We start from the raw sequence: 115,343 nt of genomic DNA, 5'->3' as shown, positions 1-115,343 counted from the left end.
TAAGGCCATTGAAATTGCTAAGGCCAATAATGATCAAGCACCGATTTTTTATGTTTTAGCCTGCCGAATTGGACCTTTTATCTCAGGTATCAAGAAGAAAATCAAAGCCATTGGTGGTACTCTTATGGTGAACCCAGATGGTCATGAATGGCTTCGTGCTAAATGGAGTCTTCCTGTCCGTAAATACTGGAAAATATCAGAACAACTTATGGTTAAGCATGCAGACCTTCTGATTTGTGATAGTAAAAACATTGAGTCTTATATTCAAAAAGACTATGACAAGTATAGTCCCAAAACAACTTATATTGCTTACGGAACTGATACAACCAAATCTAAATTGACTAATGTTGATGAGAAGGTACGTTCATGGTACTCTGAAAAAGGTGTCAATGAAAATAACTACTACCTTGTTGTTGGGCGTTTTGTACCTGAAAATAACTATGAGGCCATGATTCGTGGTTTTATGGCTTCTAACTCTGACAAGGACTTTGTTCTCATTACAAATGTTGAAGAAAATAAATTCTACGACAAGTTGCGACAGGAAACAGGTTTTGACAAGGACCCTCGTGTTAAATTTGTCGGGACTGTCTATGATCAAGAATTGCTCAAATACATTCGCGAGAATGCCTTTGCTTATTTCCATGGTCATGAGGTAGGTGGAACCAATCCATCACTTCTTGAAGCACTTGAGTCAACTAAGCTCAATCTCTTGTTGGATGTTGGCTTTAACCGTGAAGTCGGTGAAGATGGTGCTCTCTATTGGAAAAAAGACCAATTGGCAAGTGTCATTAATCAAGCTGAACAATTGGATGAACAAGCTATCGCAGACCTCAATCAAAAATCAAGTAAACGTATCGAAGAAGCCTTTACTTGGGAAAAAATTGTTACAGACTACGAGAAAGTATTTAAAGGATAGAAATGCAGAAAATTTTATATCTTCACGCTGGTGCCGAAATGTATGGTGCTGATAAGGTTTTGTTGGAGCTTATTAAAGGATTGGATAAAGAAAGCTTTGAGGCTCATGTCATCTTGCCTAACGCTGGCGTCTTAGTGGGGGCATTGGAAAAGGTTGGTGCTAAGGTAAAAGTTATCGATTATCCAATCTTGCGCCGGAAGTATTTTAATCCTAAGGGAATTCTTGAGTATTTTGGCTCATATAATCGTTATTCAAAGCAAATCGCTGAATATGCTAAGGAAAACGGAATTACTCTCATTCACAACAATACTACTGCAGTACTTGAGGGGATTTATCTCAAACGTAAATTGAAACTTCCTTTGATTTGGCATGTGCATGAAATTATTGTGAAACCAAAAGCCATCTCAGATTTCATCAACTTTTTGATGGGACGTTATGCTGATACGATTGTGACGGTTTCAAATGCTGTAGCCAACCACGTCAAGCTGTCTCGCTTTGTGAAAAATGACCAAGTTCAAGTCATCTATAATGGTGTTGATAATGCCGTCTATCATGAAATGGATGCCAAGGCCGTCCGTGATCACTTTGGGATCGCACAAGATGCGCTTGTCATCGGTATGATTGGTCGAGTGAATGCCTGGAAAGGTCAAGGTGACTTTTTAGAAGCTGTGACTCCAATCTTGAAGGCTAATCCAAAAGCAGTTGCCTTCTTGGCAGGTAGTGCATTTGAGGGGGAAGAGTGGCGCGTGGATGAGCTGGAAAAAGCAATCTCAGACTCACCAGTAGCTGGTCAAATCAAGCGTATCGACTATTATAGCAAGACGACAGAACTCTATAATATGTTTGATATCTTTGTTTTGCCAAGCACCAATCCAGATCCATTACCGACAGTCGTCCTAGAAGCCATGGCTTGTGGCAAACCTGTAGTGGGTTATCGTCATGGTGGTGTCTGTGAAATGGTTAAGGAGGGTGAAAACGGTCTCCTAGCCACTCCAAATCAGCCTGCAGAATTGTCGAAGGCTATTCAAAAATTAGCTGAAAACACTGAGAAGAGAGAGCAATTTGGCAAGGCATCGGTCAAACGTCAAAAAGAACTCTTCTCATTACAAAGTTATATTCGGAATTTCTCAGAGCTATATAAGAAGTACTAATATGAACAGTGAAACACTAAAGAATAAATTAAAACCAATCATTTATCCAATTATTAATTTTATTCCTAGACGAAGACTTAAGAATAAAAATTTCACTATCATTTGTGATAATTGTTGGGCTGGAAAAGTTTATCAAGAATTGGGCTTGCCTTACCAAACACCATTTGTAGGGATGTTTGTCTTTTCTCCTGATTACATCAAGATGCTCAAGAATTTAAAACACTATTTGAGTGGAAATATCCCCTTGAAATTTGTTAAGGAATCAAAATATATCAAAGACTTTGATAATGCCTATCCTCTGGCTCTTTTAGATGATATCGAATTGCATTTCTTACATTATGCAGATGAAGAAGAGGCAACTCAAAAATGGAACCGTCGTTTAGAAAGAATTCATTGGGATAATCTGTATTTCAAGTTTAATGATAATGATGCTTGTACTTATGAGCTGATGAAAGAGTTTGAAGAACTTCCATATAAGAGTAAGGTCATCTTCTCTTCGAAAAATTATAATGATCTACCTTCCTTAGTTCATTTCAAATCAGCAGAGAAGCAAGGACATGTTGGGATTGATTTGAAAACTTACCACCGCTATTTTAATGCTGTTACCTGGTTGAATAAGGGTGGGGAGGATTTAACTAAATGAAAAAAATAAGACTTATTATTCCTTATTTTGGGAAATTACCAAAGTTCTTTCCTTATTTTTTGTTAACTGCCAAACGTAATCAAAAGATTGATTTCTTAATTTATACGGATCAAAATGTTGACCAATTTGAAGTTTTGAACGCTAATAATATTGCATTTAAGACTCTTTCGTTTGATGATTTAAGAAAAAAAGTCCAGTCTAAGTTTGATTTTAAAATTTCTCTCAAAACACCTTATAAATTATGTGACTATAAAGTAGCTTATGGATTTATCTTTGAAGAGGAGTTGAAGGGATATGACTACTGGGGATTTTGTGATACAGATGTCTTACTTGGTGATATTTATCAATTTCTGGAAGAACATAGCTTTTTTGAGAATGACTATGCTCGATATGGTCTTTTAGGTCATCTCCAAATATTTAAAAATTCACAAGAAGTTAATCATTTATTTATGTCTGGTCAAGGGTTAAACTATCGATTAGATTATCATAATGTCTTCACTAATGAGCAAAATTTTATTTTCGATGAAGCAGACGGTATTCAAGTTTTGTTTAAAAAATCAGGTTTTGACCAATTGCAAGATAAATTCTTTGATGATATTGATATTAGTCATTTTTCATTCAGAGAATATGGTGAAGATGAGCCCAAACGTTATTATTTTTGGTCAGAAAAGAATGGCCTTGAAAGAATTGAAATTAAAGGCAAAAAGCTAGTCGTCGAACATCCATTATATGCACATTTTCAAAAAAGGACGATTGAATGTCCAGAGTTTAAGATTGTAGATTCATTTTATGTCATACCTAATCAACTAGTTGTTGGAGATAAAATTTCTATACAAGAAATTGAAGAACTAACAAATAATAAATTCTATTGGGAATATGTTAGGTCAACATTTTTAAAGAAATTTAAGAGAGAAAAATGGACATTAGATTTTATTCGTCATAAGTTAAGGATGAAGAGTTAATGAAAAATATAGATTTGAGCATTATTGTTCCAGTATATAATGTTGAAGGTTATTTAAAAAGAGCGCTAGATTCCATACTTATGCAATCGTCACCTATTAAGTATGAGATTCTATTAATTGATGATGATTCAACCGATCGGAGTGGTGCGATTTGTGATGAGTATCAAGATAATTACTCAAACATTTTTGTTAGACATATTGAGAATAACGGGGTTTCTGAAGCTAGAAATTTAGGGATTTCTCTCTCGAGGGGGGAATATTTGTACTTTATGGACTCAGATGATTTCTTATCAGATGATTTCTTTGAACAAATATGCCCTAATCTTAATGGTAAATGGGATGTTCTTTGTTTTGGTTACAATGAAATTAAAGAAAACAATAACACTATTTTGTCTTGCCGTTCTCATTCTTATCAGCAATTGGGACTTCTTAAAAAGGAAGAGTTTAGAAAAGACTTTATAGAGCTTTTTAAAACTGATATGATGTATAATGTTTGGTCGAGAATTTATAACAAAGAATTCATTCTAAAAAATAATATTAAGTTTCCTAGTAAACCAATAGGGGAAGATACTTTATTTAATTTCCAAGTTTATCGACAATTAGATAATATTCTTTTTATTGATTCGACTCTTTATAATTATATTGCAGGCAGAAGTGGTTCTGCACTAACGAGTTTTCATCCTAGAAGAATTGAAATTCAATTAGATGAACTTCAAGAATTACATAAATTGCTTGAACAGTTCCAATTAGAAGATGCTACATTAATGCAGGATATTAAGACCAAAATTATCATAAGTTCGGTTTTCCAAATTTCTAATTTAAAGTTGAAAAGACAAGAAAAAATAGAATTACTACAGTCCATTATTTCAAATAAAGCTTTTGACAATATTTTTTCAGGGAGTGGAGAGCAAATCATTGGTCCTTATATTATGTTATTGAGACAGCGAAATATTTCTTCTTTTCTTAGAAGATTGAGTATTGATCTTCTCGCCAAAAAAAAATTTCGGACAGTCATCTTTATTGAAAAAATGAAAATGAATCCAATTTTACGTAAAATTGCTTTTAAATAAATTAGCTATTATTATAAACAGTAAAAAGGTATTATGTTAAAAATTAAGTTTGAGAACCTTTTGGTTATTTTGGTCTTATCGGTAATTGTAGGGTACGATGTTATTATGACTTCGGTTCTTAATAAAACTCTCCCTCAATTACCAACTATTCTCTTGATTGGTGTTGCATTGGTGTTGGCACTAAGATTTTTATTTATTAAAAATTTTAGTATATCATTCATTGTTTCAGGAATTCTTTTAATCGTAACAAGTTTATGTGTCTTTTTACAAACTGGTGCTACCAATTTTCTCCTTTACTCATTATTGATTTTACTACTTTATGATGTTGATGTAGATGTTATTTTAAAAACTTATGTGTTTATTGCTGGTTCAATTGTCATAGGTATATTCTTACTCTCAATAATTGGTTTTCTACCAAATTTACAATTTGCGCAAGTTAGATCTTCTGGATTAGTTATAAGAAATTCATTTGGCTTTATCTATCCTACAGATTTTGCCTCACACTGTTTTTATTTGTTTATTGCTTGGGGATATTTACTTAGAGAAAAGTATATTTGGCTTAGGGTGGCAGTTGGAGTAGCTTTATCGGCTTTTATTATCAAATTTTGTGATGCTAGATTGAATTCTATGTCTGTTTTGATAGCTGTAATTATTTTTTTAGTAATGTATTATACTAAAGAAAAGAAATTTAAAGTTTATTACATACTACCCTATTCTGCGGCAATTTTTTCATCATTGATGTTTTATTTGTCTTCCCATTTTTCTTTTTCTTCTCCATTTTTTGTTAAGTTGAACGATTTCTTCAGTATGAGACTTTTTTTGGGTAAAAATGCCCTTGATACATACAAGTTACACCTTTTTGGAACTAATAATGTAAAATTTATTGGTTATGGTGGTACTACAGAGTCAGTACTCAGTTATAATTATGTTGATTCCTCTTATATTCAAATGTTATTCTACTATGGAATTGTTCCTGTAGTCTTACTTGTATTAGTTTATGTTTTATCATCCAGGAGATTTTATAAAGAAGGTAAAATGTTATTTCTAGCATTACTTTCTCTAATAACTATTAATTGTATGATAGAAGCATTTTGGATTAGACCAGGGTACAACATCTTCATGTTTACATTATTCGCAAGTTTAATTTCGATAAAAGAAATAAATGACGAGGAAAATAAAATGAAGGTACTATAAATGAGAGTTTTAAAAAATTACGCCTACAATCTTTCCTACCAGTTGCTGGTCATTGTTTTACCAATCATTACGACACCTTATGTTACTAGGATTTTCAGTTCAAAGGATTTAGGTACTTATGGTTACTTTAATTCGATTGTGACCTACTTTATTCTCTTGGCGACTTTAGGGGTTGCCAATTATGGGACCAAGGAGATTTCAGGTCATCGTAAGGATATTCGTAAAAATTTCTGGGGGATTTATACCCTTCAGTTGATGGCGACTATTCTGTCCCTTACCTTGTACACGCTTTTGTGTTTATTCTTTCCTGGCATGCAAAATATGGTGGCTTATATCTTAGGACTAAGCTTGATATCAAAAGGAATGGATATTTCTTGGTTATTCCAAGGATTGGAAGATTTTCGTCGTATTACCGCTAGGAATACAACGGTAAAGCTTTTAGGAGTTGTTTCTATTTTCCTATTTGTGAAAACACCTGATGATTTGTATCTCTATGTTTTCCTTTTGACCTTCTTTGAATTGCTTGGACAGTTGAGTCTGTGGTTACCAGCAAGATCTTATATTGGTGAACCTCAATTTGATTTATCTTTTGCTAGGACACATCTCAAGCCTGTTATCTTGCTATTTCTTCCGCAGGTTGCCATTTCATTATACGTGACTTTGGATCGTACGATGTTGGGTGCCTTGTCATCTACCAATGATGTCGGTATTTATGATCAGGCATTGAAGATTATCAATATCCTTTTAACTCTTGTGACCTCTTTAGGGAGTGTTATGCTTCCTAGGGTATCTGGTCTCTTGTCTAACGGTGATTATAAGGCTGTTAACAAGATGCATGAATTTTCTTTCTTGATTTATAATCTGGTAATTTTCCCGATTATAGCAGGGCTCTTAATCGTCAATAAGGACTTTGTGAGTTTCTTCCTAGGCAAAGATTTCCAAGAGGCTTATCTGGCTATTGCCATCATGGTCTTTAGGATGTTCTTTATTGGTTGGACAAATATTATGGGAATTCAGATTTTGATTCCACACAATAAACATCGTGAGTTTATGCTCTCTACGACTATTCCGGCTGTTATCAGTGTGGGACTTAATCTCTTGTTAATTCCTCCATTTGGCTTTGTCGGGGCCTCTATTGTATCTGTTTTAACAGAGGCTTTGGTATGGGTTATCCAACTGAATTTTTCAAGGAGATTCATCAAAGATGTGTCTATCCTTCCAGCCATGTCTAAAATCATTCTAGCATCAGTTATCATGTATCTTGCACTCCTTGTCTTTAAGACATTTGTTCAATTTAAACCTATGGTAAATGTAGCAGTAGATGGCCTTGTAGGAGCTATTATTTATGTCATTTTAATTTTTGTCTTGCGTGTCGTTGATATGAAAGACTTGAAGCAACAGTTAATGAAAAACTAAGGAGAGAAATATGTACGATTATCTTATCGTTGGTGCTGGTTTGTCTGGAGCAATCTTCGCACACGAAGCTACAAAACGTGGCAAAAAAGTAAAAGTGATTGACAAGCGTGATCACATTGGCGGAAATATTTACTGTGAAAATGTTGAAGGAATCAATGTTCACAAGTACGGAGCCCACATCTTCCATACCTCAAACAAAAAGGTTTGGGATTATGTCAACCAATTTGCTGAATTTAACAACTATATCAATTCCCCTATTGCTAACTATAAGGGCAGTCTTTACAATCTTCCATTTAACATGAATACCTTCTATGCTATGTGGGGTACTAAGACTCCGCAAGAAGTTAAGGACAAGATTGCTGAGCAAACGGCTGATATGAAAGATGTTGAGCCTAAAAACTTGGAAGAACAAGCCATCAAGTTGATTGGTCCAGATATCTACGAAAAGTTGATTAAAGGATACACGGAAAAACAATGGGGACGTTCTGCAACAGACCTTCCACCATTTATCATCAAACGTCTTCCCGTTCGCTTAACCTTCGATAATAACTACTTTAATGATCGTTACCAAGGGATTCCAATTGGTGGCTACAATGTCATCATTGAAAATATGCTGGGCGATGTGGAAGTAGAGCTTGGGGTTGATTTCTTTGCCAATCGTGAAGAGCTGGAAGCATCTGCGGGGAAAGTGGTCTTTACAGGAATGATTGACCAGTACTTTGACTACAAGCACGGAGAGTTGGAATACCGCAGCCTTCGGTTCGAGCACGAGATCCTGGATGAGGAAAATTATCAAGGTAATGCTGTAGTCAACTACACAGAGCGTGAGATTCCTTATACTCGTATTATTGAGCATAAGCACTTCGAGTATGGAACCCAACCAAAGACGGTCATCACGCGTGAATACCCAGCTGATTGGAAACGTGGAGATGAGCCATACTACCCAATCAATGATGACAAAAACAATGCTATGTTTGCCAAGTACCAAGAAGAAGCTGAGAAAAATGACAGGGTCATCTTCTGTGGACGTCTAGCAGACTATAAATACTATGATATGCACGTGGTCATTGAGCGTGCCTTGGAAGTCGTTGAGAAAGAATTTACTAAATGACACAAGAAAAGATTGATATCGTTGTTCTCTGGGTTGATGGTAGTGATCCAGAGTTTATCCGTGAGAAACAAGCTGTGACTGGTCAAGTTGCAGATTTTGACCAAGAAATTGATGGAGAGCAACGTTATCGTGATTATGGCATTTTTAATTACTGGTTTCGAATGATTGAAAAACATGCTCCTTGGGTAAATCATGTTTACTTAGTCACCAATGGGCAAAAACCCGAATGGTTGAACTTGGAGCATCCAAAACTCAAGTTGGTCACTCATAAGGAATTTATGCCTGAAGAGTATCTACCTACTTATAATTCAGCGGCAATTGAGCTGAACCTCCATCGGATTGAAGGCTTGTCGGAAAACTATCTCTATTTCAATGATGATATGTACTTGATTAGAGATAGTCAACCTTCAGATTTTTATAAAAATGGTCAACCCAAGCTTTTAGCAGTATACGATGCTTTAGTTCCTTGGTCACCATTTACGAATACTTATCACAATAATGTTGAATTAATCTATCGCCATTTTCCTAATAAGAAGGCTTTGAAATCTTCGCCTTGGAAATTCTTCACTTTCCGTTATGGTTCCTTGGTTTTGAAAAATCTGTTACTCTTGCCATGGGGGCCAACAGGCTATGTGAATCAGCATTTACCTGTTCCGATGAAAAAGAGTACCTTGGCACACTTATGGGAAATTGAGGGAGAAATCTTAGATAAAACGTCACGAAATAAAATTAGAGACTATGGAGTAGATGTTAATCAATACATCTGTCAGCATTGGCAAATTGAAAGTAATCAGTTTTATCCTATGTCAAAGAATTTTGGAGAGACAATTGGTTTAAATCAAGTGGATAAACTTGATAAAATCTTTGAAGATAAACATAAAAAACTGCTTTGTGTGAATGATGATAGTGACTTTAAGGAAGAAAATCTCATTCATTTTAAGCAAATCTTGAAAGAACGCTATCCTGAAAAATCAGCTTTTGAAAAATGAGAAATAAGAGATGAAATACTATTTAAAAGAAGAATTTTTACACGATAATAATGTGAAAAATGCCGGGAATAAGGCACGTAATGATGTTGAAGTGATCTTTAATAGACTAGGTTATACTCCCTTAAAAGTTAGAGTAGACGACTGGTATAAAATGAATGTTTTTAATGCTCAGATTCACAAATATAGAGCACTTTGGAGAGCCTTCAAACGTTTAAAGAAAAATGATGATATTGTGATACAATTTCCCTTGTTACATCATTCTTTATTTATTAACAGTCTACTAAAATCTCTTAAAAATAGAGGTGTTAACATCTATCTTCTGATTCATGATCTAGAAACCTTGCGTTTTGTAAATGACAAGACTCTACCATTTAGAATGAAGTTACGGATGAAATTAACGGAAAGTGATACATTTCATAGTGTAACTGGTATCATTGCCCACAATCCTATTATGAAGTCTGTTTTGGTGGATAAAGGGGTTGAGGCAGATAAGATTGTTAGCCTTGGCATTTTCGACTATTTGATTCCAAATTTCCAAGAGAAGACGGGTCTTACTAAGAATCAGCCAATTATTGTGGCTGGTAATTTGGCTCAGGAAAAAGCTGGTTATCTTTATTCTCTTCCTGAAGAACCTGCTTATAACCTTTATGGTGTTGGCTTTGATGAGAGCAGAGCTCTTGCAAATGAGACTTACTTTGGGTCCTTCCTACCTGACGAGCTACCAGCAGCACTTGAAGGTGGTTTTGGGCTTGTCTGGGATGGTGATAGCGCTGAGACATGTAGTGGTGTATTTGGTGAGTACCTTCGCTATAACAACTCTCACAAGGCGTCCCTATACTTGGCCTCAGGTTTTCCGCTTGTGGTTTGGAAACAATCTGCTCTCTCTCATTTTGTATTAGAGAACGGCTGTGGGATTGCAGTAGAGTCACTTCATGATTTGAAGGCGACAATCGACAATCTTTCAGATACTGACTATCAAGATTTGGTTGAAAATGCTAAGCGTGTAGGTAAGGGCATTCGTGATGGTCACTACCTGATTACAGCATTAAACAATTTGAAATAAAAAAATCCTCATGCTTGTGAGGATTTTTTGTATTATTTGGAGGTTTCAAATTGGTATTGGGTTCCTGGAACTTTTCCATTTGAAAAGATTGCTTTTATATAGTCGTCATAAGTGATTGACTTGGATTTACCTGTTTTTACGAGCTCTTGATCACGCCATATATTTGGATCAGTAGCATTACTGTCACGCTTGGCAAGATAGAGGTACTCAATATAGGTTCTGTCATCGACAAAGGCACCAGCAACCTTTTCCTTACCATTGTCAGATCGAGTGTACATGCGAGTCGTTCCACCACCATCAAGTAAGAAAGCGAGGCGAATATTTGAGTAGCCTAAATTTTTTAAAAGCTTATAAATGTCTTCGTGATTTAAGCCTTTATTGAGGGAGGTGTGGCCGTAGGTTTGGATAATACGGATAATACCATCATAGGTCTCAACGTAAATAGAACGGGCATTTGGTTGGTCAGGATCACCTTTCTCCCAAGTTTTATCCAGCTTTTTATCCTTAATGATAATTCCGAAGGCACCTGTATCCCAACCGTTACTTCCCATGTGTGTGAACATTTTTGCCGTGTCTATATTAGGATAGGTTCCAGCAGTTATATTATTTTGATCATCGCCATAAAGAAGGCCAGTTTTACCTTGTTCAATTTCCTTTTGAGCGAAAGGACGATCCAGACCCTCATAAGACCAAAAACCTGAGTTAATCAGAGCAAGAGCTTCTCTACGATTAGCCTCGTACTTAATACTTTTTTCTGTAAGTTCAGGATTATTATCCTCGGTTCTTCCTTTTTGAAGGACATATTTTCCATCTTTTTTAAAAGACAAGATTTGCATATCTACATCCTTGATACTGCCTTTTTCAAGTAGGACTGACTGGTCGAGAAGCTCCTTATTTTTTATCTTAAAGGTCAATCCAACCTTATTTGATGGCATAGAAAGTTTCTTAATATCTCGGTTATTGAAATAGATGGTAAGGTAGACTAGTCCACCAATTATGGCACCAATCATTAGAATAGAAAATAGCATTCTTAAAATTTTTTTCAATTTCATACTATCATTATAAACAATCTAGGCTGACAAAACAATCTTAAGAGCATTAAATATCCAAGAATAGTATCAGTTTTTCCTATTATGGTACTGGTAAGCGTTTTCTAAAAGGGTTATAATAAGAGTAAGTTAGTCAAGGAGGTTGCTTTATGACTATTAAGGTGATTGCATCAGATATGGATGGAACATTCCTAGATGATAAAGGCAGCTATGATAAGGAGCGTTTTAATCATATTTTGGATGCTATGGATGCGCGTGATATGCACTTTGTCGTTGCATCAGGTAATAGTATGAGTCGCCTTAAACCGATGTTTGCGGAGACTTTTGACCGCCTGCATTTTGTAGCTGAAAACGGTGGTCAGGTGGTTAGCTATGGCAAGCTTCTGTGTCAGGAGTTCATGCCATCTAATGATGTTGAAAATTTGCTAAGATATTTTAATGATGATTTGTTAGATAAGCCAACTATATTCAATGGTGCTAGATCTGCTTATATGCTATCAGGAACGAAACTACATTTCGGTAAAGAGATGATAACAGAAGAAGAACAAGCCGCTATGGAAGCATCCATTCTCCGTTTGAATAGATTGGAGGATTTAGATGATGATTTCATCAAAATTACCATGTTGCTGAGTCCTGAAGAAGCTAATCGTGTTTCAGAAGCTTTTAATCGTGATTTTGATGGTAATCTTGTCGCTGTTCCAAGTGGTTTTGGTGCCATTGACTTCATTCAAAAAGGCATGCACAAGGCTTGGGGGTTAAAGCAGCTTCTTGATCATTGGGAGTTGTCTGAGGCAAATGTTATGGCTTTTGGTGATGGTGATAATGATATTGAGCTCCTACGTATGTCTAGTCATTCTTATGCGATGGAAAATGCCAGCCTTGCTCTTTTGCAAGTGGCAGACCAAATAGCACCGCACCATAAGGATCAAGGTGTTTTGACTATCTTAGAAGACTATTTAGGTTTATCGTAAAAAAGGTGGTAAAGTAATGAAGATATATTTAATGCGACATGGTGAGACATTATTTAATACACAAAAGCGTGTTCAGGGATGGTGCGACTCTCCCCTGACTGAAAATGGGATCGGACAAGCAGAACAAGCTAAGGAGTACTTTGCGAAGAAAGGTATTTCTTTTGATGCTGTCTATTCATCTACGCAAGAGAGAGCAACTGACACGGCAAAGATTGTGGCGCCTGAGTATACAATAACTCAGCTTAAAGGAATTAAAGAAATGAATTTTGGGTCTTTTGAGGCTCAACCTGAGCATCTCTTGCCAAAACATCGACCAGGTGCACGATCCTTTGAAGATCTTTTGGTTCCATATGGAGGGGAAGATATCCGTCAGGTTGGTCAGAGGGTTTTAAAGACTGTCATAGAGAAAGCAGAAGAACATACTAAAAAGGGGGATGAGAATCTTCTATTTGTTAGTCATGGAGCGGCTATATGGGGGTTGATTATTACTATGGACTTGCCATTTCCTGAAGGAGTAGGATTTGGTAATTGTAATATGTGTGTTTATGATTATAACAAAGAGCAATTGGAACTTCTTCAGGTGGTTGACCCGATTTCTGGTTTAGAGGTGACATTATGAAAGAATTTTATATCATGAGACATGGACAAACACGATTTAATGTTCAACATAGACTTCAGGGGGTCTGCGATGCTCCTTTGACGGAAGTCGGGATAGAACAGGCTAAAAAGGCTGGTCAGTATTTAGCCAAGCAAGAGCCAATTTTTAATCATGTCTTTACCTCAACCTCTGAGAGAGCTAGCGATACTCTAGAAATTGTGACAGGACGAACAGATTATGAAAGACTTAAAGGTCTTAAAGGACAGGATTTTGGAGCTTTTGAGGGGCAACCAGAATATCTTGCTCCTAAAACCTTACCTGATGGACAAGGTTATGGTGATTTCTTTGTTCAATTTGGTGGTGAAAGTACAACTCAGGTCCAAGATCGTATGGAGTTGACTGTTAGAGCTATCATGGAGAGCGTAGCCGATGGCTCTAAGTCCTTGCTTGTTAGTCATGGTCCATCTATTTTGCAGTTCTGTAGACGTGTTTTAGATCCTATCCCAGATATCCATGGTCTTAAAAATTGTTCTATCTTACATTTTACTTATGACCAAGGTCAATTTGAATTGGTTTCAATTTATAATCCCGTGGAAGAAGAGTATATTTACGGAGAGGAAGAATGACAAGATTCTATTTAATGCGACATGGACAAACACTTTTTAACACACTTAATCGAATTCAAGGGTGGTGTGACTCGCCCTTGACTGAAAAAGGTAGAGACCAAGCTCGTCAGGTGCGTGCTTATTTTGAAAAACATCATATGACTTTTGATCATTATTACTGTACGACAACTGAAAGGGCTTCTGATACCATTGAATTGGCCACAGGGCGTACTGATTATAAACGTGTTAAGGGACTTAAAGAGATGCACTTCGGTATTTTTGAGGGGCAACCGGAGTATCTTCATCCTAAAATTCAAATTCAGGGGCATTTCGGTGACCACTATGCTCAGTTTGGTGGGGAAAGTCAAGACCAGTTTGTAGAACGAGTGGTAAATGGTGCAAGGGAGATAGTAGATCAACATCCTGACCAATCTATTTTGGCTGTCAGTCATGCAGGAGCCTTGATGACTTTTCTTCATGCTGTTGAGCCCGAGCGTGCCTTTCAGTCTTGTCCAGGCAATTGTGCCATCTTAGTCTTTGATTACGATGGATCGAACTTTCACTTTGTTAAACTAATAGATCCTTTAACTGATCAAGAATTTATGGAGTTTTAGTGTCTTTCTATGAACAAAGATAGTAAGAAACTCTTTCTTAGTGTATAATGGAAGGGTATTTTAAATTTTGGAGTGCCTATGAAGTTTACAAAAAATCAGTTCATTTGGTTGGCTGTGCTGTTTTTCAGCTGTTTCTTGATATATACCTATTGGGAAACCGTTTTTTCTATTTGTAACACGATATTTGTTGCCAGTCAGCCCTTCTTAGTTGGAGCGGGAATTGCCTTTGTGGTCAATATCCTTATGTCTTTTTATGAAAAAATACTGGTCAAGTTTATACCATTTGGTTTTATCAATAAAATTAAACGTCCCATTTCCTTGATCTTGGCTTTTGCGACCATCGGCTTGGTCTTTACTTGGGTAGTATTCACGGTCCTTCCTGATTTGATTGATAGTATCAATACCTTGATTAGTCAAGATCGCTCAGCTATTAATAATTTGATTAATTGGTTGCTTAAGAACAAATCTTTGCAGAAGGTCATCCAAGACCTAGGTGGTGTGACACAGGTTAGAGAGCTAATCAATAGCTATAGTGCTCAGTTGCTTCAACAAATCATGAATGGTTTAACGAATTTCTTGACTTCCTTGACTAGCCTACCGTCAACTTTGATTAATCTCTTTATCAGTATAGTCTTTTCTTGCTATGTCTTGGCTGGGAAGGAGAAGCTTGGCAATCAGGTTAATCGCTTAGTAGATGTCTATTTGGGGCGTTATGGTAAAACTTTCCACTATGTGGTTGCTATTCTCAATAATCGTTTCCGCAATTTCTTTGTCTATCAGTCGATTGAAGCCTGCATTTTGGGGACCTTATGTTATATTGGGATGCTTATCTTTAATTTTCCTTACGCTGCGACCATTTCTATCCTGATTGGCTTTTCAGCAGTGATACCTGTTGTGGGTGCCTATATTGGTGTTACTATTGGTACCATTTTGATTATGACTCATTCCGTGACCTTGGCACTTTTGTTTGTTGTCTACGTGGTTATTCTACAACAGTTTGAAGGTAATCTCATCTATCCTTATGTGGTTGGTGGTTCTACCGGACTTCCAGGCATTTGGGTTATCTTTGCCATTACCATAGGATCTGCCTTAGGGGGGATCCTGGGTATGTTGGTTTCCGTTCCAGTAGCCGCAACCCTATATCAGATTGTTAAGGATAATGTTATTAAACGCGAAGAAGCCAAAGCAGTTGCATCTTTAGAAAATAGTGATTAATTAAAACAGACCTCGGTCTGTTTTTTCGTGTTATAGTATCAGATTTCAATAATATAGTATAAGTGTAATCGTTTTCTAAGTGTTATACTATGAGTATCTTGAACAATGCAAGGAGATAATAGATGACTTATACATTTCCGAAAGAATTTCTCTGGGGTGGTGCGACAGCTGCCAACCAGTTTGAAGGTGCTTATAACCTAGATGGCAAAGGCTTGTCTGTGCAGGATGTGACTCCAAAAGGTGGTGTCCCTTTTGAACCTGGTGCTTTGAATCCTTTGATTACTGAACAACCAACAGCTGATAATCTTAAGCTCGAAGGTATAGATTTCTACCACCGCTATAAAGAGGACATTGCACTATTTGCAGAGATGGGCTTCAAGGTCTTTCGCATGTCGATTGCCTGGTCTCGTATTTTCCCAAACGGTGATGATGCCGAGCCAAATGAAGCAGGACTAGCCTTCTACGATAAGGTTTTTAACGAATTGGCTAAGTATGGTATCGAACCTCTAGTTACCTTGTCTCACTATGAAACACCATTAAATTTAGCGCGTGAGTACAATGGATGGACTAATCGTAAATTAATTGGATTTTATGAGAATTATGTTCGTACAGTCTTCAAACGTTATAAAGATAAGGTCAAATACTGGTTGACCTTTAATGAAGTGAACTCTGTTCTACATTCACCGTTCATGTCAGGTGGTATTGCAACACCCATGGAAGAGCTATCTAAACAAGAACTCTATCAAGCAGTTCACCATGAGTTAGTCGCTTCAGCTTCAGCAACTAAGATTGGCCATGAAATCAACCCTGACTTTAAAATCGGTTGCATGGTTCTTGCCATGCCTGCGTATGGGATGACAGCTAATCCTTTGGACCAGTTGGCAGTTCATGAGTTTGAAAATCAAAACTATCTCTTCTCAGATATCCATGCACGTGGGAAGTATCCGAACTATATTAAACGCTATTTCAAAGAGAACGGTATTGAAATACAATTTGCCTCTGAAGATGATGAAATCTTAAAGAATACCGTTGATTTTATTTCATTCTCTTATTACATGTCTGTCGGAGCAGCACACAATCCAGAAGACTATAAGGTTGGTAAAGGCAACATCATAGGTGGTATCGAAAATCCATACCTTGAGAAATCAGAATGGGGCTGGGCTATTGATCCAATTGGACTTCGTTTGGTTTTAAATGATTTATATAATCGTTATCAATTGCCATTGTTTATTGTCGAAAATGGTCTAGGTGCCAAAGATGTTCTCGTTGATGGTCCTGATGGTCCGACAGTTGAGGATGATTATCGTATTGATTACCTTCAAAAACACTTGATTCAAGTTGGTGAAGCTCTTCAAGACGGAGTAGAACTTTGGGGCTACACGACTTGGGGGCCAATTGATTTGGTTTCAGCTTCAACTGCTGAACTCAGTAAACGTTATGGTTTCATCTACGTTGATCGAAATGATGATGGTAGCGGTAGCTTGGCTCGTTATAAGAAAAAGTCATTTGCTTGGTATAAGTCTGTTATCGAAAGTAATGGTGCTGCTCTTTACAAATAGAAAATAGTCAATAATCCCAGCTCATGCTCGGGATTATTTTTTTAGTATTACAATACAACCTCTAATGACTTGAGTTTTAGTTCTTTTAATAAATATGACGTATTACAATACTAAACCTTTTAAACGGGTTTGTTTGTTATAAATTACACATTTTTTGAAAAAGTGGTAGAATAAAAGTGTGAAAACGTTCTTATATTTTCTGAAGAAGTAGCCGGACTATTTCTTTGCTTTTCCTACTAAGATGGAGGTAATAATCATGAATGATTTGAAAAAAGTTCTTTTAGCTGGTATTGGCTTGACAGCTATGACAGTAGATAAGGCTGATAGTTTTGTCAAAGAATTGGTTGAAAAGGGCCGTTTGACTGTCGAAGAAGGTAAGGAACTAGAACAAGAGCTAAAACGTCAAAGTAAAGAAGAGGCTCAAGAATTTTTAGCTAAACTTAATGCCAAGAAAACTTCAGTTGAGTATGCGACTAAAGATGATGTGAAACGTCTTGAAGAAAAACTTGATGCTTTGCTCAGTCAAAATAAATAAAATGTAAGGAGACTAAAATGGCAAGTAAACGATTGAGACATGTGTTGAAGGTTTTCTCGTCAGTTGGTCTCCTTTCTTATCGTGAAAAACACCTTCCTCAAGATCAACAGACCACACCCGTCAAGCTCCGTCAAGCTTTCGAGCAATTGGGACCAAGTTTTGTTAAAATTGGACAAATTCTATCCACACGCTCGGATCTTTTGCCAGAGGTCTATATCAGAGAATTATCTAAACTCCAAAGTAGTGTTCCTCCATTGAACAAAGAGGAGGTCATGACTGCCATTAGGCAAGAACTGCCAAGTGATCTTTCTGAGTTTTTTGTCGAATTTTCCAAAGAACCTCTGGCTTCTGGGTCTGTCGCTCAGACCCATCGAGCAAGGTTGTTGTCTGGTCAGGAAGTGATTATAAAAATCCAGAGACCAGGTATTGATGATATCGTAAGGGAGGATATCCAGCTTCTTATTAAGCTTGCACGGCATATACCCAAGCATTTTATCCCCATGGTCGATGTTCAAGAGGTTTTGGAAAATCTGCGTGAAACCCTAATCAAGGAACTTGATTTTAGGAATGAAGCAGAGGCCATGAAACGTTTTAGGGCTAACAATAAGCAAGTGGCTTGTCTGGGTGTGCCAGAGGTTTATGATGAATTCACGACGCCTCATCTCATAGTCGAAGAGTATATCAATGGAATTCCGCTTAATCATTATAGCCAACTGGTTGAAGCTGGTTATGACCTGGAAGATGTGGGCAAGAAGCTTATGCTGTCGTTTATCAAACAGGTCTTCAAAGATGGCTATTTTCATGGTGATCCTCATCCTGGCAATATGTTGGTACGTGATGGCAAGATTTATTTCATTGATTTTGGTATTATGGGTGAGTTGGAAGTTGGGATGCGTGCGTCCTTAAATGACATCTTATATAGTTTTACTGCACAAGATGTTGACGGCATGACGAAGGCAATCCTATCAGTCACCCAGTTTGATAATGCTCTAAATCGTGCAGTTCTAAGTCAGGATGTGGAGCAGATGCTGGGCCGTTATTCTGGTGTAGACCTGGGAAGTCTGTCGATGACAGATTTGTTTGAAGATTTGCTGGCTATTTTCCAGAAGAATCATCTTAAAGCCTCTTCTCAAATCACTATTTTGGAGAAAGCTTCGCTTCAAATTGAAGGTATTTTTCGAGAATTAGCACCAAATATAGATCTTATGACCCTGGCCAAGGATTACTTCCTAGAGAATATGGGACCGGATATGCTTAAGCAGGCCCTGAATAAAGAGAGCATCTTGATTGAACTCTTTTACCTGCTTCGCAATGGGAAAAACATTCCACGCCGTCTTCATCAGCTTTTGGAGCAGATTTTAAACGGACGAATTGTGCTTAACCATGATTTAATCGACTTTTCAGGTAGGGTTAAAGTCTTTGAGAAAGTTTTAAATAATCTGGTTTTAGCCTTGTTGACATTGGCATTTCTTCTGTCTGGTGCTCTTTTATCCAATAAATCAGATTTTCAAAATCTTGCTTGGCTATTTCTTGGACTTGGAACTTTCCTAGCTTTAGTTACTGTAGGTCGTATAATATTTAAGAAAAAAGGATAAGGTATGATTGAAACAACTAGGCCTGAGCTTGTGGCCTATCAAAAAGAGCGTTTAGCTAAATTTGTAAGTGAAAATCAAAAGTTCGACAAGGGCCAAATTGTTTTTGCAGGGGACTCCATCACGGAGTTTTTTGCATTGAAAAAGTTCTTAGGTCGAGACTTTCCCTTGGTTAACCGCGGGATTGCAGGAACAGACTCGGTTTGGCTTTTGGAACACCTTAAAGAGCAAGTTTTAGATTTGGAACCCAGTAAATTGGTTATCTTGATTGGAATTAATGACATAGGACTTGACTACCCTATTCAAGATATTGTCAATCGTATTTCCGATATTATCATGACAGTTCGACAAGAATCCCTCTTTACCGAGGTCTATTTGCTGAGTGTCTTTCCAGTTAGTGAAGAATCACAGTATGCTTCTAAGGTTAAGATTCGAAATAATACGACTGTACGTGAGCTTAATCAACAACTAGCAGTCCTACCTGGTGTGACTTATGTTGATCTTTTTGATTATCTTACAGATGATCAAGGACAGTTGAATGCCAACTACACAACTGATGGTTTGCACTTAAGTCCACAAGCTTATCAGGTCATAGCAGAACCAATTATAAAGGAGATTTTAGAATGAAGGTAGGCTTAGTCCTCGAAGGCGGTGGTATGCGTGGCTTGTACACAGCTGGTGTTTTAGACGCCTTTTTAGAAGCTGGGATCAAGGTGGATGGCGTTGTTTCGGTATCTGCTGGAGCGCTTTTTGGTGTCAATTACCTTTCTAATCAACCCAAAAGATCTCTTCGCTATAATAAGCGATTCATGGGAGACCGGCGTTACATGAGTTTCTGGTCTTGGCTGACAACCGGTAACTTCGTTAATAAGGAATTCTCCTATTATAAGGTTCCTATGGAGTTAGATGTTTTTGATCAGGAAGCTTTTGCTGAGTCGGGTGTTCCCTTTTATGTGGTCACTACAGATATCGAGACGGGAAAACCAGACTATATTAAGATTGATCATGTTTTTGAGCAGATGGAAGCCCTTCGTGCAAGTTCTGCCCTACCGCTGGTTTCTGAAATAGTCGAGTACAAGGGCAAACGCTACATGGATGGTGGTCTGTCTGATAGTCTTCCTATTGATTTTATGGAAAATATGGGATTTGACAAACTTATTGTAGTTTTGACACGTCCTAAGGCTTATCGTAAACAACCTTCTAAAACTAGCAAACGCATCTACAAACTCTTTTACTGTAAGTATCCTAAATTTGTTGAGGTTGCTTCAAATCGACATATTCACTACAATAAGAGTATTGAGAAGATTGAGGCTTTGGAAAAATCTGGAAAAGTATATGCCATTCGTCCAGAGCATGCGCTTGAAGTTGGTCGATTGGAAAAGGACCCAGAAAAGTTCGAAGCCATTTATCAAGAAGGATTGGAACAAATGCGTAATGATATGACCAATCTCAAAATATTTCTTGGAGATAACTAAAAAACGTGCTCTTCTGGGCACGTTTTTCTTAGTTATTCATTTGTCGAGCTTGACGACGTTCCTTGAGTTTTTGCCGACGCTTCTTTTCATTGTTGAAAATCATATAGAAAACGTAAATTGGTAACATAAGGAAGCAGAGCAAGGCAAAATATTTCATAAATGTTTTATGATTACTTGTCTGTTTATTCTTTTGACCAAAAGAAAAGAGGAAGAAGCCAGCTTTAGTAGCTTTGACGGTGTTTGCTTTGATCTTAGGAGATACGGTTTTTAGTCCATTATCTACAAGGATGTAATCATCTTTAACACTAATTTTAGGCTCTTGTCCTTTTTTTACTGTGGCATAGACATCTTTTTGTACATCGTATTTTTTACCATCAATCTTTTGTTTTCCTCTACTTAGAATCTTCTGATAGGAATAGTCCTTAAACATCTTCTCAATGAGAGAGTTACCAAAGGCATGACGGATTTTTTCACTACGTTCATCTTCCCAATTTCCAACACCCAAGATGATTGAAATAATCCGTTGATTACCACGCTTACATGTGGAAATATAGTTATAGTCTCCTCGTGGACTTGAACCAGTTTTTAAGCCATCTACTCCCTTGAGACCGTAATCAGCACCAGGCAGAGAGTAGTTGTAATTTTCAAAGGTTTCCTCATATGGAGTACCTTTTTTGACGGTTACTGTTTGTTGACTAGTGTATTTTAAGATATTTGGGTGATTTTTGATAAGGTTATAGGCCATAATGGACAAATCACGAGCAGTCGTTTGGTTGGAATGGTCATTGTCATAACGTTTAGGAGTGTAGTATCCCTTATATGATGACGCACCAGCTCCAGAGGCATTGTACCATTTGGTATTTGTCATTCCGAGCTCTTTGGACTTTTCGTTCATCCGATCGATCCATTTGTCAGGATTATTATCACTGAGGTAGTTGGCAAGCATAACTGTCGCAGCATTTGAAGAAGGGACAGCTGTCATAGTGATAAGTTCTGAAACCGTGTATTTAACACCTGCAACTATCTTATTATTTGAAATTTCATAGATATTAGCGATAGCTTCATCAGTTGGCTTGGCTGTAATAACAGTATCTTCCTTAATTTCACCTCTTGATAAAGCATCAAAAACCAAATAAAGGGACATGGCCTTACTCATAGAAGCAGGGTCACGGATTTCATCAATGTTATCCTGCCAAAGGATATCACCGGTGTTTGCATCAATCAAAAGTGATGACTTAGGTCTGTATGTCTCAGTGGCTTCCTTGTAACCTGCTTTTTGTGCAATATCTACCAGTTGGTCAGCGGATGACAGACTGGGAGATATTGCCAGACTAGCTACTAGAAGGAGGCCTAACAATTTCTTTTTCACAAATAGTCTCCTTAGTAATAACGTATTGTTTGATATATTAATATATCCTATTGTTTATAAAACGTCATACCGTACCATTATAGCATAGATTTCAGCACTTTTAGTTGAATTCAAAGCTGTAGTTTTCTATTTAAAATCAGAGAAAAACGTGCCACAGACACGCTTTCTTTTATTTATTTTGTTCTCGAGCCAGACGACGTTCTTTAACATTCTGACGACGTCCTTTTTCATTTAGATAAATCAGGTAGAGTAGTCCAACTGGAACAAGACATAGCAGCCAGAAATAAACCGGTAATTCTCCATTCTTAGTCGATTTAGTTGTTTTCTTATCTTTTTGACTACTTCCAAAGTCGAACAATCCCTTAACTTTAGTAGCTTTGACAGAGGTCGCCTTGATATTAGGTGAAACTGTTTTAAGACCGTTATCAATGACGATTTGGTCATCTTTTACAGAGATTTTTGGTTCTTGGCCTTTTTTTACTGTGGCATAGACATCTTTTTCGACATTATATTTTTTACCGTCGATCTCTTGTTCACCTTTGCTAAGAACTTTCTTGTAAGAGAAGTCTTTATACATTTTCTCAACCAGAGCATTACCAAAGGTATGGCGGATTTCTTCACCAGTTTGGTCTGACCAGTCACCTGACCCCATGATAACAGCAATCATTCGCTGATTGCCACGCTTGATGGTATTGATATAGTTGAAAGCACCTTCTGGACTAGACCCTGTCTTCAAGCCATCAACCCCCTCAATTCCGTATTTAGCACCAGGAATTGAGTAGTTGTAGGTTTCAAAAGTTTCTTCGTAAGGTGTTCCCTCTTTAACAGTTACAACTGGTTTGCTAGTGTACTTAAGAATATCAGGATAATTTTTGATAAAGTTATATGTCATGATGGCCAAATCACGCGCAGTCGTTTGATTGCTCTGATTATTATCATAACGTTGAGGACTGTAGTAGCCTTTGAAGGCTACAGCAGCTGCACCTGAGGCATTATACCATGTGGTATTGGTCATACCTAGTTCTTTGGACTTCTCATTCATCATGTCTATCCATTTATCAGGATCATTATTGGTCAAGTAATTGGCTAGCATCACAGTTGTAACGTTAGAGGATGGCACCGCCGTCATGGTAATGAGCTCAGAAACCGTGTAGTCAACACCAGCAACAATCTTGTTGTTGGAGATTTCATAAATATCGGAAATAGCTTGGTCCGTAGGAGTAGCTGTGATAACAGTATCTTCTGAAATTTCTCCTTTGGACATGGCTTCGAAGACCAAATACAGCGTCATAACCTTAGACATAGAGGCTGGATCACGGATTTCATCAGCGTTCTCCTCCCAGAGGACATCTCCGGTGTTTCCATCAATTAAGAGAGTAGATTTAGGACGATAGGCCTCTGTCGCTTCTGTATAACCAGCAGCGCGTGTAATATCCATTAATTCATCTGCACTAGACAAACTAGGGGTTAGGGCTAGACAAGCTGCTAAAAGGATGGCAACAATTTTCTTTTTCACAATGTGTCTCCTTTGTTTTATATGGGTTCTGTCATAAGCAGAATCCATTTATATACTTTAATAGAAATTGCGTATCAATCAAATTTTAAGAGACAAATTTGATGGTGATAAACACCCCCATTATATCATATAAAATACGGTGTATTAGCAATATTTTCGATTTTAATGCATTTTTTAGAATCTATAGTGTTTTAAAAATCACATACTTTTGATAACAAAAAAAACGAGCTGATTTGCTCGTTAATCTCCATCTTTTATAGCTGTGACTTGGTGATAAATCAAAAACCAGTCTTCATTTCGGCGCCAGATGCTTGTATGAAAAAAACCTCCAAGTTCGTAACTAATTAATTTCGTTTTTTGACTGATGGATGTCATCTTAAACTTGTCAAAGTTATTGAGAAGCGGTTGATGATTGGCAATGACATCCTCCCGGTTCTGATGATGACCATTTTCATCAATCAAGTAGAAATCAGTTGCTAAGAGGTTTTCGTAGTCTGGAATCTTTGATAAGATAATCTTTTCATTTCGAGTGAGTTTGCGAAGGACATTACCATAAATTTCGTCTTCAGGAATTGCGGCAGGCTCTACATGGACTTCAGTATCATAGACAGAAAAACGCTTACTAAGGACTTCTTCAATTTGTTCAGTAATGGCGTGGCTCTCGTAGACGGAGAGGTCAGGGTTCATTTCAACCACAATATCAAGGTAGACATTACTACCATAAGAACGTCCGCGTTGCTTTTTGACACTAGTAACCTTAGGAATTTCAAGAATTGCTTTTTTATAGGCTTTGAGATTTTTTTCGTCAAAACCGTCAGACAAACTAAAGGTCGCTTCCATGAAGATATCATAGGCCGTCTTTAAAATAAAGAAGATGATGATTATGGCAGTGATGTAGTCAATAATGGTGAGGTTAAAGGATGCTGCAATGATGGCAATTGAAGTTCCAATAGAGGTCACGGCATCTGATAGGTTGTCCTTAGCAGCGGCGACAAGGGCACTGGATTTTAGTTTTTTTGCTAACCCTTTGTTATAGAAATAGACTGCGCACATGACAATAGCAGAGAGGACTCCGACGATAGCCCCAAGAGGATCGACGACAGTTTCTTCTCTTAAAAAAATCTTTCGGACTGTTTGAATTAGGACTTGGAAGCCCACTACGAACATGATAAAGGAAGTAACTAGGCTTGACAGGTCTTCAATCTTCCAATGTCCAAACCTATGATCTGCATCAGCTGGTTGACTAGCCAGCTGCAATCCAATGAGTAGGGCCACATTCCCCAAAATATCAGATAAATTGTTAAAACCATCGGCAATCAATGAGCTGGAGTTTAAAAAGTGCCCAGCAATAAGTTTTGCAATGGTTAGAAGTAAGTAGGCTGCAATGCTAACGATGGGACCTCGTCTGGCTGCCCTTAAATTATCATACGTAGTCATAGATTTACCCTTTTGTTTAAATATAAGTAATAATTATAGCACAAAAGATTTGCTAGTTAAAGCTTGTAATACCTTGATTGTTAATAGGAATTATCTTTTTAAAAGTAAGATATTGAAGAAACAGATATCATATGGTATTTTTCAGTATTTTCCGAATATTATCTACAAATTATGGTATAATTTAGGGTGTATAACAGTCTAAAAGAGGTTTTTATGGAACATTCGACGTGGCACAGGCTTCTAAAAGAGGAACTGCCTAACCATTATTTTTCAAAGATAAATCAGTTTATGGACAAGGTTTATGAAGAGGGAACAATTTATCCCCCACGTGACAAGGTATTTAATGCTTTGTTAGAGACTCCTTTTGAAGAAGTTCGGGTGGTAATTCTTGGTCAAGACCCTTATCATGGTCCTAATCAGGCTCAGGGGCTTTCGTTTTCAGTACCTGAGACGATTCCAGCTCCACCTTCTTTGGTTAATATTCTCAAAGAATTGGGGGAGGATCTTGGGCCTAGAACTCATCATGATTTAACACCCTGGGCTAAGCAGGGGGTGCTATTACTTAATGCCTGTCTGACAGTTCCAGCAGGTCAGGCAAATGGACATGCCGGTCAGATTTGGGAACCTTTCACAGATGCTGTTATCAAGGTTCTCAATCAAAAGGATACTCCTGTTGTCTTTATACTTTGGGGCGGCTATGCTCGTAAGAAGAAAGCGCTAGTGACCAATCCTAAGCATGCCATTATTGAGAGTGCCCATCCTAGCCCTTTGTCGGCCTATCGCGGCTTTTTTGGCAGCAAGCCTTTTTCAAAAGCCAATGCCTACCTTGTATCTCAAGGCCAATCCCCAATTGATTGGTTGAAGTAAAATAGAAAGTTGGAAGATTATGTTACTGATTAAAAATGGTCGTGTTGTCGACCCTAAATCTGGTTTGGACACCCAAGCTGATGTTCTTGTGGACGGTAAAAAAGTCGTTAAAATCGCTGAAAATATCGACGCTGGAGATGCCCAAGTTATCGATGCGACTGGTCTTGTGGTTGCTCCTGGTTTGGTGGATATCCATGTTCATTTCCGTGAGCCAGGTCAAACCCATAAGGAAGACATTCATACGGGTGCCTTGGCAGCGGCTGCAGGTGGTTTTACAACAGTTGTCATGATGGCTAATACGAATCCAACGATTTCAGACAAGGAAACTTTGGAAGAGGTCTTGACTTCAGCAGCTAAGGAAAATATTCATGTTAAGTCTGTTGCGACAATTACAAAGAACTTTGATGGTGAAAATATCACTGATTTCAAGGGATTGCTTGAAGCTGGTGCTGTCGGATTCTCAGATGATGGTATTCCTTTGACCAATGCTGGAATTGTCAAGAAGGCCATGGAGTTAGCCAAAGAAAATAATACCTTTATCAGTCTTCACGAGGAGGACCCTGATCTTAATGGTATTCTCGGTTTCAATGAAAATATTGCTAAAAAAGAATTTCATATTTGTGGGGCAACTGGCGTAGCTGAGTACAGTATGATTGCGCGTGATGTCATGATTGCTTATGATACACAGGCACATGTTCATATTCAACACTTGTCAAAAGCTGAATCTGTAAAAGTCGTTGAGTTTGCTCAAAAACTTGGAGCACAAGTCACTGCTGAAGTAGCACCGCAGCACTTCTCAAAAACTGAAGACCTCTTACTCTCAAAAGGCGCTAATGCCAAGATGAACCCACCTCTTCGTTTGGAATCAGACCGCCAAGCTGTTATCGAAGGTTTGAAATCTGGAGTAATCTCAGTCATTGCTACGGACCATGCGCCCCACCACGCAGATGAAAAGAATGTGGCTGATGTGACTAAAGCACCATCAGGCATGACTGGGCTGGAAACCTCTCTATCTCTTGGTTTGACATATTTAGTTGAAGAAGGACATTTAAGTTTGACTGAACTATTAAAAGTAATGACAAGCAACCCATCTAATCTTTATGGTTTCGATGCCGGTTATTTGGCTGAAAATGGACCAGCAGACCTTGTTATCTTTGCAGATAAGGAAAAACGTCAGGTTACAGCAGACTTTAAGTCTAAAGCAGCCAATTCACCATTTGTAGGCGAAGAGCTTACAGGAAGTGTTAAATACACTATCTGTGATGGTGAGATTGTATACAAAGCATAGCCATAAGAGAAGATAGCTAAAACACTTATATTTTTATCTCGATATTTAAAGAATTGACTGATATGTAAGGAGTGACTGATGAAAAAAGGACTGCTTTGGTTAGGACTAGTCTTAGCTATGATACTAACGATTGGAGCTTGTGACATCGCTAAAGCCAGTGATAGCGATAATGAGGTGTCGTATAGCATTCCAAGTTATAAGGGACACTTGGCTATTCACGAGGATGGCGGAGCGACCTTTACCCAAGAAGTGACTTATGATTTTTCAAGTTCTTATAATGGTCAGTACGTGACATTAGGCAGTGTAAATCCACTTCCAAAAGGTTTTAATATTGAAGAAAATCCAACTGTCACAGTCTCTGATAAAGTTGAAAAAATACCCACAGAAAATGGTTTGGAAACTGTCTTTACGAAAAGACAGATACGTGTGGAATCAGAAAAACTCAAAGACGGTATCAAACTAAAGGTCTATAATCCTGGGGCTTATGATAAAGTGGTTCTTAAGGTGACTTGGCAAATCAAACACATGTTAGACCTCTATTCTGATGTGGCTGTTTTAAACTGGTTCCCTATCTCAGATTGGGATAACTCCATTGAACATATTGATTTTACGGTTACTGGTTTAGACGCTGCTAAGGGTGATCTGTATGCCCATACAGGCTTTTTCAATAAAAAGCCAACAGTCACTCGTACCGCAGATGGATTTAAGGTACATATCGATGATTTAGCCTCAAAAGGAAAGTTAGAACTCCATGCTTATTGGCCAATGACTAAGACCTTAAAAGAATCTAATGCCTCCTATATCAAAAATGAGACGCATAAGGCTACTTTTCTTAAAAAAGAAGCTCATATCGTCAGATTGGGTGTCTTCTTTCGTTTCCTAAGCTTCCAGTTAATTCCAAGCTTAATCATCATAGTAACGCTTATGGGAATTGTCTTTTTTATCTGGCTTCTCATCAGTACAAGGCTTCCAGACTTTCCAAAAAATGCAAGACTTTATGAGGCACCAAACAATCTAGCACCTTTAGTTGTTGCTAAATCCATCTATAACCAGTCCTTTGATAAGACTAGCTTGAAAGAAGAAAAAGGTCCTCTTTCTTTCGGACATATGATTCAAGCTACGATTTTAGACTTGCTAGATAGAGGCCATATCGCCTACAAGTCACCAGAATCGGATGCGACGTTGACCGTTATTCAAAAAGAGGGTCTTTCAACATTCGAAGAGACTTTTATTGATATGATGTTTGATGGTCGCAGTGAGATCACAAAAAGCGATATGTTTTCACGTTATTATATTGATAAAGAAGAACTAAGCACAAAATTTAAAAAAGCTAAAAGCTCTGTTGAAAGAGAAAAGATTAAGGATATCGGGGTAAAAGTCAAAGCTCAGTTTTCATCTGACGTTTATAAGCTTTCAAAAGAAGTTGACCGTGAGGTGCGAAAGCTGGGGCTTGTAAAGATCTATAGAGAATTCACACCTCTTGAAAAACGACTATCTTTGTATAGTCATTTAAGCTTTGCATTTGCATTCGTAGTTTCATTTGTTAGTGGTTTATTCTTTGCTATTGCCTTTGAGGCCTCTGTTAGTGTATTTTACTTTTTTGCTATCATACCAATCTTCCTGTTATGGCTAATAGTAACACGCATTGTTAAAAAACGTCGAAAGAGGTGTTTTGATAAGGCGACCATAGATACTTACTATCAGTGGTATAGTTTTAGAAATATGATAAAGAGTATTCCAAGCTTCAAACAAACCGAAATTGACGCTATCGTCTTATGGAACCGTATTTTGGTTTATGCGACCCTATATGGATACGCTAAAAAAGTTACCGAGACCTTGAAAAAATATCATATTCACTTATCAAACCCTTCTATGGAATCGGCTCTTGATTCCACAACGTCCTTTAACACCTATGCTGCAAGTCAAATGCTTCAAGGCTATGTCAGCAACTCTGATACCGTAAGTAATTTCTCTATCAATTCAAACAGTGGTAGTGGAGGTTTAGGTGGCGGTGGCTTCTCTGGAGGCGGAGGAGGCGGAGGCGGTGGTGCCTTCTAAGCCCCACCTATCCATCGTAGAATATTAGCAGAAAACGACACCCAATTTACGAACTTGGGTGTCGTTTTTAGCCTGAGGATTATCCGATTTACCTCCTCTCATTTCAAGATATTTTAGTAAGAAGAGATATGAGGTTACAAAAAAGAGCTGTTGGCTCTTTTTCTTATCATCTTAATAACCAGGCTCGAAGACTTCAATAATTTGTGTCAGGTAACCTGAATGTAAGCCGATTCGGTAGTCGACATTTGGCAGAGTCTTAACTAATTCATTTAGTTCTTTATCTCTATTCACTTTGTCAGTTAAAACTGGTAATTCAACGACAAGGAGTTGCGAATGATCTAGCTGTAGATAACTGCTACTAACCTTGATATCAGGGCGAAGAAGCTTACTGATTGCTTTATCGGAAGCTTGGAGAAGTTGATACAAATCTAAATCTGATAAGGGCATCTCACTAAACTGAGGACTGATGTTTATAGCAATATCAATATGAGCAGCTCGCATTTCTAAAATGCGGTTAGAGAGGAAACTAGCTAAAATTGGATTATTGAGCTGATCCAACATTTCCTGAGTTTCTGGATTACCAATGATAGAGTCACTAGTTTTATAAATTTCAAGTAGTTTAGTTGCCTTAGCAGTATCTTTATCTTCTAAAGCGAGCGAGACTCCTTTGAGGTTTTTCTTGAAAAGGTCAAAATATTTTTGTTTCTGTGTAATGATTTGAATAAAGGATTTATTGTAGTTGGTCATGGTGCCTAGCAATTTATGACGTTCTCTGTCTAGTCTTTGAACAGATTGTTGGTGGACAGCACTGTTCCAATTGTAGAAATCCCATAGTAGAAGGGCTAGGTAAAGTACCAAGACAACTGAACTATTAGAACTTATTCTGAAGACAATTTCAAACAAGTTTTTAGGATCATTTTCTACTGGAAGGACACTGTTGAGACCATGAATAACTGTGAAAAAGACATAATAGACAGCAAGGAAAGTTGTGCTACGCAACCAGTTACGTCTAGCCCAAAACTCATCAATCTTACTCATCTGATCTAAATCAAGTGCGAAAATTTTAAGTGTAAGGAAAATAATAAGTGGGGCTAGAATGTAAGTCAAAATATGTAAATTGGTATCAAGACTAACATCACCTTTAATATGTAGGACGTGGGGGATAATGACAATAGAAAGAAGTCTAGTTGCTACGTCAAATAGTATAGTTGGATAAAAAGCGTAAAGCAATCGATGATAGAAAGAACGCTCTTTGACGAGGGCTAAATCAGCAACTAGGAAGAAAAGGGGGTCCACAACGATTTTAACGAGGTTAAAATAAGACGCTGCAGCCACATAGGAAAGGAATAGTAGCAAAAGGTGCCCTGGTAGTGGCTTAACTTTAGACATGGTCTGATAAAGGTACCAGATAGTAATAAAACCAATGGCTTGTAGGAGAGGATTGATAATATTAGTAATCATTGTAACCTCCTTTAGTCATGTCAATTTCAATTTGAAGGCGATAGATTCCAGCACGTGTATTTGAAACAATATTGACATTTGGGTATCTTGCAAGAATACTGGTTACCCGTTTCAATTCAGGATCAGAAAAATCAGAACTAATAGCTGAATCTTCTTTTATACTTGAACTTTCAACGACAAAGTGTTGGCTATCCTCGTCTTTAAAGTAGGCATAACTGAGGTATTTTTGTTGGCTATCTTTTGCTTGATCGATGACATGATCCAAGATAGTTGATAAGACATATACCCAGTCTAAAGGATAGACAGGATAGACGGTAATTGGTTCTGGCACCTCCATACTTACCCAGACATCCAATTCTTTTGCTTTTAAAAATTTAGCTTCAAAAAGAGTTTGCAAATCGGCTAATTTAATGTTTTCCAGTTTATCTCTGTAAAAATGGTCAATCTTCTTATCTAATGGATTGGGTGTAAGCAAGTAGTCAATAAGCTCTTTTGCTTCTTCATATTGTTGGAAACGAATGATGTCGTAGAGATTCTCAGCCTCATCCTTAATGAAAAGCTCTTGACTAGTTTTCTTTTGATACCAGATGTTGATGTTTTGACTCGATTTTTGTAGGAGTTTGATATGCTCCTTTTGTGCTGCTTGCGTTTGGGCCAACAGATCTTTTCGATAGAGGGAAACCTGTTTGGATAAGATCAGGGCCGTAACGATAAGACAGGCAATGGTAAATTGAATATTAGTTGAAACTAGTTCAGAAAGAAAGTAAATAGTAGCAAGGCTATAGAGGGCTACAGAAGTGGATTTATACCAGGGTCTAGCTTTATCGATTTGCTTCATACGAGAATAATCCACTTGAAGCAGTGCGTTTTGAGCAAACCAAAGTAAAAAAGCGAGCAAGAGGATAAAGGGACCAGCAAAATAGTAATCCAATACTTCTGGGAAAAAAATGGGGATAATCAGAAAAATCACCAGTCTTACCATTAAAGCAAAGGTAAAGGGAATAAAGAATGCCTCTAAAATGGTATGCCTAAGATTCTTGTAAGATTTAGCTGATACTAGAAATACAAGGGCAATGAAGCCAGATTTTGGGAATGGAATTCCCAAGAAACTTAAAGCTAGAATGGCTAACCCCGTTATGATGAGAATCCAATATCTCGTCGGTCTCTGTGTGGTTATTTTGAAGATAATAATTTGAAGTATAAAAGCTATACATGCCGTAAGCCCGTGAACAATGGCATCACTCAATATAATAAAATCTCCTATTCGGGTAAAATCTATACAATTATATCATAATGCTTTGAAAAAGAGCATACGAATTGCCTATAAGTGATAAGGATGTAAGGCTTTTCACTTTTCAAGCATATTTCTTGCTCATTAAGTTTTTTTAACCTATCCTATACGTATAGAAAAAAATTCGATAGAGGAGATCGATATGGTAAAACTGTCTAAAGAGACACATCTTGAGATGTTCACTAAAATGGAACGTATCCGTGAATTCGATTCACGTATTAATAAATTGGTTCGTCGTGGGTTTGTTCAAGGGATGACTCACTTTTCAGTAGGTGAGGAAGCCGCTAACGTTGGAGCTGTTCAACACTTGAGTTATGACGATATCTTCTTTTCAAATCACCGTGGTCATGGACAATCTATTGCTCAAGACATGGATTTGAATAAAATGATGGCAGAGCTTGCTGGTAAGGCAACGGGAGTTTCTAAGGGCCGTGGTGGTTCTATGCACTTGGCTGACTTTGAAAAAGGTAACTATGGTACTAACGGTATCGTTGGTGGTGGTTACGCTCTTGCCGTAGGTGCAGCCCTTACTCAACAGTACAAAGAAACTGGAAATATCGTTGTTGCCTTTTCAGGTGATGGCGCTACTAATGAAGGTTCATTCCACGAGTCAGTCAATATGGCTTCTGCTTGGAAATTGCCAGTGATTTTCTTCATCATTAACAACCGTTATGGTATCTCAATGGATATCCAAAAAGCTACAAATACACCTCACTTGTATACACGTGCGGAAGCCTATGGTATCCCTGGATTCTACTGCGAAGATGGTAACGATGTCATGGCGGTTTACGAAACAATGGGCAAGGCTGTTGACCATGTACGTGCTGGTAATGGTCCTGCTATCGTTGAGGTAGAGTCTTACCGTTGGTTTGGTCACTCTACTGCCGATGCTGGAGTTTATCGTACCAAGGAAGAGGTTGATGAGTGGAAGAACAACAACGATCCAATCATCAAATACCGTAACTATTTGGTTTCTGAAAATATCGCAAGTGATGAAGAACTAGATGCTATTCAAAGCCAAGTTAAGGCACAAATCGATGCAGCTTATGAGTTCGCCCAAAATAGCCCAGATCCAGAACTTTCAGTTGCCTTTGAAGATGTATGGGTAGACTAAAGAGAAAGGTTGAGGAATAACAAGTATGAGTGAAACAAAATTGATGGCCTTGCGTGAGGCAGTGAACCTTGCCATGAGCGAGGAAATGCGTAAAGATGAAAACATCTTCCTTATGGGTGAAGATGTTGGTATCTACGGCGGTGACTTCGGTACTTCAGTGGGTATGTTGGCTGAATTTGGTGAGAAACGTGTTAGAGATACGCCGATTTCAGAAGCAGCTATCGCTGGTGCAGCTGTTGGTTCTGCCATCACAGGTCTTCGTCCGATTGTTGACTTGACATTCATGGACTTCATCACAATTGCACTTGACGCTATCGTTAACAATGGTGCTAAAAACAATTACATGTTTGGTGGTGGTTTGAAGACTCCTGTAACCTTCCGTGTGGCTTCTGGCTCAGGTATTGGTTCTGCTGCGCAACACTCACAATCTCTTGAGTCATGGTTAACTCACATTCCAGGGATCAAAGTTGTTGCTCCTGGTAATGCTAACGATGCTAAAGGTCTTTTGAAATCTTCAATTCAGGACAATAACATTGTTATCTTCATGGAACCAAAAGCTCTTTACGGTAAGAAAGAAGAAGTTACACAAGATCCTGATTTCTACATTCCACTTGGAAAAGGTGAGATTAAACGTGAAGGTACTGACCTTACTATTGTCACGTATGGACGTATGTTGGAACGTGTTCTTAAGGCGGCTGAAGAAGTGGCTGAACAAGGTATTAATGTTGAGGTCGTTGACCCTCGTACTCTCGTTCCACTTGATAAAGAATTGATTTTCGAATCAGTTAAGAAAACTGGAAAATTGATGTTGGTCAATGACGCTTATAAAACAGGTGGCTTCATCGGTGAGATCGCTGCTATGGTTACTGAAAGTGAAGCATTTGACTACCTTGACCACCCAATTGTACGTTTGGCAAGTGAAGATGTGCCTGTACCTTATGCGCGTGTCTTGGAACAAGCGGTTCTCCCAGATGTTGAAAAGATTAAGGCTGCTATTATCAAGATGGCTAATAAAGGAAACTAACTTTCTAGCGACGGTTAAGTGATATTTCTCGCTAGTAAATGAATTTCTTGTTTTAACAGTGGGAGTATCGGAAATTATAATTTAAAGTAGAAAGGAGAGGGCGAACCAGAGGGCCTAACTGAACCCGAGCGGAAAGCTTGGAAAATAGACCGTCCGTCAACGTCAGCAGGCTGACGTGTCGGACGCCTAATTTTCAGTCGCTTTCTGGTCGCTCTTGGTATCTTATAAATGGCTTTTGAGATTATTATGCCTAAGCTCGGTGTTGATATGCAGGAAGGCGAAATCATCGAGTGGAAAAAACAAGAGGGTGATGTGGTTAATGAGGGAGATATCCTTCTTGAAATCATGTCAGATAAGACGAACATGGAACTTGAGGCAGAAGATTCAGGTGTTCTTTTGAAGATTACCCGTCAGGCTGGTGAAACAGTACCAGTTACTGAGGTTATTGGTTATATTGGAGCAGAAGGTGAAGTTGTAGCCGATAATGCGACAAGCGTACCTGCTGCCGAATCTAAACCTCAAGTAGAAGAAGTTGCTGTTGTGGAAACGCCTGTCGTTACAGCTCAACCACAAGTAGCCGTTGTTCATGAAGGTGGCAAAGTACGTGCAACACCTAAAGCACGTAAAGTGGCACGTGAGATGGGGATTGACCTTGCTCAAGTTCCAGGAACTGGGGCAAAAGGACGTGTTCATGCAGATGATGTTGAGAACTTTAAGGGTGCTCAACCTAAGGCGACACCATTGGCTCGCAAGATTGCAGCAGACCTCGGTATTGATTTAGCTACCGTATCTGGAACAGGATTTGGTGGTAAGATTACTAAGGAAGATATCCTGGCAATCAGTGCTCCAGCGCAAGTTAAGGAAGCTGCAGTTGCACCTGTGGTTGAAGCCAAACCCGAAAAAGTCTTGCCAGAAGGTGTGGAAGTCATCCCTATGTCTGCTATGCGTAAGGCTATTTCTAAGGGAATGACGCACTCTTACTTAACTGCGCCAACATTTACTCTTAACTATGATGTGGACATGACTAACCTTATGGCTCTTCGTAAGCAAGTCCTTGATCCAATCATGAATAAGACTGGTATGAAAGTGACTTTCACTGATTTGATTGGTTTAGCAGTTGTGCGTACCCTTATGAAAGAGGAACACCGTTACCTCAATGCATCCTTGATTGATGATGCACAAAATATCGAATTACACAAATTTGTTAATCTTGGTATTGCCGTTGGTCTAGATGATGGCTTGATTGTACCAGTAGTTCATGGTGCAGATAAGATGAGTTTGTCTGACTTTGTTGTGGCCTCTAAGGCTGTCATCAAAAAAGCTCAGGCTGGTAAATTGAAGGCGGCAGAAATGTCAGGTTCTACTTTCTCTATTACTAACTTGGGAATGTTTGGAACCAAGTCATTCAATCCAATCATTAATCAACCAAACTCAGCCATCCTTGGTGTTTCAGCAACTATTCAAACACCGGTAGTTGTTGATGGTGAAGTTGTCGTGCGTCCAATCATGGGTCTCTGCTTGACTATTGACCACCGTATTGTTGATGGTATGAATGGTGCTAAATTCATGGTTGATTTGAAGCATTTGCTTGAAAATCCAATGGAATTGTTGATTTAAGTAAAATATCTGAAAACTGAAGTTTTAAATAGAAAGGAGAGAGCGAACCAGAGGGCTTAACTGAACCCGAGCGGAAAGCTTGGAAAATTAGGCGTCCGTCTACGTCAGCGGGCTGACGTGTCGGACGCCTAATTTTCAGTCGCTTTCTGGTCGCTCTTGGTATCTTATAAATGGCTTTTGAGATTATTATGCCTAAGCTCGGTGTTGATATGCAGGAAGGCGAAATCATCGAGTGGAAAAAACAAGAGGGTGATGTGGTTAATGAGGGAGATATCCTTCTTGAAATCATGTCAGATAAGACGAACATGGAACTTGAGGCAGAAGATTCAGGTGTTCTTTTGAAGATTACCCGTCAGGCTGGTGAAACAGTACCAGTTACTGAGGTTATTGGTTATATTGGAGCAGAAGGTGAAGTTGTGGCCGATAATGCTGCGAGCGCACCAGCTGCAGAAGCAACTGCTCAATTGGAATCAGCTGGACTTGAAGTTCCTAAAGCACCTGCTCAAGCTGCTCCAGCAGCAACTGCAGATAAAGCACCGCTTGCAGCTAACGAATATGATATTATCGTTGTCGGTGGTGGTCCTGCTGGTTACTATGCAGCCATCCGTGGGGCACAACTTGGTGGTAAGATTGCAATCGTTGAAAAATCTGAATTTGGTGGAACATGTTTGAATAAGGGATGTATCCCAACTAAGACTTACCTTAAAAATGCAGAAATCCTTGATGGTCTTAAAATTGCTGCAGGTCGTGGTATCAACTTAGCGTCAACAAACTATACTATCGATATGGATAAGACAGTTGACTTTAAGAACTCTGTTGTTAAGACCCTTACAGGTGGTGTGCAAGGTCTTTTGAAGGCTAATAAGGTAACTATTTTCAATGGTCTTGGTCAAGTTAACCCAGATAAGACTGTTACTATCGGCTCAGAAACAATCAAGGGACGTAACATTATCCTTGCAACTGGATCAAAAGTATCACGTATTAATATCCCTGGAATCGAGTCACAACTTGTGATGACATCAGATGATATTCTTGACTTGCGTGAATTACCTAAATCACTTGCTGTTATGGGTGGTGGTGTCGTTGGTATCGAGCTTGGTCTTGTGTATGCTTCATACGGTGTTGACGTAACAGTTGTAGAGATGGCTGATCGTATCATCCCTGCTATGGATAAAGAAGTGTCACTTGAGCTTCAAAAAATCCTTTCTAAGAAGGGTATGAAGATTATGACATCTGTTGGTGTTTCTGAAATTGTGGAAGCCAACAACCAATTAACCCTTAAGCTCAATAATGGCGAAGAAATTGTTGCTGACCGTGCCCTTCTTTCAATCGGTCGTGTTCCTCAGTTGAACGGTCTTGAAAATCTTAACCTTGAACTCGATCGTGGTCGTATCAAAGTTAATGCATACCAAGAAACTTCTATTCCTGGTATCTACGCTCCTGGTGATGTAAACGGAACTAAGATGCTCGCTCACGCTGCCTACCGTATGGGTGAGGTTGCTGCTGAAAATGCCATGCATGGTAATGTTCGTAAGGCTCACCTTGATTACACACCAGCGGCGGTTTACACCCACCCAGAAGTTGCCATGTGTGGTATTACTGAAGAAGAAGCACGCGCTAAATACGGTGATGTACTCATTGGTAAATCAAGCTTTGCTGGTAATGGTCGTGCCATTGCTTCTAACGAAGCCCAAGGTTTTGTTAAAGTTGTTGCGGATGCGAAATACCATGAAATCCTTGGAGTTCACATTATCGGTCCGGCCGCTGCTGAGTTGATTAACGAAGCATCAACCATTATGGAAAATGAATTGACTGTAGATGAGCTCTTGCAATCTATCCATGGTCATCCAACTTTCTCTGAAAATATGTATGAAGCTTTTGCTGACGTACTTGGAGAAGCTATCCATAACCCACCAAAACGTAAATAAAGAATAATAAGGATCTTCAATAATTTTTTGAGGGTTCTTTTTTTGGTAATTGACATATCAAATTAAATCAGTTATTCTCTTTAGAGAGAGGAGAAAGTTAAAAAAATGGTAAATCGAGTTTATTATGGTGAGTATTCTTTGGAGCATTGGGTTAAATTAATCTTAAACAAAAAGGTTATTCTTCCAGAATACCAGCGTAACTTTGTTTGGACCGAAGATAAGAGAAGAAAGTTAATAGAATCGTTAGAAGAAAAGAACTTTGTACCCCCAGTGATAATAGGTTCTTTTAAGCATAATGGAATAACTGAAAACATATTAATTGATGGACAACAAAGATTAACTAGTATACTACTCTCAGTGTTAGGCTTTTTCCCTGACAGAGCAAGTTTTAAGAAAAATGCTCTGAAACATGAAGTTAAAATTGTTGACGAGAATGATGATTATGTTGATGAAAATGATGGGAATGATAAATACACCGATGTTATTAATTGGACATTTAATGAACTACTTGAAGATGGTCCTAAATCATTAGGAGATATCCGTCAGGAATTGAAGAAGAATATTTATTTTAAACCGTTAGATAATGCTCAAGTAAAACTTGATGATGATTTCTTAAAGAAGACTTTTCTAGGATTTTCATATCTGATACCAGATTATGAAGATGATAATAGTCAGCAAAAGTACTATGCTTCAGTTTTCAGAAATATTAATGTACAGGGACAAAGTCTCACTCCACAGGAGAGTAGAGAGGCTTTATATTATTTAGATCATTCAAAAATTAGTTTTTTTAAACCAGCTTTTTTAGGAAATTATCTTACTACAAGGGTTGATTTTGTTAGATACATGGCAATTTTATCAGAATTTCATAATACACCAGATAAAGAGAAATTGTGTGTAGGTTACGGTGGGAGTAAAGAAAAACTTGAAGTATATTATATGACTTATATAAATTCAGTGATTAGTCATGAAAACAATTCCGATAATGATAGATTCTTTAGCTTTGAAGATTTATTTAATAACAAAGACTACGAGTCGACATTTCAAAATCTAGATAATTATATAGATAAATTAGGTTTATACAATCAAGAATTTGAATCCATTATAGATTACGATATGTATTATTTTGGATTAATCTATGAGGTAATTTTCAAAAAAAGAAAGTTGAACCTTGACATACAAGATGAATTACACTTAAAATTAAAAGAAAAGATAGAGTACTATAAAATGCCTTTTTTAGATACAGAAGGTAATCCAACAGTAAATCCGACTAATAAATTAAATACTCATCCCAAAAATCCATCTACACTTAAGTATATAACACAGAGAGTGAAAGAGTCAGTAAGTATTTATGAAGAGGTTGTTTTAGAGAATAATGAGTAAACAGATTGAAGTAATTAAAGAAAACGTAGAATTTTTTTTAGAAGAAATTAGTCAAATTTTGTCAAATTTGACTAATGAAGTTGATTCATATCCTTTAAAAAATTACATTTTAAAATCAGTATTTCTTCAAATGACAGGTGCACAAGAACAAAAGTTCAAAAGTATTGCTTGGGAATTTTCTTCAGATGATTATGAATTTGCAAGGACATATAAATCATTTGCCAGTGAAGGCTTTTCTACCTATGAATCAAAGAAAAAATTATATAAAAAGATAAAATCTAAACTTAAAATAAATGAGTTTGATGTTAAAGAAAAAATCGCTATTTTCAATGAAACAATGAACGTTTTTAATAATTATCTAGACAATAGTTTGCTTCATAAATGGAATGAAAAAGAATATATTGAATTTAAAGAATATGCAGAACATTTTAAAAAATTATTAGGTATGTTGAATAATGTAGAAGATTTGAATAAAGATGAGACAAAAAAACTAAAAAAAGAAGTTAATTTTGCAAGTAAAGAAGATTTGTTATCTGATGATTTAGTTAAAATTTATAAAGAATACCTTTATGAACATCGAAATAACTTAGCTCACAATACATTATCTTATCAAAATAATACTTCTTTGCTATTTTCATCAGAAAATAGAGACTTAAGTTCAAATAATTATTTTCTTTGGTTTTATATTTTAATTCTAATTGATAAAATAATGATTGAATTATTTAATAAGTTTGATGAAAGTAGGAAAGACTTACTAAACATATAGTGTGTCATATGGTTGTCTAAACTGGTATGAGTGTCAAATTAACATAGCTTAAAACAAGTTTGACTTATGTTATTTTATTTCAAAACTATAGCAATTTCTTTAAAAAAGCTAAGGTATGGAAAATGAATTGACAGTAGATGAACTCTTGCAATCTATCCATGGTCATCCAACTTTCTCTGAAAATATGTATGAAGCTTTTGCTGACGTACTTGGAGAAGCTATCCATAACCCACCAAAACGTAAATAAAGTTGATAAAATTCTCGGACAGATGTTCGGGAATTTTTGTGTTTTACATTTTCCTATTTATCTGAATCTTGTAAAATTTATCACTATTTTTCATAGATGAATACGAATAGTTAGTTAAAGGGGGTTCAAGTTATACGAATTGTATGGTTACAAGTATTTATGATTTTATAATACTTTTATTTTATTTAGAATTTTTCAACAATAACCTTTCCATGAGAGTTTATCTATGGTAAAATGGTTGACGTATTAAAAATGCAAAAGGAAAGTTAAATGCGAACAAAAGATTTTATCTACTATGCCAGTGCGGCGGTTCTTTTAGCTGTCACAACTCAGGTTGCTCAAGCAGATGAAGTGGCAACACAAACGCCTTCTATTACTGAAGGAAACCACTATCAACCTGCAACAGCAGCAGAAATTTTTGGCGGTGAAGCAGCCTTATCTGAGGTGACCACTGCGACTAGTTCTGCACCAGTAGCTACAAGTGAAGTGGCAAAAGCTAGTACTCCAGCAGTATCTACATCACCTGGACCTCAAAGTTCAGAAGCAACTAGTCTAGCTGTCAGCTCAACGGTCTCAACTTCGGTAGCTAACGCAACAACGACTGTTACGTCTACATCAGTAGCGACTTCAAACGCTAGTTCTGAGAGTACGACTGCTTCTGCACATTCAATAGCTTCTGAGGCTCCTAACAACGCTGTTGCCACACCTGCTAAATTAACGAATTCTTCGGATGTCCCTTCGACAAATCTTGAGGTTCAGCCTAAGACTTTTATTGATGTCAGCAGCCACAATGGGGATATTAGTGTAGATGATTACCGTGCCCTTGCACGCCAAGGTGTGGGTGGTGTCGTAGTCAAGTTGACAGAGGATACTTGGTATAGTAATCCTAAGGCAGCGTCACAAGTTCGCAATGCGCAAATCGCAGGACTTCAAGTATCGACTTATCATTTTTCTCGATACACGACTGAGGAAGAGGCGCGAGCAGAGGCTCGTTTCTACATTCAGGCAGCAGAAAACCTTAACCTTCCAAAGAGCACAGTTATGGTTAACGATTTCGAAGACTCTAAGATGCTTCCAAATATCAACCGTAACACTCAAGCATGGGTTAATGAAATGCGTAAGCATGGTTACAACAACCTGATGTTCTATACAAGTGCTAGCTGGTTGGATGAGAACAATCTAGGCTATCGTGGACCTGTCTCAACCTCTCAATTTGGTATTGAAAATTTCTGGGTAGCTCAGTATCCATCAAGTACTCTTACAGCTACGAGCGCAAAAAACATGCGTTACAATGCTAAAACTGGTGCTTGGCAGTTTACAGCAACGGCTAATCTCCTGCCAGGAAAACATGTTTTTGACCATAGCGTGGACTATACAGGACGTTTCACAACTAATGCCAGTGCTGAGGTTGATGTAACTCAAGGCGATTTGAGTGGAACCATTTCTATTGTCAACAATAATCCAACTGTTGGTAGCTTTGATGTTGTCATCTCTAATGTCAAAGCACCAAATGGTGTTGAAACAGTCTCTGTTCCAATTTGGTCAGAAATTAATGGTCAAGATGACATTATTTGGTATACGGCTAACCGTCAAAATAACGGAACTTACACAGTAAACGTTAAGGCTTCAGCTCATAAAAACTCAACAGGTCTTTATAATGTTCACCTTTATTATGTTCAAAAAGATGGTCAATTGACGGGTGTTGGTGGAACAACAACTCAAGTCTTTATTGGTAAGACACCAGAGCAGTTGAAACCCAAAGCAAGTTTTGCCATTGAGAATATCAACACTCAAAATGGTACATTTGACGCCGTTATCACTAATATATCAGCTCCTCTAGGTATTAAAGAAGTTTTAGTTCCATCATGGAGTTTAGAGAATGGTCAGGATGATCTTATTTGGCATAAGGCAACTAAACAAGCTGATGGTAGCTATCGTGTAACTATTAAGGCAAGTGAGCATAAGGGTAATAAAGGAAATTACCGTGCCGATGCCTACATCGTGGACAACTCTAACAATCGACACTACATTGCTGAAAAAGTGGTCTCTGTTGATTATGCTCGACCAAGCGGTGTCCTTACGATTGAAAACAATAACACTGCAACGGGTACCTTTGATGCTGTCGTTCGTAACATTGTTGCGCCTACAGGCTTGAAAGAGGTTCTTGTGCCATCATGGAGTCTGGCTGGTGGTCAGGATGACCTCATCTGGCATAAGGCAACTCGCCAAGCGGATGGGTCTTACCGTGTGACGATTAAGGCAACTGATCATAAGAATTCTACTGGGAAATACCGCGCCGATGCCTATATCGTAGATGATTCGAACAAACGTTTTTACCTTACTGAAAAAGTGGTAGAAGTTAGCCAAACTCGCCCTACTGCAAGTCTCTTTATTGAAAATAATAATACAGATTTAGGAACATTTGATGCTGTTGTTCGTAATATTTCTGCTCCAAATGGTGTTAAAGAAGTTTTAGTTCCATCATGGAGTCTTGTGAATGGGCAAGACGACCTTATTTGGCACAAAGCGACTCGTCAATCAGATGGTAGCTATCGTGTAACAATCAAGTCTAGCGAACACAAGAATTCAATAGGAAATTACCGTGCGGACCTTTATATCGTAGATAATGCTAACAAACGTTATTATGTCGATGAAGCAGTGGTAGACGTTAAACATAACAAACCAATTGGTACGATTTCAGTAGTCAACAATAATAAGGATACGGGAACCTTTGATGTCATTATTAGTGATGTTTATAGTCCTAAAGGTGTCCGTACTGTTCAAGTACCTATTTGGTCTGAAAAAGATGGTCAAGATGATATTCGTTGGTATGAAGCGACTCGTCAATCCAATGGAACTTATACGGTAAATGTTCAAGCTATTAATCATAAAAATTCTACAGGCTTGTTCAATATTCATTTGTACTATATCTTAAATGATGGCTCACAAGTTGGTGTAGGTGGGACAACTACAACACTTGAATTCCGTAATGCCAAGACAAAAACGCAAACCTATATCACTAATGTTAATTCAGAAGCAGGTAGTTTTACAGTAGTAGTTGATCAAGCGCCACAAGGTCGTCAGATTAAGAACATCCGCGTAGCCGTGTGGTCAGAAAGCAACCAAGGTAACCTTTCTTGGTACAATACTGCTCCAACTGGTTCACACACTGAAGTCAATGTTTCGACTGTTAATCATAAGAATCTTATCGGTAACTATACGACTCATGTTTATGTAGATTATGTAGATAATACTGTAGAAGGTTTCAACCTGGGTGAGACAGCTCTTGCTCCACGTAATCGTCGTGTTGAGCCTCAGACTACTTATTATTCTCAACGTGATCCTCGTTGGGCTTCTAAATGGTACGGTGTCAGCAATATGGACCAGTCGGGCTGTGTTCCAACATCACTTGCCATGACCTTTACAGATATTTTGGGAACTGTAATTGCGCCAACGACAGTTGCTGATTACTTATACTACAATACAAATTCATTTAATAAAACATCAGTCGCTGGTACAGATGCAGAAGGTATTGTATTAGCAAGTAAAAACTGGGGACTTAAGAGTAATATGCTTTCAAGCATTGCTAACATTGCTTCAGCATTGATGTCAGGTCACCACGTTCTTGCGGCAGTAGGAGCAAGCCAATTTATCAATTATCCTTACACGCATGAAATCGTACTTCATGGCTATGATAATGGTAAAACCTATGTTCGTGATCCATTTAACGCCAATAACAATGGTTGGTATTCATTGGATTACATTCATGGTGTTCAGAGTCGAGATTCGATGGATACTAAGCTTGGTGCACCATTCTTCTCAATCTTTGCTTAATTGATAAATCAAAGGTCTTTAGAAGGGAACTTCTAAAGGCTTTTTTAGTGTTAAATTTTGATAGTCATATTTTTTATTTATCTATTTTCAGAATATTATATAAATAGTTTAAATCTCATTTTTATGGGTTTTTACCTTATTTATTTTGATAGTTTTGACACTTTCAGTATAGAAATTACTTATTTTTTTATCATTTTTGTAGTTTTTTTAGAGAATTATCACTTTTGCTCTATTCGTAAGACATTTTCTGTGGTAAAATGGGTGACGTATTAAAAAGTGTCAAAGGAAAGTTAAATGCGAACAAAAGATTTTATCTATTATGCCAGTGCAGCAGTCCTCATGGCAGTAAGCACACAAGTGGCTAGTGCCGAAGAAGTAGCTACGCAAATGCCTACGTATACTGAAGGGAACCAGTATCAACCTGCGACTTCAGCAGATATTTTTGGTGGTGGAGCAGTCCTTACGCAAGAGTCACCTTCAGCAACACCAAGTTCAACTGTATCGGAAGCCTCTAAAGCCACTAGTGAAGTAGCAAACTCAAGTGTTCCACAAGTCAGTCAAGCAAGCTCAACAACGATTGTAGCATCTGAATCGATAACCTCGCCTAACACAGTAGTAAGTTCAGAAAATGCTACGGTATCGACGACTGCTTCTGAGGTTTCAGACACCTCGGTAGCCGAACCAGCTAAGTTAACACATGCCTCAGCTTCTTCTCATGATACTGATGTTCTAAAACCTAAGGCAAGCTTCTCAATTGAGAATAATAATAAGGTAACTGGTACCTTTGATGCTGTGGTTCGAGATATTGTTGCACCATTGGGTGTGAAAGAGGTTCTTGTCCCATCTTGGAGTCTAGCTAATGGTCAAGATGACTTGATTTGGCATAAGGCAGCTAAGCAAATGGATGGCTCGTATCGTGTAACTATTAAGGCGGTTGATCACAAAGGGGAGGCTGGCAATTACCGTGCGGATGCCTATGTTGTTGATCGAACAAATAAGAGACATTATATTTCTGAGAAAGTAGTATCTGTTAATTACTCTCGTCCAAGCGCAACCTTAACTATTGAAAATAATAATGCAGCTGCAGGCACTTTTGATGCGGTGGTGAAAAACATCATTGCTCCTACAGGGGTGAAAGAAATCCTGGTACCGTCATGGAGTCTTGTTGGTGGTCAAGATGATTTGATTTGGCATAAGGCTACAAAACAAGCAGATGGTTCTTACCGTGCTACCATTAAGGCAAGTGACCACAAAAATTCAACTGGTAAATACCGTGCAGATGCCTATATCGTAGATAATTTCAACAAGCGTTTCTACTTGACTGAAAAAGTAGTTGAAGTTAGTCTATCTCGTCCAAGTGCAACTCTCTCTATTGAGAATAATGATGCTGAGAAGGGCACTTTTGACGCGGTTGTTCGAAATATCGTTGCACCTAATGGTCTTAAGGAAATCTTGGTACCATCATGGAGTCTTGTTAATGGACAGGACGATTTGGTTTGGCATAAGGCAAGTAAGCAAGCAGATGGTAGTTATCGTGTGACTATCAAAGCTTCAGATCACAAACATTCAATAGGCAAATACAGAGCGGATGTTTATCTTGTAGATAAGGATGATAATCGTAAGTATTTGACTGAGACTGTGGTTGATGTCAATGAAACTAAGCCAAGTGGTAGTATTTCTATCTTAAATAACAATGGTACTGGAACTTTTGATGTGGTCATCAGTGATGTCTACAGTCCTAAGGGCGTTCGTACTGTTCAAGTACCTATTTGGTCTGAGACTGATGGTCAAGATGACATTCGTTGGTATGAAGCAGCACGTCAATCAGATGGCAATTACAAGGTTACTGTTCAAGTAGCTAATCACAAAAACTCTACTGGTCTTTACAATGTTCATCTTTACTATATCCAAAACGATGGCTCACAAATCGGTGTGGGAGGAACACAAACAAAAGTTACTTTGTCAGATCCTAAAGCCGACCTTGCTATCACTGGTCTCAACAATGTTACTGGTAGCTATGAAGTTGTTATTTCAAATTTAGTTGCACCACGTGGCTTTAAGGAAGTCCTAGTTCCAACCTGGTCAGAAAAGAATGGTCAAGATGATATCATTTGGTACAAGGCAGCTAAACAAGCCAATGGAGACTATAAGGTGACCGTTCGCTCAAGCAACCATAAGGGAGATAGCGGCCTTTATAACTCTCATGTCTATTTGATTGACAATGATGGTAAATTCATTGGACTAGGTGGCAAACAAGCGACACTTGATATCACTAAGACCCAAGGCACTCTAACCATTGCAAACAATGATAAAAATCGAGGAACTTTTGATGTGGTCATCACCAATCTTACTAATCCGGGCGGGATTACAGGTGTGGTCATCCCTGTATGGTCTGAGCAAAATGGGCAAGACGATCTTGTTTGGCACAATGCCACAAAACAAGATGATGGTTCCTACAAGGTGACTATTTCAGCTAGTCAGCACAAATGGAATTCAGGCAAGTACATCGTTCATGGTTATATTGTAGATGCTTCAGGTAAGAATATCGGCTTTGGGGCAACTTCAGCTGATGTGGTAGCCCCTAAGAAAATCGGTTCGGCATCAAGAGGAAACTACGATGTTTTGAATAAGATTGTCTATCTAGATGCTGGCCATGGAGGCTATGATCCGGGTGCGTCGTACTTTGGTATTTCTGAAAAGAGCTTGACCTTGGCTATCCAAGATCGCGTTAAGGCTAAGCTAGAAGCGGAAGGCTATCAAGTTGTGACCACACGTACTAGTGATACCTATGTTGATTTGACAGATCGCTCTCGTGCAGCAAATGCTTCTGAATCAGATATCTTCGTAAGTATCCACATCAATGCCTCAGGTAGTTCAGCAGCACAGGGAATCGAGACCTACTATTACCAACCATATGCAGAATACCCATCACGGATTAATGCGGCCTACCATAATAATTCAACCCGTTTGAGAATGAGTGATACCTTGGCTAATGCCATCCAGTCCAGCCTTATTAATGCGACAGGAGCACAAAATCAGGGCGTAAAACGTCAAACCTTTGCGGTCTTACGTGAAACAACAGCACCAGCAGTTCTCCTAGAACTTGGATTCTTGTCAAATCCACAAGAAGCAGCCCGCTTAAATACCTCTGCTTACCAAGAGACTTTGGCGAATGCGATTGTGGCAGGGATTAAGCATTATTATTCTGTTTATAATTAAGCAATTGAGAGAATCTGATGGTTCTCTCTTTTTAATAATCTCACAGAGAAAACGCTTGCATAAATCAAATCTAAATGGTATATTAAAAAACGTGAAAACGTTATCAAAAGGAGTTACTATGAAAAGAAATACCCAAGCTAATAATGAAAAAGTCCTTCGTTATAGCCTTCGTAAGTACAAGTTGGGGCTGGCTTCTGTAACAATTGGAGCTGTTTTTTTGAGCTGTGCTGCTGTTCAAGTAGTCAAGGCAGAAGAAGCAGTTTCAACATCTGCAACAAGTACACAAGTAGAAGCAGCTGATTCTAGTCTCTTTGCTAGTAATCAGCTTACTGAAACGCCGACATCCTCTGTAACTACTGAGACTGAAACAGGGCCTAAATCAACGAATACAGGCCTTATGCAAGAAGAGGACGCAGTTCGTCTTGATACTGGAAAATCTGACGCGGGTGTAGAAAACACAACAAATACTGTAACAACTGATCGAGCTGTTATTCCAACATTGACCAATGCCTCTGAGGATCCTATTGCTGAAGGGACTATTCGTTTACATTTCCAAGAGTTGCCAAGTCAAGACAAGTCATCACTTGGTCTTTGGACTTGGGATGATGTTGAGACACCATCATCTCAGAAGGGCGCTTGGCCAACAGGGGCAACCTCATTTTCATCTGCAAAAGAGGATGATTATGGTGTCTATTTAGATGTGAAGTTGTCTGCTACACCTAAAAAGCTTAGTTTCTTAATTAATAATGCTGCTGGAACAAACCTTTCAGGTGACAAAGTAATAGAAATTCTTAGCCCTCAAATGAATGAGGCCTGGATTGACAAGGATTTCCAAGTTTACAGTTATCAACCTATCCCTCAAGACCACGTTCGGATAAATTATTTCCGTACGGATGGCGAATACAGTAATAAGTCTGTCTGGTATTGGGGTGACGTTAAAGATGCGCCAAGTAATTGGCCTGATGGTGTTAACTTCCAATTGAATGGTAAGTATGGTGCCTATTTAGACATTCCTCTAACAGAGGCAGCCAAATCTATCGGATTTTTACTCTTAGATGAGAGCAAAACAGGAGATGATGTGAAAATTCAACCAAATGACTATAAATTTAGTGACTTGAAAAAATCTCGTCAGCTTTTTGTGCGAGATTTAGATCCAACAATCTATACGAATCCTTACTTTGTTAAGGATGTGCGTTTGACTGGAGCTCAGCAAATTAGCCCAAGCCAAATTGACCTTAGCTTTAGCAACTTAGATGAAGTGACGGCTGAGGACATTCTCAAAGACCTCAAGGTGACAGATAAAGACGGAAATACCGTAACGCTTAAACAACTTGATTTGGATGCCAAGCTCAAAAAAGCCGAGTTAACAGGTGATTTTGCTGCAGAAAATCTACCTTACAAGGTCACTTTAGGCAATGATAGTTTTAAAACGTCTGAAAGTTGGCAATTGAAGGATGCGCTCTACAGTTACGATGGCGAATTAGGTGCTCGTCTTGAAGAGAATGGTACTAAGGCACATATGACACTTTGGTCACCAAGTGCAGATCAAGTAGATATCATTGTCTATGATAAGAATAATCAAGACAAGGTGCTCGCTGAACATGCCCTAAGCAAAGGACCTCGTGGTACTTGGCAAGCTGACTTGCTTGCGACTGATTTTGGCCTTGAAAATTTAACAGGCTATTTCTATCACTATCGCATTAAACGTGGAGATCAGTCAGTAATTGTTCTTGATCCTTATGCCAAATCGTTGGCAGCTTGGAATAGTGACGACGCCAGCAAGGGACCTGAACATAAGATTGCTAAGGCTGCTTTCGTAGATCCTGCCAATTATGGACCAAAAGACCTCGACTATGCTAAGATTCCTAACTTTAAAACTCGAGAAGATGCCATCATTTATGAGGCTCATGTCCGTGATTTTACCTCTGATAAAGCAATCTCCTCAGAACTTAAACACCAATTTGGTACTTTTGCAGCCTTTGCTGAGCGATTGGATTATCTTAAAGATCTTGGTGTTACCCATATTCAGCTTTTGCCAGTATTGAGCTACTATTTTGTTAATGAATTGCAAAATAGTCAACGTTTAGATACTTATGCTTCAAGTAATAGCAACTACAACTGGGGTTATGACCCACAAAACTATTTCTCATTGACAGGTATGTATTCTGAAAATCCAAGTGATCCTGCTAAACGTATTGAAGAATTCAAGAATTTAGTTGCTGCTATTCATAATCACGGTATGGGTGTCATCTTGGATGTGGTATACAATCATACAGCCAAGACTGCTATTTTTGAAGACCTTGAGCCAAATTATTATCACTTTATGGATGCTGATGGCACGCCACGTTCGAATTTTGGTGGTGGGCGTCTAGGCACGACTCACTATATGAGCCGTCGTGTTTTGGTGGATTCGATTACCTATCTTACTAAGGAATATAAGGTAGATGGTTTCCGTTTTGATATGATGGGTGACCATGATGCTGAAAGTATTGAGCAAGCTTACCATGCTGCACGTGCCCTTAATCCAAACCTCATTATGCTTGGTGAGGGTTGGGTGACCTATGCGGGTGATGAAAATATCCCTGTTCAGCCTGCCGATCAGTCTTGGATGAAAGATACTGATACCGTAGCTGTGTTTTCAGATGATATTCGAAATACTCTCAAATCGGGTTATCCAAACGAGGGGACACCTGCCTTCATCACAGGTGGAAAACGTGATATTAACAAAGTTTTCGATAACATCAAGGCACAACCAACTAACTTTGAGGCTGATTCACCAGGAGATGTTATCCAGTATATTGCAGCACATGATAATTTGACCCTTTTTGATATCATTGCTCAATCAATCAAGAAGGATCCAAGCAAGTCTGAGAATAATACTGAAATCCATCGTCGCTTGCGTCTAGGCAACCTTATGGTTTTGACTGCTCAAGGAACACCGTTTATTCACTCTGGTCAGGAATATGGTCGTACGAAACAGTTCCGTGATCCTGCCTACCGTTATCCTGTGTCTGAGGACAAGGTACCGAATAAGTCTCATCTTTTAGTTGATGAAAAGGGTAATCCGTTTGATTATCCATACTTTATCCATGATTCTTATGATTCTAGTGATGCCGTCAACCATTTTGATTGGACTAAAGCAACTGATAGCCAGGCATTTCCAGAAAATACGAAAACACGCGCCTTTACCAAAGGTTTGATTGCCCTACGTAAGTCGACAGATGCCTTCAATTTCAAATCAAAAGCAGAAGTAGATGCACGTCTAACGCTATTGACAGTTCCTGGTCAGGACAATGTCGCTCAAGAAGATTTGGTATTGGGATACCAAACAATTGCTTCAAATGGAGACCGTTACCTTGTCTATGTCAATGCTGATAGCAAGACTCGTCAGTTTGATTTGAGTAAGATTACAAATGGTCTGTCCTATCAGGTTTTAGCAGATGGCAATCAAGTCAATTTATCTGGAATTAGTGATTTATCAGGTGTGACAATCAACAATCACATCTTGAACTTGGATCCATTAACAGCGACTATTATTCGTTTGACCAATGCTCAAACACCAACTGACGAAGTAGCTAAGTTTTCTGAAAAAACCGAGTCATTTGCTAGTAAAGATACAGAGGAAACTAAAACAAATGTTAAGGCCTCAAGTCAAGAGGAACTTACTGGAGATGTTGAACTTGTTAATCGTGGAAATGGTCAGGGTATGACTGAAGCTAGTGGTCAGACTGATAAGCAACTGCCATTCACTGGTGAAAAGACAAATCGTGGATTCATTTTAGCAGGTCTTCTAAGTATTCTAAGCCTAGGCTTCCTTAGAAAACGTCGTACGAAATAATAAGTGACAACAGGTTGTTTCCTGTTGTTTTCTTTTATTTAGAATCATTATTATCTGCTCTTTAGAATAGTTCTTAAATAGCCTAAAACCGTTGACAGCACTGGTTTCTTCTGTTAGTTTAGATAATGTTCTCTTACATATGAGAGATCATTATTGACTTATCATCGTTCGTTTTTTATTAACATTAAAACGACGATTCACATATATAACGACAAATGTCGAACACTATCTTGAAAATAGGAGACATTCATGAAAAAAATTAGCAAACTTGGTGTTGTTCTTTTGGCATCAGGACTTTTACTGACGGCTTGTGCCAAATCTGATAATTCAAGTAATTCAAGCTCAACTAGCTCAAAACTCACAGCCAGTGAGCAAAAGCAATTGAAGCAGGCCACAAGTGATTATAAGACTTTCGTAGAAGGTGAAATTGATCAACTCTTGAAAGATACTGAGGAATTCAGTGAAACCCTCAAGTCAGGAAATCTTGAAGAAGCTAAGAAGCAATACCCATTGATTCGTATGGCTTACGAACGTTCAGAACCGATTGCAGAAAGCTTTGGTGAGTCTGATGTGAAAATCGACTACCGTTTGGTTGATTACATGGACGAAAATAAATCTGAAGACGGTTGGTCAGGTTTCCACCGTATTGAGCGTATCATGTGGCAAGACAACACGACAGAGGGCACAGCTGCTTATGCGGATCAACTAGTCAATGATATCAAGGAACTTAAGGCTAAAATCGCAACTGTTGAAGTCACTCCAGATATCATGTTGACAGGTGCTGTTGACCTTCTTAATGAAGTAGCAACTCAAAAGATTACAGGTGAAGAAGAAGTCTTCTCACACACTGATCTTTACGACTTCCGTGCCAATATTGAAGGGGCGGAAAAAATCTTTGAACTCTTCAAGCCATTAATCCAAAAGAAAGATGCTAAACTTGTTAAGACTTTGGAAACTGAATTCAAGAATGTTAATGGTCTCTTAGACAAACACATGACTGATGAGAAAAACTATAAGTCTTATACAGATTTGAGTGAGGCAGATACTAAGGAATTGGCCGAAGCTGTAACGAAACTTGGTGAGCCATTATCACAAATGGGTGTTATCCTAGATGGGAAATAAGAAAAATGACTGACGAAAAATTTTTAGATCAAAAAATGGACCGTCGTGAATTTCTTAAAAAAGCAGGTATTGGAGGGGCTGGGCTTGCACTTGGTCTTTCTGGTGCATCTGCTTTTTTCGCTAATCAGGATAGTTCAACAAAAAAGGCCCTAGATGGGGATGAAGATATTAGCTTCTTTGGCAAGCACCAGGCTGGGATTACGACTCCTATGCAAAAAGCTTGCTACTTGGTGGTTCTGGATCTTCACACGACCGATAAAAAAGAAGTGATTCAGCTCTTTAAAGACTGGACAGATTATAGTAGTAAATTAGTAGAAGGTGAACTAGTTAAAAAGGATGGTTCCAATGCCCTTTTACCACCAAGTGATACTGGCGAAACCGTTGGACTCAATCCCTATCGCTTGAGCCTAACTTTTGGGGTTTCGGCCGATTTTCTTAAAAAACTTGGTTTGGAATCCAAACGTCCTAAGCTCTTCCGAGATTTGCCACCATTTCCAAAGGAGCAGTTGCAGGACAAGTATACTGGTGGAGATATCGTCATTCAAGCCTGTGCAGATGATGAACAAGTAGCCTTTCATGCTGTTCGCAATCTGATTCGCAAGGGTCGGAATAAAGTTACCATGAAGTGGAGCAAATCAGGTTTTGCTGCAATTGGAGACCGCAAGGAAACACCTCGAAATCTCTTTGGTTTCAAGGACGGAACTGCTAATGTTACGACAGAAAAGGAATTCGACAAGGTTGTATGGACTGATAGTAAGGATTGGATGAAGGGTGGTTCTTATATGGCTCTTCGTCTGGTACAGATGCACTTAGAAACTTGGGATCGTACCAATTTGCAGGAGCAGGAAAACACCTTTGGCCGTTACAAGGAATCAGGCGCACCATTTGGAAAGAAAGATGAGTTTGACGAAGTAGATTTGTCAAAACTTCCAGTCGATTCACATGTCCGTTTGGCTAAAGAAGTGGATCTTCCTATTTTACGCCGTTCCTATTCCTATTCAGATGGCATTGATGAGAGAACTGGTCAGTTTGATGCAGGCTTGATTTTCATTGCCTATCAGAAGGATCCAGACCGTTTTGTTAAAATTCAGACCAATCTTGGTGCTGTAGACAAGATGAACGAGTACATCACCCATATCGGAAGTGGGCTCTTTGCTTGCTTTGCTGGCGTGGAGAAAGGAGGCTACCTTGGTCAAGCACTCTTTGAATAGACTCCTCGTTTTACTAGGACTTCTGGCCTTATTCTGGGCTCATCCAGTAGCTGCTGAATCTTACAGTGATCTTTTCATCAAAATCACAGATGCGACAACAGCTGTTCAAAATAAAGATCAAACAAAAGCTAAGGAATTGGTTGGTGAGATTAAGTCTGATTTCGAAACTAAAGAAAATCACGATTCCAAGGCTGGTCAAAAAGTTAGCAAGGCTCTTGATATTAAGGGAGATGTGACAGAAGATGACTTAACTGCTATCTCGTCAGCCCTTCTTAAATTTGAAAAAGAGCAAAATCCTGTTGATTTAGACGCAGAAAAGGAAAAACTTGATACTCGCTTAAAACCTTATTTCAAGAACTTACAGGATGCCATTAATGCCAAAGATCTGACTGCGACACGAAAAACTTACGGTGAATTAAATAATGCTTGGACGCGAAATGAAGCTGTTGTCCGTGACCATAGTACTGCCTATTACGGTAAAATTGAGACCGCTATTTCACTATTGAGAAGCAGTATCGAGACAGAACCAACTGATTTCACTAACATCCAGTCATCCTATGATGACCTTAAGGGTGGGATTGATGACTTTATCAAGGGTGTTCCCCTTGATAGCACTAGCAGCAGTTTAACTCTTAAAGATGGTATTAAGCTCTTGAAAAAGGCTCTAGGTCAATTCCAAAAGGGTGATGAAAAAACGGCTACGTCAACTATGAAGAAATTCATCACGATTTGGCCAACCATTGAAGGAGATGTAAGCACAACTAATCCTAGTCTCTATACACGTGTGGAGAGTGAAACGCCTGTTATCATGGTTAAGGGGAAAGAAAAAGCTTATCAGGACAAACTGCAAGCCTTAATCACAGACCTATCTGCTATTGATACAAGTGCTTCTTATAATGCCTTTGATGCCATGTTAATTCTCTTACGTGAAGGGGTTGAAGCCCTCCTCATTGTTATGGCTCTTGTGACAACTCTTAAGGCGGCCAAGATGCGTAAGGGACTTAAATGGGTATATGGAGGAGCCATTGCTGGGGTACTCGCCAGTGCAGCCATAGCTATCGTCTTGCAAGTTGTCTTTCCTGCCGTTACCTCTGGCTCTAACCGTGAAATCATTGAAGGTGGCGTTGGCATTTTCGCAGTTGCAATGATGATTCTCATTGGAATCTGGCTCCATAGTAAGTCTTCAGTCAAACAGTGGAATGACTTTATGGACCGCCAGATGAAGACGGTGACGGCTACTGGAAGCTTTGTATCTATGTTTGCCCTCAGTTTCTTGGCTGTCTTCCGTGAAGGTGCTGAGACAATCCTTTTCTATGTTGGTATCATCCCACGTATTACGACAGCTAATTTCTTTATTGGTATTGCTTCAGCCGTTGCAGTTCTTCTTATCATTGCTGTGGCTATGACTAAGGCTAGTCACTATATTAAACCGCACCGTATCTTCTTTATTTTGACCTGGTTGATTTATGCCTTGGCCTTCAAAATGCTGGGTGTCAGCATTCATGCCCTTCAGTTGACTAATATGATGGGCAATCATTTAATTAGTGGTTTCCCAACCATCGATTGGGCAGGCATCTATCCTAGCTGGGAAGTCTTAATTCCACAACTTGTCTTTATTGCTATTATTGCCTATGTGACGGTGAAACAGCATGGCAAGAAGTAAGGATGAGATGACTATTGTTGAGCACCTGGTGGAATTTCGGAGACGTTTTATTGCAGTAGCTATTTGTTTTTTTCTAGTTTTTTGTATCACCTTGTTGTTTGCTGGGCAGCTATATGCATATTTGACCAGAGGATTTGACAAGCCTTTATTGGTTCTTGGGCCTAACGATATTCTCTGGATTTACATTAACCTAGCAAGTCTCATGGCTTTTACGGTTACTTTGCCTTTCACTACCTACCAGATTTGGCAGTTTGTGAAACCAGGTTTGAGGGACAATGAAGCGCGTGCTATCTTTGCTTATATTCCAGCATCTTTTGTCTGTTTTGTATTGGGCTTGGCCTTTGGCTATTACTTTGTGAGTCCAGCTATTTTAGAAGTGCTTTTAAAACTAGGAGAAGGACTCTTTAATACTCAAATAACAGCTCAAAACTACCTTAGTTTTTTACTACATACGACAGTGCCATTAGCAGTTCTCTTTGAACTGCCTGTTGTTGTAAGTTTTCTGACATCTATCGGCATGATAACACCAGTATTTCTGACACGCTATAGACGCTATGCCTACTTTATTCTCTTGGTTCTGGCAGTCATTTTGACACCAGCTGACTTTATCAGTGACTTGGCCATGACTGCTCCCTTAATCTTGCTTTATGAAGTTAGCGTAACTCTTAGTAAGCTCATTTATATACGTAAACAAAGAAAATATAAAGAAAAATAGAAAGGAGATTTCATGGGAATTCTACGTGATATCGGAGCTCCTGGACTTATTATTATTGTCCTAGGTGCCCTCCTCATCTTCGGTCCTAAACGCTTGCCAGAACTTGGTCAATCCATCGGTAAAATGCTTGCTGAATTTAAAGCAGCTGTAAATAAGACTGATAATAACAAAAAAGACGAAGAAGACAAGTATAAAGACTAGTATCTTTACTTAGTGAATATCTTCGACTTTCTTGACAATTATAAGCTTTTATGACATAATACACTTGTATTGAATAGTAAGTCTATATCATAGGCAAGAAAAGACCCCGCGCTAACTTCCACATAAGCTCGGGGTCTTTTTTAGCACTATCTATCCCTGTTTAGCCATTTGTCGACCAGACGAAGGATAACACCGACCACAATGGGTCCGATGATAGTTTTGAATAGTAAATCCATCATAGGCAATCTCACCTCCCTTCGTAGGCGGTGTCGAGGTGCCAAGGGATATTATATCATAGATCAATAGAGATATCTTTAACAACAGTAAGGAAGTAAAAGTTAGACTGTATTTTGATTAAAAGAAACAAAAAATCAGCTCAAGAGGGCTGATTTTCTAGATCTTATAAACTGATACGTTTTTCTGTTTCAGCGTCGAAGAAATGACCTTTAGCAACGTTGAAAGTAAGGTTAACTTTTTCACCTGGATTATGGAAATCACGCGCATCAACGCGAGCAGCAAACTCAGTTTCTCCAAGTTTTAGGTAAAGCATTGTTTCTGCACCGAGAAGCTCTGAAACGACTACCTCAGCATCAACATTGGCATCTGGATATACTTCTTGAACGATTGGACGGCTTGAAACATCTTCAGGACGGATTCCAAAGATAACTTCCTTCCCTTGGTAACCTGTTTCCTTCAAGATTTTAGCTTGACCTTCAGAAATCGCAATATCCAAACCTTCAGAGTTAGTAATACGATTGCCATCAACTTTAACATTGAAGAAGTTCATAGCAGGGCTTCCGATAAATCCAGCAACAAATTTATTGGCTGGCTCATTGTAAAGCTCTTGAGGTGTACCGATTTGTTCAATACGGCCAATAGTACCAGAACCATCAGGATTTTTAGTTGAACTCATGATAACAATACGGTCAGCAAGAGTCATAGCTTCTGTCTGGTCGTGGGTAACGTAGATAGTCGTAGCACCAATATTACGAGTAATCTTAGCAATTTCAGCACGCATTGTGACACGAAGTTTAGCATCCAAGTTTGAGAGAGGTTCGTCCATAAGGAAGACTTTAGCATCACGAACGATGGCACGTCCCATAGCCACACGCTGACGTTGACCACCAGAAAGGTCAGCAGGTTTACGTTCCAAGAACTCAGTCAAGCCAAGGCTAGCAGCTGCTTCACGTACACGTTTGTCAATATCGTCTTTTTTATATTTACGAAGTTTTAGACCAAAGGCCATATTTTCATAAACAGTCATGTGTGGGTAAAGTGCGTAGTTTTGGAATACCATGGCAATGTCACGGTCTTTTGGTGATTTGTCATTAACCACTTCACCATCAATAGAAAGTGTTCCTTCTGTGATTTCTTCAAGACCAGCTACCATACGGAGTGTTGTTGATTTACCACATCCTGAAGGACCTACGAAAACGATAAATTCCTTGTCTTTGATGTCGATACTGAAATCTTCGACAGAGTAGTGGGTTGCATTTGGGTATTTTTTATAAATTTTATCCAGTTTAAGAGTTGTCATATCATTTATCCTTTATTATTTAACTGATCCGCCGGTTACACCTTCAACATAGTATTTCTGCATAAAGATAAAGAGAAGAGTGATTGGGATGGCGATGATAATAGCACCTGCGGTAAATGGAAGGAACCATTCATTGATAGCATCTTGGTTAAGCATTTGGTAGAGTCCAAGGGCAACAGTATATTTATCTTTAACGTCACCAAGGATAACAGATGCAAAGATGAAGTCTACCCAGGGTCCCATGAAGGCCATGAGGGCAGTGTAGACAATGATTGGTTTAGAAAGTGGCAAGGTTATCTTAGTGAAGATTTGAAGACGTGTAGCACCGTCAATCATTGCTGATTCATCCAATGAGTAAGGAATGGTATCAAAGAAACCTTTTGCAATGTAGAAACCAAGAGCTGCCCCAGCGGAATAAACCAAAACCAAAGATGTCAAGGTTTGTGTCAAATTGAGGGCCTTCAAAATATAGTAGACCGCAATCATTGACATGAAACCAGGAAACATATTAAGTACAAGCGCTAATTTCAAGAAGCCGTTTCTGTGCTTAAATTTAATACGGCTAAGTGAGTAAGCCATCCCAACTGTAATCAAAGTTGAGAGGATACATGTAAATGTAGCAACGATGAAGGTATTGATGAACCATCTTCCAAAAGGATAAGCATCGCTGGTGAATAGTTTGATGTAGTTATTAAAAGTGTAAGTTTTAGGGAAGAAGTATGGTACAGCATTAGCTCCTTCACCACGGAAACTTGTAAGGAAGATCCAAATAATCGGAATCAACCAGATAACAGCTAGAACTGTCAATAGAATATAAGTACCAGTTAGGTATAGATTTTTCTTACGTTTCATTATTTAGCAGCCCCTTCCTTGAATGAAGATGATCTTGTGTAGGCCAAGAGACTGAATGTTGCAGAGATGGCAAAAATAAAGATACCGATAACAGATGCCAAGTTGTAGTCTTTAGCGCTAACAGTCAGTTTGTAGAGCCAAGTTACCAAGAGATCAGTTGAACCTGCTTGATAGAACTCAGAGTTTGTAGGTCCACCACCAGTAAGGAAGTAGATAACGTTGAAGTTATTGATATTACCGATAAATTGTTGAATCAAAGATGGTGCCATAATCAAGAGAATTTGTGGGAAAGTGATACTCTTGAAAATTTGGAATTTACTTGCTCCATCAATTTCAGCTGCTTCAATTTGCTCAGTTGGCAAGTTAATAATGATACCAGTTGCGACCAACATTGTAAATGGAATACCAATCCACATATTAACAAAGATAATAGAGAACTTAGCCCACAGTGGGTCAGTCAAGAACGGAACAGGTTCATTAGTGATATGCAAGGTTTGAAGTAAACCATTCAAAGGACCGTGATCATTTAGGAAGTTACGCATCAAAAGAAGTGATACAAATTGAGGAACGGCGATTGTGATAACGAATAGAGTACGCCATACTTTCTTGAATTTAAGGCCCTTAGTATTAAGCAAGAGGGCAAGGACAATACCGAAGAAGAAAGTAGTTGCTGTTGCAGCAACGGCCCAAATCAAGGTCCAAGTCAAAAGCGGGAAGAAAGTACCAGCCATACGACCTTGTAAAACTTCACCAAAACTTGCAAAGCCAACCCAATCAAAGAGTGATTTAGGTGCTGGGTGATTGTGGTCAAAGTTAGTAAAGGCCAAACAGATCATATAGATCAAAGGCAAAATTGTGAAGAGCAAAACCCCAATCAAAGGGACAGTCATAAGCCCCATGTGGAAGCGACCGTCAGCCAAGGTCTTGAAGTCCTCGATAAAATTAGGCACCTTGCGCCCTGATTGTTTAAGAGCCATGAGATGGCGAGCGCTCTTAAGGTTACACCAGTAAATATAAGCGAAGACTGCACAGAAGATTAATGACGCAAGTCCAAAAATCAGCAAGAGCATAGAGTTGTCTCCAGCAACCTGAACAGTAAGCTTAACACCATTAACTTCCTTAATAGTCTCACCCTGTTCTTGTGTCCCCAAGGTAATCATCCCTTGAAGTGCAGGAATAATTTGGATAACGAATGCCGCTAAAAAGGCAATCTCAGAAAGGAGGAAGAGCAATCCCTTGGTAAACTGTTTGTTGACCAAGTTTGCCAATCCCATTACCAGAAAGGATAATTTGACATCCCATGTACCTTCTTTGAAGACCTGGCGCATAGGAGTTGTGTCGTAGATTGTTTGTGACATAGGTATCTCCTCAGATAAATGTGTGATTAGTAATGGTTTCTATTTTGTCTACAAATAAAAGGTAAAAAGGCTAGGAACTTGACCTGCCTCTTTACCTTATCATTGTTAGGATTCTTATTTAGCCGCTGCCAAATCTTTATCAAATTGTTGTAATTTAGTAAGGAATTGGTCTTCCGTGATTTTACCGTTAAAAGCGTCACTCATAAGAGCAGCACTTTCCGTCCAGAAGACTGACATTTGACTAAGTTTAGGCATAACAGTTGTGTATTGTTCAGATGAACCCATAGTAATTACAGCTTGTGCAAGTGTATCATTTTGGACGGCTTCAGAAGCTTGAACTTCTTTATTAGCAGGGATGATGTGACGGTCTTCATTAGTGAATTGGTTATTTTGACTGTCTTTGCTTGTCAAAGCTTGCGCCAATTGGTAAGAAGCTGCAATACGTTCAGCGTTACCTTTAGATGGTGTTTGGTTTACTGCGTAAAGTTTTACACCCAAGAAGGCTTTTTGTTGAACATCTTGACCACCAATGTTAACTGTTGGATACACAGCAATACCAAGATTGTCTTTACCAACAGCTTTAGTAGCTGCTGAGTAGTCCCATGGGCCTGATTGGAATGCATCAACTGAACCATCTTCGAATTTAGCCATCAAATTAGATGAATCAACATTGACAAATCCTTTGTTGTCTCTTTGAGCTGCGATGAATTTAAGAACGTTCACACCGGCCTCGTTACCCCAGTTAGTACCGTTTACATCTTCACCATTAGGGCCAAAGAGCGTATTACCAACTGAAAGGAAGAGAGGAGCAGTTGCATAAGCATTAACTTCTTTCAAGTTACCACCAAATTTAGCTTTAGAAGTGATTGTTTCATATGATTTAACATCTTCTTCATTAAGTTTAGACTTGTTGTAGTAAGTAACTTGTGTTTCGATCCCATATGGGAAGGCGTAAGTTTTACCTTTGTATTGAGCACCAAGGGCAGATTGCTCAGTGTCTTGCTCAGCAATTTCTTTTGAGTATTGTTCTGGGATTTCTTGGATTGCTCCAGCGTCTACCAATTTACCGAGTTGGTCATGTGGAAGTGAGAAGACATCTGCAGCAGTAGAAGCATCTTTAGTCAAGTTTTCTTGAGCGTTTGGATCTTCCATTTCAACCATATCAACTTTGTAACCAGATTTCTTTTCAAACTCTGCCACTGTGTCTGAATAAGACTTCTTGGCACCAGTTGGAACCCAAAGTTTCAAAGTCTTGCTATCTGAACTTGAGCTCTTGCTTGAGCTTGAGCTACACGCTACCAAGAGCGAACCAGCTACAAGAAGTCCAGCACTACCAAGTAATACCTTTTGCCATTTTTTCATTTCTATTTCCTCCAGAAATTTAGTTTACGATATACATTATGCAACCGTTTCCATAATCTGTCAAGTGTTTTTAAAAAAATTTTTTAACTGTTTGCAAACGATTGCAAAAGTTACTTATTTTGTTTATAATGATTCTTGTATTTTACGACTATAAAAAAGTATTTATGAGAATGAGAGGGAAATGATGGCTACAATTAAAGATGTTGCCAAGAGAGCTGGTGTCAGCCCGTCAACAGTAAGCAGGACCTTAAAGGATAGTCCGGCTATATCAGAAGAAACCAAAGTTAAAGTAAGAGCAGCCATGGATGAATTAGGGTATGTCCCAAACTCAGCAGCACAAATGTTAGCAACAGGCTTAACACATAGTTTAGGTGTTGTTCTTCCTCCTTTAACTGACCGTGAAAAAATTAGTCAACCCTTCTATATGGAGATTCTAACAGCGATTAATGAAGAAGCTAGTTGTAATTCTCAGGTTGTCAGTATTGCTACGGGTGCCACACTTGAAGAATTAGTTAGACAGGTCGAGCTTATGCATCGTCAAAAACGAGCTGATGGCTTTATTATTCTCTATTCAGAAAATAAAGATCCAGTTAAAGATTATCTATTAAAAGAAAGAGTTCCTTTCGTAGTTGTTGGAGCAGCAGTAGATAATACTGATAAAGTAACCTATATCGATAATGATAATAAAGGACTAGGAAAAGAAGCTGTTAATTATTTAAGGACTAAAGGTCACCAAAAGATTGGTTTTGTAACAGATGATCTTTTTGGTCAAGTAGGACAAGAACGTTATCAAGGATATATTGAGGCGACTAAAGTATTTAATTTAGAGGCTTATTCAGAACTCGTTTTTTCATCTAGAAACATTGATTCATTAAAAGAGAACTTGGAATCTAATCAACTGACTGCCTTAATTGTTATAGATGACTTGATTGCCTTACGGTTTATACAATGGTTAAATAATAAAGGGGTCAGAGTTCCCGAAGATTACGCCATTATTTCCTTCAATAATTCAACTTTTGCGGAAATCATGCATCCTTTCCTAACTACCTATGACATTAATATTAAAGAACTGGGTAAGGAAAGCGTCCTAAGGCTATTAGATCTTCTTAAAAATCCTAAAACTAAGGCACAGAAAATAACTATTCCATTCAAACTCGTTGAAAGAGAAAGTGTCTCAATGAGAAAATAGAACGTTTGAGTATTTGCTTTTGGTTATTAACTTAAGTTACCAACCATTTTTTATTACCTAGGAAGTTGTTTTTCAGGAAACGCAGGAGAACTATTGAGTTAATAGAAGCACTTACAATATGAAAGCGCTTGTTTTGCGAACGTAAATTTAAAGAGAAATAAAAATTTTTATTTTTTTTGCTAAAAATTCTTGACTTATGCAAACGTTTGCATTATAATCATAAGTGAAAAAAATAATTTGAGGTAAACTTTATGAACAAACGAGCAAGCGGTGTATTGATGCACATCACATCACTTCCAGGTGACTACGGGATCGGATCTTTCGGTCAAGCAGCCTACGACTTTGTTGATTTCTTGAAAGAAACAAAGCAAACATACTGGCAGATCTTGCCATTGACTACTACAAGTTATGGAGATTCACCTTACCAATCATTCTCAGCCGTTGCGGGGAATACACACTTTATCGATTTGGATTTCCTTATTCGTGACAAATTTTTAACTAAAGCTGATGTTAAAAATGTTGACTTTGGTTCAAATCCAGAGTTTATCGACTACGCCAAAGTTTACGAAGCACGTCGTCCACTTCTTGAAAAAGCAGTCAAAGCAATCTTGGCAGATAAGAAAGAAGCTAAGAAGTTTGAAGCTTTTAAAACTGAAAATGCTAACTGGTTGGCAGATTATGCTGACTTCATGGCTATCAAAGAATACTTTGATAACAAAGCTCTTCAAGATTGGGATGATAAAAAAGCGGTTAAACGTGATGAAGCAACTCTTGAAAAACTTCGTAAAGAACTTGCTGATGTTATCACATACCATCAAGTGGCACAATACCTCTTCTTTAGCCAATGGGCAGAGTTAAAAGCCTATGCTAATAAGAATGGTATTCAAATTATTGGTGACATGCCAATCTACATTTCAGCTGATAGTGTGGAAGTCTGGACGCAACCACACCTCTTCAAACTAGATGCCGAATGTAAACCACGTTACATTGCCGGAGTTCCACCAGATAACTTCTCAGCAACAGGACAACTTTGGGGTAACCCAATTTACGCTTGGGATAAACACAAAGCAGAAAACTATGCTTGGTGGGTCTTCCGTATTCAAGAATCATTCAAACTCTATGATTACTTGCGTATCGACCACTTCAAAGGTTTCTCTGACTTCTGGGAAATCCCTGGTGGAGATGAAACTGCTGAAAATGGTAAATGGGTTCCAGGACCTGGTTACGATCTTTTCAAAGTGGTCAAAGAAGAATTGGGCGATCTTAAGATTATTGCCGAAGACCTTGGTAATATTGATGATAAGACACGTAAACTTCTTGCAGACTGTGGTTACCCAGGAATGAAGATTGTTCAATTTGGTTTCTATGATACCACTGGTAACAGCATTGATATTCCACACGTATACACACAACACTCAGTGGCTTATACTGGTACACATGATAATGAAGTAATTAACGGTTGGTATGATAACTTGACACAAGAGCAACGTGACTACACTGATGCTTACATCAATCGTCGTCAAGGTGAACCAATCACACGTGCCCTTCTTCGCACACTCTTTGCAACAGTAAGTAACACTGCCATTGCAACTATGCAAGATATTCTTGATAAACCTGAAAATAGCCGTACAAACTTCCCTAACACAGTTGGAGAAAACTGGAAATGGCGTATGCTTCCAGGTGAAATCACTATTGATAAGAAAGAATTTTTAACTGATATTACAGAAAGATATAATCGAGGTAATAAATAAAATGTCTACATTCACAAATTACGTTGAAGCAAAAAATAAAAATCTTAAAGAGCTTTCAAACGAAGAAATCTACTACCTTTTGTTGGAATTTGTAAAAGAAGCAGCTGCTCCAAAACCTAAAAATGATAGCAAACGTAAAGTTTACTACATTTCAGCTGAGTTCTTGATTGGTAAACTTTTGTCTAACAACTTGATCAACTTGGGCATCTATAAAGATGTCAAAGCTGAATTGGCTGCTGCAGGTAAATCAATCAGCGAAATCGAAGATGTTGAACCAGAACCATCTCTTGGTAATGGTGGTTTGGGACGTTTGGCTTCATGTTTCATCGATTCTATGTCAACGCTTGGCATTAACGGTGAAGGTGTTGGTCTTAACTACCACTGTGGTCTTTTCAAACAAGTCTTTAAAGATAACAAACAAGATGCTGAACCAAACTACTGGATTGAAGATCAATCATGGTTGGTACCAACTGATATCTCTTACGATGTTCCATTCAAAAACTTCACTTTGAAATCTCGTTTGGACCGTTTGGATATCTTGGGTTATAAGAAAGAAACTAAGAACTACCTTAACCTCTTCGATATCAATGGTGTGGACTATGATTTGATTGAAAAAGGAATCACTTTCGATCAAGACGAAATCCAAAAGAACTTGACACTTTTCCTTTACCCAGATGATTCAACTCGTAAGGGTGAGCTCTTGCGTATCTACCAACAATACTTCATGGTATCAAACGCTGCTCAACTTTTGATTGACGAAGCTATCGAACGTGGTTCTAACCTTCACGACCTTCCAGATTACGCTTACGTACAAATCAACGATACTCACCCATCAATGGTTATCCCTGAATTGATCCGCCTTTTGACAGAAAAACATGGATTTGAATTTGATGAAGCAGTAGCAATCGTAAGCAAAATGGTTGGTTACACAAACCACACTATCTTGGCTGAAGCCCTTGAAAAATGGCCTCTTGATTACCTTGAAGAAGTTGTACCACACCTTGTTGTTATCATCAAGAAATTGGATGCCATCGTTCGTGCTAAATATGATGATCCACGTGTTCAAATCATTGACGAAGACAACCGTGTTCACATGGCACACATGGATATTCACTTCTCTACAAGCGTAAACGGTGTTGCAGCACTTCACACAGAAATCCTTAAATCATCTGAGTTGAAACCTTTCTACGACCTTTACCCAGAACGTTTCAACAACAAAACAAACGGTATTACATTCCGTCGTTGGTTGGAATTCTCAAACCAAGAACTTGCTGACTACATCAAAGAATTGATTGGTGATGATTACCTTACTGATGCCACTCAATTGGAAAAATTGGCTGCTTTTGCGGATGATCCTGCAGTACACAAACGTTTGGCTGAAATTAAATATGACAACAAATTGTCACTTAAACGTTACCTTAAAGCCAATAAAGGTATTGATCTTGACGAAAACTCAATCATCGATACACAAATCAAACGTTTCCACGAGTACAAACGTCAACAAATGAACGCTTTGTATGTCATCCACAAATACTTGGAAATCAAAAAAGGAAACCTTCCAAAACGTAAAATTACTATCATCTTTGGTGGTAAAGCAGCTCCTGCCTACGTTATTGCTCAAGACATCATCCACTTGATCTTGTCACTTTCTGAACTCATTAACAACGATCCAGAAGTAAGCAAATACCTCAACGTTCACTTGGTTGAGAACTACAACGTAACAGTTGCTGAACACCTTATCCCAGCGACAGATATTTCAGAACAAATCTCATTGGCTTCTAAAGAGGCTTCAGGTACAGGTAACATGAAATTCATGCTTAATGGTGCCCTTACACTTGGTACAATGGATGGTGCCAACGTTGAGATTGCTGAATTGGTAGGACCAGAAAACATCTTCACATTTGGTAAAGACTCTGATACAATCATCGACCTTTATGAAAAAGAAGGTTATGTATCACGTGATTACTACGAAAAAGATGCTAACATCAAAGCAGCTGTTGATTTTATCGTAAGCGAGGACCTTGTAAAAGTAGGGGATAAAGAACGTTTGGAACGTCTTCACAAGGAACTTATCTCTAAAGACTGGTTCATGACATTGATTGACTTGGCCGAATACATCGAGAAGAAAGAAGAAGTATACGCAGCTTACGAAGATCAAGATGCATGGAACAAGAAAGTTGTTTACAACATTGCTGAAGCAGGATTCTTCTCATCTGACCGTACAATCGAACAGTATGACAAAGACATCTGGCACACAAAATAATAGCCTAGTTGCATAAAAGGAAAACAAGATCAGAAATGGTCTTGTTTTTTGCATGAAAAAACACAGCCAATAGGATAATTAACTGTGTTTACATAAATAAGATTATGTTATTTTACATGATAATTTAGTATATCATTAATATAATATATGCTTCTTTATTTGATGTATCATAAGTCTTAGACTTAGAGTATTTTAGATAATGGATTTCGTCTTGTGTAGTCCTATATTCTTCTTCTAGGTAAGAATCCGTAATAGTAATTTTAAAATTCTCGCTCTTGCCTGTTAAATCAAGACTAAGTGGAAAATTTGTAAATTCATCTGAGTAAAAGGCCATTGTTATTTACTATTATAACAAGAAAATAATTGCTCTCAAGGTATCTTTGTGTACTTTGTCACCGTTTTCCATTATAATATAAGTATCACATTACAAGAGGAGACCTCATGAAATATATCGTAAACACATCAAATGATCCTGCCTATAATATTGCTTTGGAAGCCTATGCCTTTCGTGAATTGGTAAACGAAGATGAATTGTTCATTCTCTGGATTAACCGTCCAGCTATCATTGTTGGTAAACACCAAAATACCATTCAAGAGATTAACAAAGAATATACAGATGCTCATGATATTAAGGTCGTTCGCCGTTTATCTGGTGGTGGCGCTGTTTATCACGATTTGAACAACCTTAACTATACTATCATCTCTAATAAGGCAGATGAAGGTGCATTTGATTTTAAGACTTTCTCTCAACCGGTAATCGCAACACTTGCTGATTTGGGAGTTAAGGCTGAATTTACTGGCCGTAACGACCTTGAGATTGATGGTAAGAAGTTCTGTGGAAATGCCCAAGCCTACTATAAAGGTCGTATGATGCACCATGGTTGCTTGCTCTTTGACGTTAATATGTCCGTTCTTGGTCAAGCCCTTAAAGTCAGCAAAGACAAAATTGAATCTAAAGGTGTTAAGTCTGTACGTGCTCGTGTGACAAACATTGTAGACGAATTGCCAGAAAAAATCACTGTAAATGAATTCTCAGATAAGATTTTGGAAAAAATGAAAGAATTCTACCCAGAAATGACCGAATACATCCTTTCTGAAGACGAACTAGCAAAGATTCAAGAGTCCTATGAGAAACAATTCAATACATGGGACTGGACATACGGTCAATCACCAGAATACACGGTAGAGCGTAATGTTCGTTACCCAGCTGGTAAGATTTCAACCTATGCCAATGTTGAAAATTCAATTATCAAATCTGTTAAAATTTACGGAGATTTCTTTGGTATTGGAGATGTATCTGATATTGAAGAACTTTTGATCGGTCTACCTTACGAATACGAAGATGTCTTGGCTAAACTCAAAACCATTGACACAACACATTATTTCTCACGCATGACAACCGAGGAGGTTGCAAAAGCTATTGTAGCTTAATCATTGGTTGAACAATCTGGAAAACTCCAGGTTGTTTTTTTAATGCGAAAATTATTGTAGATGATTCGTAAGTTTTAAATTATTTTAGTTATAAAGTCCCTTTATGATTGACTAAGTGAGTCATTTTGTTACAATAGGCCAGCAAACCTAGAAAGCTCTTCAGAAAAACACCTCATAACATCTTTCCGAAAAACTGTAATTTTCTTGAAAGAAAGATAAGGGTGTGATATACTTCTATTAAGTAATTATGGAGAATAAAACCAATGAAACGTGAACTCTTACTAGAAAAAATTGAAGAATACAAATCCCTTATGCCTTGGTTTGTTTTGGAGTATTATCAATCGAAACTATCGGTACCGTATTCTTTTACAACCTTATATGAATATCTCAAGGAATATAAACGCTTTTTTGACTGGTTGATTGACTCAGGTATTTCAGATGCTGATGATATTGCCTCAATTGATATCAAAACCTTGGAAAATCTAACTAAAAAAGATATGGAGTCATTTGTCCTCTATCTACGTGAACGTCCATCTTTAAATACATATTCCAAGAAACAGGGAGTCTCTCAAACAACCATTAATCGTACGCTTTCAGCTCTATCTAGTCTCTATAAGTATTTAACTGAGGAGGTCGAGGGACCTGATGGTGAACCGTATTTTTATCGTAACGTCATGAAAAAAGTTTCGACTAAGAAAAAGAAAGAAACCTTGGCTGCACGTGCTGAGAATATCAAACAGAAACTTTTTCTAGGCGATGAAACCATGGAATTCCTTGATTATGTTGAAAATGAATACGAAGTCAAGCTCTCAAATCGTGCTAAATCATCGTTTTATAAGAATAAAGAGCGTGATTTAGCCATCATTGCCTTGCTACTGGCTTCAGGCGTTCGACTCTCTGAAGCTGTTAATATGGACCTTAAAGATATCAATTTAAAAATGATGGTCATTGACGTCACTCGAAAAGGTGGCAAACGGGACTCAGTTAATGTGGCAAGTTTTGCTAGACCATATCTTGAAAATTATCTTAGCATACGTGATAAACGCTATAAGGCTGAAAAACAAGACCTTGCCCTATTTTTAACAGAATATCGAGGGGTTCCAAATCGTATTGATGCTTCAAGTATCGAAAAAATGGTTGCTAAATATTCTCAGGATTTCAAAATTCGTGTAACTCCCCACAAACTACGTCATACTCTGGCGACACGTCTTTATGATGCTACTAAGTCTCAAGTTTTAGTTAGTCATCAACTTGGTCATGCTTCCACTCAGGTCACGGATCTTTATACCCATATCGTCAATGATGAGCAAAAAAATGCTCTAGATAATTTATAATTAACTAATGATAACCATTCCGATTTGGCGTGGTTGCTTATATTTTACATAATTTTAATTATGTTTATATTATTTTGTTCTTTGGTTATTAACAGAACTAAAATTATGTAAATGATTATATACAAAAACAAACTCTCCTTTATGGAAAGCTTGTTTTGTATATTAATAATCTTTAAGAGCTGATTCAACCGCAGCTTTTTCTTTTTCAATCAAGTCTACGCGTGCAGCAATTGTTTTAATGCCCATCAAGATATTACGTTCCAAAGCTTTGTCACTTGTTTGTGGCTCGAAGAATGCAATATACTGGTCTAGACGTTCTTGTGTTTTAAAGATTCCTGCTGGGATATTAACAAAGCTATCAAAGCTCATATCACCACCAAGGGCTGCTTTAATCCAATCCCAGTTTTCTTTAGCCCAGTTCCAAATGGTTTCTTGAGCAAAAGATTTGCTGAGGAAGTTCATATACCAGAGATACAAATCTTGTGGTTTAACAACGTTTTTATCTTTAAGATGAGCTAGTACGTAGTCAAGACCTTCTTGATTTTTAAGGTATGAAAGTGCTTGAGTCAATTGACGACGGAAGTTACTGTCGTTTGTTGCCACGTATGCATTGACATACTCTTCAACAAGAGAAAGACTGTTTTCTTGTTTCATTTGGTTGATGAGGACAAGACCACGAACACTTGCTGGGATGCTTTCGATGTTTTCTTTATGAGCTTGGAAAATACTTGCAGCTGCAAGGACTGCTGGTTGATAGTCTGCTTGGATCAAGTAGCTAAGAGCAGTTTGACGGACCATTTCGTCTTCATCAGACTCCCCTTCTTTGGCGTCGAAACCAAGGCGTTCAAAGTCATTTTGGAATTGACGACGTACCAAGGCTTTATAATGTACTTCTGCTTCTGAATCTTCATCAATAAAGCGTTTCAAACCAGCAAGGATTTGAGATTTAGCTTGAGCAATCAAGAAGCTTTCTTCCTTTTCAACAAGATCAAGAAGAGCAACTAGACTTGCATATGAGATACGTCCACTTTCTGCTAGAAGACGACGTTCTTGTAAAATTTGAAGTTTACTTACAGTATCAAGGTTTGCAAAATCTTCTAAGATATCGTCCAAGAGTTGACCTTGATAGTCTGTGATGTAATGTGCTGTATTTGCTGTATTAAGACGGAGAGCTCCATTATTTTCAGCAACAAGCTGGCTATAATTTGGAATCTCAATACGCTCTTCTGAAAGTGTATCTGGAAGTCCATTCCAGTTTGTATTCAATGGGATTTCCCAGAGGCGTCCTTTGTCTTCATGGTCACCAATGAAGAATTGTTTTTGACTAAGGATAAGCGTATCATCAACAACTTCTGCACTAACCACTGGGTAACCTGGTTGCTCTAACCATGTATCCATGAAGCTAGAGACATCCTTACCTGAAGCATCTGAAAGAGCATTCCAAAGGTCACGTCCAACAGTATTGTTATATTGGTGTTTTTCGAAGTAAGCTTTAAGTCCTTTGGCAAAGGCTTCATCGCCCAACCAACGGCGGAGCATATGCATAAGACGACTACCTTTGGCATAAACGATGGCACTATCAAAGAGGGTATTAATCTCGTCTGGATGATTGACTTCCATGTGGACAGACTGTACGCCGTCTGTTGCGTCACGTTGAAGAGCATGAGGTACACCAGTTGTTTGGAAATCTTCAAAGATATTCCAGCTTGGTTCAATAGCATCCACTGAAACATACTCCATCATGTTGGCGAAACTTTCGTTAAGCCATAAATCATCCCACCATTTCATGGTAACAAGGTTACCGAACCATTGGTGAGCCAATTCGTGGGCAACAACTAGGGCAACTTGTTGGCGGCTTGCAGCTGAGCTATTTTCATCTACAAGGAGGTAAACTTCACGATAGGTAACAAGACCCCAGTTTTCCATAGCGCCCGCTGAGAAGTCAGGAAGAGCAAGGTGGTATGATAATGGGATAGGATACTTGACTTGGAAGTAGTCTTCGTAGAAGTCGATGACACGAACGGCAATATCAAGAGCGAAGTCAACGCTATTTTCTGCTTGTGCAACTGTAGCGAAGACCCCAACTTCAGTGCCATTTTTTGTTTTGGCTGTTTTACCTTGGAGAGCACCGAAGCCAAAGGCGAGAAGGTATGTGGACATGCGAGGTGTTGTCTCGAATGTCCAAACTCCAGTTTCTTCACGCAAATGACTATTGATTTCTGGCATGTTTGACAAGGCAGTATCGCCTTCTTCAGCGTCAAATTTCAATGAGAGATCAAAAGTTGCTTTTGCTTCTGGTTCATCGACAGAAGGGAAAGCTTCGCGGGCGAAATGTGATTCAAACTGTGTTGAAATAATCTCCTTCTTTTCGCCATTGTAAGTGTAATATGATGGATAAATACCAGTCATATTATCTGTGATGCGACCAGAAAATTCAATGAAAATTGTTAGAACCCCAGTTTCTGGAAGCTCAATATGAAAAGCCTCATTGGCATCATCCATTTGGAAGTTCAAGGATTCATTGTCCAAGAGAACTGAATTAATGGTAAGGTCTTTTTGGTGAAGGGAGATATGATTATCAAGGGCTTCACCTGTAATGGCAACATTCCCTGTAAAGGTCTTTTCAGAACGATTAATGTCTAAGAAAAGATTATAATTTTCAGGGATGAAACTTTCGATAAAACGAGCAACAGATGTTGTCATATGTAAATACTCCTAATCTAACTTTTCGTATCGAAACAGACTGACATATGTTTCGACTTCAGGAACTTTTACAAAAGAAAAGAGCCTGAATTATTCAATACAGACTCATTATAACATAGATTGCAATCTTTGCCTATAATTCAATGATTTTCCCAGACTTGAGGTAGACGACCCACTCACAAAGATTACGGGCATAATCACCAATACGTTCGAGGTACGTGAGTACTTGGAAATACTCTTTGGCAGCAAATGCTGCATCTGGATTTTTGCGGACACCTTCTACGGTCATAGCTTGGATATCACGGAAAAAGTTGTCAATAATTTCATCTGAAGCTGCGATTTCATAAGCACGTTTTTCGTCACTATTTAAGTAGACTTCCAGAGCTTCTTCAACCATCTGACGGACTGCTTTCCCCATTTTTTTGATCTCGGATTCAATCTCAGTTAGTCGTACTTCACCTTTAATACGGATGGTTGCTTTAGCGATGGCAACCGCATGGTCCCCCATACGCTCGACATCACTAGATGCTTTTAATGCAGTGATTACAGTACGTAAATCACTTGATACAGGTTGCTGGAGGGCAATAATTTCAAGTGATTTTTTCTCAAGTTTGGTTTCGTAGTTATTGACAATCTCATCGTTTTCAATAACTTCTTTAGCCAATTCACGGTCATGGCTGGTGAAAGCACGCACGGCTTTTTTGAGCTGTGCGGCAACTTCAGTACCCATGGCATAAAATTGGTTGTGGAGCTTTTCTAATTCTTCTTCGAAGGGTGTTCGTAACATCATAATTGTTAATGAATCCGTCCTTTCTTAACCGAATTTACCGGTAATATAATCTTCTGTTTCTTTATGTTTTGGATTTAGGAACATGTCTTTTGTTGATGAATATTCAATAAGTTCTCCATCGAGGAAAAAGGCTGTTCGTTGTGATATCCGGCTTGCCTGTTGCATAGAACGTGTAACAAGCAACAAGGTGTATTGATCTTTAAGGTTATAGAGTGTTTCTTCAATCTTACCAGCGGAAATAGGGTCTAGCGCAGATGTTGGTTCGTCAAGAAGAATAACCTTTGGTGAGGTGGCAAGTACACGCGCAATACAGACCCGTTGTTGTTGCCCACCTGAGAGTCCAAGTGCTGAGTCATGAAGTCGGTCTTTAACCTCCTCCCAGATTGAAGCTCCTTTTAGAGATTCTTCCACTGCCTTGTCAAGAACCGCCTTATCTTTGATACCATTGATACGAAGGCCATAGACAACGTTCTCATATATAGACATAGGGAAGGGATTGGGTTGTTGGAAGACCATACCGATTTCTTTACGGAGTTCAACGGTATCTGTTCGAGGACTGTAGACATTGTGGCCGTTGTAAGAAACTGCACCAGTAAGTGTGCATTCAGGATTTAAGTCCCACATTCTGTTGATAGATCGAAGCAAGGTTGATTTCCCTGATCCAGATGGCCCGATAAGAGCTGTGATTTCTTTTGGATAGAAATCCATAGTAACGTTATTAAGGGCTTTTTTCTTATTGAAATATACCGATAAATCATTAATTGAAATGATTGGTTCAGTCATAAGTGCTCCTTTCTATCCAAAGCGTCCTGATACATAGTCGTTGGTTGACTGTAGAGCAGCATCTTGGAAAATTTTCTTGGTTTCATCATATTCGATTAGATCACCAAGGTAGAAAAATGCTGTATAATCACTGGCACGCGCTGCTTGTTGCATATTGTGCGTAACGATAATAATGGAGTAATCTTCTTTCAGCTCAAACATGGTTTCTTCTAGTTGCATGGTAGCTACAGGGTCTAATGAAGCTGCTGGCTCATCCATAAGAAGGATCTGTGGTTTAACGGCGATAGCTCTTGCGATACAAAGACGTTGTTGCTGACCACCAGAGAGGGTAAAAGCTGACTTATGAAGATCATCTTTAACTTGTTCCCAAAGTCCCGCTTGTTTAAGTGATGTTTCAACAATCTCATCCAAAGTTTGCTTATCTCTCACACCTTTACGTTCATGAGCAAAGGTAATGTTTTTATAGATAGACTTGGCAAATGGGTTTGGACGTTGAAAGACCATTCCAATGTGTTTGCGCATTTCATAAACATTGATATTACTTGCATTGACATCAACTCCTTCATAAAGGATTTGTCCAGTAACCTTGGCAATATCAATAGTATCATTCATGCGGTTTAGGCTACGAAGAAAGGTAGATTTCCCACATCCTGAGGGACCGATGAGGGCAGTGATTTTATTTTTCTCGAATTGCATATCAATACCTTTGATGGCTTCTTTTTGACCATAGTAGACATGCAAATCCTTGGTTTCAAGAGCGAGCTTCTTCTCTGGGAAGGTGATAATATGACGCTCGTCCCAATTGTATTTTGTCATGATAACTCCTTTAAGCGGATGTTAATTTCTTATGGAGGTAAGCTCCCAAACGACGTGCACCAAAGTTGAAAATCAAAATGAAAATCAAGAGCACTGCTGCTGAACCAGCAGACACTGCAGTGGCGTCAGGTGTCGTACCTTCTGAGTTGACCTTCCAGATGTGAACAGCAAGTGTCTCAGCTTGACGGAAAATTGAGATTGGACTAGATATGCTAAGCGGATTCCAGTCGCTCCAGTTAGGTGCTGGTGCAGATTGCCCTGCTGTGTAAATAAGTGCTGCTGCTTCCCCAAAAATACGTCCAGAAGCAAGGACAATTCCAGTTACAATACCAGGCAAAGCCTCAGGAACAACAACGTGACAGATAGTTTCCCATCTAGACAAACCTAAGGCAAGACCTGCTTCACGTTGAGTGTGGTGAACTGTGCGTAAACTATCTTCAACGGTACGAGTCATTTGTGGCAAGTTAAAGACAGTCAATGCCAAGGCACCTGAAAGGATTGAAAATCCGTACTGAAATTGTACAACGAAAATTAAATAACCAAAGAGTCCGACCACCACTGAAGGCAGTGAAGAAAGGATTTCAATACAGGTACGGACAAAGTTGGTGAGCCGACCTTTTTTGGCATATTCTGATAGGAAGATACCAGCTCCCATTGAAAGAGGAACCGAAATAATTAAAGTAATAACCAAAAGGAAGAATGAATTGTAGAGTTGAACCCCAATTCCTCCGCCAGCTTTGTAAGATGACGATCTACTAGTCAAGAATGACCAACTGATGTGTGGAATCCCCCGAACCAAGATATAGAGAATCAAGGCTGCTAGGATTGTTACAATAATGCCAGCAATCACATAGAGCGTGCTGATTGCAATTTTATCGACTTTTTTAGCGTTCATAATTTCTCTTTCTCTCACGGGTAATAAATTTCACTAACATATTGAAACCAAGACTCATCAATAAGAGCACCAAGGCAAGTGACCAAAGGACATTGTTTGAAACGGTTCCCATGACTGTATTTCCGATTCCCATAGTCAATACAGAGGTCAATGTTGCTGCTGGTGTCGTTAAAGACGTTGGAATCACAGCGGAATTTCCGACAACCATCTGAATGGCAAGAGCCTCACCAAAGGCACGGGCCATACCAAAGATAACGGCCGTGAAAATACCTGGTTTAGCCGCATTAAGTGTAACACGCCAAATAGTTTGCCAGCGAGTAGCTCCCATGGCAAGACTAGCTTCACGATAATAACGTGGCACTGCACGAAGTGTATCTGTTGTCATAAAGGTTACGGTTGGTAGAATCATGACAAACAAGACAAAGGTACCTGAAAGGATACCAAAACCTGTCCCACCAAAAATGAAGCGAACGAATGGAACCACGACCTGCAGACCAATGAATCCGTAAACAACAGATGGAATCCCAACTAAGAGTTCAATCGCGGGTTGTAGGAATTTAGCTCCCTTGGGAGAAATCTCAGTCATAAAGATGGCTGCGCCAATGGCAAATGGAGTTGCAACCAAGGCTGAAAGTAAGGTAACCACAAATGACCCTAAGATCATTGGCAGAGCCCCAAATTTTCCTTCAGACGGTGACCAAACGCCACTAAAGAGAAACTCGACTAAGCTGACTTTATTAACAAAGAAAGTCGCCAAGCCTTTTTGAGCAACGAAAAGTAAGATCATTGCTACAATGAAAACAATCAGGGCCAGGCAAAGGAAAGTGATTATTTTACCAAATTTCTCGAGGCGTGAATTTTTAGAGGGTGAAGTTAATTGTTTCACCAATTCTTCGTTTTTCATGCTTACTCCTCACTCTTCTTTGTAACCTTACCGTCAGCATCCTTAGTAACTTTCATACTGTGAATTGGAATGTATCCCATTTTTGCAACGATATTTTCTTGAACCTCATCACTCATCATGTAGTCTAAGAATTGTTTGGTGTAGCTATCAGGTTGTCCTTTAGTATACATATGCTCGTAGGACCAAATAGGCCAATCGTTAGTCGCAACATTTTTCGCATTAGGTTCAAAACCATTTAGTTTCAATGTTTTAACAGAATCATCAAGATAAGCAAATGATAGGTATGAAATAGCGCCTGGTGTCTGAGCGACAATTGACTTAACCATTCCGTTAGAATCTTGCTCCTGGGTACGGATTGGTGATTTGCCATCCATAATCACAGCATCGAAAGTTGCGCGTGATCCTGAGCTAGCTGCACGGTTAATGATAGTAATATCCAAATCCTCCCCACCCAGCTGTTTCCAGTTTGTGATTTCTCCAGTGAAGATTTTGCGAAGTTGTTCTGTTGTCAAATTATCAACGGGTACTTTCTGATTAGTGATAATTGCAATACCTGCAACGGCAACTTGAAAGTCAACGAGCTTACTGGCATCAATCCCAGATTTTTCCTCAGCGAAGAGATCACTATTCCCAATTTCAACAGCACCTGATTGAACTTGGGAAAGTCCAGTACCAGAACCGCCTCCTTGGACGTTAACCACAATTTCAGGGTTCTTTTCAGTGAAACCATCTGCTGCTGCTTCTACTAAGGGTTGAAGGGCTGTAGAACCAACTGCTGTAATGGACTGGCCACGGTCAATCCAAGAGGCGCAACCAGTTAAGATTAGCATGGCCATTGCCAGTGATAAAATCACTGCAAGGACTTTTGTTTTTTTCATTTTTGTCCTCCGACATGTTGTAACAAAATTTAACTAATGCCTTAAATATATGCTGTTAAAAGGCACTTAATTAATTATACCAAGTCTAGGATAATTTAGTCATATTAAACTTTGATTACAGGTCTTAAATATGGAATCTCAATCCTTTAGGATAGTAGTTTTTTACAGTATTTCCAACAACCTTGGCAAAGCCAAATCCATTACCATCTACCAAAAGTTGATACCAACCGTTCGCTAACGTTTGGTCAAGTGTAATTACATTACCAGAGGCATACTGTGCAAATTGTTCTTGATTTAGCTCTATACTTGAGGCTACTTCATCCGAAGTTAAAGTAATTCCAAGTGCAAAACTTGGCTCAAAACGTTTTTTCTTGAAGATACCAAGATGCAAGCCATTGCGAGCGATTTTTACTTTGGAAAGATCTGGTAGTCCCTTGGGAAGTAGATAGAGGTTGTCGCCAAAGACTTGGAGTAAACCGTCTAGAGGCGTCTTAAGATGATTCTTAACAAAATCATCCCAGAGCTGTTTTTGCTCCTTGTTGAGGTTAGATTTTCCCTCTTTAATACGTGACTCCTCTGGCAAGCGCTTATCCTGGAATTTTGCCACAAACTGACCCTCACCTTTGAAATGGTGTGGATACATTCGAGCTGTTTCTGGAAAATCAATCCCATCACTCATCCCGTTCAATTTAGGGATTGCCACCAATTCAAGGTCAGGGTAATTCTCTAAAATCCAAGCAACAACACCTTCATTTTCCTCAGGAGACCAGGTACATGTTGAGTAAACTAATTGTCCTCCTGGGGCTAACATCTTCAAACCATCTGTTAGGATGTCCTTCTGCAATTGTGCCAGCTCACTCGGATATTCCTTATGCCAATACTGTATTGCATCAGGGTCCTTACGGAACATCCCTTCTCCAGAACATGGTCCATCAAAGACAATCGTATCGAAATAATTCTTGAAAACTTTGGCTAGTTTATCAGCTGACGTATTAGTCACAACAACATTTTTAGCACCGAATCGCTCAATATTCTCAACTAGAATCTTGCTACGCTTGGGATTGATTTCATTGCTGACGAGTAGACCGGTGTTATCCAGGTAGCTTAGGAGATGCGTGGACTTTCCGCCTGGTGCTGCTGCTAAATCTAGCACACGGCTTCCTTTTGATGGAGCTGCCACTTGAGCAACCATTTGAGCAGCTGGTTCTTGAGAATATACTAAGCCAGTCGCGTGGTCAGAAGATTTTCCTGAAATTTTACCGTAATGCCCCCAAGGTGTTCCAGAAATGGCATCAGGATAATCTTTCTGTTGCTTTTTAAGAGGGTTAGTACGGTAGGCGGAAACGGCTTCTTGATCAAAAGATGCAAAGAAGTCCTCCGCTTCAGTACCAAGTAAGTCTTTATATTTTTCTACAAAATCTGATGGAAATTGCATAGTTTCCTTTCTATCAAAAAACTGGACCAACCAAGAGAACTTGATGTTCTAATTTGTCCAGTATGGTATATGTTTTTAAGTTAATTTTCTGAGCTAAGAATATCTCTGATTTCTTCGAGTCTATCTTTAGGAACCAGCATCACAGCTTGGCGACTAGAATAATCAAGTGATTCTCCAGTAATGGTTTCAAGTTGGTAGCCCAATTTTTCTCCCATAATGCTTGCTGCAGCGTAATCCCATGGGTAAATTACTGAAAAGTAAGCTAAAATTTGACCAGAAAGAACCTTAGACATACTTAGACCAGCACCACCATAAACTCTAACACCCAAAGTTTTGTCAATGAGCTCTTTTAAGCCATGGTAATTGTTAGCGTACATAGCAGCGTTACTACCTACTAGACAACGATCCAAAGGACGTCTCTTATATACTGGAAGCAATTTATCGTTGCAGTATACATCAAACTGACCCCCACCATAGAAAAGCTTGTCAGCCATAACGTTGTATATTAGGCCAAATTTTCCCTGCCCCTCTTCGTAGTAGGCAATCATGACACAAAAATTATCCTGTTGAACGATAAAATTGACTGTACCATCAATAGGATCCAAGACCCAGACGTTCCCGTCTTTGATATCATGAACCATGCCATTTTCTTCAGCAAAAATATGGTCTGATGGGAAAGCTGATTTGATGTGCGCTACCAGTAAATCTTGCGTTTGTTTATCAATATTAGTTACTAAATCATCGAAAGCAGACTTTTCCTCTACCGTGATTGTTTTACTCAAACTTTCTTTAATAAAGGCCCCAGCTTCCTTGATGATTTCTTTGGCAAAAACAAGTTTATTTTCCAAGTGTTACAAATCCTTTTTCTTTTGCTTTAGCGGCTTTGACAGCTTGATAGGTTGAAAAACCACTAGCTTCTTCGAAGGCCTTGTCTAGTTGCTTTTCAGGTGCTTTTCCTGGAACAACTGTTTTAAACGCCTTATAGGCCTGCAAGAGCTGGTCACGGTCAACTTTACTCTCGTATGCTTTTTCTACCTGACTCAAAAAATGAAGCACTGTGGTAATTTCCTCAGTGCTCCATGATGGATCGAGTGGGTAGGAATAATTTCCTTTAGTCATTATTACCCTCAATTTCAGCACGAATGGTCGCTTGACGCAGTTCTTGCTTTCTATAATCACGAGGCAAAAAGGCACGAATTTCATCTTCGTTAAAACCGATTTGCATACGTTTGTTATCCATAATGATAGGTCGACGAAGAAGATTTGGATATTCAGAAATCAATTGAATGAGTTCCTTAATTGTCAAATCATCCACATCGATATTCAATTTCTGAAAGACTTTGGAGCGAGTTGAAATGATATCTTCAGTACCATTTTCCGTATAGGACAAAATCTTCATCAACTCATCGTGAGTTAATGGACTCGTGATGATATTGTGTTCGTCAAAAGCAACTTCATGATTGGTCAACCAGGCTCGTGCTTTCCTACAGCTGGTGCAGCTAGGTGATAAAAATAAAGTTACCATGCAAACACCCCTTTCACTTTAACATTCCTAAACATTATACATTATTTGATTAGTTTTGGCTACGCTTTCTTAAAATTTTTCTGCGATTTTTTTATCCGCTTCTAGTTGGTCGCATAGCTCATCTATATTATTGAATTTGATCATATCACGGATATAATCTAACCAGAAAACTTCGATTGTTTTTCCATAAATATCACCTTCAAAATCAAAGATATTGGCTTCAAGACGTAACTCTGTACCACCAAAAGTGATATTTTTTCCTAGGCTAGTCATGGAACGATAGCGTTTACCATCAATTACGACATCGGCGACATAGACACCATCTGCTGGTAGGAAGGTCCTATCGATAGGTGCTAGATTTGCTGTTGGAAAACCAATAGTCCTACCACGCGCATCACCATGTACCACGATGCCTCGCGTAGAGAACTCATGGCCTAAGAGATTATTAGCCTCTTTCACATTGCCTTCTCGGATTAATTGACGAATGCGCGTTGATGAAATCTTTTCGCCATCACTTTGTTGTTCCTCAATGACATGAACAGTACCAGAAAAATTACGGGCTAAATAGTCCGCATCAGTTCGATGGTGTCCGAACTTGTAATCGAAGCCTACCACAATCTCTTGAGCTTTTAGACGTTTGATATAACGTGCAATAAAGTCATCTGAACTTGTTCGAGCAAAATCACTATTGAAATCTGTTAAATAAAGTTGGTCTGTGCCATATGCTTTAAAAAGATCGCAACGTCTTTGAGGTGCTGTAATATGCAGAAGGAGATCATCTGTATAGCGTTGGAAAGTCAGTTGAGGACTCTCGTTAAAGGTAAGGACAGCTACTTCAAGCTGTTTTTCATCAGCAATCTGGCGCGCCTTATCAAATAGGACCTTGTGACCACGATGAAGAGCATCGAAATACCCTAAGACCAGGACGGTTTCCTTATCCTGATGGATATCTTTATAATCGTTTATCGGCGTTACTTTCATTGACTTAATACTTTTCTAGGTTTATAGACTTGATTTCGTTTTTCCATAATAGCTAGAACTTTGTCGCCCAAAAAGGCGGCAACTAAAGGCTCTTTGCTATCGATTGCAATAAAGCGCCCAAATGAGATTTCTTTGGCATCTTCTTCAGTGATTTGTACAGCTGGCAGGTCCTGAACACCAAATTCGATAGGGAGTAGGAAGGACTGGTCTCCTGCTTCTACCATTTCTGAAATTTGTGACAGGCTTAGGGCTGAATCTAGTGTTAAACCTGCAGAAGCTGTCCGACGCAAAGCAGACATATGGCTAGCATAGCCTAGTTTAGCACCCAGATCGACAGATAAGGTGCGGACATAGGTTCCCTTACTACAAGCAACACGGAAGGTGAATCTTGCAGTGCCGTTTTCTAACTTAATAGGTGAGGTACGAACAAACTCGGTAATCTTTACCTGACGTTGAGGACGTTCGACTTCTTGGCCAGCGCGTGCATACTCGTAAAGTTTCTTACCATTGACCTTTACCGCAGAGTACATAGGTGGAATTTGTGTGATTTGGCCCTCAAAAGTCTCCATGACCTTGTCAACAGTTTCTCCATCTAGTTCTGTTATCGGTGTTATTTGGACGACTTCACCACTAGCATCCTCGGTAGTTGTCGAAAATCCAATAGTAATTTCGCCTTCATAGACTTTACCTGCTTCAGTCATGTATTCAATAACACGAGTAGCTTTTCCAACTGCTATTGGTAGAACACCAGTAACATCTGGATCAAGAGTTCCGCCGTGTCCAATTTTTTTCTCATGTAATATTTTGCGTAGTTTAAAAACAGCATCATGACTGGTCATTCCAGCCTCTTTTTTTAGATTAATAATTCCTGAAATCATACTTTTAATTATATCAAAAGCAATCCTAAAGAGCTAGGTAGAAACATAAAGAGGTAGAGAGCAAAATCTCTAACCTCTTATAATTTATAATGATAAGCAATCGCAGGACTTCTTGTTCTTTTTAATCGATATCTCTATTTAGATCACTTTCCAATTCAAAGAAAGGTTGAATATCTTGCACATATTCTAAGACACCTTGAAAATCCCCCTGGTCATCCCTGACAGCAGCATAGGTAACGTAGACAAATTTTCCTAAACGTTCAGACTTGAACCACATTGGTACTTGGTCACGCTCCCCACTTCTAAGTAAGTCAAAGATTTTCTTGACCTTATCAAGTACTTTTGGTGGATGACAAAGCTCAACATTTCGTCCAATTTGACTAGGTGTTCGTTTAAAGACCATCTCATCTGCTGGGACATTATCATTGTAGTATTGGAAAACATCATCTTTATTAACAAAAGTAATTTCCAAAGGGAGATGATTAAGAATGAGATTAGCCTGTTCCACAGAAAGGTAACCATTACCAAAGGGCTGAGTGGTTTCTCTATTGACGACAGATTCATTTTTGGTTTTTGGTGTGAAGGTGATAGTGAATTGACCCTCAGGGGTATCGATAATTCTAGTATTTCCTGTATTCTCATCAGTCTTTGTCCTAGACTGTTCTTGAGAAGTCTCCGTATTGTCCTCTTCAAAACTCTCACGCTTAGGTTTCCAGACAGCTGAGGGTTTTATAATTGCATATCCGTAGGCATCGCTTTCCTCGGCAATCGAAAGCCAATCATCTTGCGTGAAGGTTTCAAGCAGAATCATTAGTAAGATAGCCTCTTCTTTGAAAATCATGGCTTCAAATTCTTCCGAAAAAGTTTCGAATGCTTTTGAGAATTCTTCAATATCTGCGTCCGAAAGTTCTTGAAGTTTAGCCTCTGCATCTCGAAAGAGTTTTCGGATATCGTCATCTACTCCCCACATAACCTTTGGAGGTGAATCATGACCATAACGCTCCATAATAGGAAAGAAAAGCTTTTCTTTACGCGTATAATGATTATGGAATTGCCCAAGTAAAGTCATCTGATGTTTAAGTCCGTTGAGTAAATCAGATTTAAAGGGCTCATTTTCAGGTTTACTGATGTTTTCTATGATACGACGGATACGAAGTATGGCTGAACGAAGTGCTAGATTTTCCTGCTTGAAAACATAGACAGGGTGGCCTTCTTGATCAGCATCTGCCACTTCGACATCTGCAATTGCCCCTTTAAATAAGTTAGCATGGACATTACAGAGACTCATTACATCTTCGAAAGTAACCCCATCTTCAGATGCCATCAGTTCATGCTCCATCATAGAGATTTCAAGAGCTGATACACCCTTGAAGTGTTGATTGAAGCGCTCTTGAACACTTTCGGGACTAGCTCCATGATGCAAATCTAGGAGAATTTCTTTAAGTATTTGAATACGATTATTTTCCATGTTAGTCTCCGATGACGTCATAACCATTGAACAGTAAGGTTTGCTTAATTTTAGATAAGGGAATATTTGCTAACTTAGATCCAGCCTTTAGACTTGTTACCTTACCGACAGTATTTAGCATAGCTGGGTTGGACAAGGGCTTGAAACCGAGGTCAATCAGTAATTCCTTAACCTCTGGATGCTCTTTAATGATTGTTGCAACAGGTTGTGATAAATCTATAGTGTTGGTAGTCATAACGACCTCCTAATAACATATTTACTACTACCATTATACACGAGAATAATGAAAAAAAGACCAACAAATCTTAGTTTGTTGGTCTTTGTTAATTCCCAAATAGGGCTTCTGTAACATTTTGCTGGATATTTTCCCACTCCTGCTCTGCCCGAACCATCTTACGATGGTAATCGGCACGACCACGTAAGTAGGCAGCAATCTGATAATCTTGCTTAACAATTGGTATCTCAGGAATTTTAATATCCAAGAGGTCAGCTGTTGACAAATTTAGAACAGCCTTTCCCTTATCAGCATAATCTAAATAGGCACGCCCAATTTCAGTTTCAAGAAAGAATTTGATGTAGAAACCACGGAGTTTCTCTTTGGGACGAAGCACTGTGATATTTGATGAAGCGACGACTTCACGCTTGCCTTGATCTTCGAAAACAGCAACTTTCTGAACCGTTCCCTTAGAAGCAATAAGGACATCACCGTCTTCTAAAAGAAAGCGTAATAATTTTCGGCGTTCTTCAGAAAACGTCTTTAGGTTATCGTAGGCAATGCCATTGGTTGTCATATCCGATAGGTTAATCACTGCAAATTCGCCAGGTTCTGCCTTAGCAGGAACGGCTTTTCCTTTAAATTGATCGACAACATCGCCTAAACGAACGAGTTTGTCTGTATTATCTTCGTAATCGATAATAAGTTGAGGTCTTTCTTTTTCAGACATTGAATCTCCTTTTTTTATATTTCAGTATCTATATTGAGTATTGCTATACAATAATAGCAAGAAGATAATACTTTTGCAAGGAAAAACTGTAATAAAGGCAAAAAAAGAGACCTAAGTCCCTTAATTACAAGCTTTTAACAGCTGCCACTGCTGCTTCATAGTTTGGATCTGAATTGATATTGTCCAAATACTCAACATAGGTAATCTTGTTATCAGCATCTGCAACTAAAACTGCACGCGCTAACAAGTGCCATTCTTCGATTAGAACCCCATAAGCTTTTCCGAAACTATTGTCATAGTAGTCAGAAAGCATGATGGCATTTTCAAGACCCTCAGCACCACACCAACGAGCTTGTGCAAATGGCAGGTCCACTGAAATAGTAATTACAACGGTATCATCCAGTTCTGACAATTCCTTGTTAAAGGTACGTGTTTGCGTTGAGCAGATACCAGTATCGATTGATGGAACGATAGAGATAACTTTTTTCTTACCGTCGAATTCTGAAAGTGATTTTTGACTCAAATCTGTAGCTGTTAAGTTAAAATCTCGCAAGCTATCTCCAACTTGAAGTTGTTTGTCTTCAGCTACTGTTACTTGTTTTCCTATAAATGTAGGCATACTAGTCCTCCAATACTTTTTTAACTATTGTACTGTAAATATTGAGATAAGCCTAAGCATTTGTTTAGAATTTTTCAAACAGAAGTTTTATTTTTTCAGCAATTACTGTATTATCTGCTGGAATGATTTCATCCGCAAAGTCTTTTAGGTAGGGAAAATCACCAACTTGCACACCATATATAGCATTCTTGAAAAGAGGAATATCATTTTGGTCATTCCCAAAAGCTACAAAATCCTTACCGAAATGGTTAAGAACAGTACTTGCCTTGGTAACTCCCTTAGGATTAATGTAAAGACATCTTTCGATATCATGATAACTAAGATCTAAACAATCCAGTTTGTTTAGATTAAAGATTAGGTCTTCACGTAGATCTTCGTGCTCTACAAGTGGGATGACAACTTTGATCGGCTTATTAAGTTCTTGAACTGGTAAAATAGTTGCTTTATTTAAAGGGTCAACATTTGATAAGAAAGGGATTTGCTCAGGATTTTGAATAGCATAATTAAATGTATCATCAATAAAATAAGGCAAATTAAAAGTGTTACAGTAATCAACGATTGTCGTAAGAGCTTTTGTTGGGATAGTGTATTGCGATACTAAATAACCATCTTGAAAGACTTCTCCCCCGTTTAGACCCACTACCGTTAATTTATTTAATTCTCCTTCTAAAATGCTAAGACAGTCTCTATAGGAACGTGCAGTTGCAAAAATAATATCATGTCCATACTTAGGAGCTGTTAAAAGGACCTTTTGTAGCCTTTTTGACATAGTCATGCCATCAAAACACAGTGTTCCATCTAAATCAAAAACAAATTTCATAGAGATAGTATAACAAAAAAACCAGCTAAAGTGCTGGTTGAAATCCAAAGTATTAAAATACTCGTTAAATTTTATCAAGAGCTAGTTTTAAATCTTCAATCAAGTCATCAGCATTTTCCAATCCAACTGAGAGACGAATTTGATTTGGAGTGATACCACATGCCAGTAAATCTGATTCCGCTAATTGTTGGTGAGTTGTTGTAGCAGGGTGAACAACCAAAGATTTTGCATCAGCAACGTTGGCTAAATCTGAGAAGATTTCAAGGTTATCAATGACTGTACGTGCTTCGTCTTGTCCACCTTTAACATGGAAAGTGAAAATAGAACCTGGTCCTTTAGGGAAGTATTTTTGCGCTAAGTCATAGTAAGGACTTGAAGGTAATCCAGGATAGTTAACTTTTTCAACCTTAGGATGATTTTCCAAAAAGTCCACAATTTTCTTAGTATTTTCTACGTGACGTTCCACACGAAGTGAAAGTGTCTCGAGGCCTTGTAAGAGTAAGAATGCATTAAAAGGTGCCAAGGCGGCTCCTGTGTCGCGCAAAAGTTGGGTACGAAGGGCAGTTACAAATGCTGCTGCACCGACATCACGCGTATAGCTGATATTATGATAAGATGGGTCTTCATCGACTAATTGTGGGAATTTACCTGATGCTTCCCAATCAAATTTCCCAGAGTCGACGATGAGGCCTCCGATAGTTGTTCCATGTCCACCGATAAACTTAGTCGCAGAGTGGACCACGATATCTACACCATGAGAGAAGACATTGATAAGATATGGAGTTCCAAATGTGTTGTCAGAGACCAATGGAATCTTATGACTGTGAGCAATTTCAGCAATCTTTTCGAAATCAGGAATGTTGATGAGTGGATTACCCAAAGACTCAATCAAGACAAATTTGGTATTATCTTTGATGGCAGCTTCAACTTCTTCAGGTTTCTCAACATCTACAAATGTTGTTGTGATACCGTAGCGTGGAAGTGTTTCTTTTAAGAGATTGAAGGTTCCGCCATAAAGGGTTGTCGCAGCAACAACATGGTCGCCAGCATGAGCCAAGCCAAGGATGGTATAGGTGATAGCAGCCATACCTGAAGCTGTAGCCAAGGCACCAACACCACCTTCAAGAGCTGCAATACGTTCTTCAAGTACTGCTACTGTTGGATTAGTAATACGGGTGTAAATATTACCAGGCTTTCTAAGGGCAAAGAGATCTTCTGCCTCTTGGGCATCATCAAAAACATATGAAGTCGTTTGATAAATCGGAACAGCACGTGATTTTGTTTCCTTATCAGGTGCTTGTCCAGCGTGTAATTGTAAGGTTTCAAATGAAAATTCTCGTGACATAAGGGAGTCCTCCAAAACAAATGTTGCCTTCATTCTACACCGAGTAAAACTAGCTGTCTAATAGATATTTTTTATCAAAGTGATAGGTAGGGCTTATAAAAAGGACCGAATGGTCCTTTTCTATTTCTTTTCGATAGGTGCTACGCTTGCCAAAACTTTTTTAAGTCCCACTTCTGAGAATTTAATCTTAAGTTCTTGCGTTTTTCCGCTTCCAGTTACTTCTAGGACTGTACCATCTCCCCACTTCTTGTGGTGGGCAATATCTCCGATTTCCCAATCTGTAGTTGTGTTGCCAGAGTCTGGAGTTTTTCCAAAAGGAAGTCCGCCAATAGCTTTTGAACCTGGCTGAACAGCAGTGGCTCTTTGAGGTTGTGCATTTGCTTTTCTAGTTTGAAGAGCTTGTTGTAAGCTCATGCCTTGGCCAAATTGTGTAGGTTCTTCCTTCGTAAAACGAACGCCAAAGGATGAATTAGCAGGACGTGCCAAACCTTGATATTGCAATAAATCATCTGAAATCTCTCGCAAGAAACGACTTGGACGATTGTAATTAGTCTTACCAAAAAGGGTCCGAGTATTGGCATTGGTTAGGAAAAGAATCTCTTCAGCTCGTGTAATCCCTACGTAAGCCAAACGACGCTCTTCTTCGAGTTCATCTGGCTCTTCTGAGGCACGAGACAAAGGGAAGACGCCTTCTTCCATACCAATTAGAAAGACAACTGGGAATTCAAGCCCTTTGGCGGCGTGGAGGGTCATTAAGGTTACTTCTGCTGCTTCGACATCACTATCGTCTGTATCAGCAATCAAAGCCAAATCGTTCAAGAAACGGCCTAAACGGTCAATGCCTGTCTCGTCTTCAGTTTCATCTGTATTAGTCTCGTCGAAATTCTTGGTTACGGACATGAACTCTTCGATATTTTCAATGCGTGCTTGGCTTTCAAGCGTTTGTTGCATGGACAGAGCATCCAGATAACCAGACTTGTCTAAAATAGCTTCTACAGTCTCAGTAATGCTTAGTCCATCCAACTGATCACGTAGGTTCAGAATCGTGTTAGCGAAATCGTAAACGCCTTGTGCTGCTTTCCCCTTAATAGGTGACAACATAATATTAGCTGAAGCATCCAGGAGACTCATGTTTTGCTCATAGGCAAAGTTACGAATCTTTTCGAGTGTGCCAGGCCCAACTCCACGTTTAGGTTCATTGACGACACGTTCAAAACTAATATTATCCGCAGGATTGGCAATCAAGTTCAAATAAGAAATAACATCACGAATCTCTTTACGGCTGTAGAATTTTGTCCCTCCAACCATTGTATAAGGAATATTAGACTTGAGCAAGGCTTCCTCAATAGTACGAGACTGAGCATTGGTACGGTAGAGGACAGCGAAGTCTTTAAAATTCTTGCCTTCTTCACGGACGACATTATCTATTGTTGAAGCTACGAATACAGCTTCATCACGCTCGTCATTAGCACGGTAATAAACGATTTGTTCACCGTCATCATTTTGAGTCCATAGTTTCTTAGGTCGACGATTGCGGTTGTTCTTAATCACCTCGTTAGCCGCTTGGAGAATTTTCTTGGTAGAACGGTAATTTTCTTCCAAAAGGACAACCTTAGCTTCAGGATAGTCCTTCTCAAAATCAAGAATGTTCTGCATATCTGCTCCACGCCAACCATAGATTGATTGGTCGGCATCACCCACGACACAGATATTCTTAAAGCGAGAAGCAAGGAGTTTCACCAATTGATATTGAGCATGGTTGGTATCTTGATACTCATCTACGTGAATGTACTGATAACGTTGCTGATAATAAGCGAGCACATCAGGATTTTTATCAAAGAGACGAATAGTCATCATAATCAAATCGTCGAAATCCATGGCCTCACTACGACGAAGTTCTTCTTGATAGGCCTTGTAACATTTGGCTACGATTTGCGTATACATGTCACCAGCTTGATGCTCATAAGCCACCTCATCCAAGAGGTCATTTTTGGCGTTAGAAATGGTCCCTAAAATGGCACGTTCATTCCACTTCTTAGGATCTAAGTTGAGATTCTTGAGAATACGCTTCATCAAGGTACGTTGTTCTCCTGGATCTACGATAGTAAAGTTTCTGTTGTAGCCAATATGATCCGCTTCACGACGGAGGATTCGCACACACATGCTATGGAAGGTCGCAATCAAGGTTTCTGAAGTTGCAGGATTTAAAGCCATTGCACGTTCACGCATTTCACGGGCAGCCTTATTGGTAAAGGTAATGGCCAAAATATTCCAAGGATTGATCATTTTTTCATCGATAAGGTAGGCAATGCGATGGGTAAGTACACGAGTCTTACCTGATCCTGCACCAGCCATAATCAAAAGAGGACCTTCAGTCGTTTGGACTGCTTCGGCCTGTTTATCATTCATACCAGTTAATAATGGGTTCATCATATTCTCCATTCTCAAAAATAAGCTCTACTATTTTATCATTTTTCAGATGAAAATGCAGAGTCTATTCGCAATAGAAAGAAAATATTTGAGTGGAAAACTGTTTGTTTATGCTATGGGATCAGCTTAATAAAAAGGGTGATATTACCTGCTTTTTGAGAGATTGAAAACTATAAAAAATGATAAATTGAAAGCTAAATATTCGGATTTTTATGGTGCATAATGAAATTATATGTTGACAGTGTTCGGTTTTTTCGATAAGATAGAAACACAATAAAATAAAAACCGAGTGATGTCATCAGGAAGACTGGTGATTGACGGACTTCTGGAGAGATCTTGAAGCAGCCTTAGCTGTAAACAAGACACCGAAGGGGCAAGGGATAATACCCGAAACTCTCAGGTAAAAGGACAGAAAGCATCGCAAGTTTTTTACTTGTAGTAATAGCTTTGTATTCTCAGAGGTCTGGTTAAGCCAAACCTCTTTTTTGACGTCTCGGTTAAAGGAGATTGTTACATTCATGTTAGACTTTTTTACTACCATTGATGATTTTGTCTGGGGTCCACCCCTTTTGGTCCTTCTTGTAGGAACTGGGATTTACCTTACGCTTCGTCTTGGACTTTTGCAAGTCATTCGTCTTCCTAAAGCTTTTAAACTTATCTTTGCTGAAGATAAAGGGGAAGGTGATATTTCTAGTTTTGCAGCCCTTGCGACAGCCCTTGCCGCAACTGTCGGTACTGGTAATATTGTTGGGGTTGCAACAGCCATTAAGACTGGTGGACCTGGTGCCCTTTTCTGGATGTGGATTGCTGCCTTCTTTGGTATGGCAACTAAATATGCCGAAGGACTTTTGGCTATCAAATTCCGTACACTTGACGATCAGGGGAATGTCTCTGGAGGTCCAATGTACTATATTACCAATGGTTTTAAAGGGAAATGGCAAATAATTGCTAAACCCTTAGCTTACTTCTTTGCCTTTGCTGGTGTGCTTGTGGCATGGTTGGGTATTGGTACCTTTTCTCAGGTCAACTCAATTACTGCCTCACTTCAAAATAGCTTTGATTGGTCACCGAAAATTGTTAGTATCCTATTAGCCCTTATCACCGCTGCTATCATCTTTGGTGGTATCCAATCAATCTCTAAGGTTTCTGAAAAAGTTGTCCCATTCATGGCTGCAATCTACATCTTGGCAGCTCTTGTCGTTATCTTTACAAACTTTAACCAGCTTCTTCCAGTGCTCGAAATGGTCTTCCAATCTGCCTTTACTGGAAAAGCTGCGGTAGGTGGTTTCGCTGGAGCAACGGTTATGGCCGCTATGCGACTAGGTATTGCGCGTGGGGTATTCTCAAATGAGTCAGGTCTTGGGTCAGCTCCTATCGCCGCTGCAGCAGCTAAGACAGAAGAACCTGTTGAACAAGGTTTGATTTCTATGACTGGTACTTTCATTGATACGATTATCATCTGTACACTTACTGGCCTTGCTATACTTGTTACTGGTCAATGGTCAAGTACCCTTGAAGGCGCACCATTAACACAGGCGGCCTTCTCATCTGTTTTCGGAACTTTTGGTGAGATTGCCTTGACAGTTTCTTTGGTACTCTTTGCTTTCACCACTATTTTAGGTTGGTCATACTATGGTGAACGCTGTTGCGAGTTTATCTTTAAATCAACTAAGTTTCTTCCACTCTATCGCCTTGTCTTTGTAGTCATGGTCGCTCTTGGTGGTTACCTAACACTTGATGTTGTTTGGAAAATTGCGGATATCGTAAACGGCTTGATGGCATTGCCTAACTTGATTGCCCTCCTAGTCCTTTCACCAATTATTTTCAAAGAGACTAAATCATATTTTGAACGTCATAAATAAAGAAAAGAGCCCAGGCTCTTTTTTCTTGTCTTTAACAGCACCAATCCTTGCTACTACTGCTTATTTGAGTTACAATGAAATTAAATCATTTTAAAACTTGTAAAGAATAAATCCAAAGGAAAAACTATGTCAATTACCAAAGAATTTGATACTATTACTGCTATCTCAACTCCCTTAGGTGAAGGTGCTATCGGTATCGTCCGCTTGTCAGGAAGTGATGCTATTGCTATTGCTAATAAGGTTTTCAAAGGAAAAAATCTAGAATCTGTTACTTCACATACTATCAATTATGGCCATATCGTCGAAAATGATGAAATTATTGATGAAGTCATGGTCAGTGTTATGCGTGCACCAAAGACCTTTACACGCGAGGATGTCGTGGAAATCAACACACATGGTGGTGTCGCTGTTACCAATGAAATCCTTCAACTCCTAATCCGTTCTGGTGCTCGTATGGCTGAACCAGGGGAATTTACCAAACGTGCCTTCTTAAATGGACGGGTAGATTTAACCCAGGCTGAAGCTGTCATGGATTTGATTCGTGCTAAAACTGATAAGGCTATGGCTGTTGCCGTCTCTCAGTTAGATGGTTCACTTAAAAATCTCATTAACAACACTCGCCAAGAAATCCTTAATACTTTGGCACAAGTCGAAGTAAATATTGATTACCCAGAGTATGATGATGTTGAAGAAGTTACCACAAATCTAGTCCGTGAGAAAACTCAAGAGTTCCATGCTCTCTTGGAAAATCTTCTTGCAACTGCAAAACGAGGGAAAATCTTACGAGAAGGTCTTTCTACGGCAATCATTGGTCGCCCAAATGTCGGAAAATCAAGTCTGCTCAACAATCTCCTACGTGAGGAGAAAGCCATCGTTACTGATATTGAAGGTACTACCCGTGATGTTATTGAAGAATACGTTAATATCAAGGGAGTTCCTCTTAAGTTAATCGATACCGCTGGTATTCGTGACACAGATGATGTGGTCGAAAAAATTGGTGTTGAGCGTTCTAAAAAGGCTCTTGAAGAAGCTGATTTGGTCCTTCTTGTGCTTAATAGCTCTGAACCACTTACCGATCAAGACCGTACCTTGCTTGACATCAGCCAAAATAGTAACCGAATCATTCTCTTAAATAAGACGGACCTTCCACAAGCTATCCAGCTTGAAGAGCTTCCTGAAAATGTAATCCCAATTTCAGTCCTCAAAAATGAAAACATTGACAAAATCGAAGATCGCATCAACCAACTCTTCTTTGATAATGCTGGCTTAGTGGAAAAAGATGCTACTTATCTCTCAAATGCACGTCATATTTCACTCATTGAAAAGGCGCTCGAAAGTCTTGAAGCCGTTAATCAAGGTCTTGAATTAGGAATGCCTGTTGACCTACTACAAGTTGATATGACTCGCACATGGGAAATTCTTGGCGAAATTACAGGTGACGCCGCACCCGATGAGCTTATTACTCAACTCTTTAGTCAGTTCTGTCTCGGTAAGTAAACGTAACTTAAATTATGTAAAAAGATAGATTGCTATCTTTTTATTTTATGCTGATATGGTACAGAAATTTATTTATGTAAATTTAATCTGATTAATACCATATAATGATTTTCCCATGCTTTTCGAAAAAGAAAATGCTATCATGGTACTATTCTATGATTTTGAAAGGTTAATGATGAGTCAACAAGCTACTGATACTGATTTTAAACATTTGATAGATTTTGATGATAATCTTCTTCCTTTTAGACTAACTGAAACTAAGGTTGAAAACGGACGTCCTGACATTCTTTTTCATTGGCACCCAGAACTTGAAATTCAATTCGTCTATGAGGGGACAGCTCGCTATCACATTGATTATGACTATTTTGATAGTCAGCCTGGAGATATCTTTCTAATTCGTCCTAATGGACTCCATTCTGTCCATCCTATTGATAATCAGTCGCACCATACTGATACACTTCATTTTCATTTAGATATGTTAGGGCAATCTCTAGTCGCCCCTCTTAGTCTCCGTTATCTACAACCCTTGCAAAATTCTAATTTCAAGTTCAAACAATGTTTAAAACCAACTGATGAGGGTTATTCTGAAATTAAGGGAGCTCTATTTGAGATTTTTAAGATTATTCGTCAAAAAGATAGACACTACGAGATTTTACTAAAGTCCAAATTGGAGGAACTCATCTATCTCTTCTACTACTATCGTTTGGTAGAACGAAAGACTTCCGATGATCATTATCGTAAAAATGAAAAAATTCGAGAAATCATTGATTACATTAACAAGCATTATGCTGAGACGCTTACTATTGAGCAATTGTCTGAGCTTATGGGTTACAGTAAGACGCATTTTATGACCATGTTTAAACAACATACAGGTACCTCTTGCACCGAATTTATTATTCAGGCTAGACTGAATGCTGCTTGTGAGGAGCTTCGTAATAGCGTAAAACCAGTTTTAGAAATTTCTACGAGTGTTGGTTTTAACAACCTCTCAAACTTTAATCGCCAATTTAAGCATTATTATGCTCAAACACCAAGTCAGTATAGGAAGACACATATTAACAAGAAAACAAATAAGAGTTAGCCATTGGTTAACTCTTATTATTATTACAGAAAAGCTATTTAATTTTTCTCTTTACCTTTGTGTTTGCCGCCAAGTCCAAACATTGTAAGCAACATGCCTAGTCCAAGGAGACCTGCATGTGAGCCATTATCACCTGTTGTTGGAAGTTCTTCGGTTTGGCGAGGAGTTTCAGTAACTTTTTCGGTTTCTTTAAGCGTTTCGTTTGCAGTTGAAACAAAGAAGACTTTACCGTTAGGTGTTGTTACTACCTTAGATACCACTGGTTTAGTTTTTTCTGAAACTTTAGAAGCTACAGATGAATCAACTGGATTCACTGGATTAACCGTTGGATTTTCAGCATTATCTTTCTTATTCAAAGCAGCAAAATCGGCACTTGAGATAGAAATCGTACGTGAATTAGGATTAATAACTGCGTATTTAGTAAGATCTGCATTAGTCAAGTAATCAGCAAAAACTGTATCGAGTGAAGGACCTTCTTCACGAGGACCACCTAGCATTGTGAAGCCATCACCACCAGCAGCCAAGAAATCGTTTGTTACTAGATAATAAGTTTCAGTAGTGTTGAGTGGTTTATAGACACCAGTTTCTGGATCCAAGATGTCAATTGATAAGATACGTTTTTCAGCTGGAAGAGTTGTGTCATAATAGACATGAGCTCCAGCAACTTGGAGGAAGCCACCTGAAGGTTCAAGAAGTGGTTGACCATTTTCGTCAAAAACGTTTTTACCACTTTCATCAACTTGGAGAATTGATCCAAGAGATTTCACAAACATATCATAGATGTTTTGCCCAGTTACTTGGATTTCGGCAACAGAGTTACCGAATGGAAGAACGGCTATAATGTCGCCTTTAGTAATCGGTCTGTCTTTAGCAATTGTTTCGCGAAGACCACCACCGTTAGTTACTGCAAGATTAGACTTATGTGTAAACGCAGACTGACCATAATCCAAAAGTGCGTCCGCAACCACATTACCGAGGTTTGTTTCACGAACACGAACGTCCATGCGGTCACCGCTAAGTTTTACAGGACTATTTTCAATGACAACTTTAGAAGATTCTGCCTTGTACTTAGCTTGAATCTCATCAAGCATAGCTTTAACTGTAGGATTAACTTGATAATTTTTCTTAGCTTCGTCATGTGTAATCACTCCATGTGACAAAACACGATCAGAATTATAGACAACACGTCCGACATTATTAAGGTAGCTACCTGTTTGATTGTAAGTGACGTTATCACCGTAAGTTGCTGTGTGAAGGGTATGTGAGTGACCATCAAGGACAAGGACACGTTTACCTTTCAAAGGCGCGTAGTTTGATAGAGCTTCTGCCAAAGTTGATCCACGCCATTCTACTGGTGTTGTTGTATCGATGCCCAAGTGTCCAATAACAATATAAGTCTTGTATTCCTTACCTTCAGCTCGAGCGTTTGATTCTACTTGATCAACCACAGCCTTAACTTCAGTAATGGGATCAGTGAAAGAGACACCAGTAAGGTTACGGGGATGTGTTTTAGTAGCTGTTTCAGGTGTTGTAACACCGATAACGACTACTTCATCTCCATCAACACCAGGCGTTTTGTCAATAATTGTCGATGGTTGGAAAAGACGAACACCATCGACATAAACATTAGATGTGATGATTGGGAAATTGATTTGTTTGCTCAAGCGACGCAATTGATCAAGCCCAAAGTCAAACTCATGGTTACCAACTGTCATGGCATCATAACCAACCGCATTCATGACAGCAGCCATATCCTCACCCTTAGAACTATTTGAGATTGGAAGACCTTGGAATGAGTCACCAGAATCAAGGACAATGGTCGTTCCTTTTGAACGAGTGTCATTTACGATACCTGACAAGAATGCATCACCAATGACTCCGTTACGGTCATCCTCTACCATACGACCATGGACATCGTTAGTGTGGAGAACAGTTACAGTATCATTATTGTCACTTGTGCTAGCGTTTGTCACAACTGCCGGTGTCGCTGGACTTGCAGCTGCAGTTGCTGTCTCATTGGCCGTAGCAACTGGTGCTAGGCTAGTTTCAGCTGTTGAACTTGTAATAACTGATGTTGAACTAGCTACAGGTGTTGCAGACTCGTTTGATGCAGTTGTTGCTACAGTAGATGTCACATCGGTAGTTGCCTCTGTGGCTACTACTTCTGTGCTTGGTGCTGTCACAGCTGCACTAGTTTCCACCTCGTCAGCTTTAACAGCATTAGCCAAGATAGCCGTTGAGACGAGTAGGGTCGATAGGGTCGTTGCAACGATTGTTTTCTTTTTCATCACTAAAAAACCTTTCAAAAAATATCATCAATATTATACCACAATTATATGTAAGCGATTAAAATATTAAAAAAGTCTAAACATTGAGAAAAAAACAGACCAAGATGCTTATCACGGTCTGTTTTACGATTAATATACTGTTAAACGTTTTTCGACTTGTCCTTGAAGAAGTTCTAAAATGAAACTGAGCACCCAGTAAATAAAGGCAATTAAGATATACATAGACATGTAGTCATACTCACGCCCACCAATAATTTTTGCGTTTTGAAAAATGTCAGGCACTGTAATCATAGCAGCCAATGAGGAACTCTTGACCATATCGATAATGACATTGCCAAGTGGTGCTACTGCAATACGCAGGGCTTGAGGTAAAATGATGTGACGAATAATTGGTTTTTGAGGAAGTCCTAGAGATCGAGCAGCTTCCCACTGTCCCTTATCTACAGCAGAAATGGATGAACGGAAAATCTCTGCCATATAGGCTGCACTTACGGTAGAAAAACCAATTAGAGCACATAGAAGGGCGGGCAGCTGAATGCCAACATAAGGCAGGCCAAAGTAAAGAATGAAGAGCACGACCAACATAGGAACCCCACGCATGAGGGAAATGTAGATACGGGCTGGATACTTTAACCAAGGCTTTTGTGACATCCGCATAAAGGCAAGAAGAATAGCAAAAAAATTTCCAATGATAAAACTCAAAACTGAGATTCCTAAGGTGTATGGCAGACCTGTTAGGACATAGGGAATGCTTTTTAAAATCAGCGAAAAATCAATAATCATAAGTCTATCTTTCTAAACATTACTTTAGCAAATAAGCGATCCACTTGGATCGCTTATCTTATTCGATATCAGAGATATCAATCTCAGTGTAGTCAACTTTAGTTTTCTTAGTAACATCTTGACCAGCAAAGAATTTCTCTGAAATCTTGGTAAGAGTACCATCTTTCTTCATGTCTTTGATGGCTTTATTGACCTTTTCTTGAAGGGTTTTATTTTTCAATGAGAAGGTGAAGCTAGTTGAGTAAGGGTTACTGTAGATACCATCGTTGATTTTTACAGGATATTTATCTTTAACCGCTGCTACAGCCATTTTTTGCAAGTAATAATCGTTGACAATAACGTCTGTACGACCATTAACCAAGTCTTGCATGTAAACATCGTTGGTAACATTGTCATAAACGACGAGTTCAGCGCCCATCTTCTTAGCAATCTTCATGTATTTGGTACTTGCGGCACCAGCTGCTTTTTTACCTTTGAGGTCCTTCCATGAAGAAATTCCTGAGTTATCAGATTCGCGAACTACCATAGAAGTGAATGAATACTTATATGGTTCAGAACGCAAGAATTTTTTAACGTTCTTATTGTCATCTTCCAGTGAGTAGTTAGCGATATCTACTTGACCACTATTTACAGCGGTAAGCATACCATCGACACCCATCTCAGTGAAGTCGATTTTCAACTTAAGACGTTTCCCTACTTCTTTAAGAATTTCAACATCGTAACCAGTCAGATTGTTATCATCGTCGTGGTAGGTTTGTGGGTAAAGAGTTCCAGCAGTCGCAACCTTAATACTACCACGCTTCTCAATCTTTTCCCAGTTCTTATCAGCTGAACTTTGTGATGAGCAAGCAACCAAAAAGACCGCAGCCAAGATTAGGCTAAAAACGGCGAAAAATCTCTTTTTCATCTATATATGTCTCCTTAAAACAAATAATGAAGTTAAGTTAAAAACTTATAATCTTAGACTACACTATTTGAAAGGGTTTTACAAAAAATTTAACCGAGAATAAGTTTACCTAGCTAAAAACCGAACCTTCTTCCATTTGCTTGGATAACTGTAGCAAGAGGTCCTCCCTTCCCTTGGCGGCTGTCAGTTGAACACCAAGCGATAACCCTTCTGCATTACGAAAAACAGGTAAAGAAATCGATGGTTGTCCCGTCAAGTTAGCTTGCTGCGTAAAGGGTGTCCAATCTAAACTATCCGCAAACATGTCCCAAATAAGTTCCTGTTGCTTTGGCCAATCAAAATCAGCCATATGTTTGAGTTGATCTTGTAGGCTTCCAGAGAGTGCAAATTGTCCGTGTTTAGGTGCCACATCCGAAACTGTAGGTGTCAGAAGAATATCGTAAGCCTCATGAAAAACTGCCATCTGATGGCTATACAGGTCCCACTGAGCTAGGATTTTAGAGTAGACTTTAGCTGGAATCTTTTGACCCGATTGAAAAATGGCCCAAGTCATTAACTCCATATCTTCAATTGTCATCGAACGTCCCAAACCAGCCTCTATACCATCAAACATGGCAGCTGTCTCCACACTATTCATAATGTAGTAAGACTGCATGGCTTCAATCCCATTTAATGGCTGGTCGCTGATTTCATACACATGATGACCTAGATTTTCCAATGCTCTGGCAGCCTTTTTTGTTGCCTTAATAGCAGATTCTGACACCTTACCACCAATAGGAGATGCCGTCGAAAAAGCAATTTTCAAAGGTCTAACTGCTTGTTCTAAAGACACTTTGCTGAGCTTTGGCAAGATAAATGGACTTTCCATCTGACAAGTCTGCATGTGATCGAGCAAGCGAGCCGTATCTCGAACAGTTTTAGTCAAGGCGAATTGGACGGAGGCCCCTTGCCAGCCACGGAAAGAAATAGGACCGACTGGGATCCGTCCTCTGGTAGGCTTGAGACCAATAAGTCCGTTAAAGGAAGCTGGGATACGAATAGAGCCACCACCATCACTAGCTGGAGCCAAAGGAGAAATACCAGAACTTACAAGAGCTGCCGCACCCCCACTTGACCCGCCAGCATTCCGTGTCATATCGTCAGGCAAATTGACAGAACCATGAGTCTGGGCATCACTAATATTTTTGAAGCCAAACTCAGGAGTGCTAGAACGCCCTAAAATAATGAAACCCAGTTCCTCAAGCTTCTTGACATAGTTATCTGTCTCTTTGGCATAGTAACTTGTAAATAAGCGAGAACCTGCTGTTGAAGGCTCCCCGGCTTGCTCCTGACCTAAATCTTTTAGGAAAATCGGTACACCAGAAAAAGGCTTGTCAGAAAAATCTCGACTTTCTGCTTCTACCAATGCTTTCTCGTAACGTCGACTGACGATAGCATTGATTTTGGGATTCATCCTCTCCGCTTCACGAATAGTAGCTTCCACTAGTTCTCGGGGACTGACAGTCTTATTTTGCACGGCTTCAGCCATAGCTGTCGCATCTGTCCACTCATTTATTGTCATCACATAATCTCCTGCTTCTATTATCCTCTAAATTATACTAAAAAAAGCGAAACGCCTAAAACGTTCCGCCTTAAATCTTGATAATTAGTCTTGCCAAGTTTCTTGGTTTTCTTTGAATTTCTTCAAGAGTTGAAGTCCGTCTGCCGTGATGTAACCTTGAACTTTAGCAACCTTAATCAACTCAGTGTAGTTTGAAAGAGTGACCAATTTCACGCCAGCATCTGCGAAGTTTTTCTCAGCTTTTGGCAATTCGTAGGTGAAGATAGCTACAACACCGATAACATCAGCCCCTTCACGCTCTGCAGCTGCTACCGCATCAAGTACTGACCCACCAGTTGAAATTAAGTCTTCAACAACAACCATTTTTTCGCCTTTAACCACACGGCCTTCGATTTGGTTACCAGCACCGTGATCTTTTGGTTTGCTACGGATGTAAGCAAATGGAAGGTTCATCTTGTCAGCGATGATTGCACCGTGAGGAATACCTGCAGTTGCAGTACCAGCAATAACTTCTACTTCTGGAAACTCTTCTTTAATTTTTTTCACGAACCCGTTTTCGATAAGTGTACGTGTTTCAGGATAAGACAAGGTAATACGGTTATCCGTATAGATTGGTGATTTAATTCCTGAAGCCCATGTAAATGGTTCATCAGGTTTAAGGTAAACAGCCTTAATATCGAGTAGGTCTGAAGCAATTTGTGATGCTAATGTCATAATTATGTTCCTCCGTAAAGCGTTCTCTATAGTTTATTATAACCTAATTCATTCTATTTTTCTTAAGAAATCAGGTATTTTTGAAAATTTATTGACCATTCCATTGGGCCTTGATGTCGTGATAAGCTGCCACTGGATCATCAGCTTGAGTAATTGGGCGACCGACAACAATGTAGTCTGAACCAATTTGACGGGCATCGGCAGGTGTCATAACACGTTTTTGGTCACCAACCGCTGCTCCTGCTGGACGAATACCAGGTGTCAAACAAACGAAGCCTTCATTTGTTGCTTCTTTGATTTTGGCTACTTCGTGTGCTGAGCAGACAACACCATCGAGACCTGCTTCAGCAGTCTTCTTAGCATAATGAACCACTGATTCTTGAAGTGTGGTTTGGATATTTTGGAAATCACGCATCTGCTCTTCAGAGGTAGAGGTCAACTGAGTTACAGCAATCAAGATTGGTCCATCGCCCAAGCCTTCACGCGCAGCCTTCATCATCTCCACACCACCAGCCGCATGCACATTAGTCATGTCAACGCCAAGGTTAGACAAGACACGCATAGCTGACTTGACAGTATTTGGAATATCGTGAAGCTTAAGGTCAAGGAAAACACTATGGCCAAGCTCTTTAACATAGCGCACAATCTCAGGACCAGCCGCATAGTAAAGTTCCATACCAATCTTCACATAAAGCTTTTCATCGGTAGGAAACTTAGCAAGGAAAGCCTTCACATCCTTAAAAGTTGGGAAATCAAGGGCAATAACAGGACGATTTTCTCTCATTTCTTATATCCTTTCACACAAAAAACCTCCGCCAGTCAGCGAAGGTTGCACGAAAACAGGGCAGTCCCTACCCTTTAGTGATGCCGTAGCATCTCAGTACACCTTTCTCGCCTCTCTGGACTCGATTAAAGGTTCAGTTCAATTTGTTTTATTATAGCGCTTTTATATGGGAATGTCAAAGGGGGATGACACCCAAATATCTATTCAAGCATCTTTATAAGCTCTTCATTTTGTTTGTCATAATAGTTAAAATAGCTTGAATCAATACCCAAACAATCAACAAGAAGCAATCGCAAGTTCTCAGAAAGTTGTTTTAACTTCTTACGACTTAATAATCGCGTATCAATTTCTGACAAACCGTGAGCAACTTTATTTCGTTCACCATTCAAACTTAAAATGCCATTAATCGCTGTCTGAAGCTGAGAATCATATTCATAGAACTCAAGGATATTCAAGTAAGATAATAGATTAAGTGTAGATTGTACTGAAAAAATGCGTTCTTCAGTGTCTTCAATACCCCTAGATTTTTTCATTTTCTTATCAATATCGTCTAAAATTGCCTCACAATCAGGAAAACTTGGATTAAGTTTTGGCAGATTGCCATCAAATACAATTAAGCCCTCATGATATTTTTTGATGGTTTCTTCGATGACAAATTCAGCTAGTGATTTTGCTTTAATCAAGACATCAGCAATATGCTCACGTTCTTTTAAAACATCAATCATCAAATAGTAATTCAATGCCTTCTTTTGGGAATCATCGAGAGGAAGCGATAGGATATCTGAAAGAATCGACTGGTTTTTGAAAACACGAGAAAAATCGTTTAGTTTCTCACGAATATAAGCAATCTTCTTTTTAGAAAGTAACTTATTGTATTCTTTTCGATTGATTATCGCTTCTGCGGCTTGATAATCAAAGGAAGCAATTAAACTTCTAAGATGACGTTTGACTAATGCTTGAGTAAATTTTTCAGATTTATCTTTAATACTTCGGTCAACAAAATCTAGACTATTATCTTGATTCTCAACAATAAGAGCCTCTATCTCAGAGTCTGTCAAATCTTTGTACTCTCTATTTGCTCCATTTTTGGGAGTAGCAACCTGAATAGCTTGAGTGTTATAGTCATTGATACGGTTAAGGGCAAAGAGAGCTGAAATAATTTGTGGTGTACCTGATGATAAGTTCAAAATGATTTCATCATCGTCATTAGTATACTTTTGAACAATCAGCCCCATAACTTCATACATTTTATCAAAAAGAAAGACCTCATCGTTATTCAAGATGGTAGAGTCAATTTCAATGATAGGATTATAGCCTTCGATTGAGAGCAAAACCTTATTTATCAAATCTTGTTTGACTAACATTTCTTGACTATATACAAGGACAATCTTGTCAGGTCTATAATTTCTTGCGATATGAAGTAATGCTGCATCGTGATTATTACTTATAGGATCAGTTGTTCCCACAGCTGAGATTAATATTTTCAATTTGAATCACCTCTTTAGTTCAACTTAGTCAATAATTTCTTATTCAAATCCTGATAAAAATTAAAATCACTCTGGCTAAAATGATATTGTTCTCTAACTAGAGTTTTTAAGGTTTTCATAGCTATACCTAATTGTTTAACTGCGTCTGAATCCAAAGGGCTTAAGCTGTGGGCAACCTTATTTCTAGAAGAATTCATTTCGATAATTGGAGCGATTGTTCTTCTAAGTTCAAATTCTCTCGTGAGTTTTAAGAGTTTACTATAATCAAAGAGACTTAGGTAATATTTCTGAATATCTTCACAATAATCATCTATTAAACCTGGGTATCTTTTTTCAAAATAGTCTTCCAAAATAAACTCAGTTAGGTTCTTAATTCGTATGAAGCTTTCACTAACGTTCCCACGTTCTCTTTGCAGTTCAATGGTCAAATAGGCATTAAGAATCTTTTGTTCTTCTTCGTTCAATTTTTTATGCCGTAAACCTTGTGGAACATCTTGTTTTGACAGACAATTAACAACATCACGGATTTCTTCTCGAACACTTTTTAAATTCGGGAAATCTGATAATTGGTCTAGAATGTCTAGTGCCGCCTTATAGTCAAACTTCTCAATAAAATCTCGAGCCGTTTTCTTCAATAAAGCCTGACTGAATTTTTCAGCATTATCTTCAATCGTTCGGTCAATAAAATCGACTTTATTATCTTCATTGACTTCGATGAGTTCGTCAATGTTTTCATCATTATCATGACCGATGTTCTCGTTTGAAGCATGTTCAGGACTCGAAACTTGAACTGCTCTGACATTGATGCCATTTAAACGGTTAATCACAAATAGAGCAGATTTGATTTGAGGTGTCGCACTAGAAAGGTTCAAAATAAATTCGTCCTCTTTAGTATAATATTCTTGTAAAATATCAGAGAAACGTTGAAACATCACATCAAAAATATGAACCTCATTATCACTAATAATCGAATCATGAATTTTGAGCTCGGGCTCATAGTCAGGAGCAACAGAAAACAAGGCTTTTTCAATATTACCTTGTTTTTTCGCAGTATGCTCCGAAAAAATCAATACAACTTTTTCGGGACGATATTTTCTTGCAATATGAATTAAGGCGCCATCATGAAAATTTCTAAAAGGGTCTGTGTCACCTACAGCTGATATAAGTACTCTCATTTTTCAATCTCCTTAATCAAGAAATTAGCTTTTCCCATTTCATAAAAAGACTCGTGGTTCTTGATTAATGAATGATTACCAGATGGAATCTTAACCGTTTTAAGAGGTGCTTTTGTGAGCTTCAGAACCCCTTTTTTTACCATTTTAGTTGTCATTCTACTATATCGTCTTTGTAGAATACCATCAGCTTGCTTAAATAGAGTCTTTGTCCAAGCACCGCTCCCTGCACCTAAATAAATTGGGTATTGTAGATTGGCTTGAATCTTATCATCAGGAAATTCAGATAGGAAAAATGCTTTATAGTCTTTATAAAACGCTTGTGCTCTCTTACCTAATTCTTCAATCAATCTTCCAGCTTCATCAGTGGTTGTTGTAATCTCAAACTCAATCTTTGTAAAAGGTGAAATTGATTCTCTATACAGAGGGAGTGGCTTAGCTTTATTGGTTTTTGCTGAATAATCCCATTTCTGCACCAAGATAAGACTCTTATTATCAAAAGGTTTACTATCACTCACACGAATTGCATTAAACAAATCATCGTATTCTTTTCCTTTTTTTGGTCCCCAAGGGATAAGGTTCTTATTCTCTTTTGGAAATCTTCCAAACTTATTTACAGCATTTTCATTATTCCACTTAGGGGTAGTGTTCATTAAAATGGTACGAATAGCACCTTTTAGTGAGCTACCAGGAATGTAGGGATTTCCAAAAGCATCGCGAATAAACTTATTAACTTCGTTAATAGCTCCGGCTGAATTAGAATTTTTGTCCAATTCCCAACCTGTTTCAGAGATACTATAGCCACCAAAAGAACGCTCTGCAATTCGGTTATCATTTAAGAAAGAAATTAGACGATTATTACGTGAGTTTGGACGAGTTTGAATTAGAAATGCTTCAAACTTTTCATCAAGCCTCTTCTCTATCATTTTATTATAGAATTTCCCCATGTCAGGAAAGTAAAACTTCTTATTTTCATAGATAAATTCTCTAGAGGTATACTTCTCTCCATTGCCAATATGAATTGGAGCAAGTGTCAGGAGGCTTAATCTAAATGTTCTATAGTCATTTTTCATTTTTATACCTCCAATTTAAAAAAGAGTGGTTTAGCGTAATTTAAAACAGCATGTGGGAAATCAAGTGGTCTCACATCAACAATTTGACCTTCAAATGTTTTACTAAAAGTTGAACCAGAAGCAAATTTGTAAAGATCTTGCTTACGATAATTCTCATTAGTAGCATGACTAAATGCAAAACCACTTGATTTAGTCAATAGATAATGACCATGTTCCATTGCTTCTTCAAGGTCAGTATCTACAGGAAGTGCTGTGGTGAGTGTCATCACTTTATCGGAATGTTTCTTACTAAGTCTATTTGATAATTCTAGTGGAATATTTTGAATATCTAACTCGAAACGACCATAACCACTTGAACGCTTCCCACCAAGACCTGAATACTGAAGACTTGTCATCAACTCATTAAGCAAATCAGATTCGTTGGCGATAACGTAAAGCGACGTATCATTTGAAAATCTGGTTGAAGCAACCTGATAAAGATTGCCGTCCGTATGTGGTTGATTTTTTGTCACCGTATCAATGACTGCATGCTCTTCATTTTCAAATAAAGCTCCATTGAGATAATCGTCAACATTTTCTAAAGCAAGGAATTGCAGTTTCTTTGATAATTTTGCTTGACGGCGAACCTCTTTCACATCAGCTGATTGATCAATTTGGTCATATTTGGGATAACCAATAGGCTTGGGCAAAAAGGGACCGAATTGATATGGAAAGGCATCTGAGAGCGTGAAATCGTCTTGGTTTGCTTCGGCAAGAAATGCATCGAGTTTTCCAATTTTTAGGGCTTCTAGCACTAGTGCTGAGAAGATACGGTCTGCTGAGAATGTTAATTTTGAGCTATCAAGAGTGCCCGAACCAAAATGAGCATTCTGAAAGGTCATGAGATACATTTTATAGGTCATATTAGACCTCCGCAGTCAAAAGTTCATTCAATGTGTCAACATCATACTTTCCAAATACGGTAGTAGCTTTGAGGTTTTCAAAAGCAACCTTACCGTAACCTCGAGATCCAGACCCTCCAAGATAATCGAGTTCAAGAAGTTTTAACCCATCTCGAATCACCTTGAAATCTTCCTCAACCTGATTTTCATTTTCGTCTGTAATCTCATAAATTAACTCAAAGTCAAAAGTACTGTTACGAATGGCACGTTCAATTTGTCTAGGAGTGGCTTCAGCAGTGATTCGATCAATTGTATTTTCAAATTTTACTTCTGTATAACTTTTTACACCAAGAGAGTCTAACTCATCAGCGTTTGACAAGAAGGCATCACGAAAAATCAAGCGTCCCATTTTGAATCGTTTATCTTCACTATTTCCAAATAAACGGCTAAGGACATCACTGTCTTGACTAGGGTTCTTGACAATTTCTTCGTTATACACTTTAGCAAGAAGCGTTCTCATTTTTCCTTTGAGACTCGAACCAGGAATGATTGGTAGGTTGGTAATAGGATCTTTAATAACAGGTGAATCGATAGCACCAATGGCCGCAAAAGCATTACTAGCCCCAATATGAAGGCCTGTCTCTAAACGAATTTGAGCTGAAAATTTAATCTTAGCGAATGTCATTAATCTTTACCTCCATAAAACTTGAAATAAGCTACTAAAGCTTCCATATATCTACAAAATCTTTGAAGCGTCTCTCTATCTTTAATTTCTTTAAGAGCCTCAAGAATTTGAGCTTTTTCTACTAAATCTTTAACAGGGAAGAACATCTGTCTATTAACTTTTACAGAGTTTCTTCCAGACTGATAGACAAATTGTACTCTTAAATAGGACACATCATTTATTAATTCGTCAAACTTTCTTTCTTTACTTCTATCATATAAAGAACTACATAAGGACAACAAATTTCTGATTTGTGACGTTGTTAGTAAATAATTCCCTTTATTATCCTTTTCAAGTAATGAAATAGCACGTTCTGCTTTATCTACATAATTCTCATCAGTTAAAATTGCCATGTATTAATCCTTCCTAATTTCATAGACATAGAGAAGCAAGGCTAATTCCGCCTCTTTACGCTCTGATTCATTGTTTGTATACCATTTGAAGAATAATTTCTTGAATTGTTTGAATTTATCTCTTTCATCTTTGTCTGTTAACTCTTCAAGTCGTGTCAAATAGTAGGCTAATCGAGCAACATTCATCTTTTCTTCACTATCGTAATTTCGAAGCAATTCAATCAATTTATAAATGAAATTCTTACCTCGTTCATCTTGGTGATTAAAGAAATAACGAATTTGCTCTAACTTATCGTCGTAAACATTAGTGATAAACTGGTCAAATTTAAATGTATAGTCTGCACTAAAGAGTGAAATACTATCTTTCTCATTGCCCTTAGCTGCTTCTTCTAGCTCCCCTGTTTGATGTGCCATCAAGCTAATAGGGGTCTTATCCGCAAATAGACCGATACCTGCTGAAAGTGTTAGCTTTCCATTTGTCCATTTAATGAAGTTCTGACGGAGTTCAATGGTAAAGGCAATAATATCTTGCCAAGAACCAATGGCAAAAACATCATCCCCACCGGCATAGATGATAGAGAGCTTTTTATCACGAGCGAATTGGTTAATATAAACCTTGAAGAAAAGACTCATGCTTCGAGAAAAAGTGGCTGAACGTGATAAGGTACTATATTGCCCATTTCCCTGTTGAGAGAATCCTGCCATAAAGGCTGCTCCCAAATCATCTACGTCAAGACGAACAACAGCTAAACGTTTAATACCTAAACCATTTTCATTTTTAGATAAACCAGCATAGTTGTATATTTCATCACACTGGTAATCTCCAACAAAAACATGCGTTGCCTTAACCGTACCAGCCTTGTAGTCGTTTTTGACATAAACACGGGAAAAAGCTTCATGGCTTAGCTCTTCAAATGCAACACCTTTAAGACATGCGTTCGGTCCAATAGGAAGTCCCCCATTTTCAGTGATAATGAAATGATCATGGGTAATCTCTTTAGAAAATTGATACAAGCCTCGACAAATGTCACACACTTTCTGGTCATGATAAGAAACTAAATTTTCAACGGAATGACAAATCTCACACTCTCTTTCAGAAGATTTTCCTCCCCTGTTCAACAAGATAAGGGTTTGATAATCATATCTTGAGATTTTTTTCTCAGAAATCATGCGACTAGCCTTTTGGTAGACCTGTCTATAGCTTTCAGGCGAGTTCAGTTCGCTCATGATATCCTTAGCTGCGAAGCTTCCCCAACCAAAGGCAACATATAATCTAGTTTGGAAATTAGCCAATAAAAATTGATTGAAATCTTTTTCAAATTGAACAAGTGTTTCTACCGTTTTTTCAGTATTGGCAAGGATAAAGTAAGCATGTCCCCCACCAACATAGAGCAAGTTAGCCCGATTAAGACCTAGTTTATCAAGTACACTATCTGCTATATACTCACTCATAAAGTCAAGATATAAAGATCTAGCCTTCAATTGCTTAGCAGCACCACTCGTAGCTATATTATAGATAAAGTCTTGGATACCTGATAAGTCAAAACTAGCTAGGAGAAAAGCTTCTTCCTCATAAAAAGCTGATGCTTTCGTAAACAAGTCCTCTTTATAGTTATGACGACCGTCATTTTCCAAGTAATCATAGATAGCTAACGCAAAAGCTGCCGTAAGACGGCTATGCTCAGCAAGTGAAATATCAGCGATTTCCTTAGTGTTAGTTGAAGAAGGCACAAAAGAGAGGGTCGCTTCAAACACATTTAACAAAGAATCAATTTGTGCTTGGTTAAACTCAAATTTTGTCAATTCATTTTTGATACGAGTCGCAATCGCCGCATAATCACCTTTTGAGAAAGGTTCATAGGTTGCTGACGCAAAGTTAGGTTCAGATTTCAAGTTTAGAACCGTCGGTTTAAAATAGCGTTCATCCGTTTGAGGTCCAAAAACGTTAAAAATATCAGCCTGGTTTGTATAGGTATCCCAAATCTTAGCTGATGCTTCCTCATCGCTCTCCTCGTTTGACTGTCTTCTGTCGACACCAGAGGCGATATTATCAGCGATATAAGTTATGTAAGCTAGATGGTCATTTCCAAGTTTGTCACTCTGGTAGTTAGCCATGTGATATCTAATTTGATCTGAAATGACCTGATTATCAGCAATTTCATCAAACCAATCCGCGCCGACCAAGGCGTGTTTTTTTCGTTCTCCTGTCGCCCTTTGAATGACCTTACCGATATCATGCAAAAGTGCTCCGTAAAATAAATCAATCTTTTCTTTCTTCAAGCTTTATCCCTCCCATACCGAGACTCGTTTTCATGCCAAGACCTGAATATTCACCGAATGTTAGAAGCATTCTGACATAAGCTTTTAGAGTTTGAGCACCTTGTACTTTAAAGGTTAGCCTTCCTCTAAAGGCTGGAATTCTTTGCCCGTGCACCCGGAAATAACTCGTCTCCAAGCGATAATTCGTAATGCTGCTGTGTTCAGATAGGTAATCTAAGGTATCCTCTTCAATTTCAGGCTGATTTTCAACCAACCTTCCATACTTTTGCATTAAACTTTGAAAAATCAAACGCATAGACGGGAAGATGACGTAGGAACCTTGAGATTTGAAACCTGTCGGAGTTTCGAAAATGATTGAAAAGTAGGTTTGATTGTCCTCACTATTGAAAATCTCCAACAGTTTATCTGCCCCCAACTCTTGAATCTCAACTTTTTCGACACTGAGTTTAGGCAAGTCGTTTAAGGACACCTCTTTAATCTTTAATAAGGTCATAAACACTTTATCCTCGAGGTCATCTGTAAGTAAATGCACGACCCACTGTGTGTCTTCTCTTCCTTGAATTACCTTGGTTGCATAGGGATTTGTTTGCTGCTGATGCAGATAATCAACATAGTCACTATCCAACTGCTCCATCAAGAAGCCATGAAATTTAACAGCTAAATCTTGTGCAGGATGGTCGATCCTTTTAAAAGTAAATACTAATTTTTTCATTCGACTCCTTCATCTTTGTATGAAAAAACCCCAATAGCTGAAAGTACTTTTCACCTCATTGGGGCGCCCTTAATGTGCTTTTAGTCTAACACTTTCTGGAAGCGGTGTCAAGACTGTTTTCGAAATTTTCAAAAAAGTCCCCTCTCGAGGTATATAGGTTTATATCGGTAAGAGACAAACACTATTGAACAAGTTTTTATAGTGTTACCGTCCCCTCGCGAGGTGAATAGGTTTATATCCAACTTCAAAACCAAGCTACAAGAAATCAAAAGCCTATGTTTCCGTCCCCTCTCGAGGTATATAGGTTTATATCAAACACAAACACAATCAACTTGGGGCTTATCGCAGTGTTTCCGTCCCCTCTCGAGGTAGATAGGTTTATATCACAAGACAATACAATTATTGATATGATGAATGATCCGGTTTCCGTCCCCTCTTGAGGTAGATAGATTTATATCACAAACAAAATTTATCCATCAAACAGCTTCTAAAAACGTTTTCGTCCCCTCTCGAGGTAAATCGGCTTATATTCAACAGAGATTAATTTGTTCGAGGAGCTGAAAACAAAAGTTACCGTCTCCTCGCAAGGTTGATAGGTTTATATCCGCATACTCGTATGCACCTATGTCAGCTATCAAAGAGTTTCCGTCCCCTTACGAGGTAGATAGGTTTATTTCGATCACACTAAGCCAAGTGATGTTGTGATCTCGACTCCGTTTCCGTCCCCTCTCGAGGTAAATAGGTTTATATCAAACTGGTTAAAGAGGGTCTTGAAAAAGTCCCAACGTTTCCGTCCCCTCTCGAGGTTGATAGGTTTATATCTGATAAAATTTGTAGCAACAGTAGTGGCTTTGACTGTTTCCGTCCCCTCTCGAGGTTGATAGGTTTATATCTGTTTATTCAGAATTGTATGCAAATTATACTAAAAAGTTTCCGTCCCCTCTCGAGGTTGATAGGTTTATATCTTCCACAAGCCAAAGAGTTTAAACGTTGGGTTACATCAGTTTCCGTCCCCTCTCGAGGTTGATAGGTTTATATCCTAGACAAAAATATCCAAGGAGATTATACCATGAAAGTTTCCGTCCCCTCTCGAGGTTGATAGGTTTATATCAGTAGGTGGCACGGTTTCGGACGTTGATAGACCGTATAGTTTCCGTCCCCTCTCGAGGTTGATAGGTTTATATCATTGTGGACGCTTTAACATTAATATTACCGTCAGTAGCGTTTCCGTCCCCTCTCGAGGTTGATAGGTTTATATCTGAAATGGGTGTTCTTGCACTTCTTGCTGGCTGGACATTGTTTCCGTCCCCTCTCGAGGTTGATAGGTTTATATCTGAATGGGCAAGCGAGCATAAAGCTGAAATTATTTCAGTTTCCGTCCCCTCTCGAGGTTGATAGGTTTATATCTGTTTATTCAGAATTGTATGCAAATTATACTAAAAAGTTTCCGTCCCCTCTCGAGGTTGATAGGTTTATATCTCAGACAGGACAATTAAACAGTTTCTCAAAACGAGTTTCCGTCCCCTCTCGAGGTTGATAGGTTTATATCCTTATTTTACATGTCGGTAAAGATATGAATGGGGAGGTTTCCGTCCCCTCTCGAGGTTGATAGGTTTATATCCCCATATCTTGTGCTCCAGACAGTGGTTAGAGACACAAGATATGGGACCTACTGGAAACACTTACCTATATTGTACCATATGATTGAAAGCCTATAAAGGTCTAGAAGAACAGAATGTCGTCTAATTTTTCGGCGCTATTGTAAGGGCTGAAACTAGTTACCTCTTCTTTGGTTGTCACGTATACGATTATGCTATCTTCTTCATCAGCCTTGTAGAAGCTTTCAATCTCCTTAAGGAGAGACTGGTAATCGTTTCTTGACAAATCCACCTCGAAACATGACTTTTGTACCCTCACGCCATAACCCTCAAGTAATTTGGAGAGTTTAAGTCTACGTTTGTTATTTCGGATATCATAAATAATCAGACAAAACATGGTTTTTTGTTTTGCAAACTCACGCTCTTCTTCACTGAGATTAAAGTAAAGTCCCATTAATGCCCTCCTGTGTAACTTGTCTCATACAGACTAGGGTCGAGTTCTCTAAAAGCCCTAATCAAACTCTTGATTTGCCTATCAGCTGTATAAAGAAAAGAATAGCGTTTTTTGTCTAACTCAATATACTGATGGACTTCTAATATTCTTGAACGTAAAGCCCGTGCAAAGATTTCTCTGCCTTCATCGGTGAGTATGAAGTCTTGATCCCTACTTTCAAAATGACTTAAAAGAAGTTTGCCATTTCGAATTAACTCCATAAGCGTATTATCGACGATGATAGGTCTCCATTCTTCCATTAAATCACTGGCTAAGATCGCATGATGCTGATGATGCTTGTGAATGACCCCAAACCCCAAGCTTAGCCCGTTTTTCTTAATCAAGCCCATAAAGCAGGAATATAAGATACTATAGCCAAAATTTAGGGCACTGTTAAAACAATCCTCTGCAGGCCGTCTACTCCTACCATTAAAATGGAAGTCATCAGGAACGAGTAAATTCAGATAGTAAAAATATGATTTCGCTATCCGACCTTCGTAACCCATAATTTCAGTAATAGAATAAGCCTTTTGAATATCATTGACACTATCTTCAAATCTTGAATAATCTGAAGTATCCAGTAGATTATCCGAATCAAACTCTCTAAGTAAGGCAATTTGATGCCTTACCTTGGTCTTGGCAATACTCCGTGCAACTTCTAAACGGAAATCCTCTTCAAAATAAGCCTTAGCTTGAGACTCTTGCTTTTGAAATTCGTCCTGCCTGTGGGATTCAATACTCGAAATAAATTGCCCAACATTTGAGAAATAGTAAACATTTACCTTGTTCTTTGACAAAGCTTTAATAAGTTGGGTGGTTAGTTGTGCATTACCAAAAAGTAACAAATTATCAACTAGTGAGATGGAGACTTCTTTGACAATCTCTTTATTATCATTTTTTATGATAATTCTTTGCTCGGATAAGGATAGGTAATAATTGGACCTTTGAATATATAAATCGCTCATAAGCTACCTCTGGGTATTTTATGGCATATATTATATCACCGAAACTCTAATTGTCAATATATTCTAATGCTATGTATATAAAATAAAGCCCTAACAATAGGACTTCGTCTTATATTAATCGTAAAGACATTGCTTTCCTTATTTCCCCAACAACTCTGTTCGAACTTCTTTGCGTAAGTCTTCGAGTGTTGTGATGCCATACTTGTCCATGACTTCAGGGAGGCGGTCGATGATTTTAGGGCAGGCATATGGATCTGTGAAGTTGGCTGTTCCAACACCGATGGCTGAGGCACCAGCGATAAACATTTCGATAGCCGCTTCGGCACTGTCTACGCCACCCATACCGATGATTGGAAGGTCTGACGCAAGTGCTACTTGGCGGATGAGTTTAAGGGCTACTGGGAAGACAGCTGGCCCTGACATGCCACCTTGACCATTGGCAATGATTGGTTTGCGAGTCGCCAAATCATAACGTGTACCAACCAAGGTGTTAATCATAGTGAATCCTGTCGCACCGGCATCTTCGACTGCCTTGGCAACACTAGTGATGTCAGCTACGCTTGGTGTTAGTTTGACATAGACGGGCACATCAGAATGAGAAACACTGGCTTTTACGGCTTCATAGGCAAGCTCAGGGACTTGTCCGATGAGAAGACCGTTATTGCCATGGTCCACGTTTGGACAAGAGATATTAAGCTCGATTGCCTTGACGTTACTTGCTTTGGAAATCTTGTGAGAGACTTCCGCATATTCTTCGTTAGAAAATCCTGCCACATTGGCAATGATTGGCAACTCAGGATAATGTTCCTGCAACCAAGGGAGTTTTTCAGACAAGACAGCATCAACACCTGGATTTTGCAGTCCGATGGCATTAAGCATGCCTGATGGTGTCTCCGCCACACGTGGCGTAGGATTCCCAAAACGAGGGTTGGCAGTCGTTGCCTTAATCATGATGGACCCTAGTTTGTCCAAATCATAGTACTTGGCATACTCTTGACCAAAACCAAAGCAACCAGAAGCTGGGATAATGGGATTTTTCAAATCGAGCCCTGGAAGGCTAATAGCTAAACGATTTTCTGATTTCATCTCTGACATGGCAACCTCCTAGACAATGACTTTTCCGGTAGGAAAGACTGGCCCCTCCTCGCAGACACGAAGATTTTTGGCATCCGACTCTCCTTTCACGTGAACCACACAGGCATAGCATGCTCCCATACCACAAGCCATACGAGCTTCCATAGAAACATAGGCGTGGGGATGATTTTCAAACTTGCTGTCGACATATTTGAGCATGCCTGGAGCTCCGCAACTGTAGACAGCATCTGGTGTCCAGTCCAAGTTATCAATGACTGTCGAAACGTAACCCTTAATACCGTATGAACCGTCATCAGTCGTCACGTAGACATCCCCACAAGCCTTGAGTTTATCCTCCAAAATAACGGCATCTTTAGTAGCAAAACCAATTACAGATACGACTTCCACTCCCTTTGCTTTCAACTGTTTAGCCGTCTCAACCAAAGGTGGCACACCGATACCGCCACCAACGAGGAGAGCCTTCTGCCCAGCCTCAATAAAGGAAATGTCAAAACCATTTCCCTGAGGGCCCATGGTGTCAATAGTTTGACCAGCTACCATCTTAGAAAGGATAGCTGTCCCCTCACGTTCAACACGATAGACAATGGTTGCCTCTTTTTTGTCGTAGTCAATCTCTGAAATGGAAATCGGACGACGAAGGAGCTTGCTTGGGTCTGGCACTTTGAGGTGGACGAACTGACCAACCTGCATATCCGCAACCATCTCTCCCTTGAGCACCATCTCAAAAATACGAGGTGCAATCTCACGCTGACTCACAATGGTTAAATCTTCAATTAAAATCATGACAACCCTTTCTATACTGCAAAATGTTATCAAAAAAACCTCGCCACATGGCAAGGTCGCACAAAAAATCACAGGAGAACCCTGCTGTTTCACTCTGTCCGACCTTTTAAGCCTCTCTGGACTCATTTAAAGGTTATTTTGTGATTATTATAACCGTTTTCAAGAGAGATGTCAAAGCAGAAAAGAAAAAACTAAAGCTCTTAAAACTAAGCTAAGGTCTCTCCAGCCTATAACTAGGCTCTCTGTATGATACGTGCTCTATCATTTCATAAGATGATAGAGCATGTCAATGTTTCTAACAATATGTATTAGGATTCTTGAACAAAACTCTCAAAATAAGATTATTTAAACAATCTGTCGTAGACCATAGTATGAGCCAACTGTTGACCATCACCACCCAACAAATCAACCAAGGCATAAGCAAAGGCTAATGCTGTTCCGGCACCACGGCTAGTGACAATATTGCCATCCACGACCACTAAGTCAGTTTGATGCTCGCCTGATGCAATTTGTTCCTCTACACCTGGGAAACAAGTAAATTTACGCCCCTCAAGCAAGCCTGCACGTTCGAGAACAATTGGTGCAGCACAGATAGCAGCAACATATTTTCCAGCTTTAGCAGCTGCTTGAAGAGAGGCAATCAAGGCTTGGTGATCGCGTAAATTAGTTGAGCCAGGCATACCTCCAGGAAGGACCACCAAGTCGTAAGCCGCAAAATTACCATCAAATACGCCATCCATAGCGACTTGAATCCCATGAGAGCCAGTCACTGACGCACTTTCAAGTCCTAACATGCTACAGTCAAATCCTGCACGGCGGAAGACATCCACTGGGCTCAAGGCTTCGATTTCTTCAAATCCTTCTGCAAATACTACTGCTACTTTTGTCATGATATACCTCCAATTTAGTTATCACAAGATTCTATTACGTCTTAAATTATAGCAGTTTTAGAAACAGGAAACAAACCATAAAAATGGACTTTGAGCACGAAAAAAGACAGCACTAGGACTGGGCACTGCACCCTTATAATGGGACACAAGAAAAACACATTCATGAGGCCAGTTT

Annotated in this window: 95 protein-coding genes, 1 pseudogene, 1 CRISPR repeat array and 1 riboswitch (1 of these 98 running past the window's edge); of the genes and pseudogenes, 46 read left to right on the top strand and 50 right to left on the bottom strand. The window is 38.8% G+C overall.

The genetic code is table 11. The features are described from left to right. The 10 genes in view from cps2T to RWZ99_RS00435 are tightly spaced (at most 33 nt apart) and all read left to right on the top strand, a layout consistent with a single transcriptional unit that may run on beyond the window. Nucleotides 1-916 carry the 3' portion of a beta 1-4 rhamnosyltransferase Cps2T gene (cps2T, locus tag RWZ99_RS00480; RefSeq protein WP_314675706.1) on the top strand. It extends 257 nt beyond the left edge of the window, so 916 of the gene's 1,173 nt are visible here — the last part of the coding sequence; the start codon falls outside the window, past its left edge; its stop codon occupies nt 914-916. A 2-nt stretch (nt 917-918) separates the two neighbouring features. Continuing rightward, on the top strand, nt 919-2,067 hold the full coding sequence (locus RWZ99_RS00475; protein ID WP_314675704.1) for a glycosyltransferase family 4 protein: 1,149 nt from the start codon (nt 919-921) through the stop codon (nt 2,065-2,067). Nucleotide 2,068: 1 nt separating this feature from the next. Continuing rightward, nucleotides 2,069-2,710, top strand: coding sequence for a DUF1919 domain-containing protein (locus RWZ99_RS00470; protein WP_314675703.1), 642 nt, complete (start codon nt 2,069-2,071; stop codon nt 2,708-2,710). After that, complete coding sequence (locus RWZ99_RS00465) at nt 2,707-3,672, top strand: DUF6625 family protein (protein WP_314675702.1); 966 nt, start codon at nt 2,707-2,709, stop codon at nt 3,670-3,672. The genes RWZ99_RS00470 and RWZ99_RS00465 overlap by 4 nt, the downstream gene beginning before the upstream one ends. Further along, nucleotides 3,672-4,742 (top strand): glycosyltransferase, encoded by a 1,071-nt coding sequence (locus RWZ99_RS00460; protein ID WP_314675700.1) that lies wholly within the window; start codon nt 3,672-3,674, stop codon nt 4,740-4,742. The genes RWZ99_RS00465 and RWZ99_RS00460 overlap by 1 nt, the downstream gene beginning before the upstream one ends. Before the next feature lie 33 nt (nt 4,743-4,775). Beyond that, on the top strand, nt 4,776-5,936 hold the full coding sequence (locus tag RWZ99_RS00455) for a polysaccharide polymerase (RefSeq protein ID WP_314675699.1): 1,161 nt from the start codon (nt 4,776-4,778) through the stop codon (nt 5,934-5,936). Next, entirely contained in the window at nt 5,937-7,352 is a 1,416-nt protein-coding gene (locus RWZ99_RS00450; protein ID WP_314675698.1) for a flippase, read from the top strand. A gap of 10 nt (nt 7,353-7,362) precedes the next feature. Continuing rightward, the gene (gene glf, locus RWZ99_RS00445; RefSeq protein ID WP_314675696.1) at nt 7,363-8,463 is read left to right on the top strand and encodes a UDP-galactopyranose mutase; all 1,101 of its coding nucleotides are present in this window, start codon (nt 7,363-7,365) and stop codon (nt 8,461-8,463) included. Next, a complete protein-coding gene (locus RWZ99_RS00440; RefSeq protein WP_314675695.1) occupies nt 8,460-9,452 on the top strand; it encodes a stealth family protein in 993 nt (330 codons plus the stop codon). The genes glf and RWZ99_RS00440 overlap by 4 nt, the downstream gene beginning before the upstream one ends. Before the next feature lie 10 nt (nt 9,453-9,462). Next, a complete protein-coding gene (locus RWZ99_RS00435; RefSeq protein ID WP_314675693.1) occupies nt 9,463-10,515 on the top strand; it encodes a galactofuranosyltransferase in 1,053 nt (350 codons plus the stop codon). Nucleotides 10,516-10,547: 32 nt separating this feature from the next. On the opposite strand, the gene RWZ99_RS00430 is transcribed toward RWZ99_RS00435, so the two are convergent. After that, on the bottom strand, nt 10,548-11,567 hold the full coding sequence (locus RWZ99_RS00430) for a phosphodiester glycosidase family protein (RefSeq protein WP_399555916.1): 1,020 nt from the start codon (nt 11,565-11,567) through the stop codon (nt 10,548-10,550). Nucleotides 11,568-11,713: 146 nt separating this feature from the next. Between RWZ99_RS00430 and RWZ99_RS00425 the strand changes: the two genes are divergently transcribed. From RWZ99_RS00425 to RWZ99_RS00380, 10 genes are all read left to right on the top strand, one after another. Then, nucleotides 11,714-12,535: a Cof-type HAD-IIB family hydrolase gene (locus RWZ99_RS00425; protein WP_314675690.1), complete on the top strand. Its 822-nt coding sequence runs from the start codon at nt 11,714-11,716 to the stop codon at nt 12,533-12,535. Nucleotides 12,536-12,551: 16 nt separating this feature from the next. Next, a complete protein-coding gene (locus RWZ99_RS00420; protein WP_314675689.1) occupies nt 12,552-13,154 on the top strand; it encodes a histidine phosphatase family protein in 603 nt (200 codons plus the stop codon). Further along, nucleotides 13,151-13,759 (top strand): histidine phosphatase family protein, encoded by a 609-nt coding sequence (locus RWZ99_RS00415; protein ID WP_314675688.1) that lies wholly within the window; start codon nt 13,151-13,153, stop codon nt 13,757-13,759. Before RWZ99_RS00420 ends, RWZ99_RS00415 begins: the two co-directional genes overlap by 4 nt. Beyond that, entirely contained in the window at nt 13,756-14,352 is a 597-nt protein-coding gene (locus RWZ99_RS00410) for a histidine phosphatase family protein (protein ID WP_314675687.1), read from the top strand. Before RWZ99_RS00415 ends, RWZ99_RS00410 begins: the two co-directional genes overlap by 4 nt. 78 nt (nt 14,353-14,430) lie before the next feature. After that, nucleotides 14,431-15,567, top strand: a complete 1,137-nt coding sequence (locus RWZ99_RS00405) for an AI-2E family transporter (RefSeq protein WP_314675686.1) — start codon at nt 14,431-14,433, stop codon at nt 15,565-15,567. 122 nt (nt 15,568-15,689) lie between these two features. Then, nucleotides 15,690-17,126 (top strand): glycoside hydrolase family 1 protein, encoded by a 1,437-nt coding sequence (locus RWZ99_RS00400; protein WP_314675685.1) that lies wholly within the window; start codon nt 15,690-15,692, stop codon nt 17,124-17,126. Between the two features lie 256 nt (nt 17,127-17,382). Next, complete coding sequence (locus RWZ99_RS00395; protein WP_314675684.1) at nt 17,383-17,661, top strand: hypothetical protein; 279 nt, start codon at nt 17,383-17,385, stop codon at nt 17,659-17,661. 17 nt (nt 17,662-17,678) lie between these two features. Then, nucleotides 17,679-19,256 carry an AarF/UbiB family protein gene (locus RWZ99_RS00390; RefSeq protein ID WP_314675683.1) on the top strand — a complete coding sequence of 526 codons (1,578 nt, stop codon included), beginning with the start codon at nt 17,679-17,681 and terminating at the stop codon, nt 19,254-19,256. A 3-nt stretch (nt 19,257-19,259) separates the two neighbouring features. Continuing rightward, nucleotides 19,260-19,880 (top strand): SGNH/GDSL hydrolase family protein, encoded by a 621-nt coding sequence (locus tag RWZ99_RS00385; protein ID WP_314675682.1) that lies wholly within the window; start codon nt 19,260-19,262, stop codon nt 19,878-19,880. Then, complete coding sequence (locus RWZ99_RS00380) at nt 19,877-20,728, top strand: patatin family protein (protein ID WP_314675680.1); 852 nt, start codon at nt 19,877-19,879, stop codon at nt 20,726-20,728. Before RWZ99_RS00385 ends, RWZ99_RS00380 begins: the two co-directional genes overlap by 4 nt. A 28-nt stretch (nt 20,729-20,756) precedes the next feature. On the opposite strand, the gene RWZ99_RS00375 is transcribed toward RWZ99_RS00380, so the two are convergent. From RWZ99_RS00375 to RWZ99_RS00365, 3 genes are all read right to left on the bottom strand, one after another. After that, a complete protein-coding gene (locus RWZ99_RS00375) occupies nt 20,757-22,097 on the bottom strand; it encodes a DUF1958 domain-containing protein (protein ID WP_314675679.1) in 1,341 nt (446 codons plus the stop codon). Nucleotides 22,098-22,266: 169 nt separating this feature from the next. Next, on the bottom strand, nt 22,267-23,613 hold the full coding sequence (locus tag RWZ99_RS00370; RefSeq protein WP_314675678.1) for a DUF1958 domain-containing protein: 1,347 nt from the start codon (nt 23,611-23,613) through the stop codon (nt 22,267-22,269). Between the two features lie 240 nt (nt 23,614-23,853). Continuing rightward, the gene (locus RWZ99_RS00365; RefSeq protein WP_314675677.1) at nt 23,854-25,050 is read right to left on the bottom strand and encodes a cation diffusion facilitator family transporter; all 1,197 of its coding nucleotides are present in this window, start codon (nt 25,048-25,050) and stop codon (nt 23,854-23,856) included. 213 nt (nt 25,051-25,263) lie between these two features. On the opposite strand from RWZ99_RS00365, the gene RWZ99_RS00360 reads away from it, so the two are divergent. The 3 genes from RWZ99_RS00360 to RWZ99_RS00350 all read left to right on the top strand — a co-directional run bounded on the left by RWZ99_RS00360 (nt 25,264) and on the right by RWZ99_RS00350 (nt 29,263). Next, nucleotides 25,264-25,917 carry a uracil-DNA glycosylase gene (locus RWZ99_RS00360; RefSeq protein ID WP_314675675.1) on the top strand — a complete coding sequence of 218 codons (654 nt, stop codon included), beginning with the start codon at nt 25,264-25,266 and terminating at the stop codon, nt 25,915-25,917. Between the two features lie 19 nt (nt 25,918-25,936). Next, nucleotides 25,937-27,205 carry a dihydroorotase gene (locus RWZ99_RS00355; protein ID WP_314675674.1) on the top strand — a complete coding sequence of 423 codons (1,269 nt, stop codon included), beginning with the start codon at nt 25,937-25,939 and terminating at the stop codon, nt 27,203-27,205. A 78-nt stretch (nt 27,206-27,283) separates the two neighbouring features. Next, nucleotides 27,284-29,263, top strand: coding sequence for a DUF2207 domain-containing protein (locus RWZ99_RS00350; RefSeq protein ID WP_314675672.1), 1,980 nt, complete (start codon nt 27,284-27,286; stop codon nt 29,261-29,263). Nucleotides 29,264-29,434: 171 nt separating this feature from the next. Here RWZ99_RS00350 and RWZ99_RS00345 read toward each other — a convergent pair whose 3' ends face one another. Continuing rightward, nucleotides 29,435-30,724, bottom strand: a complete 1,290-nt coding sequence (locus RWZ99_RS00345) for a hypothetical protein (RefSeq protein ID WP_314675669.1) — start codon at nt 30,722-30,724, stop codon at nt 29,435-29,437. Next, the gene (locus tag RWZ99_RS00340; protein WP_314675667.1) at nt 30,714-31,829 is read right to left on the bottom strand and encodes a hypothetical protein; all 1,116 of its coding nucleotides are present in this window, start codon (nt 31,827-31,829) and stop codon (nt 30,714-30,716) included. The genes RWZ99_RS00345 and RWZ99_RS00340 overlap by 11 nt, the downstream gene beginning before the upstream one ends. Before the next feature lie 328 nt (nt 31,830-32,157). Between RWZ99_RS00340 and RWZ99_RS00335 the strand changes: the two genes are divergently transcribed. The 15 genes and pseudogenes from RWZ99_RS00335 (at nt 32,158) to RWZ99_RS00265 (ending at nt 55,894) form a co-directional block, all read left to right on the top strand. Continuing rightward, on the top strand, nt 32,158-33,129 hold the full coding sequence (locus tag RWZ99_RS00335) for a thiamine pyrophosphate-dependent dehydrogenase E1 component subunit alpha (protein WP_314675666.1): 972 nt from the start codon (nt 32,158-32,160) through the stop codon (nt 33,127-33,129). A 25-nt stretch (nt 33,130-33,154) separates the two neighbouring features. Beyond that, on the top strand, nt 33,155-34,153 hold the full coding sequence (locus tag RWZ99_RS00330; RefSeq protein ID WP_314675665.1) for an alpha-ketoacid dehydrogenase subunit beta: 999 nt from the start codon (nt 33,155-33,157) through the stop codon (nt 34,151-34,153). Between the two features lie 228 nt (nt 34,154-34,381). Beyond that, nucleotides 34,382-35,770 (top strand): dihydrolipoamide acetyltransferase, encoded by a 1,389-nt coding sequence (locus RWZ99_RS00325; RefSeq protein ID WP_314675662.1) that lies wholly within the window; start codon nt 34,382-34,384, stop codon nt 35,768-35,770. Nucleotides 35,771-35,940: 170 nt separating this feature from the next. Further along, nucleotides 35,941-37,698: a dihydrolipoyl dehydrogenase gene (gene lpdA, locus RWZ99_RS00320; RefSeq protein WP_314675658.1), complete on the top strand. Its 1,758-nt coding sequence runs from the start codon at nt 35,941-35,943 to the stop codon at nt 37,696-37,698. A gap of 105 nt (nt 37,699-37,803) precedes the next feature. Continuing rightward, complete coding sequence (locus RWZ99_RS00315) at nt 37,804-39,078, top strand: DUF262 domain-containing protein (RefSeq protein WP_314675656.1); 1,275 nt, start codon at nt 37,804-37,806, stop codon at nt 39,076-39,078. Further along, nucleotides 39,071-39,844: a hypothetical protein gene (locus RWZ99_RS00310; RefSeq protein ID WP_314675655.1), complete on the top strand. Its 774-nt coding sequence runs from the start codon at nt 39,071-39,073 to the stop codon at nt 39,842-39,844. Before RWZ99_RS00315 ends, RWZ99_RS00310 begins: the two co-directional genes overlap by 8 nt. Before the next feature lie 115 nt (nt 39,845-39,959). Further along, nucleotides 39,960-40,091 (top strand): annotated as a pseudogene (locus RWZ99_RS00305) (hypothetical protein); the annotation flags it as partial. Between the two features lie 270 nt (nt 40,092-40,361). Next, the gene (locus RWZ99_RS00300) at nt 40,362-43,925 is read left to right on the top strand and encodes a GBS Bsp-like repeat-containing protein (RefSeq protein ID WP_314675653.1); all 3,564 of its coding nucleotides are present in this window, start codon (nt 40,362-40,364) and stop codon (nt 43,923-43,925) included. Between the two features lie 294 nt (nt 43,926-44,219). Continuing rightward, nucleotides 44,220-47,144 carry a GBS Bsp-like repeat-containing protein gene (locus RWZ99_RS00295; protein WP_314675651.1) on the top strand — a complete coding sequence of 975 codons (2,925 nt, stop codon included), beginning with the start codon at nt 44,220-44,222 and terminating at the stop codon, nt 47,142-47,144. A 118-nt stretch (nt 47,145-47,262) separates the two neighbouring features. Further along, entirely contained in the window at nt 47,263-50,982 is a 3,720-nt protein-coding gene (locus RWZ99_RS00290) for a pullulanase (RefSeq protein WP_314675649.1), read from the top strand. Between the two features lie 249 nt (nt 50,983-51,231). Further along, nucleotides 51,232-52,104: an iron uptake system protein EfeO gene (efeO, locus tag RWZ99_RS00285; RefSeq protein WP_314675647.1), complete on the top strand. Its 873-nt coding sequence runs from the start codon at nt 51,232-51,234 to the stop codon at nt 52,102-52,104. A gap of 5 nt (nt 52,105-52,109) precedes the next feature. Further along, a complete protein-coding gene (efeB, locus tag RWZ99_RS00280; protein ID WP_314675646.1) occupies nt 52,110-53,315 on the top strand; it encodes an iron uptake transporter deferrochelatase/peroxidase subunit in 1,206 nt (401 codons plus the stop codon). After that, nucleotides 53,293-54,978: an FTR1 family protein gene (locus tag RWZ99_RS00275; RefSeq protein ID WP_314675645.1), complete on the top strand. Its 1,686-nt coding sequence runs from the start codon at nt 53,293-53,295 to the stop codon at nt 54,976-54,978. Before efeB ends, RWZ99_RS00275 begins: the two co-directional genes overlap by 23 nt. Further along, nucleotides 54,965-55,693 (top strand): twin-arginine translocase subunit TatC, encoded by a 729-nt coding sequence (gene tatC, locus RWZ99_RS00270; RefSeq protein WP_314675644.1) that lies wholly within the window; start codon nt 54,965-54,967, stop codon nt 55,691-55,693. The genes RWZ99_RS00275 and tatC overlap by 14 nt, the downstream gene beginning before the upstream one ends. A 12-nt stretch (nt 55,694-55,705) precedes the next feature. Then, nucleotides 55,706-55,894 (top strand): twin-arginine translocase TatA/TatE family subunit, encoded by a 189-nt coding sequence (locus RWZ99_RS00265; protein ID WP_314675643.1) that lies wholly within the window; start codon nt 55,706-55,708, stop codon nt 55,892-55,894. Between the two features lie 146 nt (nt 55,895-56,040). Here the strand turns inward: RWZ99_RS00265 and RWZ99_RS00260 are convergent, their stop codons facing one another. The 5 genes from RWZ99_RS00260 to RWZ99_RS00240 form a co-directional block, all read right to left on the bottom strand. After that, the gene (locus RWZ99_RS00260; protein ID WP_314675642.1) at nt 56,041-56,133 is read right to left on the bottom strand and encodes a type I toxin-antitoxin system Fst family toxin; all 93 of its coding nucleotides are present in this window, start codon (nt 56,131-56,133) and stop codon (nt 56,041-56,043) included. 161 nt (nt 56,134-56,294) lie between these two features. Continuing rightward, complete coding sequence (locus tag RWZ99_RS00255) at nt 56,295-57,431, bottom strand: ABC transporter ATP-binding protein (RefSeq protein WP_302545671.1); 1,137 nt, start codon at nt 57,429-57,431, stop codon at nt 56,295-56,297. A 15-nt stretch (nt 57,432-57,446) separates the two neighbouring features. Beyond that, nucleotides 57,447-58,283, bottom strand: a complete 837-nt coding sequence (locus tag RWZ99_RS00250) for a sugar ABC transporter permease (RefSeq protein ID WP_314675640.1) — start codon at nt 58,281-58,283, stop codon at nt 57,447-57,449. Next, complete coding sequence (locus RWZ99_RS00245; RefSeq protein ID WP_314675639.1) at nt 58,283-59,641, bottom strand: sugar ABC transporter permease; 1,359 nt, start codon at nt 59,639-59,641, stop codon at nt 58,283-58,285. Before RWZ99_RS00245 ends, RWZ99_RS00250 begins: the two co-directional genes overlap by 1 nt. 114 nt (nt 59,642-59,755) lie before the next feature. Next, nucleotides 59,756-61,003 carry an extracellular solute-binding protein gene (locus RWZ99_RS00240; protein ID WP_314675638.1) on the bottom strand — a complete coding sequence of 416 codons (1,248 nt, stop codon included), beginning with the start codon at nt 61,001-61,003 and terminating at the stop codon, nt 59,756-59,758. 184 nt (nt 61,004-61,187) lie between these two features. On the opposite strand from RWZ99_RS00240, the gene RWZ99_RS00235 reads away from it, so the two are divergent. From RWZ99_RS00235 to xerS, 5 genes are all read left to right on the top strand, one after another. Next, the gene (locus RWZ99_RS00235) at nt 61,188-62,192 is read left to right on the top strand and encodes a LacI family DNA-binding transcriptional regulator (RefSeq protein ID WP_314675637.1); all 1,005 of its coding nucleotides are present in this window, start codon (nt 61,188-61,190) and stop codon (nt 62,190-62,192) included. 251 nt (nt 62,193-62,443) lie between these two features. Next, nucleotides 62,444-63,943: a 4-alpha-glucanotransferase gene (malQ, locus tag RWZ99_RS00230; protein WP_314675636.1), complete on the top strand. Its 1,500-nt coding sequence runs from the start codon at nt 62,444-62,446 to the stop codon at nt 63,941-63,943. Nucleotide 63,944: 1 nt separating this feature from the next. After that, nucleotides 63,945-66,206 carry a glycogen/starch/alpha-glucan family phosphorylase gene (gene glgP / locus RWZ99_RS00225; protein WP_314675634.1) on the top strand — a complete coding sequence of 754 codons (2,262 nt, stop codon included), beginning with the start codon at nt 63,945-63,947 and terminating at the stop codon, nt 66,204-66,206. A 441-nt stretch (nt 66,207-66,647) separates the two neighbouring features. After that, nucleotides 66,648-67,637 carry a lipoate--protein ligase gene (locus RWZ99_RS00220; RefSeq protein WP_314675633.1) on the top strand — a complete coding sequence of 330 codons (990 nt, stop codon included), beginning with the start codon at nt 66,648-66,650 and terminating at the stop codon, nt 67,635-67,637. A gap of 263 nt (nt 67,638-67,900) precedes the next feature. Beyond that, nucleotides 67,901-68,971 (top strand): tyrosine recombinase XerS, encoded by a 1,071-nt coding sequence (xerS, locus tag RWZ99_RS00215; RefSeq protein ID WP_314675632.1) that lies wholly within the window; start codon nt 67,901-67,903, stop codon nt 68,969-68,971. A 162-nt stretch (nt 68,972-69,133) separates the two neighbouring features. Here the strand turns inward: xerS and RWZ99_RS00210 are convergent, their stop codons facing one another. The 20 genes from RWZ99_RS00210 to pcrA all read right to left on the bottom strand — a co-directional run bounded on the left by RWZ99_RS00210 (nt 69,134) and on the right by pcrA (nt 89,185). Next, nucleotides 69,134-71,674 carry a M1 family metallopeptidase gene (locus RWZ99_RS00210; protein ID WP_314675630.1) on the bottom strand — a complete coding sequence of 847 codons (2,541 nt, stop codon included), beginning with the start codon at nt 71,672-71,674 and terminating at the stop codon, nt 69,134-69,136. Between the two features lie 133 nt (nt 71,675-71,807). Further along, entirely contained in the window at nt 71,808-72,461 is a 654-nt protein-coding gene (phoU, locus tag RWZ99_RS00205; RefSeq protein WP_314675755.1) for a phosphate signaling complex protein PhoU, read from the bottom strand. A 27-nt stretch (nt 72,462-72,488) separates the two neighbouring features. After that, the gene (gene pstB, locus RWZ99_RS00200) at nt 72,489-73,247 is read right to left on the bottom strand and encodes a phosphate ABC transporter ATP-binding protein PstB (RefSeq protein ID WP_314675628.1); all 759 of its coding nucleotides are present in this window, start codon (nt 73,245-73,247) and stop codon (nt 72,489-72,491) included. 12 nt (nt 73,248-73,259) lie between these two features. Continuing rightward, nucleotides 73,260-74,063, bottom strand: a complete 804-nt coding sequence (gene pstB / locus RWZ99_RS00195; protein ID WP_314675627.1) for a phosphate ABC transporter ATP-binding protein PstB — start codon at nt 74,061-74,063, stop codon at nt 73,260-73,262. 10 nt (nt 74,064-74,073) lie between these two features. Beyond that, nucleotides 74,074-74,958, bottom strand: coding sequence for a phosphate ABC transporter permease PstA (pstA, locus tag RWZ99_RS00190; protein WP_314675626.1), 885 nt, complete (start codon nt 74,956-74,958; stop codon nt 74,074-74,076). Then, nucleotides 74,948-75,862 (bottom strand): phosphate ABC transporter permease subunit PstC, encoded by a 915-nt coding sequence (pstC, locus tag RWZ99_RS00185; protein ID WP_314675625.1) that lies wholly within the window; start codon nt 75,860-75,862, stop codon nt 74,948-74,950. Before pstC ends, pstA begins: the two co-directional genes overlap by 11 nt. 2 nt (nt 75,863-75,864) lie before the next feature. Continuing rightward, nucleotides 75,865-76,740 carry a phosphate ABC transporter substrate-binding protein PstS family protein gene (locus tag RWZ99_RS00180; protein WP_314675623.1) on the bottom strand — a complete coding sequence of 292 codons (876 nt, stop codon included), beginning with the start codon at nt 76,738-76,740 and terminating at the stop codon, nt 75,865-75,867. 124 nt (nt 76,741-76,864) lie between these two features. Beyond that, complete coding sequence (locus RWZ99_RS00175) at nt 76,865-78,175, bottom strand: RsmF rRNA methyltransferase first C-terminal domain-containing protein (protein ID WP_314675622.1); 1,311 nt, start codon at nt 78,173-78,175, stop codon at nt 76,865-76,867. Between the two features lie 80 nt (nt 78,176-78,255). After that, complete coding sequence (locus tag RWZ99_RS00170; protein ID WP_314675621.1) at nt 78,256-79,023, bottom strand: inositol monophosphatase family protein; 768 nt, start codon at nt 79,021-79,023, stop codon at nt 78,256-78,258. Beyond that, nucleotides 79,013-79,294, bottom strand: a complete 282-nt coding sequence (locus tag RWZ99_RS00165; RefSeq protein WP_227278257.1) for a UPF0223 family protein — start codon at nt 79,292-79,294, stop codon at nt 79,013-79,015. The genes RWZ99_RS00170 and RWZ99_RS00165 overlap by 11 nt, the downstream gene beginning before the upstream one ends. Continuing rightward, nucleotides 79,287-79,700 (bottom strand): Spx/MgsR family RNA polymerase-binding regulatory protein, encoded by a 414-nt coding sequence (locus RWZ99_RS00160; RefSeq protein ID WP_004182520.1) that lies wholly within the window; start codon nt 79,698-79,700, stop codon nt 79,287-79,289. The genes RWZ99_RS00165 and RWZ99_RS00160 overlap by 8 nt, the downstream gene beginning before the upstream one ends. A gap of 69 nt (nt 79,701-79,769) precedes the next feature. After that, a complete protein-coding gene (locus tag RWZ99_RS00155; RefSeq protein ID WP_314675620.1) occupies nt 79,770-80,681 on the bottom strand; it encodes a bifunctional riboflavin kinase/FAD synthetase in 912 nt (303 codons plus the stop codon). Further along, on the bottom strand, nt 80,678-81,559 hold the full coding sequence (gene truB, locus RWZ99_RS00150; RefSeq protein WP_314675619.1) for a tRNA pseudouridine(55) synthase TruB: 882 nt from the start codon (nt 81,557-81,559) through the stop codon (nt 80,678-80,680). Before truB ends, RWZ99_RS00155 begins: the two co-directional genes overlap by 4 nt. Before the next feature lie 121 nt (nt 81,560-81,680). Next, complete coding sequence (locus RWZ99_RS00145) at nt 81,681-83,027, bottom strand: DUF438 domain-containing protein (protein WP_314675618.1); 1,347 nt, start codon at nt 83,025-83,027, stop codon at nt 81,681-81,683. A 1-nt stretch (nt 83,028) separates the two neighbouring features. Beyond that, nucleotides 83,029-83,262 carry a DUF1858 domain-containing protein gene (locus RWZ99_RS00140; protein ID WP_314675617.1) on the bottom strand — a complete coding sequence of 78 codons (234 nt, stop codon included), beginning with the start codon at nt 83,260-83,262 and terminating at the stop codon, nt 83,029-83,031. 88 nt (nt 83,263-83,350) lie between these two features. Then, on the bottom strand, nt 83,351-83,971 hold the full coding sequence (locus RWZ99_RS00135; RefSeq protein WP_314675615.1) for a restriction endonuclease subunit S: 621 nt from the start codon (nt 83,969-83,971) through the stop codon (nt 83,351-83,353). 124 nt (nt 83,972-84,095) lie between these two features. Beyond that, nucleotides 84,096-84,590 (bottom strand): thiol peroxidase, encoded by a 495-nt coding sequence (tpx, locus tag RWZ99_RS00130; RefSeq protein WP_314675613.1) that lies wholly within the window; start codon nt 84,588-84,590, stop codon nt 84,096-84,098. Between the two features lie 64 nt (nt 84,591-84,654). After that, nucleotides 84,655-85,410 carry an HAD-IIB family hydrolase gene (locus tag RWZ99_RS00125; RefSeq protein WP_314675612.1) on the bottom strand — a complete coding sequence of 252 codons (756 nt, stop codon included), beginning with the start codon at nt 85,408-85,410 and terminating at the stop codon, nt 84,655-84,657. Between the two features lie 64 nt (nt 85,411-85,474). Further along, complete coding sequence (locus RWZ99_RS00120) at nt 85,475-86,755, bottom strand: O-acetylhomoserine aminocarboxypropyltransferase/cysteine synthase family protein (protein WP_314675611.1); 1,281 nt, start codon at nt 86,753-86,755, stop codon at nt 85,475-85,477. Nucleotides 86,756-86,875: 120 nt separating this feature from the next. Then, complete coding sequence (gene pcrA, locus RWZ99_RS00115; protein ID WP_314675609.1) at nt 86,876-89,185, bottom strand: DNA helicase PcrA; 2,310 nt, start codon at nt 89,183-89,185, stop codon at nt 86,876-86,878. Between the two features lie 315 nt (nt 89,186-89,500). Next, nucleotides 89,501-89,607, top strand: a riboswitch (glycine riboswitch). A gap of 96 nt (nt 89,608-89,703) precedes the next feature. On the opposite strand from pcrA, the gene RWZ99_RS00110 reads away from it, so the two are divergent. The 3 genes from RWZ99_RS00110 to RWZ99_RS00100 all read left to right on the top strand — a co-directional run bounded on the left by RWZ99_RS00110 (nt 89,704) and on the right by RWZ99_RS00100 (nt 93,625). Further along, complete coding sequence (locus tag RWZ99_RS00110; protein WP_314675608.1) at nt 89,704-91,047, top strand: sodium:alanine symporter family protein; 1,344 nt, start codon at nt 89,704-89,706, stop codon at nt 91,045-91,047. Nucleotides 91,048-91,173: 126 nt separating this feature from the next. Further along, on the top strand, nt 91,174-92,544 hold the full coding sequence (gene mnmE, locus RWZ99_RS00105; RefSeq protein ID WP_314675606.1) for a tRNA uridine-5-carboxymethylaminomethyl(34) synthesis GTPase MnmE: 1,371 nt from the start codon (nt 91,174-91,176) through the stop codon (nt 92,542-92,544). A 142-nt stretch (nt 92,545-92,686) separates the two neighbouring features. Further along, nucleotides 92,687-93,625, top strand: a complete 939-nt coding sequence (locus RWZ99_RS00100) for an AraC family transcriptional regulator (protein WP_314675753.1) — start codon at nt 92,687-92,689, stop codon at nt 93,623-93,625. Between the two features lie 38 nt (nt 93,626-93,663). On the opposite strand, the gene nt5e is transcribed toward RWZ99_RS00100, so the two are convergent. From nt5e to RWZ99_RS00005, 19 genes are all read right to left on the bottom strand, one after another. Beyond that, a complete protein-coding gene (nt5e, locus tag RWZ99_RS00095; protein ID WP_314675604.1) occupies nt 93,664-95,913 on the bottom strand; it encodes a cell surface ecto-5'-nucleotidase Nt5e in 2,250 nt (749 codons plus the stop codon). A 129-nt stretch (nt 95,914-96,042) separates the two neighbouring features. Continuing rightward, nucleotides 96,043-96,696, bottom strand: a complete 654-nt coding sequence (locus RWZ99_RS00090; protein WP_314675603.1) for an amino acid ABC transporter permease — start codon at nt 96,694-96,696, stop codon at nt 96,043-96,045. Between the two features lie 58 nt (nt 96,697-96,754). After that, nucleotides 96,755-97,603, bottom strand: a complete 849-nt coding sequence (locus RWZ99_RS00085; RefSeq protein WP_314675600.1) for a transporter substrate-binding domain-containing protein — start codon at nt 97,601-97,603, stop codon at nt 96,755-96,757. A gap of 109 nt (nt 97,604-97,712) precedes the next feature. Then, nucleotides 97,713-99,164 (bottom strand): amidase, encoded by a 1,452-nt coding sequence (locus RWZ99_RS00080; protein ID WP_314675599.1) that lies wholly within the window; start codon nt 99,162-99,164, stop codon nt 97,713-97,715. 84 nt (nt 99,165-99,248) lie between these two features. Beyond that, nucleotides 99,249-99,878, bottom strand: coding sequence for an orotate phosphoribosyltransferase (gene pyrE / locus RWZ99_RS00075; RefSeq protein ID WP_314675598.1), 630 nt, complete (start codon nt 99,876-99,878; stop codon nt 99,249-99,251). Between the two features lie 88 nt (nt 99,879-99,966). Further along, complete coding sequence (gene pyrF / locus RWZ99_RS00070; RefSeq protein ID WP_314675596.1) at nt 99,967-100,662, bottom strand: orotidine-5'-phosphate decarboxylase; 696 nt, start codon at nt 100,660-100,662, stop codon at nt 99,967-99,969. Nucleotides 100,663-100,862: 200 nt separating this feature from the next. Further along, nucleotides 100,863-102,149 carry a type III-A CRISPR-associated CARF protein Csm6 gene (csm6, locus tag RWZ99_RS00065; protein ID WP_314675595.1) on the bottom strand — a complete coding sequence of 429 codons (1,287 nt, stop codon included), beginning with the start codon at nt 102,147-102,149 and terminating at the stop codon, nt 100,863-100,865. Between the two features lie 14 nt (nt 102,150-102,163). Then, nucleotides 102,164-103,324, bottom strand: coding sequence for a type III-A CRISPR-associated CARF protein Csm6 (gene csm6 / locus RWZ99_RS00060; RefSeq protein WP_314675593.1), 1,161 nt, complete (start codon nt 103,322-103,324; stop codon nt 102,164-102,166). After that, entirely contained in the window at nt 103,321-104,394 is a 1,074-nt protein-coding gene (csm5, locus tag RWZ99_RS00055; RefSeq protein WP_314675592.1) for a type III-A CRISPR-associated RAMP protein Csm5, read from the bottom strand. Before csm5 ends, csm6 (RWZ99_RS00060) begins: the two co-directional genes overlap by 4 nt. 2 nt (nt 104,395-104,396) lie before the next feature. Next, nucleotides 104,397-105,296, bottom strand: a complete 900-nt coding sequence (gene csm4 / locus RWZ99_RS00050) for a type III-A CRISPR-associated RAMP protein Csm4 (RefSeq protein WP_314675591.1) — start codon at nt 105,294-105,296, stop codon at nt 104,397-104,399. 1 nt (nt 105,297) lies between these two features. After that, complete coding sequence (gene csm3, locus RWZ99_RS00045; RefSeq protein WP_314675590.1) at nt 105,298-105,960, bottom strand: type III-A CRISPR-associated RAMP protein Csm3; 663 nt, start codon at nt 105,958-105,960, stop codon at nt 105,298-105,300. Then, entirely contained in the window at nt 105,960-106,352 is a 393-nt protein-coding gene (gene csm2, locus RWZ99_RS00040) for a type III-A CRISPR-associated protein Csm2 (protein ID WP_314675588.1), read from the bottom strand. Before csm2 ends, csm3 begins: the two co-directional genes overlap by 1 nt. Before the next feature lie 3 nt (nt 106,353-106,355). Next, complete coding sequence (cas10, locus tag RWZ99_RS00035) at nt 106,356-108,632, bottom strand: type III-A CRISPR-associated protein Cas10/Csm1 (RefSeq protein ID WP_314675586.1); 2,277 nt, start codon at nt 108,630-108,632, stop codon at nt 106,356-106,358. After that, entirely contained in the window at nt 108,613-109,344 is a 732-nt protein-coding gene (gene cas6 / locus RWZ99_RS00030; protein WP_060973300.1) for a CRISPR-associated endoribonuclease Cas6, read from the bottom strand. The genes cas10 and cas6 overlap by 20 nt, the downstream gene beginning before the upstream one ends. A gap of 130 nt (nt 109,345-109,474) precedes the next feature. Continuing rightward, nucleotides 109,475-110,965: direct repeats of the CRISPR family, unit length 36 nt; unit sequence GTTTCCGTCCCCTCTCGAGGTTGATAGGTTTATATC. Nucleotides 110,966-111,066: 101 nt separating this feature from the next. Next, complete coding sequence (gene cas2 / locus RWZ99_RS00025; RefSeq protein ID WP_314675584.1) at nt 111,067-111,396, bottom strand: CRISPR-associated endonuclease Cas2; 330 nt, start codon at nt 111,394-111,396, stop codon at nt 111,067-111,069. Further along, entirely contained in the window at nt 111,396-112,400 is a 1,005-nt protein-coding gene (gene cas1 / locus RWZ99_RS00020; protein WP_314675583.1) for a CRISPR-associated endonuclease Cas1, read from the bottom strand. Before cas1 ends, cas2 begins: the two co-directional genes overlap by 1 nt. A 138-nt stretch (nt 112,401-112,538) precedes the next feature. Continuing rightward, the gene (locus RWZ99_RS00015) at nt 112,539-113,495 is read right to left on the bottom strand and encodes a dihydroorotate dehydrogenase (protein ID WP_314675582.1); all 957 of its coding nucleotides are present in this window, start codon (nt 113,493-113,495) and stop codon (nt 112,539-112,541) included. Nucleotides 113,496-113,504: 9 nt separating this feature from the next. Then, nucleotides 113,505-114,278 carry a dihydroorotate dehydrogenase electron transfer subunit gene (locus RWZ99_RS00010; RefSeq protein WP_314675581.1) on the bottom strand — a complete coding sequence of 258 codons (774 nt, stop codon included), beginning with the start codon at nt 114,276-114,278 and terminating at the stop codon, nt 113,505-113,507. Nucleotides 114,279-114,619: 341 nt separating this feature from the next. Continuing rightward, on the bottom strand, nt 114,620-115,168 hold the full coding sequence (locus tag RWZ99_RS00005) for a DJ-1 family glyoxalase III (protein ID WP_314675580.1): 549 nt from the start codon (nt 115,166-115,168) through the stop codon (nt 114,620-114,622). Between the last annotated feature and the right edge of the window lie 175 nt (nt 115,169-115,343).

Origin of the sequence: uncultured Streptococcus sp. (assembly GCF_963545685.1) — a bacterium.
Lineage (GTDB): Bacteria > Bacillota > Bacilli > Lactobacillales > Streptococcaceae > Streptococcus.
Note: the sequence above shows the minus strand (reverse complement) of the source record. Positions and strands in the feature narration are given on the sequence as shown.

What these genes read in the sequence shown, in the direction of transcription:
- RWZ99_RS00475 (WP_314675704.1), top strand. Translation starts at nt 919, where the DNA reads ATGCAGAAAATTTTATATCTTCACGCTGGTGCCGAAATGTATGGTGCT.
- RWZ99_RS00470 (WP_314675703.1), top strand. Translation starts at nt 2,069, where the DNA reads ATGAACAGTGAAACACTAAAGAATAAATTAAAACCAATCATTTATCCA.
- RWZ99_RS00465 (WP_314675702.1), top strand. Translation starts at nt 2,707, where the DNA reads ATGAAAAAAATAAGACTTATTATTCCTTATTTTGGGAAATTACCAAAG.
- RWZ99_RS00460 (WP_314675700.1), top strand. Translation starts at nt 3,672, where the DNA reads ATGAAAAATATAGATTTGAGCATTATTGTTCCAGTATATAATGTTGAA.
- RWZ99_RS00455 (WP_314675699.1), top strand. Translation starts at nt 4,776, where the DNA reads ATGTTAAAAATTAAGTTTGAGAACCTTTTGGTTATTTTGGTCTTATCG.
- RWZ99_RS00450 (WP_314675698.1), top strand. Translation starts at nt 5,937, where the DNA reads ATGAGAGTTTTAAAAAATTACGCCTACAATCTTTCCTACCAGTTGCTG.
- glf (WP_314675696.1), top strand. Translation starts at nt 7,363, where the DNA reads ATGTACGATTATCTTATCGTTGGTGCTGGTTTGTCTGGAGCAATCTTC.
- RWZ99_RS00440 (WP_314675695.1), top strand. Translation starts at nt 8,460, where the DNA reads ATGACACAAGAAAAGATTGATATCGTTGTTCTCTGGGTTGATGGTAGT.
- RWZ99_RS00435 (WP_314675693.1), top strand. Translation starts at nt 9,463, where the DNA reads ATGAAATACTATTTAAAAGAAGAATTTTTACACGATAATAATGTGAAA.
- RWZ99_RS00430 (WP_399555916.1), bottom strand. Translation starts at nt 11,567, where the DNA reads ATGAAATTGAAAAAAATTTTAAGAATGCTATTTTCTATTCTAATGATT.
- RWZ99_RS00425 (WP_314675690.1), top strand. Translation starts at nt 11,714, where the DNA reads ATGACTATTAAGGTGATTGCATCAGATATGGATGGAACATTCCTAGAT.
- RWZ99_RS00420 (WP_314675689.1), top strand. Translation starts at nt 12,552, where the DNA reads ATGAAGATATATTTAATGCGACATGGTGAGACATTATTTAATACACAA.
- RWZ99_RS00415 (WP_314675688.1), top strand. Translation starts at nt 13,151, where the DNA reads ATGAAAGAATTTTATATCATGAGACATGGACAAACACGATTTAATGTT.
- RWZ99_RS00410 (WP_314675687.1), top strand. Translation starts at nt 13,756, where the DNA reads ATGACAAGATTCTATTTAATGCGACATGGACAAACACTTTTTAACACA.
- RWZ99_RS00405 (WP_314675686.1), top strand. Translation starts at nt 14,431, where the DNA reads ATGAAGTTTACAAAAAATCAGTTCATTTGGTTGGCTGTGCTGTTTTTC.
- RWZ99_RS00400 (WP_314675685.1), top strand. Translation starts at nt 15,690, where the DNA reads ATGACTTATACATTTCCGAAAGAATTTCTCTGGGGTGGTGCGACAGCT.
- RWZ99_RS00395 (WP_314675684.1), top strand. Translation starts at nt 17,383, where the DNA reads ATGAATGATTTGAAAAAAGTTCTTTTAGCTGGTATTGGCTTGACAGCT.
- RWZ99_RS00390 (WP_314675683.1), top strand. Translation starts at nt 17,679, where the DNA reads ATGGCAAGTAAACGATTGAGACATGTGTTGAAGGTTTTCTCGTCAGTT.
- RWZ99_RS00385 (WP_314675682.1), top strand. Translation starts at nt 19,260, where the DNA reads ATGATTGAAACAACTAGGCCTGAGCTTGTGGCCTATCAAAAAGAGCGT.
- RWZ99_RS00380 (WP_314675680.1), top strand. Translation starts at nt 19,877, where the DNA reads ATGAAGGTAGGCTTAGTCCTCGAAGGCGGTGGTATGCGTGGCTTGTAC.
- RWZ99_RS00365 (WP_314675677.1), bottom strand. Translation starts at nt 25,050, where the DNA reads ATGACTACGTATGATAATTTAAGGGCAGCCAGACGAGGTCCCATCGTT.
- RWZ99_RS00360 (WP_314675675.1), top strand. Translation starts at nt 25,264, where the DNA reads ATGGAACATTCGACGTGGCACAGGCTTCTAAAAGAGGAACTGCCTAAC.
- RWZ99_RS00355 (WP_314675674.1), top strand. Translation starts at nt 25,937, where the DNA reads ATGTTACTGATTAAAAATGGTCGTGTTGTCGACCCTAAATCTGGTTTG.
- RWZ99_RS00350 (WP_314675672.1), top strand. Translation starts at nt 27,284, where the DNA reads ATGAAAAAAGGACTGCTTTGGTTAGGACTAGTCTTAGCTATGATACTA.
- RWZ99_RS00345 (WP_314675669.1), bottom strand. Translation starts at nt 30,724, where the DNA reads ATGATTACTAATATTATCAATCCTCTCCTACAAGCCATTGGTTTTATT.
- RWZ99_RS00335 (WP_314675666.1), top strand. Translation starts at nt 32,158, where the DNA reads ATGGTAAAACTGTCTAAAGAGACACATCTTGAGATGTTCACTAAAATG.
- RWZ99_RS00330 (WP_314675665.1), top strand. Translation starts at nt 33,155, where the DNA reads ATGAGTGAAACAAAATTGATGGCCTTGCGTGAGGCAGTGAACCTTGCC.
- RWZ99_RS00325 (WP_314675662.1), top strand. Translation starts at nt 34,382, where the DNA reads ATGGCTTTTGAGATTATTATGCCTAAGCTCGGTGTTGATATGCAGGAA.
- lpdA (WP_314675658.1), top strand. Translation starts at nt 35,941, where the DNA reads ATGGCTTTTGAGATTATTATGCCTAAGCTCGGTGTTGATATGCAGGAA.
- RWZ99_RS00315 (WP_314675656.1), top strand. Translation starts at nt 37,804, where the DNA reads ATGGTAAATCGAGTTTATTATGGTGAGTATTCTTTGGAGCATTGGGTT.
- RWZ99_RS00310 (WP_314675655.1), top strand. Translation starts at nt 39,071, where the DNA reads ATGAGTAAACAGATTGAAGTAATTAAAGAAAACGTAGAATTTTTTTTA.
- RWZ99_RS00300 (WP_314675653.1), top strand. Translation starts at nt 40,362, where the DNA reads ATGCGAACAAAAGATTTTATCTACTATGCCAGTGCGGCGGTTCTTTTA.
- RWZ99_RS00295 (WP_314675651.1), top strand. Translation starts at nt 44,220, where the DNA reads ATGCGAACAAAAGATTTTATCTATTATGCCAGTGCAGCAGTCCTCATG.
- RWZ99_RS00290 (WP_314675649.1), top strand. Translation starts at nt 47,263, where the DNA reads ATGAAAAGAAATACCCAAGCTAATAATGAAAAAGTCCTTCGTTATAGC.
- efeO (WP_314675647.1), top strand. Translation starts at nt 51,232, where the DNA reads ATGAAAAAAATTAGCAAACTTGGTGTTGTTCTTTTGGCATCAGGACTT.
- efeB (WP_314675646.1), top strand. Translation starts at nt 52,110, where the DNA reads ATGACTGACGAAAAATTTTTAGATCAAAAAATGGACCGTCGTGAATTT.
- tatC (WP_314675644.1), top strand. Translation starts at nt 54,965, where the DNA reads ATGGCAAGAAGTAAGGATGAGATGACTATTGTTGAGCACCTGGTGGAA.
- RWZ99_RS00265 (WP_314675643.1), top strand. Translation starts at nt 55,706, where the DNA reads ATGGGAATTCTACGTGATATCGGAGCTCCTGGACTTATTATTATTGTC.
- RWZ99_RS00260 (WP_314675642.1), bottom strand. Translation starts at nt 56,133, where the DNA reads ATGATGGATTTACTATTCAAAACTATCATCGGACCCATTGTGGTCGGT.
- RWZ99_RS00255 (WP_302545671.1), bottom strand. Translation starts at nt 57,431, where the DNA reads ATGACAACTCTTAAACTGGATAAAATTTATAAAAAATACCCAAATGCA.
- RWZ99_RS00250 (WP_314675640.1), bottom strand. Translation starts at nt 58,283, where the DNA reads ATGAAACGTAAGAAAAATCTATACCTAACTGGTACTTATATTCTATTG.
- RWZ99_RS00245 (WP_314675639.1), bottom strand. Translation starts at nt 59,641, where the DNA reads ATGTCACAAACAATCTACGACACAACTCCTATGCGCCAGGTCTTCAAA.
- RWZ99_RS00240 (WP_314675638.1), bottom strand. Translation starts at nt 61,003, where the DNA reads ATGAAAAAATGGCAAAAGGTATTACTTGGTAGTGCTGGACTTCTTGTA.
- RWZ99_RS00235 (WP_314675637.1), top strand. Translation starts at nt 61,188, where the DNA reads ATGGCTACAATTAAAGATGTTGCCAAGAGAGCTGGTGTCAGCCCGTCA.
- malQ (WP_314675636.1), top strand. Translation starts at nt 62,444, where the DNA reads ATGAACAAACGAGCAAGCGGTGTATTGATGCACATCACATCACTTCCA.
- glgP (WP_314675634.1), top strand. Translation starts at nt 63,945, where the DNA reads ATGTCTACATTCACAAATTACGTTGAAGCAAAAAATAAAAATCTTAAA.
- RWZ99_RS00220 (WP_314675633.1), top strand. Translation starts at nt 66,648, where the DNA reads ATGAAATATATCGTAAACACATCAAATGATCCTGCCTATAATATTGCT.
- xerS (WP_314675632.1), top strand. Translation starts at nt 67,901, where the DNA reads ATGAAACGTGAACTCTTACTAGAAAAAATTGAAGAATACAAATCCCTT.
- RWZ99_RS00210 (WP_314675630.1), bottom strand. Translation starts at nt 71,674, where the DNA reads ATGACAACATCTGTTGCTCGTTTTATCGAAAGTTTCATCCCTGAAAAT.
- phoU (WP_314675755.1), bottom strand. Translation starts at nt 72,461, where the DNA reads ATGTTACGAACACCCTTCGAAGAAGAATTAGAAAAGCTCCACAACCAA.
- pstB (WP_314675628.1), bottom strand. Translation starts at nt 73,247, where the DNA reads ATGACTGAACCAATCATTTCAATTAATGATTTATCGGTATATTTCAAT.
- pstB (WP_314675627.1), bottom strand. Translation starts at nt 74,063, where the DNA reads ATGACAAAATACAATTGGGACGAGCGTCATATTATCACCTTCCCAGAG.
- pstA (WP_314675626.1), bottom strand. Translation starts at nt 74,958, where the DNA reads ATGAACGCTAAAAAAGTCGATAAAATTGCAATCAGCACGCTCTATGTG.
- pstC (WP_314675625.1), bottom strand. Translation starts at nt 75,862, where the DNA reads ATGAAAAACGAAGAATTGGTGAAACAATTAACTTCACCCTCTAAAAAT.
- RWZ99_RS00180 (WP_314675623.1), bottom strand. Translation starts at nt 76,740, where the DNA reads ATGAAAAAAACAAAAGTCCTTGCAGTGATTTTATCACTGGCAATGGCC.
- RWZ99_RS00175 (WP_314675622.1), bottom strand. Translation starts at nt 78,175, where the DNA reads ATGCAATTTCCATCAGATTTTGTAGAAAAATATAAAGACTTACTTGGT.
- RWZ99_RS00165 (WP_227278257.1), bottom strand. Translation starts at nt 79,294, where the DNA reads ATGACTAAAGGAAATTATTCCTACCCACTCGATCCATCATGGAGCACT.
- RWZ99_RS00160 (WP_004182520.1), bottom strand. Translation starts at nt 79,700, where the DNA reads ATGGTAACTTTATTTTTATCACCTAGCTGCACCAGCTGTAGGAAAGCA.
- RWZ99_RS00155 (WP_314675620.1), bottom strand. Translation starts at nt 80,681, where the DNA reads ATGAAAGTAACGCCGATAAACGATTATAAAGATATCCATCAGGATAAG.
- truB (WP_314675619.1), bottom strand. Translation starts at nt 81,559, where the DNA reads ATGATTTCAGGAATTATTAATCTAAAAAAAGAGGCTGGAATGACCAGT.
- RWZ99_RS00145 (WP_314675618.1), bottom strand. Translation starts at nt 83,027, where the DNA reads ATGGAAAATAATCGTATTCAAATACTTAAAGAAATTCTCCTAGATTTG.
- RWZ99_RS00140 (WP_314675617.1), bottom strand. Translation starts at nt 83,262, where the DNA reads ATGACTACCAACACTATAGATTTATCACAACCTGTTGCAACAATCATT.
- RWZ99_RS00135 (WP_314675615.1), bottom strand. Translation starts at nt 83,971, where the DNA reads ATGTCTGAAAAAGAAAGACCTCAACTTATTATCGATTACGAAGATAAT.
- tpx (WP_314675613.1), bottom strand. Translation starts at nt 84,590, where the DNA reads ATGCCTACATTTATAGGAAAACAAGTAACAGTAGCTGAAGACAAACAA.
- RWZ99_RS00125 (WP_314675612.1), bottom strand. Translation starts at nt 85,410, where the DNA reads ATGAAATTTGTTTTTGATTTAGATGGAACACTGTGTTTTGATGGCATG.
- RWZ99_RS00120 (WP_314675611.1), bottom strand. Translation starts at nt 86,755, where the DNA reads ATGTCACGAGAATTTTCATTTGAAACCTTACAATTACACGCTGGACAA.
- pcrA (WP_314675609.1), bottom strand. Translation starts at nt 89,185, where the DNA reads ATGAACCCATTATTAACTGGTATGAATGATAAACAGGCCGAAGCAGTC.
- RWZ99_RS00110 (WP_314675608.1), top strand. Translation starts at nt 89,704, where the DNA reads ATGTTAGACTTTTTTACTACCATTGATGATTTTGTCTGGGGTCCACCC.
- mnmE (WP_314675606.1), top strand. Translation starts at nt 91,174, where the DNA reads ATGTCAATTACCAAAGAATTTGATACTATTACTGCTATCTCAACTCCC.
- RWZ99_RS00100 (WP_314675753.1), top strand. Translation starts at nt 92,687, where the DNA reads ATGGTACTATTCTATGATTTTGAAAGGTTAATGATGAGTCAACAAGCT.
- nt5e (WP_314675604.1), bottom strand. Translation starts at nt 95,913, where the DNA reads ATGAAAAAGAAAACAATCGTTGCAACGACCCTATCGACCCTACTCGTC.
- RWZ99_RS00090 (WP_314675603.1), bottom strand. Translation starts at nt 96,696, where the DNA reads ATGATTATTGATTTTTCGCTGATTTTAAAAAGCATTCCCTATGTCCTA.
- RWZ99_RS00085 (WP_314675600.1), bottom strand. Translation starts at nt 97,603, where the DNA reads ATGAAAAAGAGATTTTTCGCCGTTTTTAGCCTAATCTTGGCTGCGGTC.
- RWZ99_RS00080 (WP_314675599.1), bottom strand. Translation starts at nt 99,164, where the DNA reads ATGACAATAAATGAGTGGACAGATGCGACAGCTATGGCTGAAGCCGTG.
- pyrE (WP_314675598.1), bottom strand. Translation starts at nt 99,878, where the DNA reads ATGACATTAGCATCACAAATTGCTTCAGACCTACTCGATATTAAGGCT.
- pyrF (WP_314675596.1), bottom strand. Translation starts at nt 100,662, where the DNA reads ATGAGAGAAAATCGTCCTGTTATTGCCCTTGATTTCCCAACTTTTAAG.
- csm6 (WP_314675593.1), bottom strand. Translation starts at nt 103,324, where the DNA reads ATGAGAGTACTTATATCAGCTGTAGGTGACACAGACCCTTTTAGAAAT.
- csm5 (WP_314675592.1), bottom strand. Translation starts at nt 104,394, where the DNA reads ATGAAAAATGACTATAGAACATTTAGATTAAGCCTCCTGACACTTGCT.
- csm4 (WP_314675591.1), bottom strand. Translation starts at nt 105,296, where the DNA reads ATGACCTATAAAATGTATCTCATGACCTTTCAGAATGCTCATTTTGGT.
- csm3 (WP_314675590.1), bottom strand. Translation starts at nt 105,960, where the DNA reads ATGACATTCGCTAAGATTAAATTTTCAGCTCAAATTCGTTTAGAGACA.
- csm2 (WP_314675588.1), bottom strand. Translation starts at nt 106,352, where the DNA reads ATGGCAATTTTAACTGATGAGAATTATGTAGATAAAGCAGAACGTGCT.
- cas6 (WP_060973300.1), bottom strand. Translation starts at nt 109,344, where the DNA reads ATGAAAAAATTAGTATTTACTTTTAAAAGGATCGACCATCCTGCACAA.
- cas2 (WP_314675584.1), bottom strand. Translation starts at nt 111,396, where the DNA reads ATGGGACTTTACTTTAATCTCAGTGAAGAAGAGCGTGAGTTTGCAAAA.
- cas1 (WP_314675583.1), bottom strand. Translation starts at nt 112,400, where the DNA reads ATGAGCGATTTATATATTCAAAGGTCCAATTATTACCTATCCTTATCC.
- RWZ99_RS00015 (WP_314675582.1), bottom strand. Translation starts at nt 113,495, where the DNA reads ATGTCAGAGATGAAATCAGAAAATCGTTTAGCTATTAGCCTTCCAGGG.
- RWZ99_RS00010 (WP_314675581.1), bottom strand. Translation starts at nt 114,278, where the DNA reads ATGATTTTAATTGAAGATTTAACCATTGTGAGTCAGCGTGAGATTGCA.
- RWZ99_RS00005 (WP_314675580.1), bottom strand. Translation starts at nt 115,168, where the DNA reads ATGACAAAAGTAGCAGTAGTATTTGCAGAAGGATTTGAAGAAATCGAA.